This is a genomic window from Paracoccus versutus (assembly GCF_029909795.1).
GTDB classification, from domain to species: domain Bacteria; phylum Pseudomonadota; class Alphaproteobacteria; order Rhodobacterales; family Rhodobacteraceae; genus Paracoccus; species Paracoccus versutus.
The window spans coordinates 1,730,001-1,839,703 of sequence record NZ_CP038197.1; the positions used below are offsets into that span (position 1 = coordinate 1,730,001).

At 68.1% G+C, this 109,703-nt stretch carries 116 protein-coding genes, 2 tRNA genes and 1 riboswitch (1 of these 119 only partly in view); of the genes, 59 read left to right on the top strand and 59 right to left on the bottom strand.

Annotated features, from left to right (window positions below):
• On the bottom strand, positions 1-2,519 hold the 5' portion of the coding sequence (gene clpB / locus E3U25_RS19830; protein ID WP_116223267.1) for an ATP-dependent chaperone ClpB. It extends 109 nt beyond the left edge of the window; only the first 2,519 of its 2,628 coding nucleotides appear in the window; its start codon is at positions 2,517-2,519; its stop codon lies off the left edge, out of view.
• 155 nt (positions 2,520-2,674) lie between these two features.
• Between clpB and pyrF the strand changes: the two genes are divergently transcribed.
• Positions 2,675-3,367 carry an orotidine-5'-phosphate decarboxylase gene (gene pyrF / locus E3U25_RS19835; RefSeq protein WP_116223266.1) on the top strand — a complete coding sequence of 231 codons (693 nt, stop codon included), beginning with the start codon at positions 2,675-2,677 and terminating at the stop codon, positions 3,365-3,367.
• Here pyrF and E3U25_RS19840 read toward each other — a convergent pair whose 3' ends face one another.
• From E3U25_RS19840 to E3U25_RS19860, 5 genes are read right to left on the bottom strand one after another with little or no spacing between them, the layout of a single operon-like run.
• Positions 3,368-3,997, bottom strand: a complete 630-nt coding sequence (locus E3U25_RS19840) for a glutathione S-transferase family protein (RefSeq protein ID WP_036753557.1) — start codon at positions 3,995-3,997, stop codon at positions 3,368-3,370.
• Positions 3,998-4,047: 50 nt separating this feature from the next.
• Positions 4,048-4,443, bottom strand: a complete 396-nt coding sequence (locus tag E3U25_RS19845; protein ID WP_116223265.1) for an NUDIX hydrolase — start codon at positions 4,441-4,443, stop codon at positions 4,048-4,050.
• 20 nt (positions 4,444-4,463) lie between these two features.
• Entirely contained in the window at positions 4,464-4,736 is a 273-nt protein-coding gene (locus E3U25_RS19850; protein ID WP_036753560.1) for an NfeD family protein, read from the bottom strand.
• Positions 4,733-5,620 carry an SPFH domain-containing protein gene (locus E3U25_RS19855; protein ID WP_036753563.1) on the bottom strand — a complete coding sequence of 296 codons (888 nt, stop codon included), beginning with the start codon at positions 5,618-5,620 and terminating at the stop codon, positions 4,733-4,735. The genes E3U25_RS19850 and E3U25_RS19855 overlap by 4 nt, the downstream gene beginning before the upstream one ends.
• An 18-nt stretch (positions 5,621-5,638) precedes the next feature.
• Positions 5,639-6,502 carry an N-formylglutamate amidohydrolase gene (locus E3U25_RS19860; protein ID WP_116223264.1) on the bottom strand — a complete coding sequence of 288 codons (864 nt, stop codon included), beginning with the start codon at positions 6,500-6,502 and terminating at the stop codon, positions 5,639-5,641.
• Between the two features lie 183 nt (positions 6,503-6,685).
• Here E3U25_RS19860 and E3U25_RS19865 point away from each other — a divergent pair.
• Positions 6,686-6,760, top strand: a tRNA-Val gene (locus tag E3U25_RS19865).
• An 84-nt stretch (positions 6,761-6,844) separates the two neighbouring features.
• Positions 6,845-6,970, top strand: coding sequence for a type B 50S ribosomal protein L36 (gene ykgO / locus E3U25_RS19870; RefSeq protein ID WP_024842876.1), 126 nt, complete (start codon positions 6,845-6,847; stop codon positions 6,968-6,970).
• A 508-nt stretch (positions 6,971-7,478) separates the two neighbouring features.
• On the opposite strand, the gene E3U25_RS19875 is transcribed toward ykgO, so the two are convergent.
• From E3U25_RS19875 to E3U25_RS19910, 8 genes are all read right to left on the bottom strand, one after another.
• A complete protein-coding gene (locus E3U25_RS19875) occupies positions 7,479-9,194 on the bottom strand; it encodes a peptidoglycan-binding domain-containing protein (protein ID WP_116223263.1) in 1,716 nt (571 codons plus the stop codon).
• Positions 9,195-9,222: 28 nt separating this feature from the next.
• A complete protein-coding gene (locus tag E3U25_RS19880; RefSeq protein ID WP_116223262.1) occupies positions 9,223-10,440 on the bottom strand; it encodes a phenylacetate--CoA ligase family protein in 1,218 nt (405 codons plus the stop codon).
• Between the two features lie 18 nt (positions 10,441-10,458).
• Positions 10,459-11,283: an ABC transporter ATP-binding protein gene (locus E3U25_RS19885; protein WP_036753571.1), complete on the bottom strand. Its 825-nt coding sequence runs from the start codon at positions 11,281-11,283 to the stop codon at positions 10,459-10,461.
• A gap of 61 nt (positions 11,284-11,344) precedes the next feature.
• A complete protein-coding gene (locus E3U25_RS19890) occupies positions 11,345-12,625 on the bottom strand; it encodes an ABC transporter substrate-binding protein (RefSeq protein ID WP_036753572.1) in 1,281 nt (426 codons plus the stop codon).
• A 45-nt stretch (positions 12,626-12,670) separates the two neighbouring features.
• A complete protein-coding gene (locus tag E3U25_RS19895; RefSeq protein ID WP_036753573.1) occupies positions 12,671-13,747 on the bottom strand; it encodes a branched-chain amino acid ABC transporter permease in 1,077 nt (358 codons plus the stop codon).
• A 143-nt stretch (positions 13,748-13,890) separates the two neighbouring features.
• The gene (locus E3U25_RS19900; RefSeq protein WP_116223261.1) at positions 13,891-14,871 is read right to left on the bottom strand and encodes a branched-chain amino acid ABC transporter permease; all 981 of its coding nucleotides are present in this window, start codon (positions 14,869-14,871) and stop codon (positions 13,891-13,893) included.
• A gap of 10 nt (positions 14,872-14,881) precedes the next feature.
• Positions 14,882-15,691 (bottom strand): ABC transporter ATP-binding protein, encoded by an 810-nt coding sequence (locus E3U25_RS19905; protein WP_175562346.1) that lies wholly within the window; start codon positions 15,689-15,691, stop codon positions 14,882-14,884.
• A 2-nt stretch (positions 15,692-15,693) separates the two neighbouring features.
• Positions 15,694-17,670: a long-chain fatty acid--CoA ligase gene (locus E3U25_RS19910; RefSeq protein WP_072462196.1), complete on the bottom strand. Its 1,977-nt coding sequence runs from the start codon at positions 17,668-17,670 to the stop codon at positions 15,694-15,696.
• Positions 17,671-17,791: 121 nt separating this feature from the next.
• Between E3U25_RS19910 and E3U25_RS19915 the strand changes: the two genes are divergently transcribed.
• The 4 genes from E3U25_RS19915 (at position 17,792) to E3U25_RS19930 (ending at position 21,748) form a co-directional block, all read left to right on the top strand.
• Complete coding sequence (locus E3U25_RS19915; protein ID WP_114536086.1) at positions 17,792-19,663, top strand: PAS-domain containing protein; 1,872 nt, start codon at positions 17,792-17,794, stop codon at positions 19,661-19,663.
• Positions 19,656-20,357, top strand: a complete 702-nt coding sequence (locus E3U25_RS19920) for a response regulator transcription factor (protein ID WP_116223260.1) — start codon at positions 19,656-19,658, stop codon at positions 20,355-20,357. The genes E3U25_RS19915 and E3U25_RS19920 overlap by 8 nt, the downstream gene beginning before the upstream one ends.
• Before the next feature lie 28 nt (positions 20,358-20,385).
• Positions 20,386-20,820, top strand: a complete 435-nt coding sequence (gene aroQ, locus E3U25_RS19925; protein WP_116223259.1) for a type II 3-dehydroquinate dehydratase — start codon at positions 20,386-20,388, stop codon at positions 20,818-20,820.
• Positions 20,821-21,034: 214 nt separating this feature from the next.
• A complete protein-coding gene (locus tag E3U25_RS19930; RefSeq protein WP_140846475.1) occupies positions 21,035-21,748 on the top strand; it encodes a trypsin-like serine peptidase in 714 nt (237 codons plus the stop codon).
• A gap of 92 nt (positions 21,749-21,840) precedes the next feature.
• On the opposite strand, the gene E3U25_RS19935 is transcribed toward E3U25_RS19930, so the two are convergent.
• Positions 21,841-22,443, bottom strand: coding sequence for an HAD family hydrolase (locus E3U25_RS19935; protein WP_116223302.1), 603 nt, complete (start codon positions 22,441-22,443; stop codon positions 21,841-21,843).
• 181 nt (positions 22,444-22,624) lie between these two features.
• Positions 22,625-22,728: riboswitch (TPP riboswitch) on the top strand.
• 67 nt (positions 22,729-22,795) lie between these two features.
• Here E3U25_RS19935 and thiD point away from each other — a divergent pair.
• The 10 genes from thiD to E3U25_RS19985 are packed head-to-tail and all read left to right on the top strand — an operon-like array spanning position 22,796 to position 30,221.
• Positions 22,796-23,623 (top strand): bifunctional hydroxymethylpyrimidine kinase/phosphomethylpyrimidine kinase, encoded by an 828-nt coding sequence (thiD, locus tag E3U25_RS19940; protein ID WP_116223301.1) that lies wholly within the window; start codon positions 22,796-22,798, stop codon positions 23,621-23,623.
• A complete protein-coding gene (locus tag E3U25_RS19945; RefSeq protein ID WP_116223258.1) occupies positions 23,620-24,597 on the top strand; it encodes an FAD-dependent oxidoreductase in 978 nt (325 codons plus the stop codon). Before thiD ends, E3U25_RS19945 begins: the two co-directional genes overlap by 4 nt.
• Positions 24,581-24,778 carry a sulfur carrier protein ThiS gene (thiS, locus tag E3U25_RS19950; protein ID WP_036753591.1) on the top strand — a complete coding sequence of 66 codons (198 nt, stop codon included), beginning with the start codon at positions 24,581-24,583 and terminating at the stop codon, positions 24,776-24,778. Before E3U25_RS19945 ends, thiS begins: the two co-directional genes overlap by 17 nt.
• A gap of 1 nt (position 24,779) precedes the next feature.
• Positions 24,780-25,544, top strand: a complete 765-nt coding sequence (locus E3U25_RS19955; RefSeq protein ID WP_116223257.1) for a thiazole synthase — start codon at positions 24,780-24,782, stop codon at positions 25,542-25,544.
• Entirely contained in the window at positions 25,541-26,137 is a 597-nt protein-coding gene (locus E3U25_RS19960) for a thiamine phosphate synthase (protein WP_114536084.1), read from the top strand. Before E3U25_RS19955 ends, E3U25_RS19960 begins: the two co-directional genes overlap by 4 nt.
• Positions 26,134-27,096: a HesA/MoeB/ThiF family protein gene (locus tag E3U25_RS19965; protein WP_181180796.1), complete on the top strand. Its 963-nt coding sequence runs from the start codon at positions 26,134-26,136 to the stop codon at positions 27,094-27,096. Before E3U25_RS19960 ends, E3U25_RS19965 begins: the two co-directional genes overlap by 4 nt.
• Positions 27,093-28,034 (top strand): ABC transporter substrate-binding protein, encoded by a 942-nt coding sequence (locus E3U25_RS19970; protein WP_116223255.1) that lies wholly within the window; start codon positions 27,093-27,095, stop codon positions 28,032-28,034. The genes E3U25_RS19965 and E3U25_RS19970 overlap by 4 nt, the downstream gene beginning before the upstream one ends.
• Positions 28,031-28,705 (top strand): thiaminase II, encoded by a 675-nt coding sequence (tenA, locus tag E3U25_RS19975; RefSeq protein ID WP_036753605.1) that lies wholly within the window; start codon positions 28,031-28,033, stop codon positions 28,703-28,705. Before E3U25_RS19970 ends, tenA begins: the two co-directional genes overlap by 4 nt.
• A complete protein-coding gene (locus E3U25_RS19980; protein ID WP_116223254.1) occupies positions 28,702-29,493 on the top strand; it encodes an ABC transporter ATP-binding protein in 792 nt (263 codons plus the stop codon). Before tenA ends, E3U25_RS19980 begins: the two co-directional genes overlap by 4 nt.
• On the top strand, positions 29,490-30,221 hold the full coding sequence (locus E3U25_RS19985; RefSeq protein ID WP_116223253.1) for an ABC transporter permease: 732 nt from the start codon (positions 29,490-29,492) through the stop codon (positions 30,219-30,221). Before E3U25_RS19980 ends, E3U25_RS19985 begins: the two co-directional genes overlap by 4 nt.
• Positions 30,222-30,380: 159 nt before the next feature.
• Here the strand turns inward: E3U25_RS19985 and mobA are convergent, their stop codons facing one another.
• The 7 genes from mobA to E3U25_RS20020 form a co-directional block, all read right to left on the bottom strand.
• Complete coding sequence (gene mobA, locus E3U25_RS19990; protein ID WP_116223252.1) at positions 30,381-30,983, bottom strand: molybdenum cofactor guanylyltransferase MobA; 603 nt, start codon at positions 30,981-30,983, stop codon at positions 30,381-30,383.
• Complete coding sequence (locus tag E3U25_RS19995) at positions 30,980-31,576, bottom strand: hypothetical protein (protein ID WP_116223251.1); 597 nt, start codon at positions 31,574-31,576, stop codon at positions 30,980-30,982. The genes mobA and E3U25_RS19995 overlap by 4 nt, the downstream gene beginning before the upstream one ends.
• Complete coding sequence (locus E3U25_RS20000) at positions 31,573-32,391, bottom strand: ABC transporter permease (protein ID WP_116223250.1); 819 nt, start codon at positions 32,389-32,391, stop codon at positions 31,573-31,575. The genes E3U25_RS19995 and E3U25_RS20000 overlap by 4 nt, the downstream gene beginning before the upstream one ends.
• Complete coding sequence (locus E3U25_RS20005) at positions 32,388-33,107, bottom strand: ABC transporter ATP-binding protein (protein WP_036753804.1); 720 nt, start codon at positions 33,105-33,107, stop codon at positions 32,388-32,390. The genes E3U25_RS20000 and E3U25_RS20005 overlap by 4 nt, the downstream gene beginning before the upstream one ends.
• 42 nt (positions 33,108-33,149) lie before the next feature.
• Positions 33,150-33,542, bottom strand: coding sequence for a cupredoxin domain-containing protein (locus E3U25_RS20010; RefSeq protein ID WP_052095847.1), 393 nt, complete (start codon positions 33,540-33,542; stop codon positions 33,150-33,152).
• Positions 33,543-33,751: 209 nt separating this feature from the next.
• A complete protein-coding gene (locus E3U25_RS20015) occupies positions 33,752-34,723 on the bottom strand; it encodes a YVTN family beta-propeller repeat protein (RefSeq protein ID WP_116223249.1) in 972 nt (323 codons plus the stop codon).
• A gap of 8 nt (positions 34,724-34,731) precedes the next feature.
• On the bottom strand, positions 34,732-35,880 hold the full coding sequence (locus tag E3U25_RS20020; protein ID WP_244295382.1) for an ABC transporter substrate-binding protein: 1,149 nt from the start codon (positions 35,878-35,880) through the stop codon (positions 34,732-34,734).
• 191 nt (positions 35,881-36,071) lie between these two features.
• Between E3U25_RS20020 and E3U25_RS20025 the strand changes: the two genes are divergently transcribed.
• Complete coding sequence (locus tag E3U25_RS20025; RefSeq protein ID WP_114536092.1) at positions 36,072-36,593, top strand: DUF3280 domain-containing protein; 522 nt, start codon at positions 36,072-36,074, stop codon at positions 36,591-36,593.
• Between the two features lie 3 nt (positions 36,594-36,596).
• Positions 36,597-37,148, top strand: coding sequence for an SRPBCC family protein (locus tag E3U25_RS20030; protein ID WP_036753635.1), 552 nt, complete (start codon positions 36,597-36,599; stop codon positions 37,146-37,148).
• Positions 37,149-37,157: 9 nt separating this feature from the next.
• On the opposite strand, the gene E3U25_RS20035 is transcribed toward E3U25_RS20030, so the two are convergent.
• The 13 genes from E3U25_RS20035 to rph form a co-directional block, all read right to left on the bottom strand.
• The gene (locus tag E3U25_RS20035) at positions 37,158-37,694 is read right to left on the bottom strand and encodes a PQQ-dependent catabolism-associated CXXCW motif protein (RefSeq protein WP_116223247.1); all 537 of its coding nucleotides are present in this window, start codon (positions 37,692-37,694) and stop codon (positions 37,158-37,160) included.
• Positions 37,691-38,503, bottom strand: coding sequence for a substrate-binding domain-containing protein (locus tag E3U25_RS20040; RefSeq protein ID WP_036753642.1), 813 nt, complete (start codon positions 38,501-38,503; stop codon positions 37,691-37,693). The genes E3U25_RS20035 and E3U25_RS20040 overlap by 4 nt, the downstream gene beginning before the upstream one ends.
• Positions 38,500-39,162, bottom strand: coding sequence for a c-type cytochrome, methanol metabolism-related (locus tag E3U25_RS20045; protein ID WP_036753643.1), 663 nt, complete (start codon positions 39,160-39,162; stop codon positions 38,500-38,502). The genes E3U25_RS20040 and E3U25_RS20045 overlap by 4 nt, the downstream gene beginning before the upstream one ends.
• A gap of 101 nt (positions 39,163-39,263) precedes the next feature.
• Positions 39,264-41,066, bottom strand: a complete 1,803-nt coding sequence (locus E3U25_RS20050; RefSeq protein WP_116223246.1) for a methanol/ethanol family PQQ-dependent dehydrogenase — start codon at positions 41,064-41,066, stop codon at positions 39,264-39,266.
• Positions 41,067-41,242: 176 nt separating this feature from the next.
• A complete protein-coding gene (fghA, locus tag E3U25_RS20055) occupies positions 41,243-42,082 on the bottom strand; it encodes an S-formylglutathione hydrolase (protein ID WP_036753647.1) in 840 nt (279 codons plus the stop codon).
• 407 nt (positions 42,083-42,489) lie between these two features.
• Positions 42,490-43,125 carry an ATP-dependent Clp protease proteolytic subunit gene (locus tag E3U25_RS20060; protein ID WP_116223245.1) on the bottom strand — a complete coding sequence of 212 codons (636 nt, stop codon included), beginning with the start codon at positions 43,123-43,125 and terminating at the stop codon, positions 42,490-42,492.
• 75 nt (positions 43,126-43,200) lie between these two features.
• Positions 43,201-44,328 (bottom strand): S-(hydroxymethyl)glutathione dehydrogenase/class III alcohol dehydrogenase, encoded by a 1,128-nt coding sequence (locus tag E3U25_RS20065; protein WP_116223244.1) that lies wholly within the window; start codon positions 44,326-44,328, stop codon positions 43,201-43,203.
• A gap of 99 nt (positions 44,329-44,427) precedes the next feature.
• A complete protein-coding gene (gene gfa, locus E3U25_RS20070) occupies positions 44,428-45,012 on the bottom strand; it encodes an S-(hydroxymethyl)glutathione synthase (protein ID WP_116223243.1) in 585 nt (194 codons plus the stop codon).
• 90 nt (positions 45,013-45,102) lie between these two features.
• Positions 45,103-45,456: a YbaN family protein gene (locus E3U25_RS20075; protein WP_036753660.1), complete on the bottom strand. Its 354-nt coding sequence runs from the start codon at positions 45,454-45,456 to the stop codon at positions 45,103-45,105.
• A 1-nt stretch (position 45,457) separates the two neighbouring features.
• Entirely contained in the window at positions 45,458-46,651 is a 1,194-nt protein-coding gene (gene hemW, locus E3U25_RS20080) for a radical SAM family heme chaperone HemW (protein WP_116223242.1), read from the bottom strand.
• A gap of 8 nt (positions 46,652-46,659) precedes the next feature.
• Positions 46,660-47,034, bottom strand: coding sequence for a RidA family protein (locus E3U25_RS20085; protein WP_116223241.1), 375 nt, complete (start codon positions 47,032-47,034; stop codon positions 46,660-46,662).
• Positions 47,027-47,632: an RdgB/HAM1 family non-canonical purine NTP pyrophosphatase gene (gene rdgB, locus E3U25_RS20090; RefSeq protein ID WP_036753669.1), complete on the bottom strand. Its 606-nt coding sequence runs from the start codon at positions 47,630-47,632 to the stop codon at positions 47,027-47,029. Before rdgB ends, E3U25_RS20085 begins: the two co-directional genes overlap by 8 nt.
• The gene (rph, locus tag E3U25_RS20095) at positions 47,620-48,342 is read right to left on the bottom strand and encodes a ribonuclease PH (RefSeq protein ID WP_036753672.1); all 723 of its coding nucleotides are present in this window, start codon (positions 48,340-48,342) and stop codon (positions 47,620-47,622) included. Before rph ends, rdgB begins: the two co-directional genes overlap by 13 nt.
• Before the next feature lie 85 nt (positions 48,343-48,427).
• Between rph and hrcA the strand changes: the two genes are divergently transcribed.
• The gene (hrcA, locus tag E3U25_RS20100) at positions 48,428-49,483 is read left to right on the top strand and encodes a heat-inducible transcriptional repressor HrcA (RefSeq protein ID WP_116223240.1); all 1,056 of its coding nucleotides are present in this window, start codon (positions 48,428-48,430) and stop codon (positions 49,481-49,483) included.
• 7 nt (positions 49,484-49,490) lie between these two features.
• Positions 49,491-50,033 carry a nucleotide exchange factor GrpE gene (locus E3U25_RS20105; protein WP_114536069.1) on the top strand — a complete coding sequence of 181 codons (543 nt, stop codon included), beginning with the start codon at positions 49,491-49,493 and terminating at the stop codon, positions 50,031-50,033.
• A gap of 108 nt (positions 50,034-50,141) precedes the next feature.
• On the opposite strand, the gene E3U25_RS20110 is transcribed toward E3U25_RS20105, so the two are convergent.
• The 7 genes from E3U25_RS20110 to E3U25_RS20140 all read right to left on the bottom strand — a co-directional run bounded on the left by E3U25_RS20110 (position 50,142) and on the right by E3U25_RS20140 (position 57,362).
• Entirely contained in the window at positions 50,142-51,020 is an 879-nt protein-coding gene (locus E3U25_RS20110; protein ID WP_116223239.1) for a ParB/RepB/Spo0J family partition protein, read from the bottom strand.
• A 9-nt stretch (positions 51,021-51,029) separates the two neighbouring features.
• Positions 51,030-51,806, bottom strand: coding sequence for a ParA family protein (locus E3U25_RS20115; protein WP_116223238.1), 777 nt, complete (start codon positions 51,804-51,806; stop codon positions 51,030-51,032).
• Positions 51,799-52,380 (bottom strand): 16S rRNA (guanine(527)-N(7))-methyltransferase RsmG, encoded by a 582-nt coding sequence (gene rsmG, locus E3U25_RS20120; RefSeq protein ID WP_116223237.1) that lies wholly within the window; start codon positions 52,378-52,380, stop codon positions 51,799-51,801. Before rsmG ends, E3U25_RS20115 begins: the two co-directional genes overlap by 8 nt.
• Positions 52,380-54,239: a tRNA uridine-5-carboxymethylaminomethyl(34) synthesis enzyme MnmG gene (mnmG, locus tag E3U25_RS20125; protein WP_116223236.1), complete on the bottom strand. Its 1,860-nt coding sequence runs from the start codon at positions 54,237-54,239 to the stop codon at positions 52,380-52,382. Before mnmG ends, rsmG begins: the two co-directional genes overlap by 1 nt.
• Positions 54,240-54,247: 8 nt before the next feature.
• The gene (gene mnmE / locus E3U25_RS20130) at positions 54,248-55,504 is read right to left on the bottom strand and encodes a tRNA uridine-5-carboxymethylaminomethyl(34) synthesis GTPase MnmE (protein WP_116223235.1); all 1,257 of its coding nucleotides are present in this window, start codon (positions 55,502-55,504) and stop codon (positions 54,248-54,250) included.
• 16 nt (positions 55,505-55,520) lie between these two features.
• Complete coding sequence (gene rho, locus E3U25_RS20135; protein ID WP_024842822.1) at positions 55,521-56,792, bottom strand: transcription termination factor Rho; 1,272 nt, start codon at positions 56,790-56,792, stop codon at positions 55,521-55,523.
• A gap of 123 nt (positions 56,793-56,915) precedes the next feature.
• Complete coding sequence (locus E3U25_RS20140) at positions 56,916-57,362, bottom strand: CopD family protein (protein ID WP_116223234.1); 447 nt, start codon at positions 57,360-57,362, stop codon at positions 56,916-56,918.
• 568 nt (positions 57,363-57,930) lie between these two features.
• Between E3U25_RS20140 and E3U25_RS20145 the strand changes: the two genes are divergently transcribed.
• From E3U25_RS20145 to E3U25_RS20190, 11 genes are all read left to right on the top strand, one after another.
• The gene (locus E3U25_RS20145; RefSeq protein ID WP_116223233.1) at positions 57,931-59,169 is read left to right on the top strand and encodes an aromatic ring-hydroxylating oxygenase subunit alpha; all 1,239 of its coding nucleotides are present in this window, start codon (positions 57,931-57,933) and stop codon (positions 59,167-59,169) included.
• Positions 59,169-60,245 carry an FAD-binding oxidoreductase gene (locus E3U25_RS20150; protein WP_052095844.1) on the top strand — a complete coding sequence of 359 codons (1,077 nt, stop codon included), beginning with the start codon at positions 59,169-59,171 and terminating at the stop codon, positions 60,243-60,245. The genes E3U25_RS20145 and E3U25_RS20150 overlap by 1 nt, the downstream gene beginning before the upstream one ends.
• 152 nt (positions 60,246-60,397) lie before the next feature.
• Positions 60,398-60,997 (top strand): twin-arginine translocation signal domain-containing protein, encoded by a 600-nt coding sequence (locus E3U25_RS25110; RefSeq protein WP_208861669.1) that lies wholly within the window; start codon positions 60,398-60,400, stop codon positions 60,995-60,997.
• A gap of 12 nt (positions 60,998-61,009) precedes the next feature.
• On the top strand, positions 61,010-63,481 hold the full coding sequence (gene fdnG / locus E3U25_RS20155) for a formate dehydrogenase-N subunit alpha (protein ID WP_477619960.1): 2,472 nt from the start codon (positions 61,010-61,012) through the stop codon (positions 63,479-63,481).
• The gene (fdxH, locus tag E3U25_RS20160; protein WP_072462160.1) at positions 63,478-64,476 is read left to right on the top strand and encodes a formate dehydrogenase subunit beta; all 999 of its coding nucleotides are present in this window, start codon (positions 63,478-63,480) and stop codon (positions 64,474-64,476) included. The genes fdnG and fdxH overlap by 4 nt, the downstream gene beginning before the upstream one ends.
• The gene (locus tag E3U25_RS20165) at positions 64,476-65,162 is read left to right on the top strand and encodes a formate dehydrogenase subunit gamma (protein ID WP_114536060.1); all 687 of its coding nucleotides are present in this window, start codon (positions 64,476-64,478) and stop codon (positions 65,160-65,162) included. Before fdxH ends, E3U25_RS20165 begins: the two co-directional genes overlap by 1 nt.
• A gap of 24 nt (positions 65,163-65,186) precedes the next feature.
• Positions 65,187-66,095 (top strand): formate dehydrogenase accessory protein FdhE, encoded by a 909-nt coding sequence (fdhE, locus tag E3U25_RS20170; protein WP_116223231.1) that lies wholly within the window; start codon positions 65,187-65,189, stop codon positions 66,093-66,095.
• Positions 66,096-66,114: 19 nt separating this feature from the next.
• Positions 66,115-68,046, top strand: coding sequence for a selenocysteine-specific translation elongation factor (selB, locus tag E3U25_RS20175; protein ID WP_116223230.1), 1,932 nt, complete (start codon positions 66,115-66,117; stop codon positions 68,044-68,046).
• Between the two features lies 1 nt (position 68,047).
• Positions 68,048-68,143: transfer RNA gene (locus tag E3U25_RS20180), tRNA-Sec, on the top strand.
• Between the two features lie 20 nt (positions 68,144-68,163).
• Complete coding sequence (locus E3U25_RS20185) at positions 68,164-69,219, top strand: aldo/keto reductase (protein WP_116223229.1); 1,056 nt, start codon at positions 68,164-68,166, stop codon at positions 69,217-69,219.
• A gap of 84 nt (positions 69,220-69,303) precedes the next feature.
• Positions 69,304-70,269, top strand: coding sequence for an NAD(P)H-dependent flavin oxidoreductase (locus E3U25_RS20190; protein WP_116223228.1), 966 nt, complete (start codon positions 69,304-69,306; stop codon positions 70,267-70,269).
• Between the two features lie 121 nt (positions 70,270-70,390).
• Here E3U25_RS20190 and E3U25_RS20195 read toward each other — a convergent pair whose 3' ends face one another.
• Entirely contained in the window at positions 70,391-71,194 is an 804-nt protein-coding gene (locus tag E3U25_RS20195; RefSeq protein ID WP_072462154.1) for a response regulator, read from the bottom strand.
• Between the two features lie 93 nt (positions 71,195-71,287).
• On the opposite strand from E3U25_RS20195, the gene E3U25_RS20200 reads away from it, so the two are divergent.
• The 4 genes from E3U25_RS20200 to E3U25_RS20215 all read left to right on the top strand — a co-directional run bounded on the left by E3U25_RS20200 (position 71,288) and on the right by E3U25_RS20215 (position 74,816).
• Positions 71,288-71,434, top strand: coding sequence for a NepR family anti-sigma factor (locus tag E3U25_RS20200; RefSeq protein ID WP_019352327.1), 147 nt, complete (start codon positions 71,288-71,290; stop codon positions 71,432-71,434).
• Between the two features lie 5 nt (positions 71,435-71,439).
• Positions 71,440-72,033 (top strand): RNA polymerase sigma factor, encoded by a 594-nt coding sequence (locus E3U25_RS20205; RefSeq protein WP_036753724.1) that lies wholly within the window; start codon positions 71,440-71,442, stop codon positions 72,031-72,033.
• A gap of 9 nt (positions 72,034-72,042) precedes the next feature.
• A complete protein-coding gene (locus E3U25_RS20210) occupies positions 72,043-73,824 on the top strand; it encodes a histidine kinase dimerization/phosphoacceptor domain -containing protein (protein WP_072462153.1) in 1,782 nt (593 codons plus the stop codon).
• A 359-nt stretch (positions 73,825-74,183) separates the two neighbouring features.
• On the top strand, positions 74,184-74,816 hold the full coding sequence (locus E3U25_RS20215) for a LysE family translocator (protein ID WP_072462152.1): 633 nt from the start codon (positions 74,184-74,186) through the stop codon (positions 74,814-74,816).
• Between the two features lie 5 nt (positions 74,817-74,821).
• On the opposite strand, the gene E3U25_RS20220 is transcribed toward E3U25_RS20215, so the two are convergent.
• From E3U25_RS20220 to E3U25_RS20245, 6 genes are all read right to left on the bottom strand, one after another.
• Complete coding sequence (locus E3U25_RS20220) at positions 74,822-75,214, bottom strand: GFA family protein (RefSeq protein WP_116223227.1); 393 nt, start codon at positions 75,212-75,214, stop codon at positions 74,822-74,824.
• Between the two features lie 35 nt (positions 75,215-75,249).
• A complete protein-coding gene (locus E3U25_RS20225) occupies positions 75,250-76,128 on the bottom strand; it encodes a YihY/virulence factor BrkB family protein (RefSeq protein ID WP_036753735.1) in 879 nt (292 codons plus the stop codon).
• Positions 76,129-76,204: 76 nt separating this feature from the next.
• Entirely contained in the window at positions 76,205-76,924 is a 720-nt protein-coding gene (gene dnaQ, locus E3U25_RS20230; RefSeq protein ID WP_036753738.1) for a DNA polymerase III subunit epsilon, read from the bottom strand.
• The gene (coaE, locus tag E3U25_RS20235) at positions 76,917-77,513 is read right to left on the bottom strand and encodes a dephospho-CoA kinase (RefSeq protein ID WP_116223226.1); all 597 of its coding nucleotides are present in this window, start codon (positions 77,511-77,513) and stop codon (positions 76,917-76,919) included. Before coaE ends, dnaQ begins: the two co-directional genes overlap by 8 nt.
• Positions 77,510-78,358 carry a shikimate dehydrogenase gene (locus tag E3U25_RS20240; protein WP_116223225.1) on the bottom strand — a complete coding sequence of 283 codons (849 nt, stop codon included), beginning with the start codon at positions 78,356-78,358 and terminating at the stop codon, positions 77,510-77,512. The genes coaE and E3U25_RS20240 overlap by 4 nt, the downstream gene beginning before the upstream one ends.
• Positions 78,359-78,513: 155 nt before the next feature.
• Entirely contained in the window at positions 78,514-78,960 is a 447-nt protein-coding gene (locus tag E3U25_RS20245) for an RrF2 family transcriptional regulator (protein WP_024842801.1), read from the bottom strand.
• Between the two features lie 153 nt (positions 78,961-79,113).
• Here E3U25_RS20245 and E3U25_RS20250 point away from each other — a divergent pair, with 153 nt between their 5' ends.
• The 9 genes from E3U25_RS20250 to E3U25_RS20290 all read left to right on the top strand — a co-directional run bounded on the left by E3U25_RS20250 (position 79,114) and on the right by E3U25_RS20290 (position 86,485).
• A complete protein-coding gene (locus E3U25_RS20250) occupies positions 79,114-80,331 on the top strand; it encodes an NAD-dependent epimerase/dehydratase family protein (protein WP_036753747.1) in 1,218 nt (405 codons plus the stop codon).
• The gene (locus E3U25_RS20255) at positions 80,328-81,182 is read left to right on the top strand and encodes a glycosyltransferase (protein WP_116223224.1); all 855 of its coding nucleotides are present in this window, start codon (positions 80,328-80,330) and stop codon (positions 81,180-81,182) included. Before E3U25_RS20250 ends, E3U25_RS20255 begins: the two co-directional genes overlap by 4 nt.
• A complete protein-coding gene (locus E3U25_RS20260; protein ID WP_116223223.1) occupies positions 81,179-82,000 on the top strand; it encodes an NAD-dependent epimerase/dehydratase family protein in 822 nt (273 codons plus the stop codon). Before E3U25_RS20255 ends, E3U25_RS20260 begins: the two co-directional genes overlap by 4 nt.
• A 382-nt stretch (positions 82,001-82,382) precedes the next feature.
• On the top strand, positions 82,383-82,886 hold the full coding sequence (locus tag E3U25_RS20265) for a GAF domain-containing protein (protein ID WP_116223222.1): 504 nt from the start codon (positions 82,383-82,385) through the stop codon (positions 82,884-82,886).
• Positions 82,813-83,208, top strand: a complete 396-nt coding sequence (locus E3U25_RS20270) for a GFA family protein (protein WP_036753757.1) — start codon at positions 82,813-82,815, stop codon at positions 83,206-83,208. Before E3U25_RS20265 ends, E3U25_RS20270 begins: the two co-directional genes overlap by 74 nt.
• A 49-nt stretch (positions 83,209-83,257) precedes the next feature.
• Positions 83,258-83,884, top strand: coding sequence for a LysE family translocator (locus E3U25_RS20275; protein ID WP_116223221.1), 627 nt, complete (start codon positions 83,258-83,260; stop codon positions 83,882-83,884).
• Positions 83,881-84,528 carry an RluA family pseudouridine synthase gene (locus E3U25_RS20280; protein ID WP_116223220.1) on the top strand — a complete coding sequence of 216 codons (648 nt, stop codon included), beginning with the start codon at positions 83,881-83,883 and terminating at the stop codon, positions 84,526-84,528. The genes E3U25_RS20275 and E3U25_RS20280 overlap by 4 nt, the downstream gene beginning before the upstream one ends.
• 71 nt (positions 84,529-84,599) lie before the next feature.
• Positions 84,600-85,538 carry an MBL fold metallo-hydrolase gene (locus tag E3U25_RS20285; protein ID WP_116223219.1) on the top strand — a complete coding sequence of 313 codons (939 nt, stop codon included), beginning with the start codon at positions 84,600-84,602 and terminating at the stop codon, positions 85,536-85,538.
• Between the two features lie 110 nt (positions 85,539-85,648).
• Positions 85,649-86,485 (top strand): isocitrate lyase/PEP mutase family protein, encoded by an 837-nt coding sequence (locus tag E3U25_RS20290; protein WP_116223218.1) that lies wholly within the window; start codon positions 85,649-85,651, stop codon positions 86,483-86,485.
• Here the strand turns inward: E3U25_RS20290 and truB are convergent.
• From truB to rbfA, 3 genes are read right to left on the bottom strand one after another with little or no spacing between them, the layout of a single operon-like run.
• Positions 86,482-87,378 (bottom strand): tRNA pseudouridine(55) synthase TruB, encoded by an 897-nt coding sequence (truB, locus tag E3U25_RS20295; protein WP_116223217.1) that lies wholly within the window; start codon positions 87,376-87,378, stop codon positions 86,482-86,484. The genes E3U25_RS20290 and truB overlap by 4 nt on opposite strands.
• Before the next feature lies 1 nt (position 87,379).
• Positions 87,380-88,135: a phosphodiester glycosidase family protein gene (locus E3U25_RS20300; RefSeq protein WP_116223216.1), complete on the bottom strand. Its 756-nt coding sequence runs from the start codon at positions 88,133-88,135 to the stop codon at positions 87,380-87,382.
• Complete coding sequence (gene rbfA, locus E3U25_RS20305) at positions 88,125-88,541, bottom strand: 30S ribosome-binding factor RbfA (protein WP_024842789.1); 417 nt, start codon at positions 88,539-88,541, stop codon at positions 88,125-88,127. The genes E3U25_RS20300 and rbfA overlap by 11 nt, the downstream gene beginning before the upstream one ends.
• Positions 88,542-88,610: 69 nt before the next feature.
• Here rbfA and dapB point away from each other — a divergent pair, with 69 nt between their 5' ends.
• Genes dapB through trxA form a run of 6 tightly spaced genes read left to right on the top strand, consistent with a single transcriptional unit; the run spans position 88,611 to position 98,203 of the window.
• Positions 88,611-89,417, top strand: coding sequence for a 4-hydroxy-tetrahydrodipicolinate reductase (dapB, locus tag E3U25_RS20310; protein WP_116223215.1), 807 nt, complete (start codon positions 88,611-88,613; stop codon positions 89,415-89,417).
• A 24-nt stretch (positions 89,418-89,441) separates the two neighbouring features.
• Complete coding sequence (gene tsaE / locus E3U25_RS20315) at positions 89,442-90,860, top strand: tRNA (adenosine(37)-N6)-threonylcarbamoyltransferase complex ATPase subunit type 1 TsaE (RefSeq protein WP_116223214.1); 1,419 nt, start codon at positions 89,442-89,444, stop codon at positions 90,858-90,860.
• On the top strand, positions 90,857-91,528 hold the full coding sequence (locus tag E3U25_RS20320) for a nucleotidyltransferase family protein (RefSeq protein ID WP_084197007.1): 672 nt from the start codon (positions 90,857-90,859) through the stop codon (positions 91,526-91,528). The genes tsaE and E3U25_RS20320 overlap by 4 nt, the downstream gene beginning before the upstream one ends.
• Positions 91,521-94,463, top strand: a complete 2,943-nt coding sequence (addB, locus tag E3U25_RS20325; protein ID WP_116223213.1) for a double-strand break repair protein AddB — start codon at positions 91,521-91,523, stop codon at positions 94,461-94,463. The genes E3U25_RS20320 and addB overlap by 8 nt, the downstream gene beginning before the upstream one ends.
• Complete coding sequence (gene addA / locus E3U25_RS20330) at positions 94,453-97,827, top strand: double-strand break repair helicase AddA (RefSeq protein WP_116223212.1); 3,375 nt, start codon at positions 94,453-94,455, stop codon at positions 97,825-97,827. Before addB ends, addA begins: the two co-directional genes overlap by 11 nt.
• Positions 97,828-97,879: 52 nt before the next feature.
• Positions 97,880-98,203: a thioredoxin gene (gene trxA, locus E3U25_RS20335; RefSeq protein WP_011749068.1), complete on the top strand. Its 324-nt coding sequence runs from the start codon at positions 97,880-97,882 to the stop codon at positions 98,201-98,203.
• Between the two features lie 2 nt (positions 98,204-98,205).
• Here trxA and E3U25_RS20340 read toward each other — a convergent pair whose 3' ends face one another.
• The gene (locus E3U25_RS20340) at positions 98,206-99,126 is read right to left on the bottom strand and encodes a hypothetical protein (RefSeq protein WP_116223211.1); all 921 of its coding nucleotides are present in this window, start codon (positions 99,124-99,126) and stop codon (positions 98,206-98,208) included.
• 103 nt (positions 99,127-99,229) lie between these two features.
• Here E3U25_RS20340 and hslV point away from each other — a divergent pair, with 103 nt between their 5' ends.
• Positions 99,230-99,784: an ATP-dependent protease subunit HslV gene (gene hslV / locus E3U25_RS20345; protein ID WP_036758586.1), complete on the top strand. Its 555-nt coding sequence runs from the start codon at positions 99,230-99,232 to the stop codon at positions 99,782-99,784.
• A 97-nt stretch (positions 99,785-99,881) separates the two neighbouring features.
• Here the strand turns inward: hslV and E3U25_RS20350 are convergent, their stop codons facing one another.
• Entirely contained in the window at positions 99,882-100,499 is a 618-nt protein-coding gene (locus E3U25_RS20350; protein WP_147304546.1) for a WYL domain-containing protein, read from the bottom strand.
• Positions 100,500-100,629: 130 nt separating this feature from the next.
• On the opposite strand from E3U25_RS20350, the gene hslU reads away from it, so the two are divergent.
• From hslU to E3U25_RS20365, 3 genes are read left to right on the top strand one after another with little or no spacing between them, the layout of a single operon-like run.
• Positions 100,630-101,934 (top strand): ATP-dependent protease ATPase subunit HslU, encoded by a 1,305-nt coding sequence (gene hslU / locus E3U25_RS20355; protein WP_072462137.1) that lies wholly within the window; start codon positions 100,630-100,632, stop codon positions 101,932-101,934.
• A 54-nt stretch (positions 101,935-101,988) separates the two neighbouring features.
• Entirely contained in the window at positions 101,989-102,165 is a 177-nt protein-coding gene (locus E3U25_RS20360) for a PLD nuclease N-terminal domain-containing protein (protein WP_072462136.1), read from the top strand.
• Between the two features lie 60 nt (positions 102,166-102,225).
• Positions 102,226-103,299, top strand: coding sequence for an alpha/beta hydrolase (locus E3U25_RS20365; protein WP_116223209.1), 1,074 nt, complete (start codon positions 102,226-102,228; stop codon positions 103,297-103,299).
• Here the strand turns inward: E3U25_RS20365 and E3U25_RS20370 are convergent.
• Together E3U25_RS20370 and E3U25_RS20375 are read right to left on the bottom strand one after the other, a co-directional pair.
• Positions 103,296-103,892 carry a Smr/MutS family protein gene (locus E3U25_RS20370; RefSeq protein WP_116223208.1) on the bottom strand — a complete coding sequence of 199 codons (597 nt, stop codon included), beginning with the start codon at positions 103,890-103,892 and terminating at the stop codon, positions 103,296-103,298. The genes E3U25_RS20365 and E3U25_RS20370 overlap by 4 nt on opposite strands.
• Positions 103,893-103,895: 3 nt before the next feature.
• Positions 103,896-104,552 (bottom strand): Tim44/TimA family putative adaptor protein, encoded by a 657-nt coding sequence (locus E3U25_RS20375; RefSeq protein ID WP_072462134.1) that lies wholly within the window; start codon positions 104,550-104,552, stop codon positions 103,896-103,898.
• Between the two features lie 114 nt (positions 104,553-104,666).
• On the opposite strand from E3U25_RS20375, the gene E3U25_RS20380 reads away from it, so the two are divergent.
• The 3 genes from E3U25_RS20380 (at position 104,667) to E3U25_RS20390 (ending at position 106,566) form a co-directional block, all read left to right on the top strand.
• A complete protein-coding gene (locus E3U25_RS20380) occupies positions 104,667-105,236 on the top strand; it encodes an FxsA family protein (protein ID WP_116223207.1) in 570 nt (189 codons plus the stop codon).
• Between the two features lie 49 nt (positions 105,237-105,285).
• A complete protein-coding gene (gene secB / locus E3U25_RS20385) occupies positions 105,286-105,810 on the top strand; it encodes a protein-export chaperone SecB (RefSeq protein ID WP_036758599.1) in 525 nt (174 codons plus the stop codon).
• A 147-nt stretch (positions 105,811-105,957) separates the two neighbouring features.
• A complete protein-coding gene (locus E3U25_RS20390; protein WP_116223206.1) occupies positions 105,958-106,566 on the top strand; it encodes an HD domain-containing protein in 609 nt (202 codons plus the stop codon).
• 44 nt (positions 106,567-106,610) lie between these two features.
• Here E3U25_RS20390 and E3U25_RS20395 read toward each other — a convergent pair whose 3' ends face one another.
• The 3 genes from E3U25_RS20395 to E3U25_RS20405 form a co-directional block, all read right to left on the bottom strand.
• Entirely contained in the window at positions 106,611-106,919 is a 309-nt protein-coding gene (locus E3U25_RS20395; protein WP_036758604.1) for an H-NS histone family protein, read from the bottom strand.
• A gap of 81 nt (positions 106,920-107,000) precedes the next feature.
• Positions 107,001-107,549 (bottom strand): ActR/PrrA/RegA family redox response regulator transcription factor, encoded by a 549-nt coding sequence (locus tag E3U25_RS20400; RefSeq protein WP_036758606.1) that lies wholly within the window; start codon positions 107,547-107,549, stop codon positions 107,001-107,003.
• 52 nt (positions 107,550-107,601) lie between these two features.
• Positions 107,602-108,243, bottom strand: a complete 642-nt coding sequence (locus tag E3U25_RS20405; protein ID WP_116223300.1) for an SCO family protein — start codon at positions 108,241-108,243, stop codon at positions 107,602-107,604.
• An 89-nt stretch (positions 108,244-108,332) separates the two neighbouring features.
• Here E3U25_RS20405 and E3U25_RS20410 point away from each other — a divergent pair, with 89 nt between their 5' ends.
• Positions 108,333-109,676 (top strand): ActS/PrrB/RegB family redox-sensitive histidine kinase, encoded by a 1,344-nt coding sequence (locus E3U25_RS20410; RefSeq protein WP_139293963.1) that lies wholly within the window; start codon positions 108,333-108,335, stop codon positions 109,674-109,676.
• Positions 109,677-109,703: the final 27 nt, after the last annotated feature.

A 109,703-nucleotide genomic window follows, 5' to 3' on the forward strand; every position in this document is an offset into this window, starting at 1 on the left:
TGGCCGTCCAGAACCTCGCCGGCCAGGATCATCTCGGCCAGGGGGTTTTGCAGGCTGCGCTGCATCACCCGCTTCAGCGGCCGGGCGCCGAAGACCGGGTCATAGCCTTCGTCGGCCAGCCATTTCAGCGCCGCCTCGTCCAGGTCCAGCCCGATCTTGTGCTGGGCCAGCCGGCCTTCCAGCTGCGCAAGCTGGATGCGGACGATGGCGTCCATGTTCTCGCGCGTCAGCCGGTGGAAGATGACGATCTCGTCCAGCCGGTTCAGGAACTCGGGCCGGAAATGCGCCCGGACCGCGTCCATCACCTGCGTCCGCGCCTGGCCCGAATCGGCGCCTTCCGGCAGGGCCGACAGCGCCTGCGCCCCGAGGTTCGAGGTCAGCACGATCAGCGTCTGCTTGAAGTCCACCGTCCGGCCCTGGCCATCGGTCAGCTGGCCGTCGTCCAGAACCTGCAGCAGCACGTTGAACACGTCCGGGTGCGCCTTTTCGACCTCGTCGAACAGGATCACCTGATAGGGGCGGCGCCGCACCGCCTCGGTCAGCACGCCGCCCTCGTCATAGCCGACATAGCCGGGGGGCGCGCCGATCAGCCGCGCGACCGAATGCTTCTCCATGAACTCGGACATGTCGATGCGGACCATGGCCGAGTCGTCGTCGAACAGGTATTCGGCGATGGCCTTGGTCAGCTCGGTCTTGCCGACGCCGGTGGGGCCGAGGAAAAGGAAGCTGCCCAGGGGCCGCTTGGGGTCGTTCAGCCCCGCCCGCGCCCGCCGCACGGCGTTCGACACGGCCGTCACCGCCTCGGACTGGCCGATGACGCGGCGGCCCAGCACGTCCTCCATCTTCAACAGCTTCTCGCGCTCGCCCTCCAGCATCTTGCTGGTGGGGATGCCGGTCCAGCGTTCCACCACCTCGGCGATCTGCTCGGGGCGGACGGTCTCCTCGACCAGCAGGCCATCGTTATGGCCCTCGGCCTCGGCCAGCTGCCGCTCGAGTCCGGGGATGATGCCATAGCTCAGCTCGCCGGCGCGGGCCAGGTTGCCCTCGCGCTTAGCCTGGTCCAGTTCGGCGCGGGCGCGGTCAAGCTGCTCCTTCAGCGTGCGCGAGCCTTCCAGCTTGTCGCGCTCGGCCTGCCAGCGGGCGGTCAGCGAGGCGGATTTCTCCTGCAATTCCGACAGCTGCTTTTCCAGCTTCTCCAGCCGGTCCTTGGAGGCGGCGTCGTCTTCCTTCTTCAGCGCCTCGGCCTCGATCTGCATCTGCAGGATCTGCCGGTCCAGCTGGTCCAGCTCTTCGGGCTTGCTGTCCACCTCCATGCGCAGCCGGCTCGCGGCCTCGTCCACCAGGTCGATGGCCTTGTCGGGCAGGAAGCGGTCGGTGATGTAGCGATGCGACAGCGTCGCGGCAGCCACCAGCGCGGCATCGCTGATGCGGACGCCATGGTGCAGCTCGTACTTCTCCTTGATGCCGCGCAGGATGCTGATGGTGTCCTCGACCGTCGGCTCCTCGACCATGACCGGCTGGAAGCGCCGGGCCAGGGCCGCATCCTTTTCGATATACTTGCGGTATTCGTCCAGCGTGGTCGCGCCGACGCAATGCAGCTCGCCCCGCGCCAGAGCCGGCTTGATCAGGTTCGCGGCATCCATGGCGCCGTCGGTCTTGCCGGCGCCGACCAGCACGTGCAGCTCGTCGATGAACAGCACGACCTCGCCGGCGGCGTTCTCGATCTCCTTCAGGACGGATTTCAGCCGCTCCTCGAACTCGCCGCGGTATTTCGCGCCGGCGATCAGCGCGCCCATGTCCAGCGCCCAAAGCTGCTTGTTGCGCAGCGATTCGGGCACGTCGCCATCGACGATGCGCAGCGCCAGCCCCTCGGCGATGGCGGTCTTGCCGACGCCGGGCTCGCCGATCAGCACCGGGTTGTTCTTGGTGCGCCGCGACAGCACCTGCATGGCGCGGCGGATTTCCTCGTCCCGGCCGATGATCGGGTCGATCTTGCCCTCGGCCGCGGCCTCGGTCAGGTTGCGGGCGTATTTCGACAGCGCCTCGTAGCTGTCCTCGGCGCTGGCGGTGTCGGCCGTGCGCCCCTTGCGGATGTCGTTGATCGCCGAATTCAGCCCCTGGGCCGTCAACTTGCCGGCCGCCAGCGCATCGCGCGCATTGGTGTTGACGACGGCCAGCGCGGTCAGCACCCGCTCGGCCGGGACGAAACTGTCGCCGGCCTTCTTGGCCAGCTTCTCGGCCTCGTCCAGCACGCGCACCAGCGAGGGATCGACATAGACCTGCCCCTGCCCGCCGCTGACCTTGGGCTGTTTCGCCACCGCCTGGTCGACGGCCTGGCGCACGGCCTGGGCATCGCCCCCGGCCCGCGCGATCAGGTTGCTGGCAAAGCCCTGTTCGTCGTCCATCAGCGCCTTGAGCAGATGCTCGGGCATCACGCGCTGGTTTTCCTCGCGGATGGCGATGGTCTGCGCCGCTTGCAGGAAGCCCCGCGACCGTTCCGTGAACTTTTCCATATCCATATGAAAATCCTTTCCTCAGCCCCCGCTTTGGATCGCCCGCATTGGCACGATCCGGCTCGGGTCTTGCCAGTCACATGGGCAGGAACAAACGGGGTTTCAAGACAGAGGGTTCCCGCCTATAAGCGGCCCGTTTGTCGCAGGGGCCGAGGGAAAACATGGACGACCGTCTGATCGTGGCGCTGGACGTGCCGAACGCGCTGGCCGGGCTGGAACTGGCCGAAAGGATCGGCGATGCCGCCAGCTTCTACAAGATCGGCCTGGGGATGCTGACCGGCGGCGGCCTCGCGCTCGCCAACGAGCTGAAGCAGGAACACGGCAAGCGCATCTTCCTGGACATGAAGTTCTTCGACATCGGCGCGACGGTCGAGGCGGCGGTGAAGGGCATCGCGCAATACGACCTGGATTTCCTGACCGTGCATGGCGACCCACATGTGGTCAGGGCGGCGAAACAGGGGGCAAGCGGCTCGGGGCTGAAGATCCTGGCCGTGACCATCCTGACCTCGCTGGACCGCGCCGACCTGGATGCCGGGCTGATCGTGCCGGGCGACGTGGCCGAGATCGTGGCGACCCGCGCCGCCCGCGCCTTCGAGGCCGGGGCGGACGGCGTCATCGCCAGCCCGCGCGAGGCAGCGCTGATCCGCGCCCTGCCCGAGGCGGCGGGCCGGCTGATCGTCACCCCCGGCGTGCGCCCGGCCGGCAGCGATGCCGGCGACCAGAAGCGGATCGAGACGCCGGCCACCGCCATCGCCCAAGGCGCGGACCATATCGTCGTCGGCCGGCCGATCTGGCAGGCGGCCGACCCGCGCGCCGCGGCGCAGGCGATCCAGGCGGAACTGGCCGGGGCGTAATCAGCCGAAATTGCGCTGCATGACCGGCGCCAGATCCTCCCGCGCCGCCGTGGCGCGGGCGATGGACCAGACCTTGGGCGCATGGCGCTCGAACCATTCCGGGCCGGGCTTCCAGTTGGTCATCGCCGCCAGGTAGATGTCCAGCGCCGAGAACCGCTCGCCCAGAAACCAGGGCGCACCCACCACGCCCTCCACCGCGGTCCAAAGCTCCTGCAACCGCGCCGTGGTGGCCTCGCCCAGCTCCTTCTGCGCCGCCGGGTCGGTCAGGAACCGCGCCGGATCGTCGCCAAAGGTGAAGCAGGGATAGACCTGCGCCACCAGGAAGATCAGCCAGCGCAGGAAGCGCGGCCGCTCGGCGGCCCCGGCCTCGGGCACCAGGTCGTCCCGTTCGGTCATGTCGGCCAGGTGCAGCGTGATCGCCGCGCTTTCCGACATGACCCGGCCGTCGGGCAGGATCAGCACCGGGATCTGCCCTGCCGGGCTGATCCGCATCAGTTCGCGCCTGGCGGCCGGGTCCAGGAACAGGTCCGCGACCTCGATCCCCTCGGCCTTCAGCCCGTAATGCGCCAGCTGGGCCTCGACGATGGCCGAGCCCCAGCCGTTGCGACGATAAAGCTGCATGCGGGACATGGATGCCTCCTTGCTGCGATGGGCCGATCATGCACGCCGCGGGGCGATTCTCAAATCCCGCAGCCCGCGCCGGCAAGGACCAGCCGCACGCGGTCGCGAAAATGCGGCACGGCGCGCGGATGGGCGACGAATTCGGCAACCGGCATCATGCGCCATTCCTGCCCCTCGTCGCCAAAGCGGATCGCCGCGATCTCGGCCGCGGTGATGGTGCCGCGAAACAGCCAGGACAGGCGGCCAGGGTCCAGGACCGAGGGAAAGGCCTGCCCCGCCAGCCGCCCTGCCGGCAGACGCAGCCCGAATTCCTCGTCCAGTTCGCGCAGGGCGCATTCGACCGGCGTCTCGCCCGGCTCGGCCCCGCCGCCGGGCAGGTCCCAATGCGCCGGAAAGGGGATCCAGTCGTAATCGTCGCGCAGGCAGGTCAAAAGGCCCGCGCCATGGGTCAGCACCAGCTTGGCACCGGCAAAGCCTAGTTGTCGTTGATGTCGCGGGTCCAGCGCCGCACCTCGCCCCGCTTGGCGCCGAAGATGCGCCGCAACGCCAGCCAGATCACGCCGGTCAGCACCGCCGCGACCACCAGCGCCATCGGCAGCCCGCCCGGCCACAGGCCCAGAAGCAGCGCCAGCCCCATCAGCAGCACCGCGCCGGCCAGGCCCAGGAAGAACCAGCCCGGCAGCGCCAGCTCCACCGCCGCCAGGATCAGCGCCGCGATGATCCAGATCCAGCCGTTCGCCCAGCTCATTTGCCACCCCGCAGCATGCGGAAGGCATCGCCAAGCGCCTCGACGGCCGAGGCCGGGACGATCACCGTCTGCTTGCCCTGGCCCTTGCCGACCTCGGCCAGCACCTCGACCTGGCGCATGGCGACCTGGTATTGCGCCGCCTCGATCCCGCCCTCGCGGATCGCGGTGGCGATGGCCGCGGTGGCATAGGCCTCGGCATCGGCCAGCATGCGCTTGGCCTTGGCCTGCTGCTCGGCGGCGTAAAGGTCGCCGTCGGCGGCCAGTTCCACGGCACGGCGGCGGCCCTCGGCCTCGGTCACCTGGGCGCGGCGGGCGCGTTCGGCGTTCAGCTGTTGCAGCATGGCGGCCCGCGTCGCCTCGTCCAGGTTGACGTCCAGGATCTCGGCCCGCGTCACCTCGATGCCCCAGTCGTCGACGATATTGGCCAGCGATTCGCGGATGCGCTCGATCAGGGGCGCGCGGTTCGACTGCACCTGGTCCAGTTCCATCGTGCCGATTTCCGAGCGCACGATCCCCGCCACCGTGGTGGTGATCGCCGCATCCACGTCGCGGATGCGATAGACCGTCTTTTCCGGCTCGATGATGCGATAGAAGACACTGGTTTCCACCTGCACCAGCACGTTGTCCGCCGTGATCGCATCCTGGCGCGAGGTCGGCAGCTGGCGTTCCAGGATGGAGATCCGATGCGCCACCCGGTCAAGGAAGGGGACGATGAAATTGATCCCCGGCCCCAGCACCGCATGCAGCCGGCCGAAGCGCTCGACGACGTATTTCTCGGATTGGGGAACGATGCGGACGGCGCGGCTGACGGCGAACAGGATCACCAGCGCCAGCACGATCAGGGCGATGTTCTGGCCGATCATCTCGGCGATTTCGGGCGGCATCGCATTTCCTTTCCTTGGTCACTCGGCGGCGAAGGCCGCGTCGCTGGCATCCGGGCGCAGCCGCGCCAGCCGGGCGACGACGCGGGCGAAACGGGCGCGGAACAGCTCGAAGTCCGGGCGCGGCTCGATCCGGCCCTCGTCCATGTAGAGCGAGCGGTCCAGTTCCAGCTGCACGACATGGACATTGTTGCGCGGCCGGCCATAGGTCTGGGTGATATAGGCGCCGGAAAAGGGCGAGTTGCGCCGCAGCCGGAAACCCTCGGCCGCCACCGCCTCGGCCACGCCGGCGCTGATCCGCGGCGCGGCCGAGACCCCGTTGCGGTCGCCCAGCACCATGTCGGGGCGCGGGCGCGGCAGATGGGTCAGCGCATCGCGCGGCATGGAATGCATGTCGATCAGGATGGCGCCGCCGAACTGCGCCACCGCCTCGCCGATCAGCGCCGAAAGCGCGCGGTGATAGGGATGCCACAGCCGGGTAATGCGGCTTTCGGCCTCGGCTCGCGGGATCGGCCGGTCGTGGATGGCGCGCCCCTGCGAGACGACGCGGGGAATCACCCCCAGCCCTGCCATGATGCGCGGATTGCTGACCGCCGGCGTGGCACCAGAGACCACCAGCGGGTCGATTTCCTCGGGGCCGCGGTTCAGGTCCACCACGCAGCGCGGCACCCGCGCGGTCAGCACCACGGCGCCATGGTCCAGCGCCGGCTGGATCAGCCGGTCCACGAAGGCATCCTCGGACGAGCGCAGCTGCTGCGGGTCCAGGCGCGATTCGGCCAGGAACCAGTCGGGATAGGCGCGGCCCGAATGCGGCGAGGCAAAGATCACCCCGCCCAGCCACGATTGCGGCCGCATCAGATCGAAAGTCGGCTCTTCCCTGGTCATCCTGGCTTTCCCCGGCGGCGCAGAGGGCGCCATTCTGGACGGTCGAGACAGGAAGATTTATAAACCATGTTCGAGGAAGGCCAATAGCCGTCGATTGAGGGCTTGAAACCCCTGGGCGAGGTGGCTATAGACACGCCGATCCAGGCGATCTGGCGGCGCAGGCCGGCAGAATCACCTGACGGGGGGCGGTTAGCTCAGCGGTAGAGCACTACGTTGACATCGTAGTGGCCACTGGTTCGATCCCAGTACCGCCCACCATTCATTTCGCGCCCCCGAGGCTTTTTCGGGGGTATTTCGTTTTCAAGGCGCGACCTAGCGATGCGCCGCGATAGGAGAAGACCGATGAAGGTTCGCAATTCGCTCCGCTCGCTCAAGAGCCGCCACCGTGACTGCCAAGTCGTGCGCCGCAAGGGCCGCATCTACATCATCAACAAGACCAACCCGCGCTTCAAGGCCCGCCAGGGCTGAGAACCGGCGGTCAGCCGAATTGAGGGACGCCCGCAGGCCCCGTGCCGCGGGCGTTTTCGCATTGCGCGGTTGGTGCGCAGCAGGTGGGGGCCGACTGCCCCCACACCCCCGTGGATATTTCCACACGAAAGAAAATCGGAAGCGCGTCAGGGCCGCGCGGCGAGGATTCGGGCGAGATCCTTGGGCGGCCGAAGCGGCCCAGCAGGATCGCCGCAGCGGCCTGGCCCAGGGCGAGCCCGCAAATCGCGGCCGGGGTGCCGGGGCGCGGCAGGCTTCAAGCCATGGTCCAGGGAAGGCGGCATGTGTGTCGCGCGCCCAGCCGAGCGAGGCGGCGCACGCAAGGGCGCGGCCCTGGCCCATGGCGGCGGCCGAGGGCACAAGCAACACGAAAGAACCCGAAAGGGATCATCGCTGCCAGCGCGCTTGGCACGCGTTGAGAGGCGTCTGCATCGCGATGCAGACCCCGCCGGCATGACGAAGAGGACGCCGAGACGTCGTCCCGCCGGGGCTAGCGCAGGACATCCGCCAGCAGGCCCGAGACCGTCTGCCGGGTGACATAGCCGGTGACGCGCAGGTTGCGCGCCGCCTGGTAGCGGCGCAGCGCCGCGCGGGTTTCCTCGGTGAATTCGCCGTCGGCCGGGCCCGGCTGCATGCCGGCGATGCGCAGCCGCTCTTCGATCAGGCGGCGGGTCGAGGGGGCCAGGCCAAGCCCCGCCTCTTCGCGCCGCGCCGCCTCGATGCCGGCGCGCAGGGTGGCCAGGCGGTCGCGCGCAGAAGGCGCATGGGTGCCGGCCGGGAAGCGTTCCAGATAGGTTTCGTAGGCCGCGGCCGAGCCCTGTCGGCGGGCCCAGCGCCAGGTCGCCTCGTCGCCCTGGGGGGTGTCGCGGCCGGCATTAGCCAGCTGGCGCCGGGCCGCTTCGGCATGGATGCCCTGGGGATAGCGATCGAGATAGGCGCGCAGCCCCTCGGCCTCGCCGGCTGCGCCGCTTTGCTGCCAGAAGGCACGGTCCTGGGCGGCGGTATCGGTCGCGCTGCCTTCCGCCTGGGCGGCGATCATCCGCACCTGCGGCCCGGTCAGGTGCCCGGTCGCCGTCAGCCCGTTGGCGCGCTGCCAAGCCGCGATCGCCAGGCGCGTGCGCGGGCCGAAGACGCCGTCGGCCGGGCCCGGCTGCCGGCCGAGCCGCGACAGCTGGCGCTGGATGGCGGCGCGCCCGACCGGGCCGAGCGAAAGGGCCTGTTCGGCCGCCACCGCCGGCGAGGGTTGCGATGCGGGCCTTGCCGGCGGGGCGGGGCGCAATTCGGCCAGCCGCTTGCGCCCCGCGCCGGCATGGCGTCCGACGGGAAACTCTTTCAGATAGGTCGCATAGGCTGCTGCCGTATCGGCCGCGACGGCCTGGCTCCAGGCGGCACGGTCGGCATAGCGCACGCCCGGCGCGCGGCCGATCTGCGCCAGCCGTTCGCGCGCATCCGCGGCATAGATCCCTTGCGGATAGCGCGCCAGATAGTCGCGGTAGGCCGGGGCGCCGTCCGCCACCGCGGCTTCGGCCCAGGCGTCGCGGTCGTCGGCCAGCGCATCGGCAGTATTGCGGGATGGCACCGGGCGCAGGTTGCCCGCATCCTCGGGCAGCAGGGCAAGTGCCCGGCCAGCGGTGGCCTGGGCCAGCGTCGCCCCGCCGAGCAGCCCGGCCAGGGCGCGGGCGCCGGCTTCGGGCGGGCCGGTGACGACCGAGACCCCGGCCGGCGGCCGAAGCGCGCCGATGCCGTTTTCCAGCCCCGGCCGGTGCGGCATCTGCTGCGCATCGGTGCCCAGGATCAGCACCGAGCCCGGCTCGCCCCCCGCCATCAGCCGCATCACCAGCGACAGCGGCACGCCCTGCACCCCGGCCGCCGCCGGGCCGGGCGCATCGGCATCGGTGCCCATGAACCAGGTCTCGTCCGCGTCATGCAGAAAGCGGCCGTTCAGCGCCACGATGTGCGCGCCGGGATCGGCATCGGCACGGGCCAGCGCCTCGAGCAGCCGGCGCAGCGGCCGCGCCTCCAGGTCGACGCCCTGCTGGGTGGTGAAGCCCGCCTCGCGCAGCGCCTTCGCCAGGGCCATGGTGTCCGAGCCTGCCAGGTCGGGGGCGCTGCGATAATCGGCATTGCCGATGATGACGGCGCGATTCTCGGCCCAGGCGGGCACGGCCCCGACCAGGGCGGCAAGCAGGACGGCGGCGATGCGCATCGGGCGACCTCATTCCGGGGGGCCGGAATCAGTCGTAGCTGCGTCGGTCCTCGATCACCTTGCCGTCGTTCGGCAGCGAGCCCGGCGCAACCAGTTCCACCCGGCCGCGAAGTTTCAGTGTATCCAACACCGTTCCTTCGTATCTTGCCGCATCCTCGGCCCCGGTTTCCAGCAGCACCGTCATCACATCCATGTCCCCGGACCGGTCCGCGACAACACGAGCGCGTGAGATTTCCGGGTGGCGGGCGACCAGCGCCGCCACCTGCTCGGGGCGTACGAACATGCCCTTGATCTTGGTGGTCTGGTCGGCGCGGCCCATCCAGCCCTTGATGCGCATGTTGGTGCGCCCGCAGGGGCTGGTTCCCGGCAACACCGCGGAAAGATCCCCGGTGGCAAAGCGCAGCAGCGGATAGTCCGGGTTCAGCGTGGTGACGACGACCTCGCCCACCTCGCCATCCGGGACCGGGGTGCCGGTGCCGGGACGGACGATCTCGACGATCACCCGCTCGTCCACGATCATCCCCTCCATGGCGGGGGATTCATAGGCGATCAGGCCCAAGTCGGCGGTGGCATAGCATTGCGTCGTGGCGATGCCGCGATCCGCATAGGCCTGGCGCAGGCTGGGAAACAGCGCCCCGCCCGAGACGGCGGCGCGGGTGAAGCGCAACCGCTCGCCCAGTTCCCCGGCCTTGTCGAGCATGATCTTCAGGTAATCCGGCGTCCCGGCATAGACGGTGGTGCCGATATCGACGGCAGCGCGGACCTGCAATTCGGTCTGGCCGGTGCCGGCCGGCAGGGTCGCGGCCCCGACCGCGCGGGCGGCACTTTCGAACATCATTCCCGCCGGGGTCAGGTGATAGCCGAAGCAATTGTGGACGATGTCGCCCCGCCCCACGCCCGCCGCATGCAGGAAGCGGCCCAGCCGCCACCAGTCGTCGCCGCGCCGGCCCGGCTCATAGATCGGGCCGGGGCTCTGGAAGACGTTCTCGAAATCCGGCGCCGGCCGGGTGGTGAAGCCGCCGAAGGGCGGAGACGCCTTCTGTGCGGCCGAGAGTTCGGACTTGCGGATCACCGGCAGCCGGGCCAGCGCCTCGCGCGTGGCGATCCGCTCGGGCTCGACATCGCCCAGAAGGCGCGCCAGCCCCGGCGCCGTGCGGGCGCGGGCGACGGCGGCGGGCAATTCGGCCGCCAGCCACGAGGCCCGCTCGTCGGCGCTGCGGGTTTCAAGCTTGTCATAGAATGTCATGGGGGTGCCTTTCTGCCCTCAGGCCAGCCAGCGCTTGCGCCGGCGATAGGACCGCACGTCGCGAAAGCTCTTGCGGCCCTGGTCGGACATGCCGAGATAGAATTCCTTGACGTCCGGGTTCTCGCGCAGCGCATCCGCCGGCCCGTCCATCACCACGCGGCCGCTTTCTAGGATATAGCCGTAATGGGCATAGCGCAGCGCGACATTGGTGTTCTGCTCGGCCAGCAGGAAGGTCACGCCCTCGCCCTCGTTCACCGCCTTGACGATCTCGAAGATCTGCTCGACCAGCTGCGGCGCCAGGCCCATCGAGGGCTCGTCCAGCAGGATCATCTCGGGGCGCGACATCAGCGCGCGGCCCATGGCGCACATCTGCTGCTCGCCGCCCGAGGTATAGCCGGCCTGGCTTTTCCGGCGCTCCTTGAGGCGGGGGAAATAGGAATAGACCATCTCGAGGTCGCGGGCGATGGCGGCGCGCCCGTCGCCGCGGGTATAGGCGCCGGTCAGCAGGTTCTCCTCGATGGTCAGGTGCTCGAAGCAATGGCGCCCCTCCATCACCTGGATCACGCCCTTCTTGACCAGGCTGGCCGGGTCCAGCTCCTGCACCCGCTCGCCGCGATAGCTGATCGCGCCCTTGGTGACTTCGCCGCGCTCGGAATGCAGCAGGTTCGAGATCGCCTTCAGCGTCGTGGTCTTGCCCGCGCCATTGCCGCCCAGAAGCGCGGTGATGCCGCCCTTGGGCACCGACAGGCTGACGCCCTTCAGCACCAGGATGACGTGATTGTAGATCACCTCGATATTGTTGACCTCGAGCAGGGTCTCGCGTTGCGGCGCGGCGTCGAACATGGACTTTCCCTCCAGGCGCGGGTGAAAGGCCCCCGGCGGCGGACCGCCGGGGAAAAGCGGCTCAGCAGCGCGGCGAGATGCCGGCTTCCTTGGCATAGGCCTCGCTGTCCTCGAGGATCAGCGGGTCCAGCACTTCCTGGTCCGGCTCGGTGAAATCGGTGATCAGGCTCCACTTGCCGGCCGAGGCATCCCATTGCTGCAGGCGCGCCATGCCGCTGCCGCCATGGTTGTCGCAGGTCATCTTGATCTCGGGGCCGAAGTCCGGCAGGCCCAACTCGGCCAGCCGTTCAGGCGTGATGTCCAGCGCCTCGAACCCGTCGCGCAGCTGCGTAGCGTTGATCTGCGCCGTGCCGGCCAGCTCCTGCGCCTTCGCGATCGCCTCGGCGATCACCACCGCCGCATACATGCCGCGCGAATACAGCACCGAGCCGACATATTGCCCGCCCTGCGAGGCCTTGCCCGGATCGATGACATGTTTCTTCATGTCCTCGTAGATCGGATAGTCCATGCCCACGCCGTGGAAGGTCAGCGCCTTGTAGCCGTTGGCGCCGGCGCCCACCGGCTTCACGTCCACTTCCGAGCCCGACCAGTAGGTGCCGATGAAATTCTCCATCGGGAAGCGGATGTTGGCGGCTTCCTGGATGGCGGTCTGGTTCATCACGCCCCAGCCCCACATCAGCACGTAGTCGGGCTTGTCGCGGCGGATCTGCAGCCACTGGCTTTTCTGTTCCTGGCCGGGCGGGTCGACCGGCAGTTCGGTCAGGGTGAAGCCGTGCTTCTTGGACAGTTCCTGCAAGGTGCGGATCGGCTCCTTGCCATAGGCCGAGTTGTGATAGACCAGCGCGATCTTCTTGCCGTTCAGGTCGCCGCCGTTCTGGTCCAGCAGATACTTGATGGCGACGCTGGCACCGTCCCAATAGTTCGCCGGCGCGTTGAACACCCATTCGAAGACCTTGCCGTTCTTGGCCGAGGTCCGGCCGTAGCCGGGGGTATAAAGCGGGATCTTGTCGGCCGAGACCTTGGGGATCAGCTGATAGGTGATGCCGGTGGACAGCGGGTTGTAGACCAGCGCGCCCGAGCCCTTGGTCGCCTCGTAGCACTCGACGCCCTTCTCGGTGTTATAGGCGGTCTCGCATTCCGGGGTCTGGATCTTCTCGCCGCCGATGCCGCCGTCGCGCTCGTTGAGCAGCGTGAAGTAATCGTTGAACCCATCGGCATATTGCGTGCCGTTCGCACCATAAGGCCCGGTGCGATAGCTGAGGTTGGGCACCACCAGGTCGGCCATGGCCGGCGCCGCCGCCATGACGGCGCCCAGTGCGACAGTTGCAAGCTTCAGTTTCATCTTGGTCTCCTCCCCAAGGTTTTGATTGTGCCGGTTGTCCGGTCGTTAATGCGGGAACGGCCAGAGCCGCAGTTTTTCCTTCGTCAGCGCCCAGAGCCGCGCCAGCCCATGCGGCTCGACGATCAGGAAGAACACGATCAGCGCGCCGACGATCATCAGCTCGATGTGGGCGGCCAGGTCGGTGGGCCACCCGAACTGCGCCACCAGCACATTCTTCAGCAGCACCGGCAGCAGCACCAGGAAGGCGGCGCCGGCAAAGCTGCCGAAGATGCTGCCAAGCCCGCCGATGATGATCATGAACAGCACCAGGAAGCTCTTGTTGATGCCGAAGGCCTCGCTGGCCTCGGCCGCACCCAGGTAGACCGAGAACAGCAGCGCCCCCGCGATGCCGACGAAGAAGCTGGAGACGGCGAAGGCCGACAGCTTGGCGGTCAGCGGGTTCACCCCGATGATCTCGGCCGCGATGTCCATGTCGCGGATCGCCATCCACTTGCGCCCCACGCTGCCGCGGGTCAGGTTGCGCGCGACCCAGGCCAGCACGACGGCAAAGACGAGGCAGATCAGGTATTTCGCCGAGGCCGTGGTGGCGGGCCCGGTCACCGCCCAACCCAGGATGGTGCGCTCGGGCGCGTTGATCTGGCCCGAGGCGGAATAGTTGTAGAACCACGGCACCTTGTTGAAGAGCCAGACCAGGAAGAACTGCGCGGCCAGCGTCGCCACGGCCAGGTAGAAGCCCTTGATGCGCAGGCTGGGCAGGCCGAAAAGCACGCCGACGACGGCGGTGATCGCCCCCGCCAGGACGATATGGACGACGATCGGCACGCCCGGAAAGCTCGTCATCAGCTTGTAGACCGCATAGGCGCCCACCGCCATGAAACCGCCGGTGCCCAGGCTGACCTGGCCGGCATAGCCGGTCAGGATGTTCAGCCCGATGGCGGCGATGGCATAGATCAGGAAGGGCACCAGAACCGCATTGGCCCAGTAGCTGTCGATGACGAAGGGCACGACCAGGAAGGCCACCGCCAGGATCGCGTAATAGCCCCAGCGATCCAGCCGGATCGGAAAGGTCTGGCCATCGTCGCGATAGCTCGTCTTGAAATCACCCGCCTCGCGGTAAAACATCCGTTCCTCCCAGCGTCACGCCTTGCCCGTGGGGGCTTCGCGCCCCCACACCCCCGCGGGATATTTCTCCACGGAAGAACGCAAGATTCCGCGCTTCTTTCGTGTCCAAATATCCCCGCCGGAGGCATAGAATCTTTTCATCCTCAGACCCGCTCGATAATGCGCTCGCCGAACAGCCCCTGCGGCCGGAAGACGAGGAAGATCAGCGCCAGCACATAGGCGAACCAGTTCTCGGTCGCCCCGCCAACCATGGAGCCGACGAAATATTCGAACAGCTTCTCGCCCATGCCGATGATCAGCCCGCCGACGATGGCGCCGGGGATCGAGGTGAAGCCCCCAAGCATCAGTACCGGCAGCGCCTTGAGCGCGATCAGCGAGAGCGAGAACTGCACCCCCGATTTCGTGCCCCACATGATGCCCGCGACCAGCGCCACGAACCCGGCGATCGACCAGACCATGATCCAGATGAACTGCAGGCTGATGCCCACCGACAGCGCCGCCTGATGGTCGTCGGCCACGGCGCGCATCGCCCTGCCCTGCTTGGTATATTGCGAGAACCCGACCAGGGCCGCGACCAGCGCCGCCGCGATCACCGCCGCCCAGATGTCCAGCCGGTCGATGAAGAAGCCGTAGCCAAGCCAGTCGTTCGTCATCGTCTCGACCGTCTCGGAAATGCCTTGCGGCAGGCCCACGTCCAGCACCTTCACGTCGGCGCCCCACATCACGTCGCCAAGCCCTTCCAGGAACCAGGCAAGGCCGATGGTGGCCATGAACAGGATGATCGGTTCCTGCCCGACCAGGTGCTTGAGCACCAGCTTTTCGATGGCGATGGCCAGGCCCACCATGATCAGCGCGGTAAGCAGGATGGCGAACAGTCCCGGCACCGTCCAGCCGAAGCTCGACACATGCACGCCGAAGGCCGCGTTGATCAGATGGGCGAAGGGCACGCGGCCCTCCATGATGCCGACCAGCGTCATGGCGGCGAAGAGCGCCATCACCCCCTGGGCATAGTTGAAGACGCCCGAGGCCTTGTAGATCAGCACGAAGCCCAGCGCGACCAGCGAATACATCACCCCGGCCATCAGGCCGTTCGCCAGGACTTCGCTTGCGTAGAGAAATTCCATCGCCGCCCCCTTACTCGTGCGCCACGCCAAGATAGGCGCTGATGACCTCGGGATTGCTGCGCACCTCGTCGGGGGTGCCGTCGCCGATCTTGCGGCCGTAATCCATCACCACCACCCGGTCCGACAGGTCCATGACCACGCCCATGTCATGTTCGATCAGCGCGATGGTGGTGCCGAATTCGTCGTTCACGTCCAGGATGAAGCGGCACATGTCCTCCTTCTCCTCGACGTTCATGCCGGCCATCGGCTCGTCCAGCAGCAGGATCCGCGGCTCGGCCGCCAGCGCGCGGGCCAGTTCGACGCGTTTCTTCAAGCCGTAAGGCAGCCGGCCGACCGGCGTCTTGCGGATGTTCTGGATTTCCAGGAAGTCGATGATCTTCTCGACCTGCTCGCGGTTCTCGACCTCTTCGCGCTCGGCGCGGCCCCACCACAGCGCCTGGCTCCAGATCGGCGCCTTCATCATGTTCAGCCGCCCGGTCATGATGTTGTCCAGCACCGACATGCCGTCGAACAGCGCGATGTTCTGGAAGGTGCGGGCCAGCCCCAGCCGCGCCACCTCATAGGGTTTCATCGGCGGGCGACGCTTGCCCTCGAACCAGATCTCGCCCTCTTGCGGGACATAGAAGCCCGAGATCACGTTCAGCATCGAGGATTTCCCGGCGCCGTTCGGGCCGATGATGGCGCGGATCTCGCCCTCGCGGATGTCGAAGCTGATGTCCTTGATCGCCGTCACGCCGCCGAAGCGCAGGGTGATGTTGCGAAGATCCATCAGCACCCCGCCGATCTGGCGGCCGTCGGCGGTGGTATAGCCTTCTTGCATGGTCATTCCGCGGCCACCTTCTGCATGGTCTGGGTCGGGAAGGTCCGGGCGTCCTCGATCTTCAGCGTGGCGCGGATCTCGCCCTTGCGACCGTCCTCGTAGGTCACCTCGGTGCGGGTGCTGACCGTGTCGCGGCCGTCATAGAGCGCCTCGATCAGGTCGGCATATTTCTCGGCGATGATGTTGCGGCGCACCTTGCGGGTGCGCGTCATCTCGCCGTCGTCGGGGTCGAGTTCCTTGTGCAGCACCAGGAAGCGGCTGATCTGGCAGCCCGAGAGCATCGGGTCGGCGGCGACGGATTCGTTCACCGCCTCGACATGCTGCTTGATCGTCGCATAGACCTGCGGATGGCCGGCCAGTTCCTGGTAGCTGGCATAGGCGATGTTGTTGCGCTCGGCCCAGTTGCCGACCGCCGTCAGGTCGATGTTGATGAAGGCCGTGCACATGTCGCGGCCGGCGCCGAAGACCACCGCCTCCAGGATGTTCGGATAGAACTTCAGCTTGTTCTCGACATATTTCGGCGCGAACATCCGGCCATCGGCCATGCGGCCCACATCCTTGGCGCGGTCGATGATGCGCAGGTGCCCGCTCGCCTCCTCGAAGAAGCCGGCGTCGCCGGTCGCCACCCAGCCCTCGGCATCCTTGGTCGAGGCGGTGCTGTCGGGATTGTTGTAATATTCGACGAAGGTGCCGGGCGAGCGATAGAAGACCTCGCCGCTTTCGGCGATCTTCAGCTCGACGCCGGGCGAGGGCACGCCGACCGTGTCCGAGCGCACCTGCCCGTCCGGCTGCTGGGTGATGAAGACGCTGGCCTCGGTCTGGCCGTAGAGCTGTTTCAGGTTGATGCCCAGCGAACGGTAGAAATCGAAGATCTCGGGCCCGATCGCCTCGCCCGCGGTATAGCCGACGCGGATGCGGGAATAGCCCAGCGTGTTCTTCAGCGGCCCATAGACCAGCAGGTTGCCCAGGCCGTAGCGCAGCCGGTCCAGCGCGCCGACCGGCTTGCCGTCCAGAAGCGCCGGGCCGACGCGGCGGGCGATCTCCATGTAATGCCGGAACAGCCAGCGCTTGAAGCGGCCGGCATCCTCCATGCGGATCATCACCGAGGTCAGCTGGCCTTCGAAGACGCGGGGCGGGGCGAAGAAATAGGTCGGCCCGATCTCGCGCAGGTCGGTCATCATCGTATGCGCGCCCTCGGGGCAGTTCACGGTGAAGCCGGCCCAATAGGCCTGCCCGACCGAAAAGATGAAGTCGCCGACCCAGGCCATGGGCAGATAGGCCAGCACTTCCTCGCGCGCGGTCAGGTGGTCGAAGGAGGCGGTGTTCTTGCCGGTCTCGATGATGTTGCGATTGGACAGCACCACGCCCTTGGGCTTGCCGGTGGTGCCCGAGGTATACAGCATCACGCAGGTATCGTCATAGCCCAGTTCGGCGATGCGCGCGTCCAGTTCGTGCCCCAGCCGCTGCTGGGCGGCGCGGCCCTCGGCCTGGACATCGGCCAGCGCGTTCATGCGGGAATGGTCGTATTTCCGCATCCCGCGCTTGTCGGTATAGACCACATGCTCGACCGAAGGGGCACGGGCGCCGACCTCCAGCACCTTGTCCACCTGTTCCTGGTCGCCGCAGACGACGAAGCGGGCGCCGCAATGGTCCAGCACATAGGCCATCTCCTCGGCCACCGCGTCCTGATACAGCGGCACCGGCACCGCGCCGCACATCTGCGCCGCGACCATGGCCCAGTAATGCGCCGGGCGGTTGCGGCCGATGATGGCGACGTGATCGCCGCGGTTCAGGCCCAGCACCAGGAAGCCCAGCGCCAGGGCGCGAATCTCGTCCGCGGCCTCGGCCCAGGTCCAGCTTTGCCAGATCCCGAATTCCTTTTCCCGATAGGCGGGCCGGTTGCCGAAGCGTTCGGCATTGCGCGCCAGCAACGCTGGAATCGACTGCAAACCGGCCTGGGCCGCCTCAGCGTTCTGCATGGTTCCTCCCCTTGCCGTCAGGGCTCCTCTTCCCTCTGGCAATCTCAGCTTACTGCGGCAATCCTTGCGTCAGTTTTTCCTGAATCCTACGAATTGTTACAGGGACCGCGCAATGCCAGGAATGGTCACGCCCACGAACGACCGGCACGCCGAACTGACCCGCTCGGGGCTGAACCTGATCCAGCAGGCGATCTCGATCTTCGACGCCGACCTGCGGCTGGCGGTCTGCAACCGCCCCTATCAGGCGATGTTCGGCCTGCCGGACGAGCTGACCCGCACCGGCGCCACCTTCCAGGATACGATCCGCTACCTGGTCCATCGCGGCGAATACGGCCCCCAGGACGACCCCGAGGCCGCGATTCGCGAGCGCGTCGACCAGGCCCGCACCTTCCAGCCGCATTACATGGAACGAAAGCGCGCCGACGGCCGCTGGATCTCGGTCGAGGGGGCGCCGCTCAGCCAGGGCGGCTGGATCGCGGTCTATACCGACATCACCCATATCAAGCGGCAGGAAGCGCTGCTGCGCGCCCGGTCCGAGGAACTCTCGGAGCTGGTGCTGGAGAATGCCGAGCGGCTGTCGGCCGCGAACCGCGCCCTGGCCGCGACCAATGCCGCGCTGGAGGAGGCCAAGCGCATCCTGACCGAATCCGAGGCCCGCACCCGCCATGTCACCGCCATGGTCCCGGCCCATATCGCGCATATGGACCGCGACTATCGCTATACCTTCTCGAACAACCAGATCTCGATGGTGTTTCCAGGCGCGAATCGCTCGATCATCGGCTGCCAATGCGAAACCGTGCTGGGCGCCGAGACCTTCGCCCGCATCCGCCCGCACCTGGACCGCGCCATCGCCGGCCAGCCGCAGGTGTTCGAGATCACGCACCCGCCCTCGGGTCGGCGCATCCGCATCGCGCTGACCCCCGACCAGAACGGGCGCGGCGTCTATATCCTGTCCACCGACGTCACCGCCGAGGTGCAGGCGCGCGAGGCGCTGACCCATGCCGCCAAGCGCGCGGTGGCGGCGCAGATGACCTCGGGGCTGGCGCATGACTTCGGCAACCTGCTGACCATCATCCTGGGCCTGCAGGGCCGGCTGGCCCGCGCCGGACTGCCGCCCGAACAGGCCGAGGACGTGCAGGCCACGCTGGCCGCCGCCCGGCGCGGGGTGCGGCTGCTCGACGGCATCTCGGCGCTGACCGGCCGGCGCGAGCACCAGCCGCAGCCGGTCGGGCTGCGCGCCATGCTGGACGACCTGGCGGCGATGACCCGGCCGACGCTGGGCGCGGGCGTCACGCTGGACACCCGCATCGGCGATCTGCCGGCGCGGGTGATGCTGGACCCCGGCGTGCTTCAGGACGTGCTGCTCAACCTGATCCTGAACGCGCGCGACGCCATGCGGGGCCGCGGGCGCATCGGCGTCACCGTCCGGCCCGCCGGCCGCTGGCTGGAGATCGCGGTCGCCGATACCGGCCCCGGCTTTTCCGACGAGGCGCTGGCGCGCGCGACCGAGCCCTTCTTCACCACCAAGGGCAGCCAGGGCACCGGCCTTGGCCTGTCGATGGTCTATGACCAGATCAAGCTGGCGGGCGGCACCCTGCGGCTGGGCAATGCCGAGGGCGGCGGCGCGCAGGTGACCATCCGCCTGCCGCTGCGCGCCGCCCGCCCGCAACTGGTGCTGCTGGTCGAGGATGACGACGCCATCCGCGCCCATATCCGCGAGATGCTGACCGCCCAGGGCCATTCGGTGATCGAGGCCGGCTCGCTGGCCGAGGCGCGCGGGTTGACCGACCTGGCCGGGCTGACCATGATCCTCTCCGACCTGCAACTGGGCGACGGTTCGGGGGCGGATCTGCGGGGCCGCGGCCTGCCGCTGGTGCTGATGACGGCGCTGCCGCCGGGCGATCCGCGCAGATCGGGGCTTGACTGCCCGGTCCTGACCAAGCCCTTTGGCGACACCGAACTGGCCGTGGCCATGGCAGAGACAGATGACTGACGCCCCCCTGATCGCCATTCTCGACGACGAGCCCGAAATCCGCCGCCTGCTATCCGCGGCGCTGGAAGACGCGGGCTTTCGCACCCAGGGCTTCGCCCGCGCCACCGAGTTCGAGGCGGCGCTGCGCCGCATCCAGCCCGATGCCTGCCTGATCGACCTGGGCCTGCCCGACCGCGACGGGCTGGCGCTGGTCCACCGGCTGGCCAGCGAATCCGGCGCGGCGATCATCATCATCTCGGGCCGGGCGCAGGTGCAGGACCGCGTGACCGGGCTGGAGCTTGGCGCCGACGACTACATCATCAAGCCCTTCGAGCCGGCCGAGGTCGTGGCCCGCATCCGCGCCCGGCTGCGCAAGCCCCAGCGCGAGACCGGCCCCGGCCGCCAGCAGGTCCGCTTTGCCGGCTGGTCGGCCGATTTCGACCGCTACACGCTCACCTCGCCCGAAGGCGCCGAGACCCCGATCAGCCATGCCGAGGCCGAGGTCTTGCGCCTGTTCCTGGACAATCCGCGCCGGCTGATCTCGCGCGCGCAGATGCTGGAAACGCTGGGCGGCACGGCGGGGGAAAGCTTCGACCGGGCGATGGACGTGCGCATCTCGCGCCTGCGCACCAAGCTGGGCGAGGATCCCAAGAACCCGCGCCTGATCAAGACGATCTACGGCGCGGGCTATATCTTTCTGGCCGAACTGGGCTAGATTGCCCCCGATCTGCCGGAGAACGCCCATGCCCACCGTCTATGTCCTGAACGGCCCGAACCTGAACCTTCTGGGCCAGCGCCAGCCCGAGATCTATGGCAGCACCACGCTGTCCGACGTGGAACGCGACTGCCGGGCGCTGGGGGCCGAGCTTGGTCTGGAGATCGCCTTCCACCAGTCGAACCACGAGGGCGCGATCATCGACCTGATCCACGAGGCGCGGCGATCGGCCCAGGCCATCGTCATCAACCCGGCGGCCTTCACCCACACCTCGGTCGCGATCCTGGATGCGCTGAACACCTTCGACGGTCCGGTGATCGAGGTGCATATCTCGAACGTCCACAAGCGCGAGAGCTTCCGGCACCATTCCTATGTCAGCCTGCGCGCCGAGGGCGTGATCGCCGGCCTGGGCATCCACGGCTACCTGCTGGCGCTGCGCCACGTGGCGAAGCTGGTGGGATAGGTGGGCTGGGGCGGTGGTTTGAGCCCGAAGCGGACGGCCGAACCGTAGCCGCACTACCTAGACGCACGTTCAACCTCCTGGAATTCAAAGCGTTGTTTGCGACTCACGAGGAAAACGCAGCAATCTGTATCGTGAACCCATTCAGAACATTTGAGGCGTGAATATGTATCACCCGCTGACCCGGAAGCACTTGTACAGCGCAACGAGGGTTTCTGTGTATTTTGACGAATACGGTAACGAGAAGTCTGCTTCCGGTACGGCATTTTTCCTAAGGACAAGCGCCGGAAAGTTGTATCTTGTATCAAACAGGCATGTCTTCGATGCAAGCTACAGTGACCCCCGCAAGAAAAATTGGGCTTTGAGAAAGGTAGTCGCTGCGGGATATTGTGACGGAAATCTGCTGCCGTTTGATTTTTCCTTTAGCCCACCACAGATTCTGTTTCCAAAAAATGAGAAGGAAGATGTTGCCGTGGTTGATCTGAGCAATGTCAGAATTGACGGAGCGTTGCCAGGCAGCGTGGTACCGATTGAGGAAAGCTACTTAGCGGCAGACGCCGACTTTTCCGAGGTAGATATCTCCGACATTGTGGCTTTCCCAGTGTATCATGGAGCGTCTAATCAGCCGGTAATGCGAACCGGGTGGGTGGCAAGTGATCCATCGCAGAATTTTATCGGGCATGGTCTCAGCGGCGACGCAAGGCGCATTGCAATTGAGGGATTCTCATGGGGCGGCTATTCTGGCTCACCTGTTTTTACTTTAGATAGAGGACTTCAGTCTGGCGCCGGCATTACTTACGGCGGCGGATTTCGAGGAAGTAAAATGATTGGCGTGAATGCTGGCCACATAAAGGTTGCGGATGGGTCGGGCGCACATGCTGGACTATCGTATCTTATTAAAAGCAGTGTTTTAATTGAGTTGCTTTCTTAAATGCCAACGTGAGGTCTTTGCTGATAGATTTCTCCTGCTCATGCAGGCTGCGAATGACCGCTCCGGTCCCGCAAAGCGGACTAGCCGCCCCCTCAAAACACCCCGCGCCGCGCCAGATCCTCGCCCAGCGCCTCGGCGCTGGTAAAGCGGATCGCGTCGATGCCCAGCGCGCGGGCGCCCTCGACATTGGCCGGGCTGTCGTCGATGAAGATGCAGTCCTCGGGGCGCAGCCCGTTACGGTCCATCAGCAGCCGAAAGATCGCGGGCTCGGGCTTCAGCGCGCCGACCTGGCCTGAGACCAGGATGTCGGCGAACAGCCCGCCCAGCCGGGAATGCAGTTCCAGCGCATGGGGCCAGGTCTCGGCCGACCAGTTGGTCAGCGCATAAAGCGGCACCCCGCGGGCCAGCAGCGCCTCGGCAATCGCCCAGCTGCCCGGCACGGTCTTTTCGATGGTGACGGGGAAAGCCGCCAGATAGCCGGCCAGGTGGCGCGCCTCGTCGCCATGGGCGGCGCGGGCGGCGGCAAGCCCCTCGGCAAAGCTGCGCCCGCCGTCCTGCATCCGGTTCCAGCCGGGAAAGTCGATGCGGGCCATCCAGGCCTCGGCCTCGGCCCGGCTGGTGAACACATCCGCAAAGGCCAGCGCCGGATCCCAGTCGATCAGCACCCCGCCCAGGTCGAAGATCACGCTTTTCATCGCATCCTTCCGCATTTCGCCGCGCCCAGATCGGCCGGAAATCCCGGCGCTGTAAAGCCCGAAAACCGCGCCGCGCGCCCCGCCATGCTGCCGGCAAGGCCGACGGATCCGCGACAGCGAGGGGCCGGCCGCGCGCGGCCCTTGCAATACGGGGCGCCGGAGCCTAGTGTCGCGCGGAAGACTCATACACTTGGGGAGCCCCGCACGGGGCTGAGAGGTGCCGGGCACCGACCCATCGAACCTGATCCGGGTCATGCCGGCGTAGGGAAGGGTAGAGTGACGCGGCCCGCAATCCCAGGCCGCCACCCATCCGCCCAGCGTCCGCGTGCCCGGCCGAAACGAAAGGCGGGCCATGTCGGGATTGCAGCCCCATCCCATCGCGCTGACCATCGCCGGCTCGGACAGCGGCGGCGGCGCCGGAATCCAGGCCGATCTGAAAAGCTTTTCGGCGCTGGGCGTCTATGGCGCCTCGGTCATCACCGCGATCACCGCGCAGAACACCCGCACCGTCGCCGCGGTCGAACCCGTCAGCCCCGCCATGATCGCCGCCCAGATCGACGCGGTCTTCGGCGACCTGGACGTGCGCGCGGTCAAGATCGGCATGGTCGGCGGCGTGGATGCGATCACGGTCGTCGCCGGCCGGCTGACGGCGCTGCTGGCGGACAACCCGGTCCCGGTGGTGCTGGACCCGGTGATGGTGGCGAAATCCGGCGACGCGCTTTTGCCGGACGAGGCCGTCTCGGCGCTGCGCGAGCAGCTGATCCCGCTGGCGACCGTGCTGACCCCCAACCTGCCCGAGGCCGCGCGCCTGCTGGACCTTGCCGCCGCCGCGACCCCCGAGGAAATGCGCCAGCAGGGCGAGGCGCTGCGCGCTCTGGGCGCCGCCAACGTGCTGATGAAGGGCGGCCACGCAACCGAGGACAGCTGCACCGACCTGCTGATCGGTCCCGAGCCGCTGGTCCTGACCGCGCCGCGGCAGCAGACGCCCAACACCCATGGCACCGGCTGTTCGCTTTCCTCGGCCATCGCGGCCGGGCTGGCGCAGGGCATGACGGTGGCGCAGGCCGTGACCCGCGCCCATGGCTGGCTGCAGGCCGCCATCGCCCGCGCCGACGAATTGTCGGTCGGGCTGGGCCATGGCCCGGTGCATCATTTCCACGCGCTCTGGGGGCAGGCATGAACCAGATCACCATCCTTGGCGCCGGGGTGATGGGGCTTTGCATCGCCACCGAACTGGCCCAGCGCGGCACCCTGCCGCGCATCATCGACCCGGCCGGCAAGCCCGGATCGCAAGCCTGCAGCTGGCGCGCGGGCGGGATGCTCGCCCCTTATTGCGAGGCCGAAAGCGCCGAGCCGGTGGTGCTGCGCCTGGGCGTCGAGGCCGCCGACTGGTGGCAGGCGAACGGGGCCGAGGTCATCCGCCGCGGCACGCTGGTGCTGGCGCCCTCGCGCGACCGGGCGGAACTCGACCGTTTCGCCCGGCTGACCGAGGCGCATCAGCCGGTGAACGGCGACGAAATCGCGGCGCTGGAGCCGGAACTGTCCGGCCGCTTCCCGCGCGGGCTGCATTTCGCGACCGAGGCGCACCTGAACCCGCGCGCCGCCCTGCTGGCGCTGCGCGACCGGCTGGAGGAACGCGGCATCCAGATCGAGACCGAGGGGACGCCCACCGGCCTTGTGGTGGACGCGCGCGGCTTGGCGGCCAAGGACGAACTGGCCGACCTGCGCGGCGTGCGCGGCGAGATGCTGGTGATCCGCTGCCCGGAAGTGACCCTGACCCGCACCATCCGCCTGCTGCATCCGCGCATCCCGCTGTACCTCGTGCCGCGCGGCGATGGCGTCTACATGATCGGCGCCACCATGCTGGAGACCGGCGGCAAGTATCGCGTCACCGCCCGTTCGGCGGTCGAGATGCTGTCGGCCGCCTATGCCCTGCATCCCGGCTTTGCCGAGGCCGAGATCCTGGAGCTTGGCTCGGATGCGCGCCCGGCCTTCCCGGACAACCTGCCCCGCCTGCGCCGGCGCGGCGGCACGCTTTACGCAAACGGCCTTTACCGCCACGGCTATCTTCTGGCCCCCGCCGTGGCCCGCATGGCCGCCGATTACCTTCTCGAGGGCCGGAAACCGGAGTTCATGGATGAAGATCACCCTTAACGGAGAGGCGCGCGACCTGAACGGCCCGTCCGTGCAGGACGCGCTGGCCGAGATCGGACTGGGCGCGGCCAAGGTGGCGACGGCGCTGAACGGCGCCTTCCTGCCCGCCGCCGCGCGGGCGGAAACCACGCTGAAGGATGGCGACGCGCTGGAAGTCGTGGCGCCGATGCAGGGGGGCTGAGATGCCGGACTTTTACGGAACCGCGGTCGAAAGCCCGCTGATGCTGGGGACGGCGCAATACCCCTCGCCCGCGATCATGGCGCAGGCGTTCCGCGCATCCCGCGCCGGCATCGCCACCGTCAGCCTGCGGCGCGAAGGCGGCGCCGGCCAGGATTTCCACAACCTCATCAAGGATCTGGGCATCCCGGTCCTGCCCAATACCGCCGGCTGCCATTCGGTGCGCGAGGCGGTGACGACCGCGCAGATGGCGCGCGAACTGTTCGAGACGCCCTGGATCAAGCTGGAGGTGATCCGCGACGACGACACGCTCTGCCCCGACGTGATCGCCCTGGTCGAGGCGGCGCGCATCCTGTCCGACGACGGCTTCCAGGTCTTTCCCTATTGCACAGAGGATCTGTCGGTCTGCGGCCGGCTGCTGGACGCGGGCTGCCAGGTGCTGATGCCCTGGGGCGCGCCCATCGGCTCGGGCCGGGGGCTGAACAACCCTTACGGCTTGCGCAGCCTGCGGGCGCATTTCCCGGACGTGCCGCTGGTGGTCGATGCCGGCATCGGCCTGCCCAGCCACGCCGCCCAGGCGATGGAGCTGGGCTATGACGCCGTGCTGCTGAACACCGCCGTCGCCAAGGCCGGCGATCCGGTGGCCATGGCCAGCGCCATGGCGCTGGCGATCGAGGCGGGCCAGCTGGCCCATGCCGCCGGCGCGATCGAGGCGCGGGACATGGCCGCGCCCTCGACCCCGCTCTTCGGAATGGCGGTGCTGGGATGAAACTGCCGCGCTTCTATCCGATCTTCGACAACAGCGACTGGCTGCGCCGCGCCCTGCCCTTGGGCGTGAAGCTGGTGCAGATCCGCATCAAGGACCAGCCGCCCGCCCGGCTGCTGGGCGAACTGGCGCTGTGCCAGGAGCTTTGCCGCGAACATGGCGCCACGCTGGTCGTCAACGACCACTGGCAGGCCGCCATCGACCTGGGCTGCGACTTCATCCACCTGGGGCAAGAGGATCTGGACACGGCCGACATTCCCGCGATCCGCAAGGCGGGGCTGCGGCTGGGCCTTTCGACCCACGACCATGCCGAGCTGGACCGGGCGCTGGCGCTCAGGCCCGATTACGTCGCGCTGGGTCCGGTCTGGCCGACGATCCTGAAGAAGATGAAATGGGAACAGCAGGGGCTGGACCGGGTCCGCGAATGGCGCCGGCTGGTCGGCGCGACGCCCCTGGTCGCCATCGGCGGCGTGACCCCGGACCGCGCGCTCGAGGCTTTCGCCGCTGGCGCCGACGTGGCCTCGGCCGTGACCGACATTACGCTGAACCCCGACCCCGAGGGCCGCATCCGCGAATGGCTGCGGGTGACGGCATGAACCGCTATGCCCGCCAGATGGTCCTGCCCGAGGTCGGCGCCCAGGGGCAGGACCGCATCGGTGCCGCCCATGCGCTGGTGGTCGGCGCGGGCGCGCTTGGCGTGCCGGTGCTGCAATACCTGGCAGGCAGCGGCATCGGCCGCATCACCCTGATCGACCCCGACACGGTCGAGGAATCGAACCTGCACCGCCAGCCGCTTTACCGCATGGCGGATCTGGGCCAGCCCAAGGTCCGCGCCGCGGCGCAGGCCCTGGCCGGGCTGAACCCCTCGGTCCGGGTCGAGACGCTGGAGGAGCGCCTGACCCCGCTGAACGCCCCCGCGCTGGTCGCGGCGGCGGATGTGGTGCTGGACTGCGCCGACAGCTATGCCGCTAGCTACACGCTGTCCGACGCCTGCCTGGCGGCGGGCAAGCCGCTGATCTCGGCCTCGGCGCTGGGGCTTGCGGGCTATGTCGGCGGCTTCTGCCGGGGCGCGCCCAGCCTGCGCGCGCTGTTCCCCGACCCGCCCGACAGCGGCCAGACCTGCGCCACCGCCGGCGTGCTGGGCCCGGTGGTGGGCATGCTCGGCTGCATCCAGGCGCAGATGGCGCTGCGGCTGCTTCTGGGCCTGGCCCCCTCGCCCCTGGGCGAGTTTATCCGCTTCGACAATGGCCGCTTCACCCAGTTCCGCTTCGACGCCGCGCCCGAGGCGACTGGCCCGCGCTTCATCGCCCGCGAGGAAATCCGCCCGGCCGACCTGGTCATCGACCTGCGCCCCGAGGACGAGGCCCCGCGCAAGGCCACCCCGGACGCGCTGCGCCTGCCCGATTACGGCGCGACCGGCCCCCTGCCCGACCCCGGCGGCCGCGTGGTGCTGGCCTGCCGTTCCGGCCTGCGCTCCTGGCGCGCCGCCGACGCCCTTGCCCGCCGCTGGAGCGGCGAGATCACCCTTCTGGCCCTTGGAGACGACGACCGATGAAACATTTCACCCTTGCCGCCGCCCTCGCGATCCTGGCCCAGCCGGCGCTGGCCCAGGACAAGGTCACGCTGATCCTGGACTGGTTCGTGAACCCCGACCACGGCCCGATCATCGTCGCCCAGGAAAAGGGCTTCTTCGCCGAGGAAGGGCTGGAGGTCGAGGTCGTCGCCCCCGCCGATCCCTCGGACCCGCCCAAGCTGGTCGCCGCCGGCAAGGCCGATTACGCCATCAGCTACCAGCCGCAACTGCACCTGCAAGTGCATGAGGGCCTGCCGCTGAAGCGCGTGGGCACCCTGGTCGCCACGCCCTTGAACTGCCTGATGGTCAAGGCCGACGGCCCGGTGCAAGAGATCGCCGACCTCAAGGGCAAGAAGATCGGCTATTCCGTCTCGGGCGTCGAGGAGGCGCTGGTCGGCCAGATCCTCGGGACCGCCGGGCTGACCATGGACGACATCGAGATGGTGAACGTGAACTGGTCGCTTTCGCCGGCGCTGATCGCCGGCCAGGTCGATGCCACCATCGGCGCCTATCGCAATTTCGAGCTGACGCAGATGCGGCTGGAAGGCGCCGAGGGCAAATGCTTCTTCGTCGAGGAACAGGGCGTGCCGACCTATGACGAGCTGATCTTCGTCGCCAACCCGGCCAACCTGGACCTGGACCGCACCCGCCGTCTGCTGCACGCGGTCGAGCGCGGCGCGCAATACATGATCAACCACCCCGACGAGGCCTGGGAGCTGTTCTCGGCCACCGCCCCCGACCTTCGCGACGAGCTGAACGCCGAGGCGTGGAAGGACACGCTGCCGCGCTTCTCGCAATCGCCGGCGGCGCTGGACCAGGGCCGCTATGCGCGGTTCGAGGCCTTCCTCTACGAGGCCGGGCTGGTGGACGGCGTGCTGCCGGTCTCGGACTTGGCGCTGGACGTGGGGGCGGCAGAATGAACCGCTACGGAGACGCCTTCGCCGCCTGGCGCGCCGACGCGCAGCCGGAATGGGACGCCTATACCCGCCACGCCTTCGTCGAGGGGCTGCGCGACGGCACGCTGCCGCAATCCTGCTTCCTGACCTACCTGGTGCAGGACTACCTGTTCCTGAAGAACTTCTCGCGCGCCTGGGCGCTGGCGGTGGTCAAGGCCGGCGACCTCGACGAGATGCGGGCCTGTTCGGCCACGGTTCACACCCTGCTCGATCACGAAATGGGCCTGCATGTCCAGACCTGCGCCCGCGCCGGCATGGGCCCCGAGGTGCTGGCCAATGCGCAAGAGGCGGTGACCAACATCGCCTATACCCGCTATGTGCTCGAGGCGGGCTATTCGGGCGATTTCCTCGACCTGCTGGCGGCGCTGATGCCCTGCGTGCTGGGCTATGGCGAAATCGGGCTGCGGCTCCAGGCCGAGGCGGCGCCCGACACCCCCTATCGCGAATGGATCGACACCTATGCCGGCGCCGAATATCAGGCCGCCTGCATCTCGGCCGGCGAATTGCTGGACAGCGCCATCCGCAAGCGACTGGGCGCGGCGCCCCAGGAAAGCCCGCGCTGGACGGCGCTGTCGCAGCGCTTTGCCACCGCCACCCGGCTCGAGGTCGCCTTCTGGGAGCTTGGCCGCGCATGACCGCCGCGGCCTCGGTCCGCGGCCGCGCCTGGGTCGGCGAGGCGCCGCTGTTCGCGCCGGTGGAGCTGGTGCTGGAACTCGGTGGCTGGACCTGCCTGCTCGGCCCCTCGGGCGTCGGCAAATCGACCATCCTGCGCCTGATCGCCGGGCTGGAAACCGGCGCGCGCTTCGAGGGCGAGGTGGTGCGCAACTGCCCGGTCGCCCTGATGGCGCAGGATCCCGGCCTGATCCCCTGGCTCGACGTGACCGGCAATGTCACCCTGGGCGCCCGGTTGCGCGGCAGCCTGGGGGCTTCTTTCGTGTCCAAATATCCTGGGGGACGCCGGAGCGGCCCCATCGAGGGGCCGCTCCGGCGGGGGGCAAAGCCCCCGGCCGCCCCCGCAGCCCGCGCGGCCCATCTGATCGAGGCCGTGGGCCTGGCAGACCGCGCCCATCACCTGCCCGCCAACCTGTCCGGCGGCCAGCGCCAGCGCACCGCCCTGGCCCGCACGCTTTTCGAGGACCGGCCGCTGGTGCTGCTCGACGAGCCCTTCTCGGCGCTCGACGCGCGCACGCGGGCGCAGATGCAGGATCTGGCAGCGCGCCTGCTCGACGACCGCACGGTGCTTCTGGTCACGCATGACCCGGCCGAGGCGGCACGGCTGGGCGACCGCATCCTGCTGTTGCGGGAAACGGGGCTGACCGAATGGCCCCGGCCCGACACGCGCCCGAAAGGCGCCGCCCGCCCCTATGACGCGCCCGAGGTGCTGGCCCTGCAGGCCGAGCTGATGCGGGGGATGATGGCATGAGAACCGTCGCGGCCCTGGTCGTCACCATCCTGGCCCTCTGGCAGGGGGTCATCTGGCTCGCCGGCATGCCGCCCTTCCTGCTGCCCTCGCCCTTGGCCGTGGCCGACGCGCTGTGGATCAACCAGGCCGAGATCGCCCGCCATGCCGGCTTCACCCTGGCCGAGGTGGTGCTGGGCTTCACCCTCGGCTCGGCCCTGGGCGCGGCGCTGGCGGTGGCGATGGGGTTTTCGCAGAAACTGACCGGCGTGCTGCGGCCGATCCTGACCTTCAGCCAGACCATCCCGGTCTTTGCCCTGGCGCCGATCCTGACCTTGTGGCTGGGCTTCGGCATGGCGCCCAAGATCGCCATGACCGTGCTGATCGTGTTCTTCCCGGTCGCCAGCGCCTTCCTGGACGGGCTGATGCGCACGCCGCAGGCGGCGCTGGACCTGGCGCAGGTGATGGGCGCCGGCCGCACCCGCATCATGCGCCACCTGCGCATCCCCGCCGCGCTGCCGAGCCTCGCCACCGGGCTGCGGCTGGCGGCGGTCTATGCGCCCATCGGCGCGGTGATCGGCGAATGGGTGGGCGGGGCCCGCGGCCTTGGCGCGCTGATGATCCATGCCAACGGCCGGATGAAGACCGCCCTGGTCTTTGCCGCCCTGCTGGTGCTGTCGGTGATGACGGTGATCTTCGCCCGGCTCGTCGCCATCGCGCTGCACCGGCTGCTGCGCCGCTACGGCGTCTAGCAGGTTGCTGAAAAAGTCCTTGCGACAGGACAGCGTGGGCGGGGAACCGGGAAATCCGCTTCAAATTTGCCGAAAATACCCCATTTTCGGGCCGATATTAGCTGGATCCAGAACGATTTCCGCTGCGTCGCCCTCTCAAAATCCTTTTTCAGCAGCCTGCTAGACCAGGCGCGCGGCGCGGGCCAGATCCTCGGGCGTGTTCAGGTTCAGGAACGGGTCCAGCGGGCGGCTGTCGAACACCGCCCGTCCCGGATCATGCGCAGCCGCGAACTGGCCGATCCGGTGCAGCCCGGATTCCAGCGCCTCGTGCAACTCGCCGCGCAGCGACACCGGCCAGAGCGCGCAGGTCGGATGGTCGCGCAGCTGCCCGCTGTCGTCCGGACTGGCGGCGATGGCCACGCCCGAGCGGCCGGCCGCCTCGCGCAGCCGATGCACCAGATCCTCGGGCAGGAAGGGCGTATCGACGCTGACGCTGACGACGCTGTCGGCCCCCTCGGCCGCCGCCCATTCCATGCCGGCCAGAACCCCGGCCAGCGGCCCGGCGAAGCCGCCGATGCCGTCGGCGATCACCGGCAGCCCGTATTCCGCGAACTGCTCGGGCTCGCCATTGGCATTGATCGCCAGCCGCCCGCATTGCGGCGAAAGCCGCGCGATCACCCGCGACAGCAGCGTCTCGCCCGCCAGCATCCGCAAGGCCTTGTTGCCCCCGCCCATGCGCGTGGACAGGCCCCCGGCCAGGATGGCGGCGGGCAGCGCGCTCATTCCAGCCCCGCGGCGATGGCGCGGGCCAGCGCAAAGACCCGCTGTTCGAGGATCACCGGCGTCTCGCAGACATAGGTCAGCGCGTGCTGGCGGTCCTGGAAGATGCGCATGTCCCAGTCGAGCCGTTCCTCCTCGGCGTCGATCGCGTCGAAATCGGGTTGTTCGGCCTTTTGCAACTCTTCCATCCTGGCGCGGTGGGCGTCGATCCTTTGTGCCAGATCGACCTGCTTGTGGCCATAGCGCGCGATGCCGGCGATCAGCGCGGTGCGATGCGGCTCGATCCGGTCAAAGATCGCCACCATCAGCGCGGTCAGCTGCCGGTCGTCGGCGCCCTCGGCGAATGCGGCGATCTCGGCCTCGGCCTCGGGCAGCGGCAGGCGGCGCTGCTCCAGCCGGTCGGCCAGGGCGGCGATCTCGGGCGTGCGGGCCAGGTCGCGCACGGCCTCGTCCGGCTCGGGCCCGGACCACATCTGGCCCAGCGACAGGTGCGGCTGCTTGCGCTGCACGCAGGGCCAGTCGGGATCGGTGCCGCTTTCCGCCTGCGCCGCGCCTGCGCCCGCGACAAGGCAAAGCGCCAGAACCAGGTATCTCATGCTCCCCCCTTTCGCCGGGCCCAGAGCCCCTTGGCCGGATCATACATGATCACGGCCCCTGCAAAGAACAGGATCAGGCAACCCGACACCACCAAGAAGGACAGAAGATCGAAGCGCGCGTAAAGGGCAAAGCGGATCAACTCAACCGCATGGGTGAAGGGATTGGCCGCGCAGATGTCATGCAGCAGCGGCGAGCTTTCGTTCATCCGCCACAGCGGGTAAAGCGCGCTGGAGGCGAAGAACATCGGGAAGATGACGAAATTCATCACCCCGGCAAAGTTTTCCAGCTGGCGGATAGCCGATGACAGGAACAGCCCCATCGCCCCCAGCATCAGCCCCGCCAGGAACAGCGCCGGCAGCACCGCCAGATAGCCGATGGCGGGCGGCTGCACGTCCCAGAACCAGGCGATGGCCAGGAAGGCATAGACCTGGATGATCGACACGATCACCCCCGCGACCAGCTTGGCCGCCAGCAGGAACCAGCGCGGGAACGGGCTGACCAGCAGGGTGCGCATCGCCCCCGTCTCGCGGTCATGCACCATCGAGAGCGAACTTTGCATGCCGTTGAACAGCTGGATCATCGCGCAAAGGCCGGGGGTCACATAGACTTCGTAAAGCACATAGGTCTGGTAGGGCGGCGTGATCGACAGGCCCAGAACGGCGCGGAACCCGGCGGCAAAGATGAACAGCCAGACCAGCGGCCGCACCAGCGCCGCCAGGAAGCGGCCGCGCTGGTTGACGAAGCGCAGGGTCTCGCGCCGGGCGATGCCCAGGAATGCGGTCAGCCACATGCGCGGGGTCAGGCGATGGCTCATGCCGCCTCCCCCGTCAGGCGCAGGAAGGTGGCGGTCAGGTCGTCGCCGCCGATGGCGCCGGCATTGCCGCAGGCCAGCACCTCGCCCCGGTGCAGGATGACCAGCCCGTCCTCGGGGCGGATCTCGTCCAGGATATGCGTGGCCCAAAGCGCCGAAACCCCGCCCCGCACCAGCGCGCGGGTCAGCGCCACCACCTCGGCGCGGGATTTCACGTCGAGGCCGACGGTCGGTTCGTCCAGCAACAGGATCTCGGGGCGGTGGATCAGGGCGCGGGCGATCTCGGCCCGGCGCTGCTGGCCGCCGGACAGGGCCGAGACCCTGGCATGCAGCCGGTCCGACAGCTCGACCTGCGCCAGCACCTCGAGGCTGCGCGCCCGCGCCTCGCGCCGGGGAATGCCGTGCAGCGCGGCGTGGTATTCCAGGTTCTGCGCCACGGTCAGGTCGGCATCCAGCGCGCGGGACTGGAACACCACCCCCAGCCGCGCCAGCGCCGCGCCGGGCTGGCGGCGCAGGTCGTGCCCCGCCACCTCGATCCGGCCCGAGCGGTTGTCGTAAAGCCGGGTAATCAGCGAGAACAGCGTGGTCTTGCCGGCGCCGTTCACGCCCAGAAGCGCGGTGAAGCCGCCGCGCGGCACGGTCAGCGACACGTCCTTCAGCGCCTGAAAGCGGCCGAAGCTGTGGCTGACATGCTGGATGGAAAGCGCGTCCTGCGGCATCTGGCAAAGGGGCGGGGCGCGCACGGCCCCCGCCCGCCTGGCTTACTGGATGTTGAACACCGCCTGCTGGGTTTCGCCCTGCGAGCCGGGGATCGACAGCGTATAGCGGCCCGGCACGATGGCGATGAAGCTGATCGTCGCGGTGCCGGCATCGTCGAACTCCAGCGAATGCACGCCCATCGGCCGGATCTCGATGTCGTTGATGACGATCTCGTTCACCCAGATCGCGCGGAAGAAGTCGCCGCCCGACAGCGCCAGTTCCTGGCTGCCGTCCGCATTGATGTCGAGGCGATAGAAGCCGCCCGACTTCAGCTTGTATTCCGCCGTCGCCACCGGCTTGCCCGAGGCCAGCGTCAGCGGCGCCAGGTCGGTGCGGTTGTCGCGCGCCATGATCCCCGAGAAGCCGAAGTCGAACTTGGAGCCGGCCTCATGCACGCCCTCGGCGCCGCCTGCCTCTGCGGCATCGTCGTCGTCGTCATCATCGTCGTCCTGTTCGGCGGCGGGGGCGCCATCGGTGGCGGCGCCGGCCTCGGGGCTGGCTTCGGGCGCGGCCTCCTGCGCCGTGGCGGGCAAGGCCAGCCCGGCCATGATCAGCAGGACGGTCAGCAAACGGGTCATGGTTCTTCCTCCCTCTTGAACTCTCATCAGTTGGGCGCGACGACCACGCCCCAGGGCTGCTGGCCCACGGGCACGGATTTGACGACCTTCAGCGTCGCCACGTCGATCACCGAGACATCGTTGGAATTGCCGTTGGTGGTGAACAGGTATTTCTCGTCCGGGGTAAAGGCCATCTGCCAGACCCGCTGGCCGACCAGCAGGTAGTCCTGGACCTCGTCCGTCTCGCCGTCGATCACGGCGACGCGGTTGGCGGGGCCCAGCGCGACAAAGACCTTGCTGCCGTCGCCGGTCACGCGCACGCCGACCGGCTGGATCGCCTCCGGCAGGACGCCGGGGATCTGGAAGCTGATCTTCTTGGTGATCGCCTGGGTCGCCGGGTCGATCACGCTGACCGTGCCGCCGATTTCCGAGCTGACGTAAAGCTTGGTCCCGGCATCGTTGAACTGGGCAAAGCGCGGGCGCGAATCCACCAGCACGTTGGCGAAGATCTCGAAGCTTTCGCTGTCGATGAAATGCGCCATGTTGGTGGTTTCCGAGGTGTTGATGACCACCTTGCCGTCGGGGCTGACGCCCATGCCCTCGGGCTCGACGCCGACCGGGATCTCGGCCAGAACCTTGTGGGTCTGGGTATCGACCACGGTCACGAGGTTGTCGTCCTCGTTTGCGATGTAAAGCGGGTTGCCCGAGGGATGCAGCACGAACAGCTCAGGGTCCGGCCCGGAAGGCAGCGTATGCATTTCCTCCATCGTCTCGGGGTTGAAGACCCGCACCAGGTCGTCGTCCGAGGCGCAGACGTAAAGCTCCTTGCCGTCGGGGCTGATGGTGATGCCGCGCGGGCGGGCGCCGACCGGATAGGTGCCGATCACCTCCAGCGTCTCGCTGTCCAGCACGGTGACGTCATTGCCCTTTTCGTTGCTGACGAAGACCCGGTTGGCGGCGGCGGGCAGGGCGAAACCCAGGCACAGGGCCGAGGTCAGGATGGCGGTTGCAGCTTTCATCTTTGGCCTCAGAACTTGCATTCGGTTTCGGGACGGTCGAAGCCCAGCGTGTCCAGCGCCGAGCTTTGGTGCAGATACTGGTCCTGCGGGCTGACCGAGGCGGTGACGGAATCGGTGGCCAGCAGGATCGGCTGGCGCAGCTGGTGGTCCCAGTCGCGCAGGGTCAGCTTTTGCCCCTTGAAGCCCGCGACCTCGAAATTCTCGGACAGCATGAACTCTTTCAGCGCGACGGGGTCGGTGCTTTGCGTGCGCGTCGCCGCCTCGCCGATCATGCGCAGCGCGATCCAGGTCTGGTAATCCTCCTCGCGGATCGGGCGGCCGGCGAGCTTTTCGAAACGGTTCTGGAACTGCGTCGCCCCCCAGGCCTCGAGCGAAGGCGCCCAGCTGCGCGGCACCAGCCCGGCCGAGCCGGCGACCGGGCGCGGATCCCAGGTCGCATAGGGCAGCCAGTCGGCAAAGACGCCGTTCTCGTCCGCCGCGATCAGCACGTCATGGGCCGGCGCGCGCTGGGTAAAGACCGGCATCTGCTGCTGGACCTGCACATGGCCGCTGTCGCTGCGCCGGCTGCCGCCGGTATCCTCATAGGTGCGGGCCTCGACGATCTTGGCGCCGAACTTGGTCGCGGCGCGGCGATAGGCGTCGGCAAGCGCCACGTCCTCGGGATGGCTGCCGGCGATCAGGAACCAGTTCGGCCATTGCTTCCACATCAGGAATTGCGCCAGCGCATCGGCCAGCATGGCGTGGCTGGGCGCGGCATGGATCACGTTGAAGCGGCAGTCCTTGCCGCGCAGGCCGTCGCCGCGCGCCCGCGCATTCAGCACCAGCGCCCGGTCGCCGGCCTGGTCGGCCAGGGCCAGCGTCTGCGCATCATCGGCCAGCGTGACGATGAAGGGGATGCCCTGGGCCAGCAGCTTGTCCATCTCGGCCGGGGCGGATTCGGGCGTGGCGGCGATCTCCAGCGCCTCGAAATCCTGGTTCATGAAGCGGCCGGTGGTGTCGTTGTCCTCGATCGCCAGCCGCGCGCCGGCAAAGCCCAGATCCTCGGGCGGCGCGTCCAGCCGCGAGATGGGCGGCAGGCTGGGCACGTCCACCCGCAGCACGGCGGCGCGCACGGTCTGCGAGGCTGCGACATCTTGCGCAAGGGCTGGATTTGCCATGGACAAACCAGCCAAAAGTATGATGATTCTGCCTTTCATGGCCGTCCTCCCCCCTGCATCATGCCGGGTCAATCCGCCTGCGCCAACCCGGCAGATGCCCCGGTTCCAGCCGGGTGAAATCCCCTGATACCTAAGTCTTAGGGACTTTCGTCCTATGGACGCACACGGGGGCCGAGGGCATGGTTTTGCGCATGGGATTCCCGCGGCTCATCCTGATTGCCTGCGCCGCCGTCCTGGCCGGATCCGGCGCCGGGGCGGACCAGCCGGCACGCGGATCGCCGCCGCCGCCCGACAGCGCCGCCTGGTTCGGCCTGCATTTCATCGACACCTCGACCGAAGGCGCGATAAACGGCGTGCGGGCGGACGAGACCCGCCGCATCGAGATGGCCGAGGCGGTCATCGCCGAGGATCTGCGCAACCGCGGCTTCACCCTGCTGGAGCCGCCGGCCGAGCAGGTGGCCGGGATCAAGAACCTCACGCAATCGAATGGCAGCGACAGCCGCATCGCGCGCGAGCTGGGGGCGCATTACGCGATCTCGGGCGAGGTGCAGAAGGTCTCGAACCTGATCCTGTCGCTGAACCTTTACGTCCGCGACGCCGCCAGCGGCGACACGGTGCGCGCCGGCGTGGTCGACATTCGCGGCAATACCGACGAAAGCTTCCGCCGCGGCTATCTCTACCTGTTGAAAAACATCATCTTTCGGGAGGAATGACGGATGATCCGACTGCTGGCCCTGTCGATCGGTGCGGCCCTGGCCCTGGCCCCCGCGGCCGAGGCGCATGGCCCGCCGCGGCTGAAGCTGGAGATGCAGCAAAAGCTGGATGCCACCCCGGACGAGGTCTGGGCCGCGATCGGCCGGTTCGACGACATGAGCTGGCACCCGGCCATCGCCAGCCTGGAGCTGACCGGCGACGGCTCGGCCGACCAGCCCGAGACGTCCACCCGCGTTCTGCACCTGAAAGCCGACGCGGGGGATCCGACCATCACCGAGGTTCTTTCGAAATGGCAGCCCGAAAAGCGCTGCTATGCCTATCGCATCACCGAGGTCGAGGTGACGGTGCTGCCGGTGACGAACTATGCCGCGACGCTTTGCGTCCGGGACGAGGGCGGCAAGGCGCTGGTCAACTGGAAGGGCGGCTTCTATCGCGGCTATCCCAACAACGAGCCGCCGCCGGAACTGAACGACGAGGCGGCGATCCAGGCCGTGACCGGCGTCTACCGCGCCGGGCTCGATGCGCTGGCGGAACGGTTCGGCAAGGCCGAGTAGCGGGGTCGCTTACGGGGTGGCGGGGCTGACCGGCTCCAGCCCGCCGCCCTGTTCCTGCCAGCCCTCGATCCCGTCGGGAAACCAGATCACGCCGCGATAGCCCAGCGCCACGGCGCGCTTGGCGGCGTTCCAGCTCATCCAGCAGTCGCGCTTGCAAAAGATCACCAAGGGCGCCGCCTTGTCGCCGCCCGACAGGCGCGCCAGCCCCTCGGCCAGCCGCGCCTGTTCCACGGGGGAGAGCCGCTCGTAGCCGGTGCCGTGCAGCCAGGTCGCGCCCGGAATGGACAGGTGCGGCGGCGCGTTCCACAGCGTGCCTTCGGGCAGGCCCTCGGGGCGGGCGGTGCGCGGCAGCACGTCGACGAAGGGCACGCCGCGGGCATGCAGTTCCATCGCCTCGGCCGCGCCGATCACCTGCGCGCCGGCCAGGGTGGCCGGGGTTTCAGACCGATAGGGCTCGCCATGGAAACCCTGCGGCTCGGGCACCTGAGCCTGGGCCTGGACCGCGCCGGCCACAACGACCGCCAGCGCCGCCCAGGCCTGTCTCATGGTTTCAAGCCCTTGCCGTAATCGTCCAGCAGCGGCACGCCGGCATCGCGCAGGATGGCGTCGATCTCGTCCTGGTGGCGGCGGATCAGGCTGTTCAGCTGCCGCTTCCATTCCTGCTCGTCCAGCCGCACGCCCATGGTGATGCGATAGAACATGCGCGGGCCGCCGGCTTCCTTGAGCAGGGGCGTGAATTGCAGTTCGGGATCGTGCTTGACCAGCGGACCGGCCAGCGGACCCCAGATCACCGCGGCCGCCAGCGCGCCCGATTTCACCTGGGCCAGCATCTCGCCCGCCGGATCCTCGACCCGGCGATCCACGAACAGATCCCAGCCGCGCATGTCCTTGGCCAGCCCCGCCCGCGCCAGGTTGGTCGCCGGCGGCGTGCCCGCCACCACGCCGATCGGATGGCCCTGAAGCGCCGGATCCTCCAACACCTCGACCGAGGCCAGCGGGCTGTCCCGGCGCGTCACGATGCCGTAGGCCGAGGTATAGTAATGGTTGGTGTTCTGCACCATCTCGTCGCCCTGGGCATAGCCGATGACGACATCGCAAAGCCCGGCGCGCAGGGTCTTGCGGATGAAGCCCGGCCCCTGCGGGAACCAGGTATAGGCCACCGGCAGGCCCAGCTTGTCGGCGAAAAGCCGGGCGATGCGGTTCTCGAAACCCTGCTCGTCCTGGGACGACATCGGCACCGCGGCGGGATCGGCGCAGACCCGGAATTCGGTCTTGGACCGCAGGTCGGCGACCTGCGCCGGCGCGGGCAGCGCGGCGCAGGCCAGCAGGGCGGCAAGGGCAAGCGCGCGTCTCATCCGCTCATGCAGGAATCTTCCTGCGCGACAAATTCCTCGGACTTGTCCTCTCTCTTGGCGGGGCGGCCGCGCGGCAGCTCGCCCACCCCCCGCGCCAGCAGATAGGCATAGATGTCGTCGATATAGCACCAGACGTTCTTGTTGGTGCCAAAGGCCGGCATGACCAGGTTGGCGGCCGTGTTGACCTCTTGCTTGCCCGAGGCGGCGATTTCCAGGAAATCGTAATAGCCAAGATTCAGCACCGAGTTCTTCAGCGCCGGCGCATAGGTCGAGCCCTCGCCGTCCGGGCCGTGGCAGACATGGCATTCCGCCGAATAGCGGCGATAGCCCGAGAAGGTCGCCCAATCCACCGTGCCGTCCTCGGCGATCTTGAAGGTGGGGATGTCCTCGGCCGTATACCAGCGGCCGTTCTCCATGTGGTCGGGGGTGATGTCCTGGCCGTTCGGCAGCGCCTGCTTGCCGCCGGCCTCCTGCCCGGCGGGTGCCTCGGCGGCCGGTTGCTGTTGTTGCCCTCCATCGCCCGAGACGGCGGCGGCAGCGCCTGCCCCGGCCTGGGCCGGGGGCGTGTCGGCGGATTGCGCAAGGGCCGTTCCGGTAAGTGCGCCGATCATGCAGGCGACACCGATCGCCATCAGGCTGGCGGTCGTCTTGCTGGTCATGAATTTCCTCCCTGGCTGTCACCCGAAGATGATGGCTCGCCCCAAGGTTATCCCTGGGGCGGCCAGTTTCGAGTCACAGTTTGCTTTCCGGCACCAAAGTATTAGCCCGGCAGTTCGAACACGGTCAGCTGGCCGCCCAGCTCGGTGTATTGCGACAGCGAGGCATAGCCGCCCACCGCGCCAAGCCCGTCGTTGGGATTGGTCAGGCCCGCCGCAAGGCCGATGCCGGCCCAGCCGCCGACACCCGACAGGATGCCGATATACTGCTTGCCGCCATGTTCGTAGGTCATCACGTTGCCGATGATGCCCGAGGGGGTCTTGAACTTGTAAAGCTCTTCGCCCGTCTGCGCGTCCACCGCCTTCAGATAGCCTTCCAGCGTGCCGTAGAAGACCACGTCGCCCGCCGTCGCCAGGGCGCCCGACCAGACCGAGAACTGTTCCGGGACGGACCACTTGATCTCGCCGGTGGTGTTGTCCCAGGCGATGAAATTGCCCATGCCGCCATGGCTGTTCGGCGCGGGATACATGGACAGCGTGGCGCCGACATAGGGCTGGCCGGCGGTATAGGCCACCCGGAAGGGCTCGTAATCCATGCAGACATGGTTCGTCGGGACATAGAACAGGTTGGTCTTGGGCGAGAAGGCCGCCGGCTGCTGGTCCTTGGTGCCCAGCGCCGCCGGGCAGACGCCGGTGGTGTTCTCGTCCTCGCCGTTCTGGGCGGTCGAGTATTCGGCCACCACGGCCGGGCGGCCATAGGTCTCCGAATTGGGGTCCATGTCGACGCCGGTGGTCCAGTTCACCACCGGGTCGTATTTCTCGGCCACCAGCAACTCGCCCGTCTCGCGGTCGAGCGTATAGGCCAGGCCGTTGCGGTCGAAATGCGTCAGCAGCTTGCGTTCCTGCCCGTCGATGGTCTGGTTGGTCAGGATCATCTCGTTGACGCCGTCGTAGTCCCATTCGTCATGCGGCGTCATCTGGTAGAACCACTTGGCCATGCCGGTGTCGGCATCCCGCGCCATGATGGTCATCGACCACTTGTTGTCGCCCGGCCGCTGCGAGGGGTTCCAGGTCGAGGGGTTGCCGGTGCCGTAATAGACCAGGTTCAGGTCCGGGTCATACGAGAACCAGCCCCAGATCGTACCGCCGCCGATCTTCCACTGGTCGCCCTCCCAGCTGCTGAGCGAGCTGTCGGCGCCGATGGGCTTGCCCAGATGGGTGGTGGTTTCGGGATCGACCAGCAGTTCCTCGTCCGGGCCGGTGGACCAGGCTTTCCACGCCTCGGACCCGTCGGCCAGGTTCAGCGCGGTCATGCGGCCGCGCACGCCGTATTCTCCGCCCGAGACGCCGACCAGGACCTTGTCCTTGACCGGCACCACCGTCGCCGTCAGCGTCTCGCCTATGGCGGGGTCGCCGATCTTGGTCGACCATTTCGCCTCGCCGGTCTTGGCGTCCAGCGCCACCACCGTCGTATCAGCCTGGCCCAGCAGGATCATGCCGTCGGCATAGGAAAGGCCGCGATAGACCGTGTCGCAGCACATCACCGCGATGACGTTCGGATCCTGCTGCGGCTCATAGCGCCACAGGATCTTGCCGTTGTCGTTCAGGTCCAGCGCAAAGACCTTGTTCGGAAAGGGGGTGTGGACATACATCACGTCGCCGATCACCAGGGGCGAGCCCTCGTGCCCGCGCAGCACCCCGGTCGAGAAGGTCCAGGCGACGCGCAAATCCTTGACGTTGTCCTTGTTGATCTGATCCAGGGTCGAATATCGCGTGTTCGCGTAATCGCCCATCTGGATCGCCCATTGCTGGGGCTTGGCGATCTCGGCCAGCACACTGTCATTGGCCAGCACCGCCGTGCCGGACATGAGCAGCGCAAGGCAGGCGCCGTTCATCAGGGTTTTCATGAATTTTCCTCCGCATGCCGGTGATCGCGCTGCTCCTCCTGCGCAAGCACCTTCTGCTGGAAGGTTCGGACCCGGCCGCATTTGCGTCAACGCGGCCGGCAGGGTCACAAGACCAAAGTATTAGGGAAATTCGGCAATAGGTATGGGGTCAATCCCCCCGCCGCCCCTTTCGACAGCTAGCCCAGCCGTTCGGCATGCCAGCGGATGTGGTCCGCCATGAAGGTCTGCACGAAGAAATAGCTGTGGTCGTAGCCCTGTTGCATGCGGAAGGTGCCGGGCTGGCGGCGCTCGGCCATGGCATGGGCCAGCGCCTCGGGCTTCAGCAGGTCCAGGAACTGGTCGCTGGCGCCCTGGTCGATCAGCACCTCGCCGGGATAGCCGCGCTGGCGCATCAGCAGGGTCGAATCGTGGCGTTCCCAGGCGCTGCGGTCCTCGCCCAGATAGGCGGCGAACTGCTTGCGCCCCCAGTCGGATTCGCTGGGATGGGCGATCGGCGAAAAGGCCGAGACGGACTTGTAGCGCTCGGGCAGGGTCATGGCGATGGTCAGCGCGCCATGGCCGCCCATGGAATGCCCGGTGATGCCCTGCGCCTCGCGGTCCAGGGGAAAGTTGCCGAAGACCAGTTCCGGCAGTTCGTGGGTGATATAGTGCCACATGCGGAAATGCGGCGCCCAGGGGGCCTGGGTCGCATCGACATAGAAGCCGGCGCCCTGGCCCAGGTCGTAGGCCTCGTCATTGGCCACGCCCTCGCCGCGCGGCGAGGTGTCGGGAAAGATCACCGCGATGCCGTATTCCGCCGCCCATTCCTGCGCGCCGGCCTTGGTCATGGCGTTCTCATGCGTGCAGGTCAGGCCCGACAGATACCACAGCACCGGCACCTTGCCGTATTCGGCCTGCGGCGGCAGGTAGACGGCAAAGGTCATCGGCGTGCCGGTCGCCTGCGACTGGTGGCGATAGACGCCCTGGATGCCGCCGAAGCTGCGGTTTTCCGATACGGTTTCATAGGCCAGACTCATGGCTCAATCCCTCTTGTCAGGTCGTGGAACATGGCCGGTGCATCGGCACGGGCCATGCCGGGGCCGAAGAAACGCGGCGGGCAGCCGGCCGGCAATATCGAAACCGGCTTTCTGCCACGAATGAACGGTGCCGGCAGGGCCGCGACGGCGAAATCGCCGCGGGCGCGGGCGCAATTCCGACAGCGGCCCGTCGCCACGTTGCCGGATGTCGGCGGCGACCCGGCTGGCAGCCTGGGCTTGCGCATGGCCGGGTCCATAGGCCGCGATGGCGAAATCCACCCGGTCGCGCAGGGCGTGCCGCCAGCCCGGCGCCGTGGCGAAAGCCCCGCGCGACCAGGCTGGCCTGGGCGACAGGCGGGACGGACCAGCATGTCTGCTGTCCCGCCCCCGCCATCAACGCGGTCCCGTCACTTCAGCTCGTCCACCGAGCGGATGACCTTGCCCAGAAGGCCATAGTCCAGCGCCTCTTGCGTGTTCAGCCAGAAGTCGCGCTGGGTGTCCTTTTCGATCCGCTCGACGGTCTGGCCGGTCGCCTCGGCAAAGATCTGGTTCAGCCGGTCGCGCATCAGCCGCACCTGCTCGGCCTGGATCATCATGTCGGTCGAGGTGCCGCCGATCCCGCCCGAGGGCTGGTGGATCAGAAAGCGGGTGTTGGGCAGGCAATAGCGGTTTGCCTTCTCCGCGCCGACGAAGATCAGCGCCCCGGCCGAGGCGACCCAGCCCGAGCCGATGGTGCGCACGGTCGGGCGGATGAACTTGATCACGTCATGGATCATGTCGCCCGATTCGACATGGCCGCCGGGGGACGAGATCAGCATGTTGATCGGGTCTTCGCTGTCCTCGGCCAGGGCCAGCAGATGCGCGACGGTGCGCTGCGCCAGCTTGTCGGTGATCGGCCCGGCGACGATGACCGTGCGCGACTTGAAGTAGAGCTTGCCGATCTTGTCGCCCTCGGGCAGGCCGAGGCCCTCGTCCTTCGAGCCCTCCTGGCGGCGCTCGTCTTCGTCGTCGTCATCGTCGTCCAGGCGGATGTGCTGTGCCATGATCGGTCCTTTCATGTTGACGGCGGGGCCGGTCGCCCGCCCCCGCCGTCCTTTTACCTAAGCAGCCCTTGACGATCAGTAAAGCACGACCGAGCGGATGGATTCGCCCGCATGCATCAGGTCGAAGCCCTTGTTGATCTCGTCCAGCGTCAGGGTGTGGGTGATCATGGGGTCGATCTCGATCTTGCCGTTCATGTACCAGTCGACGATCTGCGGCACGTCGGTGCGGCCGCGGGCGCCGCCGAAGGCCGTGCCCTTCCAGACCCGGCCGGTGACCAGCTGGAACGGGCGGGTGCTGATTTCCGCCCCCGCCGGCGCCACGCCGATGATGATCGACTGGCCCCAGCCGCGATGCGTGCATTCCAGCGCGTCGCGCATCACCTTGACGTTGCCGGTGCAGTCGAAGCTGTAGTCGGCGCCGCCGATCTGGTCGAAGGGCGTCTTGGTCAGGTTCACGATCTCCTGCACCACGTTGTCGCAATTCTTCGGGTTGATGAAATGCGTCATGCCGAAATGCTCGGCCATCGGCTTCTTGTCGTCGTTCAGGTCGACGCCGATGATCATGTCCGCGCCGGCCAGCCGCAGGCCCTGCAGCACGTTCAGCCCGATGCCGCCCAGGCCAAAGACCACCGCCTTGGCGCCGATTTCCACCTTGGCGGTGTTGATCACCGCGCCGATGCCGGTGGTGACGCCGCAGCCGATGTAGCAGATCTTGTCGAAGGGCGCGTCCTCGCGCACCTTGGCCACCGCGATTTCCGGCAGCACGGTGTAGTTCGAAAAGGTCGAGCAGCCCATGTAGTGAAAGATCGGCGTACCGTCGAGCATGCTGAACCGGCTGGTTCCGTCCGGCATCAGGCCCTGACCCTGGGTAGCGCGAATGGCGGTGCAGAGGTTGGTCTTGCCCGACAGGCAGGACGCGCATTGCCGGCATTCGGGCGTGTAGAGCGGGATGACATGATCGCCTGGCTTGACCGAGGTGACGCCCGGGCCGACCTCGACCACCACGCCCGCGCCCTCATGGCCCAGGATCGAGGGGAAGAGCCCCTCGGGATCGGCGCCCGACAGGGTGAATTCGTCGGTGTGGCAGATGCCGGTGGCCTTGATCTCGACCATCACCTCGCCGGCCTTGGGGCCTTCCAGGTTGACCTCCATGACCTCCAGCGGCTTGCCGGCTTCCAGCGCGACGGCGGCACGGGTTCTCATGTCTTCTTCTCCTTCGGTGACGGCCCTTGGCCTGCGGTTTTCTCATGGTTTCGGGGGCCGGTAAACCGACCCCCGCAATTGTCGCGGCCAAGCCGGCGCTCAGGCCGCAAGCGCGCCGGACCGCTTGGCGATATGGGTGGCGATCGCATCCATCAGCGGCGGCGAAAGCGCGTCATAGGGTTCCAGCCCCAATTCGCGCAGCCGGGCGCGGATCGCCTCCATCCGGCTGGGATCGACGCCCGATTCGATGATCGAGCTGACGAAGGCGGCAAATTCCGGCGCCGCCCAGCCATCCTCGTCCGAAAGCTCGGTATGGACGAAATCCAGCCCGTAGAAGGGATGGTCGCGGTTCTCGATCCGGCCATACATATGCACGCCGCAATCGCGGCAGCGATGGCGCTGGATCGGCGCCTCGGCATTGACGATCTCCAGCTTCTCGGCGCCCTCCAGCACCTCGACCGCATCGCGGCCGACCACGGCCACCTGGGAAAAGATCGCGCCCTCGGGCTTCCAGCACTTGGTGCAGCCGCAGACATGGTTATGCGCGGTCTGCGCCCGGATCGCGACCCGGACCGGGTTGGTGCTGCATTTGCAATGCAGCGTGCCGCCCGAGAAGCCGGGCTGCGCGGGCTTGATGCCATTGTCGACTGCGGGGTGGATCTTCACCCCCGATGTGTCCACCATGTTCCAGTTCCTCCCCTCAGAGCCATGCGCCGAAGTTTGCGCCGTGGCCGCGCAGGAACAAGTGGGCAAAAGGTTGTATTGCCTCGCGGCTCAAAGCTCGGGGCGGGTGACCAGCCAGGCGGCGATGGCGGTGCAGGCCAGCACCTGGACGGCGATGAAGCGCATGTCCAGCCCCAGCCAGACCGCCCAGGCGACCCCGGCGGTCATGCCGGCCACCGCCCAGATCTTGGCGTTGCGGCCGATGACGCCGCGCTTGCGCCAGGCGCGGATCGGCGGGCCGAATCGGGGATGGCGCATGATGCGGGCGCCCAGCCGCGGCGAGGAACGCGCAAAGGCCCAGACCGCGAGCAGCAGGAAGGGCACCGTGGGCAGGACCGGCAGGAAAATCCCGATCGTTCCCAGCGTCAGGGTCAGCCAGCCCATCGAGAGCCACAGGTATCGCATCTTACTCCGCCAGTTCACGCAGGATCGCATTCAGGACGGGCCGCCCCGCCGCCGTCGCCGCCAGCCGGTCGCCCCGCAGCGAGATAAGGCCCAGCTCGGCCAGATTCATCAGCCGGCCCTGCGGCAATTCGGCGCCATGGGCAAGATAGCGCGGAATCTCCAGCCCCTCGACCAGCCGCATGGCCATCAGCAGATATTCCAGCGCCCGGCCCGGCAAGTCCAGCAATTCGCGCTGGCTTTCGCCGTCGCCGCGCGCCTCGACCGCCTCCAGCCATTCGCCCGGCGCCCTGTGCGCCTCGGTCGCCCAGCGGCCCGAGGGCAGCGTCAGGCGGCCATGCGCGCCCGGCCCCACGGCGGCCCAGTCGCCTTGGCGCCAATAGATCAGGTTGTGCCGGCTTTCCGCGCCCGGCCGGGCGTGGTTCGAGATTTCATAGGCCGGCATCCCGGCCGCCGCGCAGATCTCCTGCGTGTCCAGATACATGTCGGCGGAAAGATCCTCGTCCGGCAGGCCCCTGAGCCCGCCTTTCGCGTGGCGGGCGCCGAAGGCGGTGCCCGGCTCGATGGTCAGCTGATAGGCCGAGAGGTGATCGACCGCCATGCCGAGCGCCTGGGTCAGTTCGCGCCGCCAATGCGCGCGGTCCTGGTCCTGGCGGGCATAGATCAGGTCGAAGCTGACCCGCGTGAAACAATCCCGCGCGATGTCGAAGGCGGCGCGGGCCTCGGCCGCCGAATGCATCCGGCCCAGCCGGCGCAGGTCGTCGTCATTGAGCGCCTGCACCCCCATCGAGACGCGGTTGACGCCGCCGTCGGCATAGGCGCGAAAACGGCCCGTCTCGACGCTGGTCGGGTTGGCTTCCAGCGTGATCTCGATGTCATTGGCAAAGGGCCATGCGGCGCGCGCGGCCTCGATCACCCCGGCCACGGTCTCGGGCGCCATCAGGCTGGGGGTGCCGCCGCCGAAGAAGATGCTGTTCAGCACCCGGCCCGGCGTTTCCCGGCCCAGCCGGGCCAGTTCGCGACGATAGGCGGCCAGCCAGCGTCCCTGGTCGATCACGGCCGCGACATGGCTGTTGAAATCGCAATAGGGGCATTTCGCGGCGCAAAAGGGCCAATGCACGTAAAGCCCGAAGCCGCCCGCCCGCCAATCTTCGGCAAGGGCCTGGGCGGGCGCGGTGCTGGCGGCAGGGGCTGGCATGGGCTGGGTCACTCCCGAAAGGCTGTCACTTCGATCTCGATCTTCATTTCGGGTCTGATGAGCCCGGCGACAACCATGGTCGCGGCGGGTAACGCATCCTTCATCGCCTCGCCCAGGACCGGCGCGATCTCGTCCAGGATCGCCGGGTCGGTGATGGTGTATTGCACGCGCACGATGTCTGCGGGCGCGAAACCCGCCTCGGCCAGGGTGGCGAAGATGGTGGCAAAGGCGTTCTGCGCCTGGTCGGCAGCGCTGTCGGGCATGGCCATGGCCGCGTAATCGTAACCCGTGGTGCCCGAGACGAAGCACCACGGCCCCTTCACCACCGCGCGGCTGTAACCCAGCGCCGTTTCGAAGGGCGAGCCGGTCGAGATCCTATGCAAACAGCGTCTCCAGCTTGCGAAAGGCGCGGGCGCGGTGGCTGATGGCGTTCTTCTGCTCGGGCGGCATCTCGGCATAGGTCGCGTCATGGCCGTCGGGCACGAAGATCGGGTCGTAGCCATGGCCCTGCTGCCCGCGCGGCGGCCAGACCAGGCGACCGGGCGCGACGCCCTCGAAGATCTCCTCGTGACCATCGGGCCAAAGCAGGACCAGCGTGGCGCGGAACTGGGCGGTGCGCGGCTCGGGGACGCCGCGCTCGTCCAGCTCGCGCCAGGTGCGGGTCATGGCCTGCATGAAGTCGCGGCCCTGCGGGGTCTCGGCCCAGTCGGCGGTATAGACGCCGGGCGCGCCGTCCAGCCCGTCCACGGTGATGCCGCTGTCGTCGGCCAGCACCGGCAGGCCGGTCGCCTGCATGGCGGCGCGGGCCTTGATGCGGGCGTTGCCGATGAAACTGTCCTCGGTCTCGGCCGGCTCGGGCAGGCCCATCTCGCCGGCCGACGTCACCTCGATGCCGTGCGGGGCCATCATGGCGCGGATCTCGTCCAGCTTGCCCCGGTTGTGGGTGGCGACCAGCAGCTTCCTTTCGGTCAGCCGGCGCATTGGACGGCCTCGGTCTGGGCGCGGACCAGCGCGGCGACGCCGGCTTCGGCCAGGTCGAGCAGCTGGTTCATCTCGGGGCGCGAGAAGGTCGCGCCCTCGGCCGACATCTGCACTTCGATCAGCCGCCCTGCCCCGGTCATGATGAAATTGCCGTCGGTGCCGGCCTCGCTGTCCTCGGCATAGTCCAGGTCCAGGATCGCCTGCCCGGCATAGATGCCGCAGGACACCGCGGCGACATGGTCCATGATCGGGTCGGTGGTGACGATCCCGGCCTTCAACAGCCGGTTCATCGCCAGGCGCAGCGCCACCCAGCCTCCGGTGATCGCGGCGCAGCGGGTGCCGCCATCGGCCTGGATCACGTCGCAGTCGATGACGATCTGCCGTTCCCCCAGCGCGCGCCGGTCCACCCCGGCACGCAGCGCGCGGCCGATCAGGCGCTGGATCTCCTGCGTGCGGCCGGACTGCTTGCCCGCCGCCGCCTCGCGCCGGTTGCGGCTGTTGGTGGCCCGCGGCAGCATGCCGTATTCCGCCGTCACCCAGCCCTGCCCCGAGCCCTTGAGGAAGGGCGGCGCCTTTTCCTCGATCGTGGCCGAGCAGAGCACGCGGGTATCGCCGCAAGAAATCATGCAGGAACCCTCGGCATGGCGCATGATGCCCGTTTCGATTGAAATCGGGCGCATATCACTTAAATTCCGGCCAGAGGGACGCATCTTTCATTCCTTTCGGGGGTTTTGCCGTTCAGATACAGGTCCGAGGCCCCCGACCGCAACCCGAGAACGTCCTGACAGGATGCCGATGCCTGAAACCGCGCTGCTTTCCGATCTCAACAACCGCTCGCGCGAAGTCTTTCGCCGGGTCGTCGAAGCCTATCTTGCCACCGGCGAGCCCGTCGGCTCGCGCACGCTGACCCGCGAGATGTCCGAAAAGGTCAGCGCCGCGACGATTCGCAACGTGATGCAGGACCTGGAACTGCTGGGCCTGCTGGACCACCCGCATATCTCGGCCGGGCGCATGCCCACGCAGCTGGGGCTGCGGTTGTTCGTGGACGGGCTGATGGAGGCCGGGCCGGTCGCCGCCAGCGACCGCGAGATGATCGATGAGACGCTGGGCAACGACAGCGGCAATACCGGCGTCATGCTGGACCGGATCAGCACCGCGCTGTCGGCCCTGACCCAGGGCGCCTCGCTGGTGCTGATGCCCAAGCAGGAAGCGCCGGTCCGGCACATCGAATTCGTCAGCCTGGCCCCGGACCGCGCGCTGGTGGTGCTGGTCTTTGCCGACGGCCGGGTCGAGAACCGGGTCTTTGCCCCCCCGCCCGGCCATACCGCCAGCTCCATGCGCGAGGCGGCGAATTTCCTGAATGCCGTGGCGGAAGGTCGCACCCTGGCCGAGCTGCGCCGCAGCATCGCGCAGGAAATCCAGGCCAGCCGGCAAAAGCTGGACAGCATCGCCGCGGCGCTGGTTTCCTCGGGCCTGGCGCTGTGGGAGGGCGAAAGCAGCGATCCGCGGCTGATCGTGCGCGGCCGTGCCAATCTTCTGGCGCATGAGCTGGCTGACCTGGACCGGATCCGCAGCCTGTTCGACGACCTGGAACGCAAGCGCGACATCGCCGAATTCCTGGAACTGGCCGAACAGGGCGAGGGCGTGCGCATTTTCATCGGCTCGGAGAACAAGCTTTTTTCACTTTCCGGTTCCTCTCTCGTCGTTTCGCCCTATATGAATGCCGACCGAAAGATTGTTGGCGCGGTCGGCGTCATCGGTCCGACGCGGCTGAACTATGGCCGCATCGTGCCGATCGTGGATTATACTGCGCAGCTTGTCGGCCGGTTGATTTCGGGCCGGAAAGGATGATGAGGACATGACGAAGGAAAACCCGAACGGCAGCCCGCTGGATGAGGAGATCATCGACCCCCCGGCGGATGACGAACCCTCGGCCGGGGTCGAGGCGCTGATCGCCGAGCGGGACGAATACCGCGACCGCTTCATGCGCGCGCTGGCCGATGCCGAAAACGCCCGCAAGCGGGCCGAGAAGGATCGCCGCGACGCCGAGCAATACGGCGGCTCCCGCCTGGCGCGCGACCTGCTGCCGGTGCATGACGCCCTGACCCGCGCGCTGGATGCCGCCGGCGACGAGCAGCGCGCCGCAGCGGCAGCCCTGATCGAAGGCGTCGAGCTGACCCTGCGCGAGCTGAACAACGTCTTCGCCAAGCATGGCATCAAGGTCATCACCCCGGCCCTGGGCGAGAAATTCGATCCCCAGCAGCACGAAGCCATGTTCGAGGCCCCGGTTCCGGGCACCATGGCCGGGAACATCATCCAGGTCATGGACAACGGCTTCATGCTGCATGACCGCCTGCTGCGCCCGGCCAAGGTGGGCGTCAGCTCCACCCCCGCAAGCTGAGCCGATTGCGCTGAAAAACGCGAAACCCCGGAGTCGCCTCCGGGGTTTTTTTCTTGGCTTTATAGCAAGTCTAGGGGGCTTATTGCCGCCCTATACCAGATATTGTGGTCAGTTGCCCGCAAGGATCTGGCAAATCCGGTCAAGCTGATCCAGGTCGCGATAGGTGATAACGACCTGACCGCCATCGACTCCGGCATGGTTGATCGCCACCTTCATTCTCAGATGCGCGGTCAGATCGCCTTCCAGCGCGCGGGTGTCAGCGTCCTTTTCCTGCCTGGAGCCCTTGGGCTTCTGCGCCTTGGAGCCTTCGGCCTGGCGACGGACCAGATCCTCGGTCTCGCGCACCGACAGGTTCTTTTCGATCACCTTCCGCGCCAGTTCGACCGGGTTCGCGGCGGTGATCAGGGCTCGGGCATGCCCGGCCGTCAGCTTGCCTTCCTTGAGCCAGGCCTGCACCTGTTCTGGCAGGTTCAGCAAGCGCAGCAGGTTGGCGATATGGCTGCGGCTTTTGTTCAGCGCCTCGGCCAGCTTTTCCTGGGTATGGCCGAACCGGTCCATCAGTTGACGATAGGATGCCGCCTCTTCGATCGCATTCAGGTCGGCGCGCTGGATATTCTCGACGATGGCGACTTCCAGCACCTCGGTATCGTCCAGCTCGCGGACGATGACGGGAACCTCGTGAAGCTGGGCGATCTGCGCGGCGCGCCAGCGGCGCTCGCCGGCGACGATCTGGTAAAGGCCGCGATCCGACGGATGCGGACGGACGATCAGCGGCTGCAACATGCCGCGCGTCCTCAGCGAACCGGCCAGTTCCTGCAAGGCCTCGGGGGCAAAGCTGCGGCGGGGCTGGTCCGGGTTCGGGGTCAGCTGCTCGACCGGAAGGATCTGCCGCGGCGCGGGACGTTCGGACGGAATCAGGTCGACATCGGCCATCAGGGCCGAAAGACCACGGCCCAGACCGCGCTTTTCAAGCTTGTTCTCTGCCATGATTCCTCCTCAGGCGGTCGCGAGTTGACGGGACAGGAACTCGGTCGCCAATTCGCGATAAGCGTGGCTTCCCTTGGAGTTCGGATCGTATTGCAGCACCGGCATGGCATGGGATGGCGCCTCGGACAGCCGGACGTTGCGCGGAATCACCGTGCGATAGACCAGACCGGAAAGCGTATTGCGCGCATCCGCCTCGACCTGCTGCGACAGGTTGTTGCGATTGTCCGCCATGGTCAGCAACACGCCCTCGATCCGCAGGTCGGGATTGGCGGTCTGGCGCACCTCGCGCACGGTCATCAGCAGCTGCGACAAGCCCTCGAGCGCATAGAATTCGGCTTGCAGCGGCACCAGCACGCTGTCCGAAGCCACCATGGCATTGACGGTAAGAAGGCCAAGCGCGGGCGGGCAATCGATCAGGATATAGTCCAGCTCCGAAGGAACCGTCAGCTTGCGCCGCAACAGCTGGGTTCGTCCGGGACGATTGGACAGCTCAAAATCGGCCGAAGCCAGGTCGCGATTGGACGGCACAAGGCGAAGATTGGCGATGGCTGTGTCGCGCAGCGTCTCATCCAACCCCTGCTCGCCGGTCAGCAGGTCGTAAGAGGTCAGAACCCGATCTTCCAGCGCCACGCCCAGCCCGGTCGAAGCGTTTCCCTGCGGATCAAGGTCTATGATCGCGACCCGCTGGCCCTGCTCGGCCAGGGCGGCGCCAAGATTGATCGCCGTGGTGGTCTTTCCCACCCCGCCCTTCTGGTTTGCAACGGCAATGATGCGTGTGTCATGCATGGCGAATTTCCGTGATTTCCAGAATGGCCGCGTCAGGATCGGTCGCGCTTTGGTGGGGCTTTAGTTCGAATTTCCAATCGGTTCGCGCCTGAGCGACCTCATCTTGCCAGTTTCGGCCTTTCATCAGCCATGCCGTTCCCGATGCGCTCAGGTGCCGGTCTACATATGCCATGAGCAGCGGAAGCGGGGCAAGGGCCCTTGCGCTGATATTGGCGGCATCAAGCCTATCCAGCGCCTCGATGCGCTTGCATATCACCCGCGCGCGGGGCAGCGCCAATTCGCGCACCACGTTGCGCAGGAATGCAGCCTTGCGCTGATCGCTTTCGACCAGGGTCAGATCCAGGTCAGGCCGCATGATCGCCATGACGATACCGGGAAAACCGCCGCCGCTGCCAAGGTCGACCCAATTTTCCGGGCCATTTCTGGCCATTTCGGCCAGTTGCAGGCTGTCTGCGACATGCCGCGTCTCGATCTGGTCCAATGTGGACGGCGCAATCAGGTTGATGGCCGGGTTCCACTTTCGCAGCAGTTCCGCATAGGCGGTGAGGCGCTCTGTTTCACGTGAAACACTCATCAAGCCGTTTTCCGCTCGCCGGTTCGGATCACGGCAAGGATGAGCGTCAGCGCCGCGGGCGTCATGCCTTCGATGCTTGCAGCCGCTGCCAGGGTTGCGGGGCGATATTTGTTCAGCTTGGACTTGAGTTCGTTGGAGAGGCCGGAAAGTGCGTCATAGTCGAACCCGGCCGGAATAGCGACCGATTCCTCCTTGCGCAGCAGTTCGGCATCCTTGCCCTGGCGGTCCATGTATTGATGATACAGCGCATCTGCCGCCAGCTGTGCAATGGTAGCCTGGTCGTGCGACAAAAGCTCTTCGTCCAGCGCAAGGACCTGATTCTGCGGTATTTCCTGCTGGGCAAGCAGCGCAAACAGACTGCGCCGAGCGCCGTCTTGCCGCACTTCGATCCCCGCGCGGGAAAGCTCCGTGGGCGTGAAACTGACGGATTCCGCCCGGCGGCGAGCTGCCGAATAGCGACGCATCTTTTCAGAGAACGCTTCCTGGCGGGCCTGAGCCACGCAACCGGTCCCGATCCCCAGCGGGGTCAGGCGCTGATCGGCATTGTCAGCCCGCAAGGACAGGCGAAACTCGGCGCGAGAGGTGAACATGCGGTAAGGTTCGCTGACCCCGCGCGTGGTAAGGTCATCGATCATCACGCCGATATAGCTTTGGGAGCGGCTGAAATGCAGGCTCTCCCGCCCCTGCGCCTTCAATGCGGCGTTAAGGCCAGCCACCAATCCCTGCGCTGCCGCCTCCTCATAGCCGGTCGTCCCGTTGATTTGCCCGGCAAGAAACAGCCCCGACAGGGCCTTGGCCTCCAGCGCCGGCGTCAGCGCACGCGGATCGACATAGTCATATTCCACAGCATAGCCGGGTTGCACGATTTCCGCCGCTTCCAGGCCACGGATCGAGCGGACATAGGCAAGCTGCACCTCTTCCGGCAGAGAGGTCGAAATGCCGTTCGGATAGACCAGATCGCTGTCCAGGCCCTCGGGTTCCAGGAAGATCTGGTGCGAATTCTTGTCGGCAAACCGGACGATCTTGTCTTCGATCGAAGGGCAATAGCGCGGCCCCACCCCATCGATCCGGCCGCCATACATGGCCGACCGAGCAAGATTGTCACGAATGATGCCGTGGGTGTCCGGGTTCGTATGGGTGATCGCGCAGCTGATCTGCTGCACCTCCGGGCCGGAGGACAGGTATGAAAACATCACCGGCTCGTCGTCACCCGGCTGCTCATCCAGGCTTTCCCAGTCGATGCTGCTGCGGAGAATGCGCGGAGGCGTGCCGGTCTTCAGCCTGCCCAGCGGCAGGTTGAGCGGGCGAAGCGACGCCGCGAGCCGCACCGATGCCGACCCGCCCCAGCGGCCGGCGGGGCGAGTGATCTCGCCTATGTGAATCAACCCGTTAAGAAAGGTTCCCGTGGTCAGGATGACCTGCCGTGCCTGCAGTTCCGTGCCATCGGCCAGACGCAAGCCATGAACCACAGCCCGCTCATGCAGCAACTCAGCAGCTTCGCCCAGCACCAGCGTCAAGCGGGCTTGTTCGGCCACCGCCCGCGCTGCAGCCGCTCGATAAAGCTTGCGATCGGCCTGCGCGCGCGGTCCCTGGACGGCAGGCCCTTTGCGCCTGTTCAGCAAGCGGAACTGAATGCCTGCAGCATCGGCCAGCCTTCCCATGACCCCGTCGAGCGCGTCGATTTCCCGCACCAGATGGCCTTTGCCCAGCCCGCCGATTGCAGGATTGCAGGACATCGTTCCGATATCGTCCTGATTCAGCGTTATCAGCGCGGTTTCGGCGCCCATGCGTGCGGCCGCCATGGCCGCTTCCACACCGGCATGACCTCCACCAATCACGATTACGTCGTATTGTTTCACGTGAAACCCTACTTTCCGATGCAGAAGGAACTGAAGATCTCGTCAAGATAATCCTCTGCCCCCACACGTCCAACCATCATCGCCAATGCCTGCGCCCCTTGGCGCAAGGCTTCGGCAAGAAACTCCGGCGCCATGTCGTGATCGACCTCCAGGGCCGACAGGGCGCGCTGCAAGGCTTCCGCCTGCCTTTTATGCCCGACCAGCCCGGTATCCGCCGCCCTGACTCGCAAGCGATCATAAACCAGATCCAGAAGCTCGGCGACCCCTTCCCCGGTCAGCCCGGAGATCGAGATCCCCTCGCCCCGGCCCAGATCCGCCTTGGCGCGGACGACAATGTCGCCCGCTGTCGCCGCATCGGCAATCCCGTCGACCGTAAGGTGGATACGCAAGTCGGCCTCGGCCGCTCTCTGCAATCCCCGCGCAACCCCCATGGCCTCGACCGGATCGCTGCTTTCACGCAAGCCGGCCGTATCCAGGAAGGTCACCGGCAAGCCGCGCAGATCGGTATGGAGTTCCAGGATATCGCGGGTCGTCCCCGCGACCTCGGACACCAAGGCGATGTCACGCTGGCCGATCCGGTTCAGCAGCGTCGATTTCCCGGCATTCGGCGGCCCAACGATCGCCACCACATAGCCCTGCCGCAAGCGTTCGGTGGCGGGATAGCCTGCCAGCATCAGCCGAATATCAGCGCGAACCGCCGCAATCAGGTCCAAAGCCTCGGGCGGAACCTCTTCGGGCACTTCTTCATCCGCGAAATCGATGCTGGCTTCGATCAGGGCTCCGGCGCGAACCAGCTTGGCGCGCAATTCGTCGGCTTTGCGCCCCAACTCGCCTTCTGTCGCCCGCATCGCCAGCTTGCGCTGCGCTTCCGTCTCGGCGGACAGCAGATCGGCCAACCCCTCGGCTTCAGCCAGGTCCATGCGGCCGTTGAGAAAGGCGCGCTTGCTGAACTCACCCGCCTCGGCCCTTCGCAGCCCTCGCGACAGAAGTGCCTGCGCCAGCCGGTTGGCGATCACCGGGGCACCGTGCAGGTGCAACTCGGCCACTTCCTCGCCGGTAAAGCTATGGCCTTCCTCGAACCAGAGGACCAGGGCGCGGTCGATCAGATCCTCGCCGTCCCGCAGCGCCCGCAAGGCCGCCAGGCGCGGCGTCGCCACCGGCCCGGCCAGGGATTCCAGGGTCGCACGCGCCTTCGGTCCGCTCAGGCGGACGACGGAAACCCCCCCTCGGCCGGGCGGGGTCGCCTCGGCAAAGATCGTATCCACCGCATCCTCCGCGCCGTCAGGCGTTCATCGAATCGAAGAATTCGCTGTTGGTCTTGGTCTGCTTCAGCTTCGAGATCAGGAATTCGATCGCATCGGTGGTGCCCATCGGGTTCAGGATGCGCCGCAGCAGATAGGTCTTTTGCAGATCCTTGGCATCGACCAGCAGCTCTTCCTTGCGGGTGCCGGATTTCAGGATGTCCATGGCCGGGAACACGCGCTTGTCGGCCACCTTGCGGTCCAGCACGATCTCGCTGTTGCCGGTGCCCTTGAATTCCTCGAAGATCACCTCGTCCATGCGCGAGCCGGTGTCGATCAGGGCCGTGGCGATGATGGTCAGCGAGCCGCCTTCCTCGATGTTGCGCGCCGCGCCGAAGAACCGCTTCGGCCGCTGCAAGGCATTCGCATCGACGCCGCCGGTCAGAACCTTGCCCGAACTGGGCACGACGGTGTTGAAGGCCCTACCAAGTCTTGTGATCGAGTCCAAAAGGATCACAACATCTCGTTTATGTTCGACCAGGCGCTTGGCTTTTTCGATCACCATTTCCGAAACGGCGACATGGCGGCTGGCCGGTTCGTCGAAGGTCGAGGAAATCACCTCGCCCTTGACGGAACGCTGCATGTCCGTCACCTCTTCCGGCCGCTCGTCGATCAGCAGCACGATCAGGTAGCATTCGGGATGGTTCTTCTCGATCGAATGGGCGATGTTTTGCAGCAGCACCGTCTTGCCGGTACGCGGCGGCGCCACGATCAGCGAACGCTGGCCCTTGCCGATCGGCGCCACCAGGTCGATGATCCGGGCGGAGCGGTCCTTGATGGTCGGATCCTCGATTTCCATCTTCAGCCGCTCGTTCGGGTAAAGCGGCGTCAGGTTGTCGAAGGCGACCTTATGGCGGGCCTTCTCGGGGTTCTCGAAATTGATCTTCTCGACCTTGGTCAGGGCGAAATAGCGCTCGTTCTCGCCGGGCGCGCGGATCACGCCCTCGACCGTGTCGCCGGTGCGCAGGCTGTGCTGGCGGATCATGTCGGGGCTGACGTAGATGTCGTCGGGACCGGGCAGGTAGTTCGCCTCGGGCGAGCGCAGGAAGCCGAAGCCGTCCTGGACCACCTCCAGGACGCCGTCGCCGCCGATCTCGAAGCCTTCCTCGGCATGTTCCTTGAGGATCGAGAACATCATCTCGCCCTTGCGCATGGTCGAGGCGTTCTCGATCTCCCATTCCTCGGCCATGGCCAGCAGGTCGGCCGGGCTCTTGGCCTTGAGATCGGACAGGTTGAGGCGTTCTTCGGTCATGTCTAGCCTATGGGCACGCGCTGTCCGACGCATGATCGGCCCGCGCAGAAACTGTGTCAGGAAAAATCCGCCGGACGGCGGATGCGGGTCACATAGGCATTATCGGCGCGCGAGTCAATTCTTCTAGAATTTCACGATCACCGACAGCACGATGATGACCATCAGCAGCGTCGGCACCTCGTTCATCATCCGGTAGCGCCGGCCGCTCAGCCCCTGGCCCAAGAGCAGCGCCTTGCGCTGGCCGGCCAGCCACATGTGAAACCAGGTCATCCCCAGCACGCCGGCCGCCTTGGTCCAGGGCCAGATCATCGTCCAGTCCACGATACCCGGCGTCAGCACCAGCGCCAGGCCCGCGATCCAGGTCACGATCATCGCCGGATTCATGATCATCCGCAGCAGCTTGTCCTCCATGATCTGGAAGGACTGCACCGGTTCTTGCCCGATATGGCCGCGCTCGGCGTGATAGACGAACAGCCGCGGCAGATAGAACAGCCCTGCCATCCAGGAAAGCACCGCCATGACATGCAGGGCTTTGATCCAGGGGTAAGCAAGGGGCAGGAAATCGTTCATGGCACACCTCCGGCGCCATCTCTCTATCAAAAATAAAGGAAGATAAAGAAAGGATGATGTTGTGGTTGGGGCTGTGGATGACTGGAAATCTTCGCTCCGCGCCGACATTCCCCAACTCACGCCGCTTGGGGAAAAAAACATTGTTAACGATTTGTTAACGAAAAAACCAAAGATAAACAGCAGGATAGGAAAAAACCGTCTGTGGATAAGTTTGTGAAAATTTTTCTTTTCCACAGCTTGTGGGTGATTTCCGCCCGGTTATCGACATGTGGAGAAGCCGCATCCGTTCCCGCTCTGTCCCGCGGGGTCATCCACGGGCGGAAAAAGGCCGCGCAATCTCCACAGATTCGACCCTCCGAGTCGCCGCGGCTTATCCCCAGGCTTATGCCCATGCCTTGCGCGCATCGCGGTCCTGCCCCCGTCCCGCGCCGCTTTGGGCCGGACAGGAGGTCGTGCAAAGCCGCCCGAGGTTCGTTTGCGTCATGCGGGCGTCGCATTTGGCAAGTTACAGCGGGGAAAACGGGTGCAATGCTTTGCGAAGGACGCCCCTTTGTGACGGAATCAAGCCATGCTGAACACAGCTGAAATCCTGGACCAGCTCGCCAACCGGCGGAAGAACTTCTCGCTCAGCCGCGATCTCTACTGCGACGAGGGCGCCTATCACGCCGACCTGGAGAATCTGTGGTATCGCGAATGGCTCTTTGCCATTCCGACCTGCGACATTCCCAAGACTGGCAACCACGCCACCCTGCAGATCGGCGAATATCCGGTGGTGATCGTGCGCGGCGCCGACGGGCAGATCCGCGCCTTCCACAACGTTTGCCGCCACCGCGGCCAGCGGCTGTGCCCCAAGCAGAACGGCACCTCGCCCAAGCTGGTCTGCCCCTATCACCAATGGACCTATGACCTCGACGGCAGGCTTCTGTTCGCCCGCGACATGGGCCCCGATTTCGATCCGTCGCAATTCAGCCTCAAGCCGGTGCATTGCCGGGTCGAGGGCGGCATGGTCTTCATCTGCCTCGCCGACAACCCGCCGGATTTCGAACGGCTGGGCGGCTTCCTGCGCGACTATGTCGGCGCCAGCGACCTGTCGAACGCCAAGGTCGCCTTTACCTCGACCATCGTCGAGAAGGGCAACTGGAAGCTGGTGATCGAGAACAACCGCGAGTGCTACCATTGCGGCGGCAGCCACCCCTCGCTGTGCCGGACCTATTCCGACAACCCGCTGATGACGGTGATGGAGGGGCCGAATGCCGCCTCGCCCGAGATCCTGTCGCATTGGGACCGCTGCGACAAGGCCGGCCTGCCCGCGCGCTTCGTGAACGATCCGGGGATGCAATGGCGCTTTGCCCGCGTGCCGCTGCTGAACAATGCCGAAAGCTTCACCATGTCCACCAAGGCGGCGGTGAACCGGCGCATGGGCATGATCCCGTGGAACGACGCCGGCAGCCTGATGTTCTATCACTTCCCGTCGAGCTGGAACCACTTCCTGCCCGATCATGCCATCGTCTTCCGCCTGCTGCCGATCTCTCCGACCGAGACCGAGGTGACGTCGAAATGGCTGGTCCACAAGGACGCGGTCGAGGGCGTGGACTACGACCTGCAAAAGCTGACCGAAGTGTGGCTGGCGACCAATGACGAGGACCGCCGTGTGGTCGAGGAGAACCAGAAGGGCATCCTGTCCCCGGCCTACGAGCCCGGCCCCTATTCGCCCAACCAGGAAGAGGGCGTGATCCATTTCGTCGACTGGTATGTGCGGCAGATGATGGACCGCCTGTCCCCGCGTCCGGCGATGGCGGCCGAATAATGGCGGTCCTGGTCAAGGCATTCGGCGACCGCCCGTGGAAGGACGACGAGCCGCTGGAATGCGCGATGGTGGTGCCCGAGACCTCGGACACCGCCACCTTCACCTTCCGCGCGCCCTCGGGTTCCTGGTTCGACTACCAGCCCGGCCAGTTCGTCACGCTGGATCTGCCGGTGCCGGGCGGCAACGTGCAGCGGACCTATACCATCAGCTCCAGCCCGTCGCGGCCGCTGTCCATCTCAGTCACCGTCAAGGCGCAGCCGGGCAGCGTCGGAGGGCGCTGGATGATCGACCACCTGCGGCCGGGAATGAGGCTCAAGGCCTTTGGCCCGGCGGGGATCTTTTCCTTCGTCCAGCACGAGGCGCCGAAATACCTGTTCATCTCGGCCGGCTCGGGCATCACGCCGATGATGTCGATGACGACCTGGGCCTGGGATTCGGGCGAGATGCCGGACATCGTCTTCGTCCATGCCGCCCGCGCGCCCGCCGACATCATCTTCCGCCAGCGGCTGGAAGGCATGGCCGACCGGGTGCCCGGCTTGCAGCTGCGCTTCACCGTCGAGGAGGCCGATCCGTTCCGCACTTGGCACGGCTATCGCGGCCGGCTGAACCAGATCATGCTGGGCCTGATGGCGCCGGACTACCTGGAGCGCGAGGTGTTCTGCTGCGGCCCCGAGCCCTTCATGCAGGCGGTGCGCGACATGCTGATCGCGCTGGGCTTCGACATGGAGCGCTATCACCAGGAAAGCTTCGGCGCGCCCATCCGCAACGAGGCCGAGGCCCCGGTGCTGGACGACGTGGTCCCGGACGAGGAAAGCGCCGCCCAGATCACCTTCGAAAGCTCGGGCGTGGTGGCGAAATGTGCCGAGACCGACACCGTGCTGGCGGTGGCCAAGGCCAACGGGCTGAACATCCCCTCGGGCTGCACCTTCGGCCTGTGCGGCACCTGCAAGATCAGAAAGACCGCGGGCGAGGTGCATATGGTCCATAACGGCGGCATCACTGACGAGGACATCGAGGAGGGCTATATCCTGGCCTGCTGCTCGCATCCGATCGGTGCGGTCTCGGTCGAGGTCTGAACTTTCGTTATGCAAGCATAAACATAACGAAATAACAAGAGCTTGGGGGCGCGGCCATGGCCGCGCCTTTTTCGTGCCAAGCTTGACAGAACTACCATACCGCGCGATCCTGACCCCGTACCTATCTCTTCGACAGGCAAAAGGAGGGCACGATGAATATCGACCTCTCGCGGCGCGGTTTCCTGAAACTGGCGGGTGCGGGTGTCGCGGCGACATCGCTGGGGGCCATGGGCTTCGGCGGGGCGGAGGCGGCGGAACAGGCGCATGTGCGTGCCTTCAAGCTGGCCTCGACGACCGAGACGCGCAACACCTGTCCCTATTGCTCGGTCGCCTGCGGCGTCATCATCTATTCCGACGGCGACCTGAAGGCCGGCGAAGAGGCCAGGGTCATCCATATTGAGGGCGATGCCGACCATCCGACCAACCGCGGCACGCTTTGCCCGAAGGGCGCGGCGCTGAAGGATTTCGTCAATGCCGAGACGCGGCTGACCACGCCGCGCATCCGCCGCCCCGGCGCCGCCAGCTTCGAGGAGATTTCCTGGGAAGAGGCGCTGGACAAGATCGCCCGCGCGCTCAAGGACGACCGCGACGCCAACATGGTGCTGGCCAACGACGACGGGGTGCCCGTCAACCGCTGGACCACCACCGGCTATCTGGCGGCCTCGGCCACCACCAATGAAACCGCATGGCTGACCTACAAGACGGTCCGCGCCATGGGGATCGTCGGATTCGACAACCAGGCGCGCGTCTGACACGGCCCCACGGTGTCCAGTTTGGGCCCGACATTTGGCCGTGGAGCGATGACCAACTCCTGGACCGACATCAAGAACACCGACCTCGTGGTCGTCATGGGCGGCAATGCCGCCGAAGCCCATCCCTGCGGCTTCAAATGGGTGACGGAGGCCAAGGCCAATCGCGGCGCCAGGCTGATCGTGGTGGACCCGCGCTTTACCCGCACGGCCTCGGTGGCGGACTACTATGCGCCGATCCGTCCCGGCTCGGACATCGCCTTCCTGATGGGCCTGATCAACTGGATGATCCAGAACGACAAGGTGCAATGGGACTATGTGAAAGCCTTCACCAACGCCGCCTTCATCGTGAAGGACGAGTTCGGCTGGAGCGACGGGCTGTTCACCGGCTATGACCCGGAAAAGCGCGACTATGACAAGTCGAGCTGGGATTATGTCATCGGCGAGGACGGCTTTGCCCAGGTGGACATGACGCTAGAGCATCCGCGCTGCGTCTGGAACCTGCTCAGGGAACATGTCTCGCGCTACACGCCCGAACTGGTCGAGCAGGTCTGCGGCACGCCCAGCGACCGCTTCCTGAAGATCGCCGAGATGATCGGCGAATGCTCGGCCCCCGACAAGACCATGACCTCGATGTATGCGCTGGGCTGGACCCAGCACGCCAAGGGCTCGCAGAACATCCGCGGCATGGCGATGCTGCAGCTGATCCTGGGCAATATCGGCGTCCGGGGCGGCGGGATGAACGCGCTGCGCGGCCATTCCAACATCCAGGGGCTGACCGACATCGGGCTGATGTCGAACCTGATCCCCGGCTACCTGAACATCCCGACCGAGAAGGAGCCGGACTGGCAGACCTACATGTCCAGCCGCAGCTTTACCCCGCTGCGGCCGGGGCAGACCAGCTATTGGCAGAACTATCCCAAGTTCATGGTCAGCTTCATGAAGGCCATGTGGGGCGACGCGGCCACGGCCGAGAACGACTGGGCCTATCACTACCTGCCCAAGCTGGATGTGCCGACCTATGACATCCTGCGCATGTTCGAGCTGATGGATGCCGGCCAGGTCAACATCTATTTCTGCCAGGGCTTCAACCCGCTGCTGTCCTTCCCGAACCGGGCCAAGCTGACCTCGGCGCTGAGCAAGCTGAAGCTCTTGGTGGTCATGGACCCGCTGGCGACCGAAACCGCGCATTTCTGGGAAAACCACGGCGAACACAACGACGTGGACACCGCCTCGATCCAGACCGAGGTGCTGGAACTGCCCTCGTCCTGCTTTGCCGAGGACGACGGCGCGCTGGTCAACTCGGGTCGCTGGCTGCAATGGCACTGGTCGGCGGCGACCCCGCCCGGCCAGGCCAGGCACGACACCTGGATCATGGCGCAGATCTTCCTGCGGGTGAAAAAGCTCTACCAGGACGAAGGCGGGGTTTTCCCCGACCCGATCCTGAACCTGACCTGGGACTATGCCGACCCCGACGAGCCGACGCCCGAGGAACTGGCCAAGGAGCTGAACGGCCGCGCGCTGGAGGATGTGCGCGACCCCGCCGACCCGGCCAAGGTGCTGACCGCCAAGGGCAAGCAGCTGCTGAACTTCAGCCAGTATCGCGACGATGGCACCACCATGGGCGCCTGCTGGATCTATTCCGGCTGCTGGAACGAGGACGGCAACAACATGGCCCGCCGGGACAATGCCGACCCCGACGAGACCGGCGCCTATCCCAACTGGACCTTTTCCTGGCCGCTGAACCGGCGGATCCTCTACAACCGGGCCTCGGCGGATCTGCAGGGCCGGCCCTGGGATCCCTCGCGCAAGCTGCTGGAATGGGACGGCGAGAAATGGACCGGCTATGACGTGCCCGACATCGCCCCCACGGCGAAGCCCGGCGACGTCGGCCCCTTCATCATGAACCAGGAAGGCGTCTCGCGCCTGTTCAGCCGGGGCATGATGCGCGACGGGCCGTTCCCGACGCATATGGAGCCCTTCGAATCGCCCCTTGCCAACGTGTTCAACCCGCAGATGCGCGGCAATCCGGTGGCGCGGGTCTTCGTCGGCGACGCCGAGCAATTCGCCACCAGCGAAGAGTTCCCGATCGCCGCGACCTCGTATCGCCTGACCGAGCATTTCCATTACTGGACCAAGCACAACCGCATCAATGCCGCGCTTCAGCCCGAGTTCTTCGTCGAGATCAGCGAGGAACTGGCGGCCGAGAAAGGCATCCGGCGTGGCGGCTGGGTCCGGGTCTGGTCCAAGCGCGGCGAGGTCAAGGCCAAGGCGCTGGTGACGGGGCGACTGAAGCCGATGCAATGCGGCGACAAGCTGGTGCATGTCATCGGCATCCCGCTGCACTGGGGCTTCATGGGCGCGGCGCGCAAGGGCTTCGGCCCGAACAGCCTGACGCCATTCGTCGGCGACGCCAATGTGGAAACGCCCGAGTTCAAGGCGTTCCTGGTCAATATCGAACCCGCGACAGGGGAGGCGGTGTCATGACGACCGATCCGAACCTCGACAGCCCGCGCACCGCGGTCTCGAACCCGCCGGTGCAACCGATGCAGGCCAACCTGGGGCCGGGCGACGTCGTCCGCGCCTCGGCCACGCCCGACCTGCCGCCGCCGACGCGCGAATTGACGCCGGTGGCCAAGCTGATCGACGTGTCGAAATGCATCGGCTGCAAGGCGTGCCAGTCGGCCTGCGCCGAATGGAACGACACCTATCCCGAGATCGAGCAGAACGTCGGCCTCTACGAGAACCCGCACGACCTGACGCCCGACATGTTCACCCTGATGCGGTTTTCGGAATACGAGAACCCGCAGACCGGCGATTTCGAATGGCTGATCCGCAAGGACGGCTGCATGCATTGCGCCGATCCGGGCTGCCTGAAGGCCTGCCCGGCCCCCGGCGCCATCGTGCAATATTCGAACGGCATCGTGGATTTCATCCACGAGAACTGCATCGGCTGCGGCTATTGCGTGACCGGCTGTCCCTTCAACATCCCGCGCATCAGCCAGAAAACCCATGTCAGCTACAAATGCACGCTCTGCTCGGACCGGGTGGCGGTGGGCCAGGGGCCGGCCTGCGCCAAGGCCTGCCCGACCCAGGCCATCGTCTTCGGCACCAAGGAGGACATGCTGGCCCATGCCGAGGCGCGGGTCGACGACCTGAAGTCGCGCGGCTACGACAATGCCGGCATCTACGACCCGCAAGGGGTGGGCGGCACGCATGTCTTCTATGTGCTGCACCATGCCGACCAGCCCTCGCTTTACTCCGACCTGCCGGAAGAGCCGCGCATCTCTCCGGTGGTCGAGGGCTGGAAGGGTGTCACCAAGACGCTGGGCCTGGCCGCGATCGGCGCCGCGGCCATCGGCTCGGTCCTGCACGGGCTGATGACGCGCGCCAACAAGGTCTCGGCCGAGGATGAAACCCATGCCGAGCAACTGGTCGAGGGGCGTGACCCCCCGGTTCCGCCGGGAAGGGAGGTGCTGTGATGGCCAAGCGCATGTTCTCCGAAGCGGGCGACCATATCGAAAGCCGCCGCCCGGTGACGGTCAGCCGCTATCGCGGCATCACCCGGCTGAACCATTGGGTGACGGCGGCCAGCCTGATCGCGCTGCTGCTGTCCGGCCTGGCGCTGTTCCACCCCTCGCTCTACTTCCTGACCGGGCTGTTCGGCGGCGGGCAGATGACGCGCTGGCTGCATCCCTTCGTGGGCGTGCTGCTGTTCTTCAGCTTCCTTCTGCTCTTCCTGCAGATGTGGCGGCTGAACCTGCCCCGCCCCGAGGACCGCACCTGGGTCAGCCGTATCGGCGAGGTCGTCCGCGGCGAAGAGGAAAAGCTGCCCGAGCTTGGCAAATACAATGCCGGGCAGAAATTCGTCTTCTGGGCCATGTCGGTGCTGATCGTGGTGCTGATCGTCTCGGGCGTGATGATCTGGCAGGAATATTTCCCGCATCTGGTCTCGATCCCGGTGCGGCGCTGGGCGGTGCTGGTGCATGCGGTGGCGGCGGTCGCGATCATCCTGACCTTCATCCTGCACGTCTATGCGGCGATCTGGACCCGCGGCACCATCCGGGCCATGACCCGCGGCACCGTGACCGGCGGCTGGGCCTGGCGGCACCATCGCAAATGGCTGCGCGAAGTGGCTGGACGCGAGGGCGGCGGCCCGGCAGAGTAGGCGCAAGCGACCCGAAAGGAAGCCATGTCCACCGCCCTGAAACCCGATTCCGCGATGATCGGCGGCGTCGCCAAGGTTCCCCTGGCCCGCCTGCCCGATCCTGCGGCGCTGTTCTCGACCCGCGCCGAGCGGTTCGATTTCCTGGCCGGCCACAGCCCGAACCTTGCGCCTTACCTGCGTTTCCTGGCCGGGCTTTGCCGGGCGCAGGCTGATCTGGCGCGCGAATTGCCGCCGCCCGACCCGCCGCCGTCCCAGCGGATCGAACTGGCGCGGGCCAGCCGCATGCCGCCGCTGGACCGCAACGCCATGCGCGAGGGGCTGGCGCAGGCGCTGCCCTTGCTGCTTGGGCGGCTGGCGGCGCTGGACATGCCCGAGCCTGCGCGGCTGGCGCTGGCGGCCTTGCATGCGGCCGAGCCCGCGGATCGCGACTGGGTCATGGACAATGTGCTGGCCGACACCATCCCCGAGGACAGCGTGGCCCCGCATCTGTTCGCCGCCGCCGCCCTGCAGGTCCATGCCGCGATGCAGGCGGCGGCGCTGGACGCCGAGAAGCTGGTGCCGATCCGCACCGGCATCTGCCCGGCCTGCGGCGGCCGCCCGGCGACCAGCCTGGTGACCGAAAGCATCGGCGCCGAGGGCGCGCGCTATTGTTCCTGCGCCACCTGCCAGACCCTGTGGAACGAGGTGCGGGTAAAATGCCTCTGCTGCGGCTCGACCAAGGGCATCAGCTATCGCTCGGTCGAAACCGGCGAGGCCACGGTCAAGGCCGAGGTCTGCCGCGAATGCGACCATTGGGTCAAGATCCTGTATCAGAACCGCAACCCATCGCTGGAGCCCATCGCCGACGACGTGGCCAGCCTTGGCCTCGACCTGATGATGCGGGACACCGAATGGAAGCGGGGCGGCTTCAACCCCTTCCTGGCCGGTTATTGACGGCGGTGCGGCGCGGGCGATGATCGTCGGCACGGCAGGGCATATCGACCATGGTAAAAGCGCGCTGGTCCGGGCGCTGACCGGCATCGAGACCGACCGGCTGGCCGAGGAAAAGGCCCGCGGCATCACCATCGAGCTGGGTTTCGCCTATGCCGACCTGGGCGGCGGCGCCGTCACCGGCTTCGTCGACGTGCCGGGGCACGAGAAATTCGTCCACACCATGCTGGCCGGGGCCGGCGGCATCGACCTGGCCCTGCTGGTCGTCGCCGCCGATGACGGCATCATGCCGCAGACGCGCGAACATCTGGCGATCCTCGACCTGCTGGGCATCAGCCGCGGCATGGTCGCGCTGACCAAGTCCGATCTTGCGCCCCCTGCCCGCATCGTCGCCCTGAGTGCCCAGATCGCGGAACTGCTGGCCCCGACCGGGCTGGCCGGGGCGCCGGTCTTTCCGGTCTCGTCCCTGACCGGGGCGGGCATCGACGCCCTGCGCGCCGCGCTGGTGCGGGCCGAGGCGCAGACCGCCGCCCGCGCTGCCGCGGCACGCTTTCGCATGGCCATCGACCGCAGCTTTACCCTGGCCGGGACGGGCACCGTCGTCACCGGCACGGTGCTGTCGGGCCGGGTCGCGCCGGGCGACCAGATCGCCATCAGCCCCACGGGACTGCCGGCCCGCGTGCGCGCCGTCCATGCCCAGAACCGCAAGGCCGAGGCCGGGCTCGCTGGCCAGCGCTGCGCCCTGAACCTGGCCGGCGAGGGCGTGACGCGCGATGCGATCCATCGCGGCGACGTGGCGATGGACCCGGCGCTGCACGCGCCGACCCAGCGCATCGACGTCAGCCTGCGCGTGCTGGGGACCGAGCCCAAGCCGCTGGCCACCTGGTTTCCCGCCCGCCTGCATCTGGGCGCGGCGGAAACCGGCGCCCGCATCGTGCCGCTGCAAGGGCCGCTGGCACCGGGCGAGGAGGGGCTGGCGCAGCTCGTCCTCGACCGTCCCCTGGCCGCGACCCTGGGCGAGCGCTTCATCCTGCGCGACGTCTCGGCCCGGCGCACCATCGGCGGCGGGCGGCTGATCGACCTGCGCGCCCCCGCCCGCCACCGCGCCCGGCCCGAGCGCCTGGCGGTGCTGCGCGCCATGGCCCTGCCCGACCCGGCCGATGCGCTGGCCGCGCTGGCAGGCGCGGCGCTGATCGACCTGGACGCCTTTGCCCGCGACCGCGCGCTGGCCCCAGCCCAGCTTGACCGCGCCATCGCCGCCTCGGGCATCGCCATCGTCCCCGGCACGCGGCAGGCGCTTGGCCCCGACCGGCTGGCGGCGCTGCGCCGGCAGATGCAGGCGGAACTGGCCGCCTTTCACGCCGAGAATGCCGATCTCCAGGGGCTCGGGCGGGAAAAGCTGCGGCTCATGCTGGACCCGCGCCTGCCCAAGCCCGATTTCGCCGCCTTCCTGCGCGCCGAGGCGGCGGCGGGCCGCATCGCGCTGGACGGCGCCTTCATCCGCCTGCCCGGCCACCTGCCCCGCCTTGCGCCCGAGGACGAGGCGCTGCTGGAGCGCATCCTGCCGCAGCTTGCCGGCGAGGACCGCTTTCGCCCGCCCCGCGTGCGCGACTTTGCCCATGCGTTCGGCGCCGAGGAACCCGAGGTCCGCCGCATCCTGCGCATGGCCGCGCGCCAGGGCCGCATCGACCAGATCGCGCATGACCATTTCTTTGCCCGCGCCACCACGGTCGAGATGGTCGGCATCATCCGCGACCTCGCCGCCGCCAGCGCCGACGGCTGGTTCACCGCCCCGGCCTTTCGCGACCGGGTGCGGAACGGGCGCAAGGTGGCGATCCAGATCCTTGACTTCTTCGACCGTCTCGGTCTGACCTTGCGTCGGGGCGATCTTCGTCGCATCAACCCGCACCGGGTCGACCTGTTCACGCCGGACGGGTCGGACGAGCGGGAATAAGGGAAGAGAAGCGTCCCCGGTGGGGCGGCCGGACTTCAAATCCGGTTGGGGCAGTGAGCCTGTCTCGGGTGGGTTCGACTCCCACTCTCTTCCGCCAGATGCGACGAAAGGATAGCAATGGACAGCACGGTGCTTGGCAGCAGCAAGGTTCGGGTCAGCGCGGTCTGCCTGGGCACGATGACCTTCGGCAACCAGACGGGCGCGGCCCAGGCCCATGCCCAGATGGACCGCGCGCTGGCCGCCGGCATCACCTTCCTCGACACGGCCGAGCTTTACCCGGTGAACCCGGTGCGGCGCGAGACCGTGGGCCGGACCGAGGAAATCGTCGGCGACTGGCTGTCCGCGCGCGGCGGCCGCGACCGGGTGCAGATCGCCACCAAGGCCGCCGGCCCCGGCGACAAGGTGCGGGCCGAGGGCTTCGACGGCGCCATCCTGCGCCGCACCATCGACGCCTCGCTCCGGCGGCTCAGGACCGATTACATCGATCTTTACCAGCTGCACTGGCCGGTGCGCGGCAGCTATGCCTTTCGCCAGAACTGGCGCTACGACCCCTCGAAACAGGACCGCGCCGCGACGCTGGCGCATATGCAGGACGTGCTGGGCGCCCTGGACGAGGCGGTGCGCGCCGGCAAGGTCCGTGCCATCGGCCTGTCGAACGAATCGGCCTGGGGCACGGCGCGCTGGATCGACACGGCCGAACGCATGGGCGCGCCGCGCATGGCCAGCATCCAGAACGAATATTCGCTGCTCTATCGCGCCTTCGACACCGACCTGGCTGAACTGGCGGTGAACGAAGGGGTGACGCTGCTGGCCTATTCTCCGCTGGCGGCGGGGCTGCTGACCGGGAAATACCAAGGCGGGGCCGAGCCCGCCGGCAGCCGCGCGGCCACCGATCGCGCCAATGGGGGACCGGGCGACCTGGGCGGGCGGCGCACCGCCCGCGCCGATGCCGCCGTCGCCGCCTGGCACGGGCTGGCGGCCGAACTGGGGCTGGACCCGGTCCACATGGCCATCGCCTTCACCCGCCAGCGCCCGTTCCACGCCATCCCGATCATCGGCGCGACCGATCTTTTGCAGCTCGACCATCTTCTGGCCGGGCTGGACCTGCGGCTGCCGGCAGAGGCGCTCAAGCGCATCGACAAGCTGCACCGCAGCCACCCGCTGCCCTACTGAAGCGCCCCCGCGACGCCACGGCAGGGTTGGCAGCATGGCGCGGCGCGGGCAATCTGCCCGCGTCACCTGCCCCACGAGGATTTCATGCTGCCCCCGATCCTGTCGCACCTGCGCATCCCCGTCGTCGCCTCGCCCATGTTCATCGTCTCGGGGCCCGAACTGGTGATCGCGCAATGCAAGGCCGGGATCGTCGGCAGCTTTCCGGCGCTCAACGCCCGCGAAAAGGACGGCGAGCCGGTGCTGCTTGACGCCTGGCTGACCCGCATCGCCGAGGAACTGGACCGCCACAACCAGGCCAATCCCGACAAGCCGGCCGCCCCCTTCGCGGTGAACCAGATCGTGCACCGCTCGAACGCACGGCTGGAACGCGACATCGAGATCTGCCACCGCCACCGGGTGCCGATCTGGATCACCAGCCTCGGCGCCCGCCCCGAGGTGAACGCGGCCGCCCATGACTGCGGCGGCATCGCTCTGCACGACGTCATCAACAACCGCTTTGCCAAGAAGGCGATCGAAAAGGGCGCCGATGGCCTCATCGCGGTCGCGGCGGGCGCCGGCGGCCATGCCGGGCCGCAATCGCCCTTTGCCCTGGTGCAGGAGATCCGCGAATGGTTCGACGGCCCGCTGCTTCTGTCGGGCGCCATCGCCACCGGCCGCGCGGTGCTGGCGGCGCAGGCCATGGGCGCGGACCTGGCCTATGTCGGCAGCCCCTTCATCGCCACCGAGGAAGCCAACGCCCAGCCCGAATACAAGCGCATGATCGTGGATTGCGGGGCCGAGGACGTCGTCACCTCCTCGCTCTTCACCGGGGTGTCGGGGAATTACCTCGCGCCCTCGATCCGCGCCGCCGGGCTCGATCCGGCCAGCCTGGAGCGCGGCGACGTGTCGGACATGAACTTCGCCGAAGCCTCGTCGCGGCCCAAGGCCTGGAGCCAGGTCTGGGGCTCGGGCCAGGGCATCGGCGCGGTGCGCGAAATCCTGCCCGCCGCCCGGCTGATCGACCGCCTGGCCCGCGAACATGCCGAAGCCCGCGCCGCCCTCTGCGCCTGACCCCCGGCTTCTTCGTTCCCCAAATACTCCTGCAACGGCACGGCGGGGCGCCAAGGCCCGCGCCTTTCACCGTCTGCCAAACACTCCTCCCCACCGCGCCCCCAGGCGCGGCGGCGGTGCGTCAGGACACCGCCAGCCCCTCGGTCGAGGCGAAGAACATCGCCTGGCTGACGGCCGAGCGCACCTGTTCCTCGGAATAGGGCTTGGAAATCAGGAAGGCCGGCTCGGGCCGGTCGCCGGTCAGCAGCCGCTCGGGGAAGGCGGTGATGAAGATCACCGGGATGTCGCCCATGCTGGCAAGCAGCTCGTTCACCGCCTCGATCCCGGACGAGCCGTCGGCCAGCTGGATATCGGCCAGGATCAGGTCCGGGCGGCTTTGATGCGCCAGGTCGACGGCGGCGGCATGGGTGCGGGCGATGCCGGTGACATCGTGGCCCATGGCCTGCACGATGCCCTTCAGGTCCATGGCGATGATGGTCTCGTCCTCGATCACCATGATTTTGCCGGTCAGCGACTGGCCCATCTCGTTCAGGGCGATCTGCACCAGCTCCTCGGCCTCGGGCTGCGGGCATTGCATGATCTGCGCGATCTGGTCGTAGCGCAGTTCCTCGATGGTGCGCAAAAGCAGCGCCTCGCGCGAATTGGGGGTCAGGCCGCGCAGATGCGCCTGGGCGCGGGCCTCGCGCGGGGTCTGCGCCTCCAGCTCGACCGGCTGGCCCGAGCTTTGCCAGATGGCGTGGAAGGTGCGGAACAGCCCGATGCGGGTGTCCTCGCCATCCATCAGGCTGCGATCGGTCAGGATCGCCTCCAGCGTGGCGGCGGCGTAATTGTCGCCGGCGGTCTGGCTGCCGGTCAGCGCGCGCGCATAGCGACGCAGATAGGGCAGTTCCCGGCTGATGGACTGGGCAAGATCCGCTGCGGTCATGTCTACCTCGAAAAAAGCGTCGTGTGTCGGAACCTGATCGGATAGGTAACGGTTAGGCAAGGTGCGCACAAGATTACCGGGAATAACTAAAAAATGAATACCAGGCGTGAGGAACGCAGGCGAGCAGCCATAGAAAAGCAGATCGACGAGAATCTGCGCCGCGTCTATGAGCAGGACGCGACGCAGCAGATACCCGACAGGTTCCTGCAACTGCTCGACAAATTGCGCGAGCAGGAGTGAACCGGATGACCGATCGAAAACCGGCGCGGACGACCCGTTCCCAGGACCATGGCGATCCTCGGGACGAACTGGTCGATCACCTGCCGGCGCTGCGCGCATTCGCGCTGTCGCTGACCCGCGAGGGGGCCTCGGCCGACGACCTGGTGCAGGACACCATCGTCAAGGCCTGGACGCATATCGACAAGTTCCAGCCCGGCACCAACCTGCGCGCCTGGCTGTTCACCATCCTGCGCAACACCTTCTATTCCGCCCGCCGCAAGACCAAGCGCGAGGTCAGCGATTCCGACGGCATCCATGCCGCGCGCCAGGCCACCCGCCCCGAGCACGACGGCCGCCTTGCGCTGAACGATTTCCGCGCCGCCTTCGAGCAATTGCCCGACGAACAGCGCGAGGCGCTGATCCTGGTGGGCGCCTCGGGCTTTTCCTACGAGGAAGCGGCGGCGATGACCGGCGTGGCCGTCGGCACCGTCAAGTCGCGCGCCAATCGCGGCCGGCGCAAGCTGGCCGAGCTTCTGCATCTGGAAGAGGGCGAGGAGCTGGAGATGACCGACCGGGCCACGCTGGCGGTGATGGCGCAGAACACGCCGATCCTGCGCTGAGATGGCGTCGTGCTGCGGCGGCTGTTGGACAAGCTGGAATTCACCAAGGGCCTCGGCTTTCGGCTGGGCGGGCTCTTGTCGGTGGCGATCCTGCCCATCGGGCTGATCTCGGTCATCCAGACGCTGCACCTGTCGCGCGAATACCAGCGATCCTCGGAAATCGCGCTTCTGGGCCGCACTGCCACCGCCGCCGCCGGGGAAAGGGCGCTGTTGCAAAGCGCGCTCGGCACCGCCGACGCGCTGGGCCCGGCGGTGCTGGAGACGATGGACCGGCCGCAGGCCTGTTCCGACATCATGCGCGGCCTGGTCCAGCGCACGGTGAACTTCGTCTATGCCGGCTTCACCCGGCTCGACGGGGTGACGGAATGTTCCTCGGTGCGCGGCGTGCACGACCTTTCCGGCGAATCCGCCTTTCGCCAGTTCAGCGAAAGCCCCGGCACGCTGGTCACGACCAGCGCCGACGGGCCGGTCACGGGCAAGGCGGTGGTGGTGGTGATCCAGCCGCTTTACCGCGGGGTCGAGCTGCTGGGCTTCATCGCCGTCTCGATGTCGCACGACCTGCTGCGCTCGACCCATGTCTCGGGGCTGGGGACCGAGGGGGCGCGCATCCTGACCTTCAACAACCAGGGCGAGGTGATCTCGTCGGACCGCGAGGGCGCGGGCGACATCACCGAGGTGCTGCCGCGCGGCAAGTCGCTGCCCTCGCTTCTGTCGCGCAGCGAGACGACCTTCCGCGACATTTCCAACTCGGGCGAGCGGCGGGTGTTCAGCGTCGTGCCGGTGGTGCCCGGCCTCGTCTATGCGCTGGGGTCGTGGAACCGCGCCGAATCCGGCATCACCGGCATCGACATCACCCGGCGCACGGCGCTGATCCTGCCGCTGATCCTGTGGGCCGCCTCGCTGGCCGTGGCCTATTTCGCGGTCTATCGCCTGGTGCTGCGCCATATCCGCGAGCTGCGCAGCCAGATGCGCCGCTTTGCCATCGGCGACCGCTCGGCCCCGCCGCCGGTGCTGGCCGACGCGCCCGCCGAGATCGAGGACATGAGCCAGACCTTCCACAACATGGCGCGCATCCTGATCCGCGACGAAGAGGCGATGGAGGCCGCGGTCAACGAAAAGACCGTGCTGCTGAAAGAGGTGCATCACCGGGTCAAGAACAACCTGCAATTGATCGCCTCGATCATCAACATGCAGATCCGGGTGATCGAGCATGACGATGCCCGGCGCGTGCTGCGTTCGGTGCAGGACCGGGTGGCGTCGCTGGCGACGATCTATCGCAACCTCTACCAGGCCGAGCATCTGGATTCGGTCCAGGCCGACCGGCTGATCCGCGACATCATCAACCAGATGACCAATGCCTCGGTCGGCCCCGGCGCCGGGCTGCGCATAGACACCCGGCTGGAGCCCCTGGTGCTGATGCCCGACCAGGCGGTGCCGCTGAGCCTGCTGGCGACCGAGGCTTTCACCAATGCGCTGAAATATTCCGGCGTTTCCGACCCCGATGCCGAGCCCTGGGTGCGCGTCTCGCTGCGCGCGGACGGGCCGGGCCATGCGGTGCTGGAGGTCGAGAACTCGATCGGCGCCAGCAGCCTGGCCGAGGGCACCGGCCTTGGCAGCCAGCTGATCGAGGCCTTCGCCACCCAGCTGGAAGGCGAGGCCGAGCAGGAGATGGGCGAGGGCCGCTTCCTTCTGCGCCTGCGCTTCCAGGTCGAGAACCTGCACAAGCGCGAAGGGGCCGAGATGCCGCAGGTGGTGCTGACCTCGGCCGCGCGGCCGGGCTCGCGGCATTAGCAGGCTGCTGAAAAAGTCCTTGCGACAGGACAGCGCGGGCGGGGAACCGGGAAATCCGCTTCAAATTTGCCGAAAACACCCCATTTTCGGGCTGATATCAGCTGGATCCAGAACGATTTCCGCTGCGTCCCTCTCAAAATCCCTTTTCAGCAGCCTGTTAGAAGAGGCGGTTCGCTTCCCGGTGGCCTTGGTCCGACCGGCGAAAGCTGGACGGGCGGCTTTCCCCGGCGCAAGGTGATGCGCCGGAATCGCGCGGCCTGCCGACGCTCGGCGTTGCTGCGCGGCCTGCCGGCTGCTAGCGTCATGGCTGCGGCGCAGTCGGCCGATTGCGGCGCCTTGCCATCCGCGAAGGAAACGCCATGCCCGATCCTGTGAACCTGCTGGCCTTTGCCGCCATCTCGCTGGGCATGGTGCTGACGCCCGGTCCCAACATGATCTATCTCGTCTCGCGCTCGATCTGCCAGGGGCCGCTGGCGGGGCTGATCTCGCTGGGGGGCGTCGCGCTGGGCTTCGTCTTCTACATGCTTTGCGCGGCTTTCGGGATCACGGCCCTGGTCATGGCCGTGCCCTATGCCTATGACGCCCTGCGGCTCGCCGGGGCCGCCTATCTGCTTTACCTGGCCTGGCAGGCGGTCAGGCCGGGCGGGCGCTCGGCCTTTCAGGTCCGCGACCTGCCCAGGGACAGCGCCCGCAGGCTTTTCGCCATGGGGTTCGTGACCAACCTGCTGAACCCAAAGATCGCGGTCATGTATCTGTCCTTGCTGCCGCAATTCGTGACGCCCGGCCAGGGCAGCGTGCTGGCGCAGTCGCTGGCCCTGGGGGCCACGCAGATCGCCGTCAGCGTCAGCGTGAACGCGCTCATCGCGCTTGCGGCGGGCAGCATCGCGGTCTTCCTGGCCGGCCGGCCGTTCTGGCTGGTCGTGCAGCGCTGGCTGATGGGGACGGTCCTGGCCGGGCTTGCGCTGCGGATGATGGCCGAGACCCGGCGCTGACTCCTCTAGTCCTCGCAGCGGCCAGGGCCGTCCCGATCCCGCTCGTATCGCCGGGCAAGCGGAAACGGCGGCAGCCAGGCTTCGCGGCGGATGGTCCACAGCTCATAGGTCGGGACCAGCTGGTCCGGGGCATCCAGCGATCCCAGGTTCACCTCGACCTCATCCCGGCTGCGGGCAAAGACGGACGAGCCGCAGCGGGGGCAGAAGAACCGCCCGGCGTAGTCGCGGGTCTCGCCCTCGATCGTCACCGCGTCCTGCGGAAACACCGCCGAGGCGTGGAAAAGCGCCCCGTGATGCTTGCGGCAGTCCAGGCAATGGCACAGGCCGACCCGCCAGGGGCGCCCGGATGCGGTGATTCTGACCTGGCCGCACAGGCAGCCGCCGGTGAAACGGTCCATGCCGCGCCTCCTTCAGGATCGGGCGGGCGGGCGGTTCACGATGCCTTGCCCGCGTCCTTTCGCGTCGCCTGCCGCAGCTTCTTGGCGGCGATGAAGCGGCGGCGGCGGGACAGTTCCACGTTGATCAGCGCCCCCAGCATGACGGTGAAGCCGCCCAGGTAGAACCACATCAGCAGCGCGATCACCGCGCCGATCGAGCCATAGATGCGGTTGTAGCTGTTGAAGCTGGCCAGGTAGGCCGAAAAGCCATAGGAGGCCGCCGCCCAGGCCAGCGCCGCAAAGACCGAGCCCCAGGTGAAGATCGCCGTGCGCGGCGTCTTCACGTTCGGCCCATAGCGATAGAGGATGCCGATCACCACCAGCACGATGAAGAAGATCGCCATCCAGGGCAGGGCGCCGATCAGCCAGTTGCGCAGGGGCACGTCGGGCAGGAAGTTGAAGGCGATGGGCACCACGACGATGGTAAGCAGCCCCAGCGCGATCACCAGCACGATGACCAGCGTCAGCACATAGGCCAGCAGGAAGCCCATGACCGTGGAATGCGAGCGCACGCCATAGGCCGCGTTCAGCCCGCGGATCAGCCCGTCCACCCCCGCCCGCGCCGAGACGGTGGCGATGATGAAGGAGATCGCCGTGGTCCAGCCCAGCTGCGTGCGCCCCGCCGCTACCAGCGCGCTGATCTGGCCATAGATGATGTCCGCGGCGCTTTGCGGGATGAAGCCGTCCGTCGTATGGACGTATTGCTCGATCACCTCGGGGTCGTTCCACAGCCCCCACAGCGCAAACAGCGCCGCCATTCCGGGAAAGACAGCGAACATGGCATAGAAGGCCACGCCGGCGGCAATCAGGCTCATGTGGATCTTGTCCATCCGCTCGAAGATCGCCAGGACGAACTGCCACCAATCCCTGATCAAGGTTCCCGTCCTTTTCCGTTTCGGTCGCCGGCCCTGCGGGGAAACCCGCTTCCCCGCGGGAAAGGTTCCGGCCCCTCTAGTGGTTCACGTCCCGATAGCGCAGCCAGACCGCCTTTTCGCCCAGTTTCGCGACGAAGGCGGCATGGGCCTGGGCCTCGGCCTCGGTGATGCGGGGGGCAAGCGGGCGCGGCCTTTGCCCCCTGGGGGCGGCGGCGCCCTGCGCCCCCGTGCCCGGACCCGAGGCGCCGTGCAGCGGCCCCGTCTCCAGCACCAGCCCCGGCTGGCGGCCGCCGCGCAGCGCCAGGTAGACTTCGGCCAAAAGCTCGCTGTCCAGCAGCGCGCCGTGCAGCGTGCGGTTCGAATTGTCGATGCGGAAGCGCCGGCACAGCGCATCGAGCGAGTTCTGCGCGCCGGGGAACTGGCTGCGCGCCAGTTCCAGCGTATCGACCGCGCGGCTGAAGGGCATGACCGGAAAGCCGCAAAGCCGCAGCTCGGCGTTCAGGAATTTCATGTCGAAGCTGGCGTTGTGGATCACCAGCCGGGTGTCCTGGCCGATGAAGGCGGCGAAATCCGCCGCGATCTCGGCGAACTTCGGCTTGTCGCGCAGGAAGTCGTCGCCGAGGCCATGCACCTCGAACGCCTCCTGCGGCATCGGGCGCTCGGGGTTGATATAGACGTGGAAGGTGCGCCCGGTGGGCAGGTGGTTCATCAGCTCGATCGCGCCGATCTCGACGATGCGGTCGCCGGTATCGGGGTCGAAGCCCGTGGTTTCGGTGTCGAGGACGATCTCACGCATGGGGCCGTTCTGCCATGATCCGGGCGCAGATGTCCATGATCGCCGCCCGCGCGCCGTCCAGCGTGTCCGAGGGGATCAGGAAATCCGCCCGCTTGCGCTTTTCCGCATCCGGCATCTGCCGCGACAGGATCATCTGGAAATCCGCCTCGGTCATGCCGGGCCGGGCCAGCACCCGCGCCCGCTGCACCTCGGGCGGGGCCGAGACCACCGCCACCCCGTCCATCTGGCGCTCGGACCCGCCCTCGAACAGCAGGGGGATGTCCAGCACCACGATGGGCGCGTCCTTGTGCGCGGCGATGAAGCCGGCGCGGTCCTCGGCCACCAGCGGATGCACGATGGCCTCCAGCCGGGCAAAGCCCGAGGGGTCGGCGGCCAGTGCCTCGCGCAGCGCGGCGCGGTCGATGCCGCCGTCCCGCAGCACGCCAGGAAAGGCGGCGGCCACCGGCGCGACGGCCGCGCCGCCGGGCGCGTAAAGCCGATGCACCGCCGCATCCGCGTCCCAGACCGGATGGCCCAGGTCGCGAAACATCTGCGCGGCGGTGGATTTCCCCATGCCGATGCCGCCGGTCAGGCCCAGACGGTAGCTCATGCCAGCACGATCCGGCGCAATTCGTCGTCGACCTCGGGGCGCTGGCCGAACCAGCGCTCGAAGCCGGGCGTGGCCTGGTGCAGCAGCATGCCCAGCCCGTCCACGATCTCGCAGCCGCGCGCCTGCGCCTCGGCCAGGAACGGCGTCGTCAGCGGCGTATAGACCAGGTCGGTGACCAGCGTGCCCGGCGACAGCGCGTCCAAGGGCACCCGCAGCGGCGGCTTGCCCTCCATGCCCATCGAGGTGGCGTTGACCACGGTCATCGCGCCTTCCAGCATGTTGCCGGCCTGCGCCCAGTCATAGACCACGACCTTGGCGCCGAACTCGGACCGGATCTGTTCGGCCCGGATGCGGGTGCGGTTGGCGATGCGCAGCTCGGGCACCCCGCTTTCCAGCAGCGAGGCGACCACGGCCCGCGCCGCGCCGCCCGCGCCGATCACCGCCGCCGGGCCCAGTCCGGGGATCCAGTCCGGTGCGTGCTGGCGGATATTGGCGATGAAGCCGTAGCCGTCGGTATTGTCGGCATGGATCTTGCCGTCGGCGCGGAAGATCAGCGTGTTCGCCGCCCCGATCAGCGCGGCGCGGTCGGTGACGACATCGGCCAGCGCCAGCACGCTTTCCTTGTGCGGGATGGTGACGTTGGCGCCGACGAAGCCCATGTGCGGCATGGCGCGCAGCACCTCGGCCAGATGCTCGGGCATCACCGGCAGCGGCACGTAATGGCCGGGGATGCCATAGCGCTGCAGCCAATGCCCGTGCAGCCGGGGCGAGCGGGAATGCGCGATGGGCCAGCCGATGACCCCGGCAAGGGGCGCATGCTTGGGGGCGGGCAAACTGTCAACCATGGCAGACCTGCGGTGCTTTCTCGGGGGCGTCGCCCCGGCATCGGGATGGATCGAATGTCATGTCACAACTGCTATCGGGCTGCCCTGGGGTCAAGCCGTATCGCCCTTCGCGGCCTGGGCCATGGCAAGAATGCAACCCCGGCCGGGCGTCGCGTTCAGACCACGCTCATCTCGGGCAGGCCGCCCTCGGCCACCAGATCCTCCAGCGTCAGCGATTCGATCAGCAGCAGATAGGACCAGAACACCTGGCCGAACATGCGGCGCAGCCGGCAGGTCGCCTCGTCCGTGCAATCCTCGCAGCGCTGATAGGACCGGCGCGACAGGCAGGGCAGCGGCGCGATGGGCCCGTCCACCTGGCGCAGCAATTCGCCGATGGAAATCTCGTTCGGGCGCTTGATCAGCACATAGCCGCCAGCCCGGCCGCGGCGCGAGCCGACATAGCCGGCATTGCGCAGCTCCAGCATGATATGTTCCAGAAAACGCTTGGGCGCGCCGGAACGCTGCGCGATCTCTTCGATCGTCAGGGCATTGCCGCCGGCGGCGACCTCATCTGCCAGGGCCATCAGCGCCTTGATGGCATATTTCGTTTTCTGCGAGATCATAGGGGAATCCTTAGTGTTCGCCGTCCCGTCATGCAATGATTTCGGCAAGAAATTGCAGGGCGCCCCGCCTTCTGTTCAGGAACCATCGCCAAAGCGTCATCGTTTTGTCACATTGACCGCGCATTTCTGCGGGGCAACATCAAGGAGTAGCTCATGCGCATCGCAGTTCTTGGCGGCGACGGGTTCGTCGGCTGGCCGACCGCCCTGCACCTGTCCAATCTGGGCCATGACATTCACATCCTGGACAACCTGTCGCGGCGCTGGATCGACACCGAGCTGGGCGTGCAGTCCCTGACACCGATGGATTCGATCCAGGAACGCTGCCGGATCTGGCACCAGGAGACGGGGCGGCGGATCCATTTCCACCTGCTGAACCTGGCCACGGAATACGAGCGGCTGAAAGCCTGGCTGGCCGAGCATCGCCCCGACGCGGTGATCCATTTCGCCGAACAGCGCGCCGCGCCCTATTCGATGAAGACCGACCGCCACAAGGTCTATACGGTCAACAACAACATCAACGCCACGCACAACCTGCTGGCGGCGCTGGTGGAAACCGGCATCGACGCGCATCTGGTGCATCTGGGCACCATGGGGGTCTATGGCTATTCCACCATCGGCGCCCCGATCCCGGAAGGCTATCTGGACGTCTCCATCGAGACGCCCGCCGGCCCGCGCGCGCAGCAGATCCTGTATCCGACCCGGCCCGGCTCGGTCTATCACATGACCAAGAGCCTCGATCAGATCCTGTTCCAGTTCTATGCCCAGAACGACGGGCTGCGCATCACCGACCTGCACCAGGGCATCGTCTGGGGCACCCATACCGACCAGACCCGCCGGCACGAGCAGCTGATCAACCGCTTCGACTATGACGGCGACTATGGCACGGTGCTGAACCGCTTCCTGATCCAGGCCGCCATCGGCCATCCGCTGACCGTGCATGGCACCGGCGGCCAGACCCGCGCCTTCATCCACATCCAGGATTCGGTGCGCTGCATCGAGCTGGCGCTGCGGGACGCCCCGCCCGCCGGCGAGCGGGTGCGCATCTTCAACCAGATGACCGAGACGCATCGCGTCCGCGACCTGGCCGAGCTGGTCGCCCGCATGACCGGGGCCGAGGTCGCCTATCTACCCAACCCCCGCAAGGAGGCCGACGAGAACGAGCTGGTGGTCAAGAACGACCAGTTCCTGGCGCTGGGCCTCAAGCCCATCACCCTGGCCGAGGGGCTGCTTTCCGAGGTGGTCGACGTGGCGCGCAGATATGCCCATCGCATCGACCGCTCGCGCGTGCCCGCCGTCTCGGCCTGGACCCGCGACATCGCCCAGCGGGTCGAGCATGATCCCGAAGGCAAGAGGCTGCGTTCGGTATCGTGATCCCCGAAGGCATTCACCCCCAGGGCAAGGCGCGGTCCGGCCGCGCCTTTGTCACGCTGGCGACCAATCCCGACTATGCGACCGGGGCGGCGGCGCTGTTCCGGTCGCTGCGCCGGACCGGGACCAGCGCCGACCTGGTCCTGCTTTACACCGACCTGCCCCCCGACGCGGTCGAGGCGCTGCGGGCGCTGGACGTACGCTCGGTGCGGGTGGACCTGCTGCCCACCTCCGAGGGGTTCAACGCCCTGCACGCCCGCGACCGGCTGCACGGCGCCGCGCCCTTCACCAAGGGCGAAAAGCCGCCCTTCCATACGCCCTTGGACAATTTCGCCAAGCTGCGGCTGTGGCAGCTGGATTACGACCGCGTGGTGTTCATCGACGCCGATGCCATCGTGCTGCAGAATATCGACCGGCTGTTCGACTACCCGGAATTTTCCGCCGCGCCGAATGTCTATGAAAGCCTGGCCGATTTCCACCGCCTGAACTCGGGCGTCTTCACCGCCCGGCCCTCGGCACAGACCTTCCGCGCCATGCTGGCCCGGCTGGACCAGCCCGGCCGGTTCTGGCGCCGCACCGACCAGACCTTTCTGGAAAGCTATTTCCCGGACTGGCACGGGCTGCCGGTCTTTGACAACATGCTGCAATATGTCTGGCTGAACCTGCCGCAGCTGTGGCGCTGGCAGGACATCCGCGTGCTGCATTACCAATATGAAAAGCCCTGGCAGGACCACGCCAAGGCCGAGGCCCTGCGCCCGCTGGTCGATCTGTGGCGCGCCCATGCCGGCGACGGGCCGGTGCCCGATCCGCGCGACCTGCCGCCCCCGCCCGGCTGCGCATCCGGTGTGGCATGAGGATCGCGCTGACCGGCGCCTCGGGCCTTGTCGGGCGCTGGATCCACCGCGCCGCGGAGCAGGCGGGACATGAGGTTGCCACCCTGCCCGGCTGGCGCCTGGGCGACCCGGCCGAGCTGGGCGGTTGCGACGCGCTGGTCCATGCCGCCTTCCAGCACGCCCCCGGCCGCTATCGCGGCGGCGAGGGCGAAGATCCGCAGGGCTTCGTCCGCGCCAACCTGGACGGCTCGCTGATGCTGTTCCGGGCGGCGCGGGACCAGGGCGTCGGGCGGGTGGTCTTCCTGTCCTCGCGCGCCGTGCATGACGGCCACCCCCAGGGCATGGCGCTGCCCGACGCGCTTTCACCGGCCCCGACCAGCCTTTACGGCCAGGTCAAGGCCGAGGCCGAGGCCGCGCTGGCCGCCATGGCCGGCGCGGATTTCGCGACCGCCAGCCTGCGCCCGACCGGGGTCTATGGTCCGGGCGCGCCGCAGAAATGGGCCAGGCTGATCGGGGATTTCCTGCGCGGCACCACCCCGCCCCCCCGCGTCGCGACTGAGCTGCATGGCGCCGACCTGGCCCGCGCCGTGCTGCTGGTGCTGGAGGATCCCGCCATGGCTGGCAGCTACAATGCCAGCGACCTGGTGCTGGACCGCCGCGACCTGCTGGCCGAGGTCGCCCGCCTGACCGGCTGCGCCACGCCCCTGCCCGCGCGCGCCGATGCCGCCGCGCTGCGCCGTCCGCTTTGCGCGCGGTTGCAGGCGCTGGGCTGGCAGCCGGGCGGCATGGCGCTGCTGCACCGGGATCTGCCGGCGATCCTGGACGACCTGCAACCATAGCAGAATTTCCCAGACCCGATTCCCGCCGGTTGCGGCAAGATGCGCCTTTGCGCCAATCCGCGGCCTGTTCTGGTTGGTCTGCCCCATGCGATCCTTTCCATCCCGTTCTGCCTGTCCTTTGCGGTGATGGCCGGTTGCTTCCTTGCCCGCTCGGTCCTGGTCATGCCTGGCGACATGCCCCTGCGAGCCGTCGGCTTCGTCCCGCTGTTCTTGGGCGGTTCTGGCGCAGGTGATCGGCTGTGGCATTTTCTGACCTGCTGGCGGCTGCGGCCCGGCGATACCCCGCCGGGGTGCCGCTGGTGCGGCCCCGCAGCTATAGGCGCGTGCCCGGCTGAGAAGGCAGCCCCGTGACAGGACCGCCGCGCCGGGCTAGTCTGGCGCCATGCCCGATTACGACGACCTTGCCGCCCGCATCCGCGCCCTGACCCATGGCGAGACCGACGAGGTCGCGCTGATGGCGACGCTGGCCTGCGAAATCCACCACTCGGACGCGCGCTTCGACTGGACCGGCTTCTATCGCGTCACCGCGCCCAAGATGCTGAAGATCGGCCCCTACCAGGGCGGCCACGGCTGCCTGGTGATCCCGTTCTCGCGCGGGGTCTGCGGTGCCGCGGCGCGGACGCGGCAGGTCCAGCTGGTGCCCGATGTCGAGGCGTTTCCCGGCCATATCGCCTGCGCCAGCTCGACCCGCTCGGAACTGGTGATCCCGGTGGTGGGCAAGGACGAGCGGCTGATCGGCGTGCTTGACATCGACAGCGACCGCCCGGACGCTTTCACGCAGGACGATGCCGACCGCTTGCAGGAGATCCTGGATGACACATTCGGACGTGACCGCGTTTACCGGCCATTGCCTTTGCGGCGCGATCCGGTTCCGCGGCACCCATGACGCCACGAACGACCTGAAGGCCTGCCATTGCAGCCAGTGCCGGCGCTGGTCGGGGCATTACTGGGCGGCGATCCTGCCCAGCTCGCTGGAGATCGAGGGCGAGCCCAGATGGTATCGCGCCTCGGACTTCGCCCGGCGCGGCTTTTGCCCGGACTGCGGCAGCTCGCTGTTCTGGCAGCGCGACGGCTCGGACATCATCGACGTGGCGGCGGGCGCCATCGACAGCCCGACCGGGCTGCGGCTGCTGGGCCATATCTTCGTCGCCGACAAGGGCGACTATTACGACATCGCCGACGGGCTGCCGCAAGACCCGCGCGAATAGTTGACGCGCCGCGCCGCCCGGCCTAGGCGGCAGGAAAAGGGGGCGCGCGATGATCTGGGACACCTTGGCGAATTTTCCGCTGCAACAGCTGCTGGCCTTCATGGCCGGGGCATTGGTGCTGAACCTGGCGCCGGGGCAGGACGTGTTCTTCGCCAGCGCCTGCGGCATCCAGAACGGGCCGCGTGCGGGCGCGCTGGCCGGTTTCGGCGTCGGGCTGGGCGTGATCTGCCATGTGGCGATGGCGACCGTGGGCCTTGGCGCGCTGGTCGCCGCCCATCCCGGCGCGCTGGTCGCGATCAAATATGTCGGCGCCGCCTATCTGCTGTTCCTGGCCTGGAAAAGCTGGAACGCGGGCGAGGTCGATCCCCGCGCCCGTGCCGCCAGCCGGCCCTGGAACATCATCCGCCGCGGCGCGCTGTCGAACCTGCTCAACCCCAAGCCGGTGCTGTTCCTGCTGGCCTTCCTGCCGCAATTCACCAAGCCGGAATACGGCCCGGTCTGGCAGCAGATCCTGGGGCTGGGGCTGATGTTCACCCTGTCGGGCACGCTGGTGACGATAGGTTACGGCGTGGTCGGCGGCTTGGCCGGCCATGTGATCGGCAAGCGGCTGGGCATCGTGAACCGCATCGCCGCGGTGATGTTCGCGGGCCTTGCCCTGCGGCTGGTCTGGAAATGAGCTTCCTCTACCAGCCCACCGACCAACAGCCGCGCGTGATCCATGCCGATCACGAGATCCTGGTGGTCGAGAAGCCGGCGGGCCTGCTTTCGGTCCCCGGCCGCGGCGAGGATCGCGCCGATTGCCTGATCGAGCGGCTGCGCGCCGCCTTCCCGACCGTGTTGCTGGTGCATCGGCTGGACATGGACACCTCGGGCGTCATGGTCTTTGCCCTGACGCCGCATGCGCAGCGCCACCTGTCCAAGCAATTCGAGGATCGGCGGACGAAAAAGACCTATGTCGCGCGGCTCTGGGGCCGGCTCGAGCCGAAGACCGGGACGGTGGACCTGCCGCTGATCGTCGACTGGCCGAACCGCCCGCGGCAGAAGGTCGATCACGAACAGGGCCGGCCGGCGCAGACCGAATGGCGGGTGGTCAAGGCCAGCGATGCCGAGACGCGGGTGCGGCTGATGCCCGTCACCGGCCGCAGCCACCAGCTGCGCGTGCATATGGCCGCGCTGGGCCATCCGATCCTGGGCGATCCGCTTTATGCCACCGGCGCGGCGGCGGATTTCCCGCGGCTGATGCTGCATGCCGAAAGCCTGCGCTTCAAGCATCCCGAAACCGGGGTGATGCAAGGCTTTACCGCGCCCGCCCCGTTCTAGTTCACGCAGGTTTCATGCCCGAACCCGCCGCCCTCGCGTAAGCTTGCAAAAGAACCAACGAGGAGGGAGAGATGTTCAGGACCGATATGACCCGCCGCGGTGCCATGATGCTGGGCGGCGCCTTGCCCATGGCGCTGGTGCTGCCGGCCCATGCCCAGACCGCCCCCGCCCAGCCTGCGGCCGAGGCGCCGGCCTTTCCGGGCCGGGCCCACACCATCCAGCTGGGCGGCTTCCAGGTGACGACGCTGCTGGGCGGCGGCGGCATGAGCGACAACCCGATCGAGACCTTCGGCCTGAATGCCGAGCCGGCCGAGTTCGAAAGCCTCAGTGCCGAGAATTTCATTCCCGCCGACCGCAGCGGCGGCTCCTATACCATGACGCTGGTGCGCACCGCCGATGCGCTGGTGCTGTTCGACGCGGGCATGGTTCCCGCGAACAACGCCGCCTCGCTGGCGCAGGCCGGCGTCAAGCCCGAGGACGTGACCCATGTCGTGCTGACCCATATGCATGGCGACCATGTCAGCGGGCTGATGGATGGCGACAGCCCGGCCTTTCCCAACGCCCAGCTGATCCTGCCCCGCCCCGAGAACGACTATTGGGCGGCCAATCCCAGCGAGGCCTATACCGCCAAGGTGGTGCCGCTGCTCGACAAGGCGCAGCAGATCGAGGGGACCGAGGAAATCCTGCCCGGCATCAAGGCCGAGCAGGCGCATGGCCACACCCCCGGCCATACCACCTATCTGCTGGAAAGCGACGGGCAGCGGCTGCTGATCACCGGCGACAGCTTCAACCACTATGTCTATTCGGTGCAGCGCCCGGCCTGGCATGTGCGCTTCGACGTGGACAAGGACCAGGGCGCGGCCACCCGCCAGGCGGTGCTGGCCCGGCTGGCCGAACAGAGGATCCCCTTCATCGGCTATCACATGCCCTTCCCGGCGCTGGGTTTCATCGCCCCGAACGGCGAGGGTTCCTATCGCTTCGTGCCCGCGACCTATCAATTCGCCGGCTGACGGCCTTCGCGCCACGGCAGGCTCCGTGGCCCGACAGGGGCCGAGAAAATCGTTCACAATTTGTTCCGTCCTGCTAGGCTCATGCGTGGAGTTCTTGCAGGAGAGGCGCGATGCCAGATCAACAGGCCAGGTTCGAGGCGCTGAAGGCGCTGCACCAGGGGGATGGCGCCTTCGTCATGCCCAACCCCTGGGATGCCGGCTCAGCGCGGCTGCTGGCGAGCCTGGGATTCCAGGCGCTGGCCACGACCAGCGCCGGCTATGCCTTTTCCAGGGGCAAGCTGGATTCCATCGCCGGTCTCGTGCGCGACGAGATCCTGGACAACGCCGCCGAGATCGTGCGCGCGACCAAGCTGCCGGTCTCGGCCGATCTGCAGGACGGTTTCGGCGCCGCGCCCGAGACCTGCGCCGAAACCATCCGGCTGGCTTGCGAAGTCGGGCTGGTCGGCGGCTCGATCGAGGATGCGACGGGCGATGCCGCCAATCCGATCCACGACCTGTCCCTGGCGGTCGAGCGCGTCCAGGCCGCGGCAGAGGCGGCGCGGGGCCTGCCCTTCCTGCTGACGGCGCGGGCCGAGAACTTCCTTTGGGACCGCCCCGACCTGGGCGACACGATCCGGCGACTGCAAGCCTTTTCCGCCGCCGGGGCGGATGTGCTTTATGCGCCGGGGCTGCCGGACCTGCAGGCGATCCGCACGGTCTGCGCCGCGGTGGACAAGCCCGTCAACGTGGTCATGGGGCTGAAGGGCCCGACCTGGTCGGTGGCCGAGCTGGCGCAGGCCGGGGTGCGGCGGATCAGCGTCGGCGGCTCTTTCGCGCGGGCGGCGCTGGGTGCGCTGATGCGTGCCGCCCAGGAGGTCCGATCCGCCGGCACCTTCACCTATGCCGCCGAGGCCCTGCCCGGCGCGACGGTCGCCCGGATCATGGCGCCGGGCGACGGGGGGATCTAGCCCAGGTTGAACACGCGCGAGGGCTGCACCTCGCCGCCCATGTAGCGGCCAATGCAGAGCGCGCGGCCATTGCGGCTGACCCAGACCTCCTCGCCGAATTCGGCATGGCCCAGCACCTGGCCGGGATTGCCGTTCAGGATGCGGGTGGCGCCGATCTCGGTCGCCTGCATCTCGGGCAGGTCGGCCAGCGCGGATTGCAGGGGCAGCAGCGCCGCCTCGATCTCAGCCTGGTTGGCGCGGTCGATTCGGTCGAAGGCGATGCCGTCATCGGCCTCGAACGGCCCCGACCAGATGCGGCGCAGCTGCGCGACATGGCCCAGGCAGCCCAGCTTGCGGCCCAGGTCGCGGGCGATGCTGCGCACATAGCCGCCCTTGCCGCAGACCATGCGCAGCGCGGCACTGTCGCGGGTCGCGCCCAGCAGCTCCAGCGATTCCACCCAGAGCGGCCGGGCGGCCAGCTCCACCACCTCGCCCTCGCGCGCCAGGTCATAGGCCCGCGCGCCATCGACGCGCACGGCCGAGACGGCAGGGGGAACCTGCATGATCTCGCCGGTGAACTCCGGCAGCGCGGCGCGGATCGCCGCCTCGTTCGGGCGCGCGTCGCTGGTTTTGACCACCTGGCCCGAGGCGTCGTCACTTGCGGTTTCGGCGCCCCAGGCCACGGTGAAGTCATAGGCTTTCAGCGCCTCGGCCAGGATCGGCACGGTCTTGGTCGCCTCTCCCAGCGCCACGGCCAGCACGCCGGTCGCGCCCGGGTCCAGCGTCCCGGCATGGCCGGCCTTCTTCGCGTCCAGCGCCCAGCGGACCTTGCTGACCACATCGGTCGAGCCGATGCCCGCCGGCTTGTCCACGATCAGCCAACCGTGGATCTCGCGTCCCTTTTTTCGCGCCATTCTAGTTCTGTCCTACATATCCGATGATCGGCCCCAGCCGCCGCCCGAAATCGGCGCGGCCCAGGCTCGGGGCGTATAGCCGCGAAATCGAGCCGTCGAAATACAGCGCATCCTGCGCCCCCAGCCCGTCGCGGAACAGCCGGCCGAATTCGTGGAACGTCACCGCCCGGTCCGAGATGGCGAACCACGCCGTCTGCCCGTCCGGCGAGACGCCGACGCCGTTCCTGACATAGCGGCTGTCGCTGTCCACCAGGAAACGCGGATGCAGCGCGCCGTCGATGACCAGCATCGGCCCCGATTGCGTGGCGATGCGGCAGTCCGGGGCGGCCCTGGCAAAGGCCCGGCTCTCGATCACCTGATAGGGCCGCGCGCCGCCGGTGCAGAAGACGCCGTTCGGCAGCATGCCGAAATTGCCGCCGCCGCCGGCCGTCACCAGCCCGTGCTGGCTGACGCCGTCGCTGACGTAAAGCCCGACCGGGGTGAAATCCGGGTGATACATGCCGGCATTCATGGCAAAGCCCAGCACCTCGCCCTCGGCCAGCGTGCGGCGGACGGCGGTGAAATCGCCCAAGACCCGGCCGTCGGGGCCGTTCAGCCACAGCCGCAGCCCCGGCTCCTGCCCGGCCGTCAGCGTGCAGATCACATAGCCCTGCCCGTCGAAGTCGCGCTTTTCGCAGATCCCGGCCATGGCGGGCAGGGTTATGGCGATCAGCGCACCAAGGGCCAGGCCCAGCCGGCGCTTGAGGTCAATCTTCATCGTCTTCCGGGTGCGATTCGACGTCGCGGCGCACCCGGTCCTCGGACAAGAGCCGGCGGGTGTCGTCCATGCGGTCGAAGGTCTCGTCCAAGACAAAGCGCAGCTGCGGCGCGTATTTCAGCGTCATCGCCTTGGCGACCAGGTGGCGCAGCTCGCCCGCGTTGCGGCGCAGCGCGGCCAGCGCCTCTTCGGCGCCCTGCCCGCCCAGGGGCAGCACATAGGCCGTCGCGACCTTGAGGTCGGGCGAGGTCCGCACCTCTCCGACCGTGATCGAATGCCGGTTCAGGTCGGGATCGTGGACATCCCCCCGCAGGAGGACGTCGGAAAGCGTGCGGCGGATCAGCTCGCCCACGCGAAGCTGGCGCTGCGAGGGGCCGGTGCCGGAATGAAAGCGGTTCTGTGCCATGCGCGCAGATGTAGGGGGTCGCGGCCCGCGCCGCAACGGGATAGACATGCCGCAAACGGGGGATCGAGCATGGAAAAACCGGGAATCGTCATCACGGGCGCGTCGGGCCGCATGGGGCAGATGCTGGTGCGCACCATTCTGGGGTCGGACCAGGCCCGTCTTGTCGGTGCCATCGAGCGCGAGGGCAGCCCCTGGATCGGCCGCGACCTGGGCGAGGCGATGGGCGGCGCGGCGCTGGGAATCACCGTCACCGACGACGCGGTCGAGGCCATCGCCAAGGCGCAGGCGGTGATCGACTTCACCGCCCCGGCGGCGACGGTGGCCTTTGCCGAGCTGACCGCGCAGGCCCGCGCCGTGCATGTGATCGGCACCACGGGATTCGAGCCCGCGGACCTGGACAAGCTGCGTGCCGCCGCCCGTCACGCGCCGATCATCCGCGCCGGCAACATGAGCCTGGGCGTGAACCTGCTGGTCGGCCTGACCCGCAAGGTCGCCGCCGCGCTCGGCGAGGATTGGGACGTCGAGGTGGTCGAGGCGCATCACAACCGCAAGGTCGATGCGCCCTCGGGCACCGCCCTGATGCTGGGCGAGGCCGCCGCCGCCGGGCGCGGCCACAGCCTGGACGAACTGCGCACCCCGGCGCGCGAAGGCATCACCGGCGCCCGTGCGCCCGGCTCCATCGGCTTTTCCGCTATCCGCGGCGGCGACATCGTGGGCGAGCATGACGTGATCTTCGCCACGACGGGCGAGCGGGTGGTGCTGCGCCATGTCGCCACCGACCGCGCCATCTTTGCCCGCGGCGCGCTGCGTGCGGCGCTTTGGGGCCAGGACAAGGGGCCGGGCGAATACGACATGGCGGATGTGCTTGGTCTTTGAGGCTCCAGCGTCTAGGTTCACGCCATGACCCTGCTTGCGACGCTTGACGATGCCGATGCCGACCTGACCGCCTGCCTGGCGCGGGTGATGGCGGCTGTCCTGAAACCGGGCGACGTGGTGGCGTTGCAGGGGCCGGTCGGCGCCGGCAAGACCCATTTCGCCCGCGCCTTCATCCGCGCCCGCCAGGGCGAGGCGGCCGAAGAGGTGCCCAGCCCCACCTTCACCCTGGTCCAGACCTATGCCGACCCGATGGGGACCGAGATCTGGCATGCCGATCTCTACCGCCTGACCCATCCCGAGGAACTGGCCGAGCTTGGCCTCGACGAGGCCATGCGCGAGGCCATCGTGCTGGTCGAATGGCCCGAGCATGGCAGCCCGCTGGAGGGCGCGCTGACCGTGGGGCTGGAGCCCCTGGCGGATGCGCCCGACCTGCGCCGCATCACCCTGGCGGGCTCCGAGCCGCATTGGGGCCTGATGACCCGCCTGCCAGCCATCGCCCGGCTGATCCACCGCGCCGGCTGGTCCGGGGCGCGGCTCGGGCCGCTGGCGGGCGATGCTTCGTCGCGGCGCTATTTCCGGCTGGTCGAGGACGGCGGGCGCAGCGCGGTCCTGATGGATGCCTCGCCCGGCGTGACCGCGCCCTATGTTGCGATGACGCAATGGCTGCGGGCGCTGGACCTGCACGCGCCCGAGATCCTGGCCACCGACCAGGCGCAGGGCCTGCTGCTGATCGAGGATCTGGGCGACGACCTGGTCGCCCGCGTGCTGGAGCAGCGGCCCGAGCTTGCGCCCCGCATCTATGACCGCATGACCGACCTGCTGGTGCAGCTGCATGGCCACGAGCCGCCGGATTTCGTGCCGCGCCTCGACGGGCCGGAACTGGCGCATCAGGTCGGGCTTTTCGCCGAATACTACCCCCCCGCCGCCGGCGCGCCCGGCAAGGGGGCCGAGGTCGCCGCGGTGATCGAGCACCTGCATGCCAAGCTGGCCGCCGACATGCCGCCGGTGCTGGGCCTGCGCGATTTCCATGCCGAGAACGTGGTCTGGCGGGCCGATGCGCCGCTGGGCCTGTTGGATTTCCAGGACGCGGTGGCGGTGCATCCGGCCTATGACCTGGTCTCGGCCCTGCAGGACGCCCGCCGGGACGTCGCCCCCGGGATCGAGGCGGCGCAGATCGCCCGCTACATCGCCGCGACCGGGGTGGACGAGGCACGGTTTCGCGCCGCCTATGCGCTTCTGGGCGCGCAGCGCAACCTGCGCATCATGGGCATTTTCACCCGGCTGGCGCAGCGCGAAGGCAAGCGGCGCTACCTGGCGATGATGCCGCGCGTCTGGGCGGCGATCCAGCGCGACCTGGCCCATCCGGCCCTGGCGCCGCTGGCCGAGGCGCTGGAGGGCATCCCGGCCCCGACCCCCGAGGTGATCGAGGGCATCGCCGGATGACCTTGCCGCTGATGATCTTTGCCGCGGGCAAGGGCACCCGCATGGCACCGCTGACCGACAGGGTGCCGAAGCCGCTGATCGCGGTCGGTGGCCAGACGCTGCTGGATCGCGCGCTGGCCTTGGGGCGGCAGGCGGGCGTCGGGCCGGTGGCGGTGAACATCCACCACCTGGGCCAGCAGATCCGCGATCACGTCGCCGGGCAGGACATCGCCGTCTCGGACGAAGCCGACCTGCTGCTGGAGACCGGGGGCGGCTTGCGCAAGGCGCTGCCGCTGCTTGGCCCCGGCCCTGTGATCACGATGAACCCGGATGTGGTCTGGACCGGCCCGAACCCGGTCCGCGCCCTGCTGGACGGCTGGCGCGAGGACATGGACGCGCTTCTGATGCTGGTGCCGCTGGCGCGGACGCATGGCCGGCAGGGCGGCGGCGATTTCAGCCTTGGCTCTGCCGGCCGGCTGATCCGCAAGGGCGACCTGGTCTATGGCGGCGTGCAGATCATCCGCCCCGAGCGGCTGGCCGAGATCCCCGAGCAGGTGTTCTCGCTCAACCGGCTCTGGGATCTGATGATCGCCGAGGGCCGCGCTTACGGCCTGGTCCATCCCGGCGCATGGTGCGACGTGGGCCGGCCCGACTGCATCCCGCTGGCCGAGAGCCTGCTCGATGCCTGACTGGCAGAACGGCGTATTCGCCCTGCCCTGCGGCGCCGATTTTGCCGGCGGCCTGGCCGAGGGGCTGGTCCGGCGCATGGCGGACCGTCCGCCGCAGGACATGGCGCGGGTCACGGTCTATGCCAACTCCGGCCAGTCGCTGATGGCGCTGCGCCAGGCCTTCATCCGGCGCGGGCCGCTGCTTTTGCCCCGGCTGCGGCTGATCGCCGACTTGGGCGGCGGCGCGGCCACGGCGCCGCTGGCGCGCCGGCTGGAGCTGGGCCGCCTGATCGACGCCGCGCTGCGGGCCGATCCCGACCTGGCGCAGGGGCAATCGGTGCCGGAACTGGCCGCCTCGCTGGCGGCGCTGATGGCCGAGATGCAGCTCGAGGGGCTGGACGCGCAGGCGCTGGACCGCATCGACGCCAGCGAACATGCCCAGCATTGGGGCCGCGCGCTGGCCTTCCTCAAGATCGCCGCCGGCTATTACCTGTCCGACCCGCCGCAGGACCGCGAGGCCCGCCAGCGCGCCGCGGCCCAGGCGCTGGCCGCAGCCTGGGCGCGGGGCGAGGATCTGCCGCAGGGCCCGGTGGTCGTCGCCGGCTCGACCGGCTCGCATGGCGCGACGCGGGATTTCATGCGCGCCGTCGCCCGGCTGCCGATGGGCGCGGTGGTGCTGCCGGGCTTCGATGCCGACCTGCCGCAGGTGGTCTGGGACGGGCTCGACGCGCTGTCCGAGGATCACCCGCAGGCGCGCTATGCGCCGCTGCTGGCCGAGTTCGGGCCGCCCGGCGAATGGTTGCCCGGCACCGCCCCCCACCCGGCGCGCAACCGGCTGATCTCGCTGGCGCTGCGCCCGGCGCCCGTCACCGACCAATGGATCGAGGAAGGCCCGCGCCTTGGTCCGCTGGTCCCCGCGACCGAACGCCTGACCCTGATCGAGGCCGAGCAGCCGGGGCAAGAGGCCGAGGCCGTGGCGCTGATCATCCGCGAGGCGGTCGAGCGCGGCCAGCCGGTGACGCTGATCGCCGCCGACCGCATGCTGACGCGCCGCGTGCAATCGGCGCTGGACCGCTGGGGCATCATCCCCGACGATTCCGCCGGCCAGCCCTTGCCGCTGACCGCGGCCGGCCTGTTTTTGCGCCATGTCGCCGACCTGTTCGGGGCCGAGATGATGCTGGACGCGCTGCTGGTGCTGCTCAAGCACCCGGTGACGGCGACGGGCCTTGGCCCCGACTACCGGCGCGACCACAACCGCCATGCCCGCGACCTGGAACTGCACCTGCGCCGCAACGGCCCCGCCTTTCCCGACGGCGCGGCGCTGCGGGCCTGGGCGGACCGGGGCGACGGCTCCAGCAAGCCCTGGGCGCTATGGCTGGCCGAGTTGCTGGACCGCATCGTGCCGCTGGCGCAGGATCGGGCGCCGCGGCCCCTGGCGGATCGGCTGCGCGATCTGCGCGCCTTGGCCGAGGATCTGGCCGCCGGTCCCCGCGGCAGCGCCGATGCCTCCGAGCTTTGGGCCAAGGCTTCGGGCGGGCTGGCGCGGTCGGTGCTGGACCACCTGGCCGCCCATGCGCATCTGGGCCATGACCTGCGGCCGGGCGAGTTTTGCGACCTGCTTTACGACGAATTGCAGGGACAGGCGGTGCGGCAGGACGTGGCCGCCCATCCGCTGGTCCGCTTTCGCGGCCCGCGCGAGGCCCGCACCGAGGCGGTGGACGAGGCCGCCGGCTTGGTGATCCTGTCCGGGCTGAACGAGGGCGGCTGGCCGCAGGCCCTGCCCCCCGATCCGTGGCTGTCGCGGCCGATGCGGCTGGCCGCCGGGCTGACCCTGCCCGAACGCCAGGTGGGCCTGGCCGCGCATGACTTCCAGCAGGCAGTTGGCGCGGGCCGGGTGGTGCTGACCCGCGCCCGCCGCGATGCCGAGGCCGAGACCATCCCCTCGCGCTGGCTGAACCGGCTGGTGAACCTGCTGGGCGGGCTGCCCGATCAGCAGGGGCCGCAGGCGCTGGCGGCGATGCGGGATCGCGGCCGCCATTGGCTGGACCTGGCCGAGTTGCAGGCCCGGCCGCGGATGCGGCTGGCGCCGGCGCATCGCCCCTCGCCCATCCCGCCGCCGCCGGCGCTGCGCGAACTGTCGGTGACCGAGGTCAGGACGCTGATCCGCGACCCCTATGCCGTCTATGCCCGCCGCGTGCTGGGCCTGCGCGCGCTGGACCCCTTGCGCCCCGAACCCGACGCGGCCGAACGCGGCAACGTGCTGCATCACATCATGGACCGTTTCCTGCGCGGCCTGCCCGACCTGCCCGAGGCGCCGCAGGTCATGGCGGCGCGGCTGCTTTCCATCACTGATGCGGTGCTGGAGGCCGAGGTGCCCTGGCCCTCGGCCCGGCTGTTCTGGCGCGCGCGCATCGCCGGCATCGCCGAGCGGCTGATGGCGGACGAGGCCGCAAGGCTGGCGCGCGGCCGGCCGATCCTGGTCGAGGAATATGGCGAACAGGGCGTCCCCGGCCTGGATTTCCGCCTGATCGCCCGGCCCGACCGGCTGGACCTGCTGCAGGATGGCCGGGTGCATGTCTATGACTACAAGTCCGGCAAGCCGCCCTCGGACAAGCAGATCGCGCATTTCGACAAGCAATTGCCGCTCGAGGCCGCCATGGTCCGGCACGGCGCCTTCAAGGCGCTGGGACCGGCCGAGGTCGAGGGCATCAGCTATATCCAGCTGGGCGGCGAGGGAAAGACCGAGCCGCGCGAGTTCAGCCCCGGCTTCGCCGAGGAAACCTGGGCCGGCTTCGTCACCCTGATCCGCCGCTATCTGGGCGGCGAGCGCGGCTTTACCGCGCGGCTGGCGATGGAGCGGTCCGACCATGCCAGCGACTACGACCACCTGTCGCGGCATGGCGAATGGGACACGACCGAAATCCCCCAGCCGCAGAGGTTCGCCGATGATGGATGAGGCGACGCTGGCGCAGGTGCGGGCGGCGGACCCGCATCGCTCGACCTGGCTGACGGCCAACGCCGGCTCGGGCAAGACGCGGGTGCTGACCGACCGGGTGGCGCGGCTGCTCTTGGCCGGGACCGCGCCCGAGCGCATCCTGTGCCTGACCTATACCAAGGCCGCGGCGACCGAGATGCAGAACCGCCTGTTGGCGCGGCTGGGCCAATGGGCCATGCTGCCCGAACCGGCGCTGCGCGCGGAACTGGCGCGGCTGGGCGAGGCGGGCGCCCCCGACCTGCCCGCCGCGCGCCGGCTGTTCGCCCGCGCCATCGAGACGCCGGGCGGCCTCAAGGTCCAGACCATCCACAGCTTCTGCGCGGGCGTCCTGCGCCGCTTTCCGATCGAGGCCGGGGTGCCGCACGGCTTCACCGAGCTTGACGACCGCAGCGCCGCGCTGATCCGGGCCGAGATCATCGAGGAAATGGCCCGAGACCATGCGCCCGAGCTGGAAGACCTGCTGGCCTTGCATTCGGGCGAAAAGCTTGACGCTTTCCTCGCCGGTCTGCGGGGGTTCGATGCCCCCGCGGACCGGGACGCGCTCTGGGCGGCTTGCGGGCTGGTGCCGGGCGAGGACATGCGGGCGCTCCTGGCGGAATGCTTCGCCGATGGCGCCACGGTCGTCGCCGCGCTGGTCCCGCATCTGCTGAAAGGCAGCACCACCGACCAGAAGGCGGCGGCGAAGCTTGGCCCCGGCAACTGGACGCAGCCGGGCCTGGCGGAACTGGCGATCCTCGAATCCGTGCTGCTGACCGGCGCCGGCGCCAAGGAGCCCTTTACCGCGAAATACGACAGCTTCCCGACCAAGGCGCTGCGCAGCGGCCCCTGCGCCGACCTGCTCGACGACCTGGCGATCCTGATGGAACGGGTCGAATCCGCCCGCCCCCGCCGCATCGCCTTGGCCCATGCCGAGCGCACGCTGGCGCTGCACCGTTTCGGCCATGGCTTCCTGACCCGCTACCGGGCGCAGAAGGCGGCGCATGGCCACCTGGATTTCGACGACCTGATCGACCGCACCGCGCGGCTTCTGTCGGAAAACAGCATGGCGCAATGGGTGCTGTTCCGGCTGGACGGCGGCATCGACCATATCCTGGTCGACGAGGCGCAGGACACCAGCCCGGCGCAATGGCAGGTGATCGAGCGGCTGACGGACGAGTTCACCGCCGGCCAGGGCGCGCGGCCCGGCAGCCGCAGCCTGTTCGTGGTGGGCGACCCCAAGCAGTCGATCTACAGCTTCCAGGGCGCCGACATCGCGGTGTTCGAGGCCCGCCGCACCGGCTTTGCGCAAGCCTTCCAGGCGGTGCAGAACCCGATGCAGGTTCTGGAGCTGCGGCATTCCTTCCGCAGCTCGACCGCGATCCTGTCGCTGGTCGACCAGGTCTTTGCCGGCGACGCGGCGCGCGGCCTGGGCGATCCGCCGCAGCACCGCGCCTTTCGCACCGGGATGCCGGGCCGGGTGGACCTGTGGCCGGCGATCCCCAAGCCCGACAAGCCCGAGCCCGGCGACTGGACCGACCCGGTGGACCAGCCGGCCGAGAATTCGGAAACCGTGCAGCTGGCCCGCGCCATCGCCCGCGCCGTGGACGAGATGCTGGGCCAGCCGATCCTGGACGCCAAGACCGGCCAGCGGCGCCGCATCCGCGCCGGCGACGTGCTGATCCTGGTCCAGCGCCGCTCGGAACTGTTTGCCGAGATCATCGCGGCGCTGAAATCGGCGAACCTGCCCGTCGCCGGCGCCGACCGGCTGAAGCTGGCCGGGGAAATGGCGGTGCAGGACATTCGCGCCCTCTTGTCGGTGCTGGCCACGCCCGAGGACGACCTGTCGCTGGCCGCCTGCCTGCGCTCGCCGCTGTTCGGCCTGACCGAGGAGCAGCTTTATCGCCTCGCCGCCGGGCGCAAGCGTGGCGAATACCTGTGGCGGCGGCTGCGGGAATCGACGCATCGCCATGCGGTGGATGTGCTGGCCGACCTGATGGGCCAGACCGGCTTCATGCGGCCCTATGACCTGGTCCAGCGCCTGCTGATCCGCCACGGCGGGCGCGAGCGGCTGATCGCCCGGCTGGGCCCCGAGGCGCAGGACGGCATCGACGAGCTGCTGTCGCAGGCGCTGAGCTATGAAAGCTCGGAGACGCCCTCGCTGACCGGCTTCCTGGTCTGGCTGACCGGCGACGATGTCGAGGTCCGCCGCCAGCCCGGCTCGGCCGGGGATGGCGAGGGGCTGATCCGGGTGATGACCGTGCATGGCTCGAAAGGGCTGGAAAGCCCCATCGTCATCATGCCCGACGCCGCCAAGCGCAAGCCCCCGCGCGAGGCGCCGGTGCTGCCCGGCCCGGACGGGCTGGCGCTGTGGCGCGGCCGCAAGGGCGAGCGGCCCGATCCGGTCGAGGAACTGGCCGCCGCCCAGACCGAGCGGCAGCTGCAGGAACGCAAGCGGCTGCTCTATGTCGGCCTGACCCGCGCCGAAAGCTGGCTGATCGTTGCCGCGGCGGGCGAGACCGGCCAGGGCGAGGACAGCTGGCACGCCATGGTCGAGGCCGGGCTGGGCCGCTCCGACCTGGCCCAGGCGCGCCTGCCCGCGCCCTGGGGGGGCGAGATCCGCCGGCTGTCCTTTGGCGACTGGCCCGAGGACGCGCCGGATGCGGTGCCGGCCGAAAGGCCGGTGCTGGCCGAGCCGGACTGGCTGCGCGCGCCCCCGCCCCCCGCGCCCGAAAAGCTGCGCCCCGTCGCCGCGACGGCTCTGGGCGGCGCCAAGGTGATCGGCGCGCCCGGCGAAGGCGATGCCGCGGCGGCGATGCTGTTCGGCACGCGGCTGCATCTGCTGCTGGAGCATCTGCCGGGCCGCGATCCCGCCGAATGGCCCGATCTGGCCCGCGACGTGCTGGCCGATGCCGAGGGCGGCCTGCCGGCCCCCGAGGAACTGGCGGCGCTGCTGGCCGAGGCGCGCGCGGTGATCGAGGCGCCGGACCTGGCGCAGGTCTTTGCGCTTTCCGACGCGGCCGAGGTGATGGCCGAGGTAGCGCTGGCCGCGCCGGTGCCGGGCATCGGCATCCTGACCGGGGCGGTGGACCGGCTGGTGGTCGAGCCCGGCCGCATCCTGGCGGTGGACTACAAGTCGAACCGCGAGGTGCCGGGGACGCCGCAGGCGGTGCCGCTGGGCATCCTGCGACAGATGGCCGCCTATCGCGCGGCTTTGCGGTCGATCTGGCCGCAGGCGCGGGTCGAGGTTGCGGTGCTTTGGACGGCTGCGCGCAGCCTGATGGCGCTGCCCGACGACTTGCTGGATCGGGTGATGGCGGGCCTTGACCCCAACCGCCCCGGTGCCTAGCTGTTGACGGATACGCCCTGCCGGCCCTGCCGGCACATTGCAGGAGAGCCCGATGGCCAACACCCAAGCCGTTTCCGACGCCGAATTCGACAGCGAAGTCCGTCAGTCCCCGACCCCGGTCGTGGTCGATTTCTGGGCCGAATGGTGCGGGCCTTGCCGCCAGATCGGCCCCTCGCTGGAAGAGCTGGCCGCCGAATACGAGGGCCGGGTCAAGATCGTCAAGGTCAACGTGGACGAGAACCCCGAAAGCCCCGCCGCGCTTGGCGTGCGCGGCATCCCGGCGCTGTTCCTGTTCAAGGACGGCCAGGTCGTGTCGAACAAGATCGGCGCCGCGCCCAAGGCCGCGCTGAAGGCCTGGATCGACGAATCCATCTGATTTCAGGTGCCGGGGGCGGTCCCGATCGGCCAGCCGCCCCGGCGCATCGCCGCCAGGATCCGCGCGCCTGCCTCGGGCCGCGTGGCGTTGATGGCTTTTTCCTGAAGAAACCAGAACAGGTAGCGGTCGAAATCCGGCGCATGGGTTTCGGCCTGCGCCAGCGCCTCGGCCGCGCCCAGCTGGGCGACGTTCAGCGCGATGTGGTGGAAGTCGATCTGGGCGAACAGCACCGCCGGCTTGCCCAGCAGGTAGCCGTCGAAGGCCACCGCGCTGTTCTGTGTCGCGACAACGGCGCAGTCGCGCAAGAGCCGCATGCTGTCGCCACCGATGGTCAGGTTCGGATGGCGCGCCGCCAGCCCGGCCAGCGCCGCGCGGTCGGCATCGTCGTAGCCTTCCCTTGGGTGCAGCGTGGCGGTGGTGGGCCGGCCGGTGGCGGCGACCGCCTCGAGCATCTCGATGGGGCTCATGGTCTGGAACGAGCGGCAGCGGCGGATATGGCCTTGCAGCGGCACCAGCACCGCATCGCCGCGCCGGGGCGGCGGCCCCGGCAGCACGCGGGCGCGCAGCCGGTCGGCGAAGCTGCGCGCGGCCTCGGGGTCGATGGCCGCGGGGTCGTGGCGGCTTTGCGCGACCTGGAAGCGCCAGCGTTGCGGCACCGGCTCGATCTGCCAGAACGGGTAGTGATAGGCGCGGCGAAAGGTCAGGGCGCGCGCATGGGTCGGCGCCTCCATGTGAAACAGCGCGTAGCCGTCGCGCAGGGGCGCGGCCATGCGGGCCGCGGCGCCGGTCTTGTGCCATTCGACGCGCCAGCCCGCGTCCTCGACCGCCCGGCGCAGCACGGCCATGAAGTTGAAGCTGCCCGCCCGCGCCGTTTCCAGCATCGAGCCTTCCAGGTAGACGCGCAGGACGGGGGCGTGGGTCATGGCCGGCACGCTAGCGGCTGGCGCGGCGTGGCGGAAGGGGGCGGGTTGCGAAAGCCCCGGCCGGCCCATATCTGACCCCGCAGGCGAGAGATCGGAGAGAGGCATGTCCGAAGACAAATTTCCCGGCTGGCACGGCACCACCATCCTGGCGGTGCGACGCGGCGGCCGCGTGGTCGTCGCCGGGGACGGCCAGGTCAGCGTCGGCCAGACGGTGATGAAGGGCACGGCGCGCAAGGTGCGCCGGCTGAGCCCCGGCGGGCATGAGGTGGTGGTGGGCTTTGCCGGCTCGACCGCGGACGCCTTTACCCTGCTCGAACGGCTGGAGAAGAAGCTCGAGGCGGCGCCCGGCCAGTTGGCGCGGGCCTGCGTCGACCTGGCCAAGGACTGGCGCATGGACAAATACCTGCGTAACCTGGAGGCCATGTTGATCGTGACCGACGGGCGCGACATCTTCGTGGTGACGGGGGCCGGTGACGTGCTGGAGCCCGAGCATGACGTGGCCGCCATCGGTTCGGGCGGCAATTTCGCCCTGGCCGCGGCGCGCGGGCTGATGGAGGGCGACCTGGATGCCGAGGCGGTGGCGCGCAAGGCCATGGCGATCGCGGCGGATATCTGCGTCTATACCAACGGCAACCTGACGGTCGAGGTTCTGGGCTAGCGGGGGCTTCGCCCCCCGCCCCGCAAGCCCCTCGACGGGGCTTGCGGGGCGTCCCCCAGGGTATTTGTGCAACGGAGAAAGCAGGCAGGCGCCGGGTTCAGGCGCCTTCCTTTGCCGCCAGCCCTTGCAGCAGCGCCAGGCGGTCGCGGCGGAAATCGCCGGAGCCGGTGGCTAGCCCCTGCATGGCGCGCACGAAGAACTGGCGGTAGTCCTGCGCCTTTTCGCACCAGGCCAGCAGCTTGACGCCCTGCGGCGGGTGGACCAGCGCCAGCGGCAGGACCGTTCGCTGCGTTTCATTGCCGGCAAGGTCGGCATAGCCGAAGGCGACCGGCCGGCATGCGCGCATCGCCGCATGCAGCAGCGCCAGGTCGGCGGCGGCCGCTTGGGGCATGTCCTCGCGGTAATGGGCGGCGGGGCGCACGTCCAGCTTGCGATAGAGGCGCAGGAGCAACGCGCCCTCGGGGTCGGCCTGTTGCAGCCGGTCCATCGCCGCGCGGGCGGCGGCGGCATGCACCGGATCGCCGCGATGATCCGCCAGCGCCAGGCCGCGCAGCGCGGCGTCGCGCAGTTCCGGGTCGAGCGCCGGCGCGGCGGGCGCCTGCGCCGCGGCCGCGCGCGGGCCCAAGCCCAGCGTCGCGGCAGCCGCGGCCAGCCGCGATGCCAGGGCACGGCGGGACAGCATCGGGGCGGCGGACGGGTCGCGACGCGGTCGCATGTTCGGCTTCCTTGCTGGCCTGGGGAAAAAGGCGGCCGATCTGGCGCGGATTCGGACTTGGGTCCAGCCGCTTGGTTGAATCGGCCCCCCGCGGACTTTAAGTGATGCCGAAATGAGACAGGAGCCCCGAATGTCCGACCTGACCCCGCGCGAAATCGTCTCCGAACTGGATCGCTTCATCATCGGGCAAAGGGATGCCAAGCGCGCCGTGGCCGTGGCCTTGCGCAACCGCTGGCGCCGGCGGCAGCTGGGCGACGACCTGCGCGACGAAGTCTATCCCAAGAACATCCTGATGATCGGCCCGACCGGCGTCGGCAAGACCGAGATCAGCCGCCGCCTGGCCAAGCTGGCCCGCGCGCCCTTCCTGAAGGTCGAGGCGACCAAGTTCACCGAAGTGGGCTATGTCGGCCGCGATGTCGAGCAGATCATCCGCGACCTGGCCGATGCCGCCGTCATCGAGACCCGCGAGCGCATGCGCGAGGAGGTCAAGGCCCGCGCCCATAAATCCGCCGAGGAGCGCGTGGTCGCCGCCCTGGCCGGCGAGGGCGCGCGCGAGCAGACCCGCGAGATGTTCCGCGACAAGCTCAAGCGCGGCGAGCTGGACGACACCGTGATCGAGCTGGAGGTGCAGGACAATTCCAGCCCCTTCGGCATGATGGAGATGCCCGGCCAGCCCGGTGCCATCGGCGGGATGATGGACCTGTCGGGGTTGATGAAGGCATTCGGCGGGCGCCGGGTGCGGCGCAAGGTGACGGTGGCGGAAAGCTATGAGCTGCTGATCGCGGAAGAGGCCGACAAGCTGCTGGACGACGAGGCCGTCAAGGCCGCCGCGCTGGAGGCGGTGCAGGAGAACGGCATCGTCTTCATCGACGAGATCGACAAGGTGGCCGCGCGGACCGACGCCCGCGGCGGCGATGTCTCGCGCGAGGGGGTGCAGCGCGATCTCTTGCCGCTGATCGAGGGCACCACGGTTTCCACGAAATACGGGCCGGTCAGGACGGATCATATCCTGTTCATCGCCTCGGGCGCGTTCCACATCGCCAAGCCCTCGGACCTCTTGCCGGAATTGCAGGGGCGGCTGCCGATCCGGGTCGAGCTGCGCGCGCTGACCGAAGAGGACTTCGTCCGCATCCTGACCGAGACCGACAACGCCCTGACCCGGCAATATACCGCGCTGATGGCGACCGAGGGCGTGACGGTCCAGTTCACCGAAGACGGCATCCGGGCGCTGGCGCGCATCGCGGCCGAGGTGAACGGCTCGGTCGAGAATATCGGCGCGCGGCGGCTTTACACCGTGATGGAGCGGGTGTTCGAGGAGCTGTCCTTCAGCGCGCCGGACCGCTCGGGCGAGACGGTGGTGGTGGACGGGGCTTTTGTCGAGAAGCACCTGGGCGACCTGGCGCGCTCGACCGACCTGTCGCGCTACGTGCTGTAAGGAACCCTGGCGCCTTCCCGCCGTTGTGGAATGACGCAACGGCGGGGGACGCGCATGAACTATCTTTTCGGCATCATCATCTTCGTGCTGGATGTCTGGGCCATCGCCTCGATCATCAACACCAACGAGACCATGACCACCAAGCTGATCTGGATCGCGCTGGTGGCGATCCTGCCGGTGCTGGGCTTCATCATCTGGTGGTTCGCGGGGCCCAAGGCGAATTACGGCTGAGGGCTTTCCCTGCCCCCGCCGCGGTGGCATTGTCGCCCGCAAGACGAAAGGGCGGGGGACATGCCGGGGCGGATCCTTGTTTCGCTGTTGCTGCTGCTGGCGGCCTGCGCGCCGCGCGGCGAGATCACCGTCGCCCCAGAAGCGGCGCGCCTTGGCCATGTCGAGCGCATCTATGTCGCCACCAACCGCACCCCCGAGGGCAGCCGGCAGGAAGGCGTCAGCTTTGGCCGGGTCGATGTCTCGGTCCCGCCCGAGCGGCGGCCCGGCACCATCACCTATCCCCGCAAGGGCGCGAGGCCCGATCCGCAGCGGGACTTCCTGGTCTCGGAATATGCCCGCTTTGCCCGGCCCGAGGATTTCCAGGCCGACCTGCGCCGCGCCGTCGCCGCCCGCCCGCCGGGCGACCGCGACGTGGTGCTGTTCGTGCATGGCTACAACAACACCTTCGCCGAGGGGCTTTATCGCTTTGCCCAGATCGAGCGCGACCTGAGCCTGCCGGGCGTGCCCTTGCATTTCTCATGGCCGTCGCGCGGGCAGCCGCTGGCCTATGCCGCGGATCGCGACAGCGTGCTTTATTCCCGCGACGGGCTTGAGCGCAGCATCGAGATCGCCACCGAGGCGGGCGGCGGCAGGGCGATCCTGGTCGCGCATTCCATGGGCGCCCTGCTGCTGATGGAAAGCCTGCGCCAGATGGCCATCGCGGGCGAGCGCCGCACCCTGGACCGGATCGGCGCGGTGGTCCTGCTTTCGCCCGACATCGACGTGGGCGTGTTTCGCACCCAGGTCCGGACCATCGGCAGGCTGCCGCAGCCCTTCGTCATCTTCACCTCGGGGCGGGACCGGGCACTGAACCTGTCGGCGCTGATCTCGGCCGAGCCGGTGCGGCTGGGCAGCCTGACCGATGCCGGGCCCGTGGCGGACCTGCCGGTGATGCTGGTCGATGTCGGTGCCTTCTCGACCGGGGACGGGCATTTCAACGTGGCGACCTCGCCCGCGCTCTTGCGCATCCTGGCGCAGGCGCAGGAGCTGAACAGCGTGTTTTCCGAGGATGTGGGCGGCGGGGTCGGGCCGCTGACCCGCGCGGCGCTGCATGCCGAGCGGGCGGCGCAGATCGTGATCTCGCCGGCTTTCTAGCGGCGCAGGTAGACGTAATAGGCGCCCTCGCCGCCATGGCGGCGATGCGCGGGGCGGACTTGCAGCACCACGGCGTTCAGGGGCGGCATGTGCAGCCAATGCGGCACGTTGTGGCGCAGCGCGCCCGGCCTGACCGGCAGCGGCGCGTCCGGCCCTCCTTCGCGCCCCTTGCCGGTGATGACCAACACCAGCCGCCGCCCTTCGGCCTTGGCTTGCAGGATGAAGCGGATCAGCACCGGCTGGGCCACGGCCAGCGTCATGCCGTGCAGGTCGATGCGTGCCTCGGGGGCGAGCTTGCCGCGGCTCATCTGGCGATGCGTCTTGTGATCCATGCGCAGCGGCTGGGCATGCAGCGCCTCGCGCGGGGGCGGCGACAGGTCCAGCCGGGTCGAGCCCGAGCCGGGCTGCCCGCCGATCCGCAGCCCGGCCAGCGGCAGGGGCGCGGCCTGCGGCATGGCGGGCGGCTTTTTCAGCGGCTGGGGTGCAGGCGCGGGCTCGGCCTGCTTGCGGGCAGGGTGCATCGGCACCGCGGTCGCGGCGACGCGGGACCACAGGGCCTTGTCCTCGGCCGAGAGTCCCCGCCGCCGTGCCATGGTTCAGGCCGTGGCGACCAGCTGCCAGTTCGGGTCGTCCTGACCCATGCGGCGGGCGAAGGTCCAGGTGTCGCGCTGCTTGCGGGCGGCCTTGGGGTCGCCCTCGACCACGTTGCCGTCGGCGTCGCGGGTGGCGACGATCATCTCGCCGACGAAGCGCACCGAAAGCTCGGCCATGCCGGTCGCCGGGGTGAACTCGGCCCCCGCCAGCGCGGTTTCGCGGGTGCCCAGGAACTGCGCCTCGGTGGTCAGGTTGCGGGCCTTGCGATCCTCGATCACCGATTCGAACGCTTCGGCCACCGGCGGCGCCAGGAAGCCGCGCACCTCGGACAGGTCGCCGCGTTCGAAGGCCATCAGGATCATCTCATAGGCGGATTTCGCGCCGGACAGGAACGGGCCCACGGCGAAGTCGGGCTCGACCCGCTTCATCTCGGCCAGCGCCTTGGCGGCGGGGCTGCCTGGTTCGGCATGGTCGGTGATGTCGCTGTCGCCCGCCTCGGCGGTGCCGTCGATCACGTCGAAGCGGCGGCGCTGGACCGGCTCTTCGGGGACGCGCGGCGGCTCGAATCCGTCGCGGGTGCCAAGAACCCCGCGCAGGCGCAGGATCAGGAACACGGCGATCGCCCCAAGGACGAGCAGTTGCAGCAGGGGGTTCGACATCAACGGACCTAACGAGCTTTGTAACGGCGCTTTCGCATGCTTATGTAGGGTGAGGACCGGCCCAAGTCCAGTTTGGGCGCCGGGAAATAGAAAGTGCCGGAGGAAAAAGGCGTTATGTGGCTGCTGTTGCCCTTCGTGATCCTGCCCATCGTCGAGATCGCGCTGTTCATCCAGGTGGGGGGCGCGATCGGCGTCCTGCCCACCATCGCGCTGGTCCTGGCCTCGGCCGTGGCCGGCGTGGCGGTGATGCGCCACCAGGGCGCACGCGCCGCGCTGGACGTGCAGCGCGCCATGCAGGATTTTCGCGATCCCGCCCGACCGATGGCACATGGTGCGCTGGTGATGATCGCCGGGCTGCTGATGGTGGTGCCGGGCCTGTTCACCAGCACGCTGGGGCTTTTGCTGCTGATCCCGGCGGTGCGCAGCCTGATCCTGCGGCAGATGGCCGCGCGCATGCGGGTGACGGGCACCGGCTTCAGCTATCGCCAGAGCTATGGGGCCGAGGGCGATTTCGGCGCCGATCCCGCGGGCTTGCGCCGCGGTCCCGGCTGGCGCGAGGACGGGGTGATCGACGGCGAATATTCGGTGCAGGACGACCCGCCCGGCCCGGTGCGCGAAGGGCTGACCGACCAGGGCGACGCGGCGCCTCCGCGGCGTGGCAATTCCGGCTGGACCCGGCATTGAGCGCCGGGCGGCGGGGTGCTAGAACCCCGTCAGATCCGAGGAGATTTCCATGAGCGACGAGAACAACAGCGACGCCGCCGCCGCGTCCGAGGCCCAGAATGCAGCGCAGCCGGCCGTGCGGCTGCAGATCCTGACGCAATATATCCGCGACCTGTCCTTTGAGAACGCGGTGGCGCAAAAGGGCCTGCCCTCGGGCGAGGTGCAGCCGGAAATCAGCGTGCAGGTCAGCCTGGATGCCCGCAAGCGCCCGACCGAGCACCAATACGAGGTGATCAGCAAGTTCCGCGTGCAATCCGCGAACGCCGCCGACAAGTCGCCCCTGTTCCTGTGCGAGCTGGATTACGGCGGCATCTTCCATGTCGAGGGCGTGCCCGAGGACCAGCTGCACCCCTTCCTGATGATCGAATGCCCGCGCATGATGTTCCCCTTCGTGCGGCGCATCGTGTCGGACATGACCCGCGACGGCGGCTTCCCGCCCTTCAACATGGACCCGGTGGATTTCGTGGCGCTTTACCGCCAGGAAATCGCGCGCCGGGCGCAGGCCCAGCGGCCGGCCGACCAGCCGCTGTCCTGAGCCGATCACTTCTGCGTGAGGCAGGCCCCCATCGGCCCGCGGCCCCCCGGTCGCGGGCCTTTCGCTTGCCCGGCGCACCCGTCCAGGCGGCGCTGGCGCGGCCGGCGGGATGGCGCTAGTTTCGCGCGGCACAAGACGGAGAGCGGCATGGCGAAAGGCGCGAAACGGGCCTGGCAGAGGATGCTGTCGGGGCGCAGGCTGGATCTTCTGGACCCGACGCCCATGGATGTCGAGATCGGCGACATCGCCCATGGCCTTGCCTTCGTCGCGCGCTGGAACGGCCAGACCCGCGGCGACTGGGCCTATAGCGTGGCCGAGCATTCGCTGCTGGTCGAGGAAATCCACGCCCGCAGCAACCCCGATTGCGAGCTGCGCTGGCGGCTGGCGGCGCTGCTGCACGATGCGCCGGAATATGTCATCGGCGACATGATCTCGCCGGTGAAGGCGGCGCTTGGGCGGGAATACGGGGAAATGGATGCGCGGCTGGCCGCGGCGATCCACCGCCGCTTCGGCCTGCCCGCGCAATTGCCGGCGGTGGTGAAGCGCGCGATCAAGCGGGCCGACCGCATCTCGGCCTGGCTGGAGGCCGTGCAGATCGCCGGGTTTTCCAGGGCCGAGGCGGACCGCCTGTTTCCCGCGCCCCGGCCGGAATTGCTGCAGGGGCTGGAAATACGCCTGCGCCCGCCCCTGGAAACGCGCAATGCGTTTTTATCGCGCTTTACCCAGCTTATTGCGGAAATCGACCGCAAAGCGTGATCCCGGACGAAAAAGCCCCGCATCCTGGATGCGGGGCGATGGGCTCAGATTTCCATGGCGTCCAGTTTCTTGCCGGCATCCAGCGCCTCTTGCACCCAGCGCGGCTTGCGGCCGCGGCCGGTCCAGGTCTGCGAGGGATCGGCGGGATTGGCGTATTTCGGCGCCACCTTGCCGCGCGCCTGCTTGGCGACGGTCAGGTCGGCAAGGTTGAAGCCAAATTCGCGCGCCGCACTTTCGGCAGCCGCCAGCGCCTCGCGCTTGCGGCGGTCCTCGAAGGTGGAAATGGCACGGTCGAGCTTGTTGCGCAGATCCCGAAGTTCCCGCAAGGACATTGCGTCCAGGTCTATGCTCATATCTTTATCCTTGGTTTTGGCAGTATGTTCTCACTATTTGCATTCCAATATGAATTGCAATCTTTTTTGAGAACCGGATTATTAACGCGGGCTGCGTTTGGCCAAAATCCGCTGGAGAGTCCGCCGGTGCATATGCAGCCGGCGCGCCGTTTCGCTGACATTGCGGTCGCATTGCTCATAGACGCGCTGGATATGTTCCCAGCGCACCCGGTCGGCCGACATCGGCGTTTCGGGGGGGGGCGGCAAAGTGTCGCCCCGCGCCAGCAGCGCATGGGTCACGTCGTCGGCATCCGCCGGTTTCGACAGGTAATCCGTCGCCCCCATCTTGACCGCGGCCACCGCCGTCGCGATGGCGCCATAGCCGGTCAGCACGACGATCCGGGCATCCTCGCGCGCCTCGCGCAGGGCATCCACCACATCGAGCCCGTTCCCATCCTCGAGCCGCAGATCGACCACCGCATAGGCGGGCGGGTGTTCGGCCACCGCCGTCCGTGCCTCGGCGACCGAGGCGGCGCGGGCGACCGAGAAGCCGCGTTTTTCCATCGCACGGGCCAAACGGTTCAGAAAGATCTCGTCGTCGTCGACCAGCAGCAGGCTGGGGTCGGGGCCGATTTGGTAATCCTCTGCCATATTCACTTGCCCTTGAAAGTTCACTGTTGATTAGAGTGTTTTGTCCAGTCGGTCAAACCCCGTTGCCTGACGCCGCGTCAATGAAACAGGCGGTGCGTTCCGCAAGTTGCTGCGCGGAAAGCTCGCGGCCGAAGAGCTCGACAGTGCCGATGCCGGGAATCACAAGATAGGTATTGGTCATGTGATCCACCAGATAGTTCTGCGGATCTTCCTGGTCATTCACCTTGTAATAGTTGCGCCAGGCTTTCGCGACCGCATCAATCTCGGCCGCGGTTCCGGTCAATCCGATCATCCGTTCGTGCATGGCCTGGGTAAAATCGCCCAGCACCTCGGGCGTGTCGCGTTTGGGATCGACGGAAATGAAGACCGGCGTGACCGTCATTCCCCGTTCCTCCAGCATCGCCACTGTCTCGGCATTGCGGGCGCTGTCCAGCGGGCAGACATCCGGGCAATAGGTATAGCCGAAATAAAGCAGCGCCGGCTGCGCCAGCACCTGCCGGTCGCTGACTCGCCGCCCGTCCTGGTCCGTCAGCTCGAAGGGCGCGCCCAGGCTGTCCAGCCCGCCCTGCACCCCGCCCTGGCGGCAGGGGGCAAAGGGATCGGCCGCGCCGCGCGACAGCCACAGCCCGCCCGTCACCAGCACCAGGGCCGCGGCCAGGCTGCCGAGGATCAGGATCGTTCCGTCTTTGCCCATCAGGCGCGTCTCCGTCCGCTTGGACGCATTGATCGCCCATCCGGCCATGGGTATCAATGCAAAAGCCCGTCCCATCAGGAAGTCCCAGCGTGCCCCTCGGCCTTGTTTCCCACCGCATCGACCTGCTGCCCGGCCAGCCCGCGCCCGAGCCGATCCGCCTGCGCACCCTGATCCTGCTGCGCTGGGTGGCGATCGCGGGACAGCTGGCCGCCGTCGGCGCGGCGCTGGTGATCGGGGCGGATTTCCCGCTGGCGGCGGTGCTGGCGGTGATCGGCCTGGCGGTGGCGCTGAACCTGGCGCTGACGATGCGGCCGGATCGGCGCATCTCGGCCCGCGAGGCGGCCTGGCAGCTGGGCTTCGACCTGGGGCAGGTGGCGGCGCTGCTGGCGCTGACCGGCGGGCTCTCGAACCCTTTCGCCCTGCTTTTGCTGGCGCCGGTGACGGTCGCCGCCACCGCCCTGCCGCCGCGGCAGCTGCTGGCGCTGGGGGCCGCAACCTTCCTGATGGTCACGCTGTCGGCGATCTGCGCCCAGCCGCTGACCTTCGGCGCCGGCGGCCTGGTCACGCTGCGCGAGCCGCTGCTGGTCGGCCACTGGTTCGCCATTGTGATCGGCGCGGTGTTCTTTGCCGGCTATGCCCGGCTGGTCGCGGCCCAGGTCAACGCCACCTCGGACGCGCTGTTCGCCGCCCGCCTTGCGCTTGAGCGCGAGCAGAGGCTGCAGCATCTGGGCGGCGTGGTCGCCGCCGCCGCGCATGAGCTGGGCACGCCCCTGGCCACGATCAAGCTGGTCAGCGCCGAGCTGGCGGACGAGCTGGACGAGGCCCTGCCCGAGCGCGAGGATCTGGCCGAGGACGTGGCCCTGCTGCGCCAATCCGCCGACCGCTGCCGCGACATCCTGAAATCCATGGGCAGCGCCGGGCGCGACGACCTGCTGATCCGCTCGGCCCCGCTGACCGAGGTGCTGGCCGAGGCCGCCGCCCCCCATCGCGGCCGCGGCGCCGAGATCATGGTCCAGCCCCCGCCCGAGCCGCTGATCGTCCAGCGCGACGCCGCGGTGATCCACGGGCTGCGCAACCTGATCCAGAACGCCGTCGATTTCGCCGCCCGCCGCGTGACCATCGAGACCGGCGCCGACCGCCGCGACCTGTGGGTGCGGATCGCCGACGACGGGCCGGGCTTTCCCCCCGCGCTGCTGCCGCGCATCGGCAGCCCCTTCCTGACCACCCGGCCGCGGGCCGAGGACGGCCGCAGCTACGAAGGCATGGGGCTGGGCCTGTTCATCGCCAAGGCGCTGCTGGAACGCTCGGGCGCGCGGCTGCGCTTTGCCAATGGCGCCAAGGGCGGGGCCGAGATCCTGGTGACATGGCCGCGCGACATGATCGAGGCCCAGGATCGTATCCCCCTGGGCCCCAATCCCGAGATTCTGGCCTGATCTCCAGCCGCGTTAACCACTTCTTAA

Coding starts and splice junctions, on each gene's coding strand:
- pyrF (WP_116223266.1), top strand. CDS start 2,675: ATGGACGACCGTCTGATCGTGGCGCTGGACGTGCCGAACGCGCTGGCC.
- E3U25_RS19840 (WP_036753557.1), bottom strand. CDS start 3,997: ATGTCCCGCATGCAGCTTTATCGTCGCAACGGCTGGGGCTCGGCCATC.
- E3U25_RS19850 (WP_036753560.1), bottom strand. CDS start 4,736: ATGAGCTGGGCGAACGGCTGGATCTGGATCATCGCGGCGCTGATCCTG.
- E3U25_RS19855 (WP_036753563.1), bottom strand. CDS start 5,620: ATGCCGCCCGAAATCGCCGAGATGATCGGCCAGAACATCGCCCTGATC.
- E3U25_RS19860 (WP_116223264.1), bottom strand. CDS start 6,502: ATGACCAGGGAAGAGCCGACTTTCGATCTGATGCGGCCGCAATCGTGG.
- ykgO (WP_024842876.1), top strand. CDS start 6,845: ATGAAGGTTCGCAATTCGCTCCGCTCGCTCAAGAGCCGCCACCGTGAC.
- E3U25_RS19875 (WP_116223263.1), bottom strand. CDS start 9,194: ATGCGCATCGCCGCCGTCCTGCTTGCCGCCCTGGTCGGGGCCGTGCCC.
- E3U25_RS19880 (WP_116223262.1), bottom strand. CDS start 10,440: ATGACATTCTATGACAAGCTTGAAACCCGCAGCGCCGACGAGCGGGCC.
- E3U25_RS19885 (WP_036753571.1), bottom strand. CDS start 11,283: ATGTTCGACGCCGCGCCGCAACGCGAGACCCTGCTCGAGGTCAACAAT.
- E3U25_RS19890 (WP_036753572.1), bottom strand. CDS start 12,625: ATGAAACTGAAGCTTGCAACTGTCGCACTGGGCGCCGTCATGGCGGCG.
- E3U25_RS19895 (WP_036753573.1), bottom strand. CDS start 13,747: ATGTTTTACCGCGAGGCGGGTGATTTCAAGACGAGCTATCGCGACGAT.
- E3U25_RS19900 (WP_116223261.1), bottom strand. CDS start 14,871: ATGGAATTTCTCTACGCAAGCGAAGTCCTGGCGAACGGCCTGATGGCC.
- E3U25_RS19905 (WP_175562346.1), bottom strand. CDS start 15,691: ATGCAAGAAGGCTATACCACCGCCGACGGCCGCCAGATCGGCGGGGTG.
- E3U25_RS19910 (WP_072462196.1), bottom strand. CDS start 17,670: ATGCAGAACGCTGAGGCGGCCCAGGCCGGTTTGCAGTCGATTCCAGCG.
- E3U25_RS19915 (WP_114536086.1), top strand. CDS start 17,792: ATGGTCACGCCCACGAACGACCGGCACGCCGAACTGACCCGCTCGGGG.
- E3U25_RS19920 (WP_116223260.1), top strand. CDS start 19,656: ATGACTGACGCCCCCCTGATCGCCATTCTCGACGACGAGCCCGAAATC.
- aroQ (WP_116223259.1), top strand. CDS start 20,386: ATGCCCACCGTCTATGTCCTGAACGGCCCGAACCTGAACCTTCTGGGC.
- E3U25_RS19935 (WP_116223302.1), bottom strand. CDS start 22,443: ATGAAAAGCGTGATCTTCGACCTGGGCGGGGTGCTGATCGACTGGGAT.
- thiD (WP_116223301.1), top strand. CDS start 22,796: ATGTCGGGATTGCAGCCCCATCCCATCGCGCTGACCATCGCCGGCTCG.
- E3U25_RS19945 (WP_116223258.1), top strand. CDS start 23,620: ATGAACCAGATCACCATCCTTGGCGCCGGGGTGATGGGGCTTTGCATC.
- thiS (WP_036753591.1), top strand. CDS start 24,581: ATGAAGATCACCCTTAACGGAGAGGCGCGCGACCTGAACGGCCCGTCC.
- E3U25_RS19955 (WP_116223257.1), top strand. CDS start 24,780: ATGCCGGACTTTTACGGAACCGCGGTCGAAAGCCCGCTGATGCTGGGG.
- E3U25_RS19960 (WP_114536084.1), top strand. CDS start 25,541: ATGAAACTGCCGCGCTTCTATCCGATCTTCGACAACAGCGACTGGCTG.
- E3U25_RS19965 (WP_181180796.1), top strand. CDS start 26,134: ATGAACCGCTATGCCCGCCAGATGGTCCTGCCCGAGGTCGGCGCCCAG.
- E3U25_RS19970 (WP_116223255.1), top strand. CDS start 27,093: ATGAAACATTTCACCCTTGCCGCCGCCCTCGCGATCCTGGCCCAGCCG.
- tenA (WP_036753605.1), top strand. CDS start 28,031: ATGAACCGCTACGGAGACGCCTTCGCCGCCTGGCGCGCCGACGCGCAG.
- E3U25_RS19980 (WP_116223254.1), top strand. CDS start 28,702: ATGACCGCCGCGGCCTCGGTCCGCGGCCGCGCCTGGGTCGGCGAGGCG.
- E3U25_RS19985 (WP_116223253.1), top strand. CDS start 29,490: ATGAGAACCGTCGCGGCCCTGGTCGTCACCATCCTGGCCCTCTGGCAG.
- mobA (WP_116223252.1), bottom strand. CDS start 30,983: ATGAGCGCGCTGCCCGCCGCCATCCTGGCCGGGGGCCTGTCCACGCGC.
- E3U25_RS19995 (WP_116223251.1), bottom strand. CDS start 31,576: ATGAGATACCTGGTTCTGGCGCTTTGCCTTGTCGCGGGCGCAGGCGCG.
- E3U25_RS20000 (WP_116223250.1), bottom strand. CDS start 32,391: ATGAGCCATCGCCTGACCCCGCGCATGTGGCTGACCGCATTCCTGGGC.
- E3U25_RS20005 (WP_036753804.1), bottom strand. CDS start 33,107: ATGCCGCAGGACGCGCTTTCCATCCAGCATGTCAGCCACAGCTTCGGC.
- E3U25_RS20015 (WP_116223249.1), bottom strand. CDS start 34,723: ATGAAAGCTGCAACCGCCATCCTGACCTCGGCCCTGTGCCTGGGTTTC.
- E3U25_RS20020 (WP_244295382.1), bottom strand. CDS start 35,880: ATGGCAAATCCAGCCCTTGCGCAAGATGTCGCAGCCTCGCAGACCGTG.
- E3U25_RS20025 (WP_114536092.1), top strand. CDS start 36,072: ATGGGATTCCCGCGGCTCATCCTGATTGCCTGCGCCGCCGTCCTGGCC.
- E3U25_RS20030 (WP_036753635.1), top strand. CDS start 36,597: ATGATCCGACTGCTGGCCCTGTCGATCGGTGCGGCCCTGGCCCTGGCC.
- E3U25_RS20035 (WP_116223247.1), bottom strand. CDS start 37,694: ATGAGACAGGCCTGGGCGGCGCTGGCGGTCGTTGTGGCCGGCGCGGTC.
- E3U25_RS20040 (WP_036753642.1), bottom strand. CDS start 38,503: ATGAGACGCGCGCTTGCCCTTGCCGCCCTGCTGGCCTGCGCCGCGCTG.
- E3U25_RS20045 (WP_036753643.1), bottom strand. CDS start 39,162: ATGACCAGCAAGACGACCGCCAGCCTGATGGCGATCGGTGTCGCCTGC.
- E3U25_RS20050 (WP_116223246.1), bottom strand. CDS start 41,066: ATGAAAACCCTGATGAACGGCGCCTGCCTTGCGCTGCTCATGTCCGGC.
- fghA (WP_036753647.1), bottom strand. CDS start 42,082: ATGAGTCTGGCCTATGAAACCGTATCGGAAAACCGCAGCTTCGGCGGC.
- E3U25_RS20060 (WP_116223245.1), bottom strand. CDS start 43,125: ATGGCACAGCACATCCGCCTGGACGACGATGACGACGACGAAGACGAG.
- E3U25_RS20065 (WP_116223244.1), bottom strand. CDS start 44,328: ATGAGAACCCGTGCCGCCGTCGCGCTGGAAGCCGGCAAGCCGCTGGAG.
- gfa (WP_116223243.1), bottom strand. CDS start 45,012: ATGGTGGACACATCGGGGGTGAAGATCCACCCCGCAGTCGACAATGGC.
- E3U25_RS20075 (WP_036753660.1), bottom strand. CDS start 45,456: ATGCGATACCTGTGGCTCTCGATGGGCTGGCTGACCCTGACGCTGGGA.
- hemW (WP_116223242.1), bottom strand. CDS start 46,651: ATGCCAGCCCCTGCCGCCAGCACCGCGCCCGCCCAGGCCCTTGCCGAA.
- rdgB (WP_036753669.1), bottom strand. CDS start 47,632: ATGCGCCGGCTGACCGAAAGGAAGCTGCTGGTCGCCACCCACAACCGG.
- rph (WP_036753672.1), bottom strand. CDS start 48,342: ATGCGTCCCTCTGGCCGGAATTTAAGTGATATGCGCCCGATTTCAATC.
- hrcA (WP_116223240.1), top strand. CDS start 48,428: ATGCCTGAAACCGCGCTGCTTTCCGATCTCAACAACCGCTCGCGCGAA.
- E3U25_RS20105 (WP_114536069.1), top strand. CDS start 49,491: ATGACGAAGGAAAACCCGAACGGCAGCCCGCTGGATGAGGAGATCATC.
- E3U25_RS20110 (WP_116223239.1), bottom strand. CDS start 51,020: ATGGCAGAGAACAAGCTTGAAAAGCGCGGTCTGGGCCGTGGTCTTTCG.
- E3U25_RS20115 (WP_116223238.1), bottom strand. CDS start 51,806: ATGCATGACACACGCATCATTGCCGTTGCAAACCAGAAGGGCGGGGTG.
- rsmG (WP_116223237.1), bottom strand. CDS start 52,380: ATGAGTGTTTCACGTGAAACAGAGCGCCTCACCGCCTATGCGGAACTG.
- rho (WP_024842822.1), bottom strand. CDS start 56,792: ATGACCGAAGAACGCCTCAACCTGTCCGATCTCAAGGCCAAGAGCCCG.
- E3U25_RS20140 (WP_116223234.1), bottom strand. CDS start 57,362: ATGAACGATTTCCTGCCCCTTGCTTACCCCTGGATCAAAGCCCTGCAT.
- E3U25_RS20145 (WP_116223233.1), top strand. CDS start 57,931: ATGCTGAACACAGCTGAAATCCTGGACCAGCTCGCCAACCGGCGGAAG.
- E3U25_RS20150 (WP_052095844.1), top strand. CDS start 59,169: ATGGCGGTCCTGGTCAAGGCATTCGGCGACCGCCCGTGGAAGGACGAC.
- E3U25_RS25110 (WP_208861669.1), top strand. CDS start 60,398: ATGAATATCGACCTCTCGCGGCGCGGTTTCCTGAAACTGGCGGGTGCG.
- fdxH (WP_072462160.1), top strand. CDS start 63,478: ATGACGACCGATCCGAACCTCGACAGCCCGCGCACCGCGGTCTCGAAC.
- E3U25_RS20165 (WP_114536060.1), top strand. CDS start 64,476: ATGGCCAAGCGCATGTTCTCCGAAGCGGGCGACCATATCGAAAGCCGC.
- fdhE (WP_116223231.1), top strand. CDS start 65,187: ATGTCCACCGCCCTGAAACCCGATTCCGCGATGATCGGCGGCGTCGCC.
- selB (WP_116223230.1), top strand. CDS start 66,115: ATGATCGTCGGCACGGCAGGGCATATCGACCATGGTAAAAGCGCGCTG.
- E3U25_RS20185 (WP_116223229.1), top strand. CDS start 68,164: ATGGACAGCACGGTGCTTGGCAGCAGCAAGGTTCGGGTCAGCGCGGTC.
- E3U25_RS20190 (WP_116223228.1), top strand. CDS start 69,304: ATGCTGCCCCCGATCCTGTCGCACCTGCGCATCCCCGTCGTCGCCTCG.
- E3U25_RS20195 (WP_072462154.1), bottom strand. CDS start 71,194: ATGACCGCAGCGGATCTTGCCCAGTCCATCAGCCGGGAACTGCCCTAT.
- E3U25_RS20200 (WP_019352327.1), top strand. CDS start 71,288: ATGAATACCAGGCGTGAGGAACGCAGGCGAGCAGCCATAGAAAAGCAG.
- E3U25_RS20205 (WP_036753724.1), top strand. CDS start 71,440: ATGACCGATCGAAAACCGGCGCGGACGACCCGTTCCCAGGACCATGGC.
- E3U25_RS20215 (WP_072462152.1), top strand. CDS start 74,184: ATGCCCGATCCTGTGAACCTGCTGGCCTTTGCCGCCATCTCGCTGGGC.
- E3U25_RS20220 (WP_116223227.1), bottom strand. CDS start 75,214: ATGGACCGTTTCACCGGCGGCTGCCTGTGCGGCCAGGTCAGAATCACC.
- dnaQ (WP_036753738.1), bottom strand. CDS start 76,924: ATGCGTGAGATCGTCCTCGACACCGAAACCACGGGCTTCGACCCCGAT.
- coaE (WP_116223226.1), bottom strand. CDS start 77,513: ATGAGCTACCGTCTGGGCCTGACCGGCGGCATCGGCATGGGGAAATCC.
- E3U25_RS20240 (WP_116223225.1), bottom strand. CDS start 78,358: ATGGTTGACAGTTTGCCCGCCCCCAAGCATGCGCCCCTTGCCGGGGTC.
- E3U25_RS20245 (WP_024842801.1), bottom strand. CDS start 78,960: ATGATCTCGCAGAAAACGAAATATGCCATCAAGGCGCTGATGGCCCTG.
- E3U25_RS20250 (WP_036753747.1), top strand. CDS start 79,114: ATGCGCATCGCAGTTCTTGGCGGCGACGGGTTCGTCGGCTGGCCGACC.
- E3U25_RS20260 (WP_116223223.1), top strand. CDS start 81,179: ATGAGGATCGCGCTGACCGGCGCCTCGGGCCTTGTCGGGCGCTGGATC.
- E3U25_RS20265 (WP_116223222.1), top strand. CDS start 82,383: ATGCCCGATTACGACGACCTTGCCGCCCGCATCCGCGCCCTGACCCAT.
- E3U25_RS20270 (WP_036753757.1), top strand. CDS start 82,813: ATGACACATTCGGACGTGACCGCGTTTACCGGCCATTGCCTTTGCGGC.
- E3U25_RS20275 (WP_116223221.1), top strand. CDS start 83,258: ATGATCTGGGACACCTTGGCGAATTTTCCGCTGCAACAGCTGCTGGCC.
- E3U25_RS20280 (WP_116223220.1), top strand. CDS start 83,881: ATGAGCTTCCTCTACCAGCCCACCGACCAACAGCCGCGCGTGATCCAT.
- E3U25_RS20285 (WP_116223219.1), top strand. CDS start 84,600: ATGTTCAGGACCGATATGACCCGCCGCGGTGCCATGATGCTGGGCGGC.
- E3U25_RS20290 (WP_116223218.1), top strand. CDS start 85,649: ATGCCAGATCAACAGGCCAGGTTCGAGGCGCTGAAGGCGCTGCACCAG.
- truB (WP_116223217.1), bottom strand. CDS start 87,378: ATGGCGCGAAAAAAGGGACGCGAGATCCACGGTTGGCTGATCGTGGAC.
- E3U25_RS20300 (WP_116223216.1), bottom strand. CDS start 88,135: ATGAAGATTGACCTCAAGCGCCGGCTGGGCCTGGCCCTTGGTGCGCTG.
- rbfA (WP_024842789.1), bottom strand. CDS start 88,541: ATGGCACAGAACCGCTTTCATTCCGGCACCGGCCCCTCGCAGCGCCAG.
- dapB (WP_116223215.1), top strand. CDS start 88,611: ATGGAAAAACCGGGAATCGTCATCACGGGCGCGTCGGGCCGCATGGGG.
- tsaE (WP_116223214.1), top strand. CDS start 89,442: ATGACCCTGCTTGCGACGCTTGACGATGCCGATGCCGACCTGACCGCC.
- E3U25_RS20320 (WP_084197007.1), top strand. CDS start 90,857: ATGACCTTGCCGCTGATGATCTTTGCCGCGGGCAAGGGCACCCGCATG.
- addB (WP_116223213.1), top strand. CDS start 91,521: ATGCCTGACTGGCAGAACGGCGTATTCGCCCTGCCCTGCGGCGCCGAT.
- addA (WP_116223212.1), top strand. CDS start 94,453: ATGATGGATGAGGCGACGCTGGCGCAGGTGCGGGCGGCGGACCCGCAT.
- trxA (WP_011749068.1), top strand. CDS start 97,880: ATGGCCAACACCCAAGCCGTTTCCGACGCCGAATTCGACAGCGAAGTC.
- E3U25_RS20340 (WP_116223211.1), bottom strand. CDS start 99,126: ATGACCCACGCCCCCGTCCTGCGCGTCTACCTGGAAGGCTCGATGCTG.
- hslV (WP_036758586.1), top strand. CDS start 99,230: ATGTCCGAAGACAAATTTCCCGGCTGGCACGGCACCACCATCCTGGCG.
- E3U25_RS20350 (WP_147304546.1), bottom strand. CDS start 100,499: ATGCGACCGCGTCGCGACCCGTCCGCCGCCCCGATGCTGTCCCGCCGT.
- hslU (WP_072462137.1), top strand. CDS start 100,630: ATGTCCGACCTGACCCCGCGCGAAATCGTCTCCGAACTGGATCGCTTC.
- E3U25_RS20360 (WP_072462136.1), top strand. CDS start 101,989: ATGAACTATCTTTTCGGCATCATCATCTTCGTGCTGGATGTCTGGGCC.
- E3U25_RS20365 (WP_116223209.1), top strand. CDS start 102,226: ATGCCGGGGCGGATCCTTGTTTCGCTGTTGCTGCTGCTGGCGGCCTGC.
- E3U25_RS20370 (WP_116223208.1), bottom strand. CDS start 103,892: ATGGCACGGCGGCGGGGACTCTCGGCCGAGGACAAGGCCCTGTGGTCC.
- E3U25_RS20375 (WP_072462134.1), bottom strand. CDS start 104,552: ATGTCGAACCCCCTGCTGCAACTGCTCGTCCTTGGGGCGATCGCCGTG.
- E3U25_RS20380 (WP_116223207.1), top strand. CDS start 104,667: ATGTGGCTGCTGTTGCCCTTCGTGATCCTGCCCATCGTCGAGATCGCG.
- secB (WP_036758599.1), top strand. CDS start 105,286: ATGAGCGACGAGAACAACAGCGACGCCGCCGCCGCGTCCGAGGCCCAG.
- E3U25_RS20390 (WP_116223206.1), top strand. CDS start 105,958: ATGGCGAAAGGCGCGAAACGGGCCTGGCAGAGGATGCTGTCGGGGCGC.
- E3U25_RS20395 (WP_036758604.1), bottom strand. CDS start 106,919: ATGAGCATAGACCTGGACGCAATGTCCTTGCGGGAACTTCGGGATCTG.
- E3U25_RS20400 (WP_036758606.1), bottom strand. CDS start 107,549: ATGGCAGAGGATTACCAAATCGGCCCCGACCCCAGCCTGCTGCTGGTC.
- E3U25_RS20405 (WP_116223300.1), bottom strand. CDS start 108,243: ATGGGCAAAGACGGAACGATCCTGATCCTCGGCAGCCTGGCCGCGGCC.